The organism is Mesorhizobium sp. LCM 4577, from assembly GCF_001854795.2.
Classification (GTDB): Bacteria; Pseudomonadota; Alphaproteobacteria; order Rhizobiales; family Rhizobiaceae; genus Mesorhizobium; species Mesorhizobium plurifarium.
Window position 1 is genome coordinate 283515 of the sequence record NZ_MDDU01000001.1, and the last position, 114904, is coordinate 398418.

110 protein-coding genes and 1 tRNA gene (2 of these 111 only partly in view) are annotated in these 114904 nt (G+C 65.0%); 44 read left to right on the forward strand and 67 right to left on the reverse strand.

The window, feature by feature from the left end; translation table 11 throughout:
* On the forward strand, window positions 1–58 hold the end of the coding sequence (locus LCM4577_RS01400) for an HlyD family secretion protein (RefSeq protein ID WP_071069188.1). 1229 nt of this gene lie to the left of the window's left edge; 58 of the gene's 1287 nt are visible here — the last part of the coding sequence; its start codon lies beyond the left edge, outside the window; it ends in the stop codon at window positions 56–58.
* Window positions 55–1599: a DHA2 family efflux MFS transporter permease subunit gene (locus LCM4577_RS01405; protein WP_040984946.1), complete on the forward strand. Its 1545-nt coding sequence runs from the start codon at window positions 55–57 to the stop codon at window positions 1597–1599. The genes LCM4577_RS01400 and LCM4577_RS01405 overlap by 4 nt, the downstream gene beginning before the upstream one ends.
* 627 nt (window positions 1600–2226) lie before the next feature.
* On the opposite strand, the gene yidC is transcribed toward LCM4577_RS01405, so the two are convergent.
* The 3 genes from yidC to rpmH are packed head-to-tail and all read right to left on the reverse strand — an operon-like array spanning window position 2227 to window position 4566.
* Window positions 2227–4047 carry a membrane protein insertase YidC gene (gene yidC / locus LCM4577_RS01410; RefSeq protein WP_071069190.1) on the reverse strand — a complete coding sequence of 607 codons (1821 nt, stop codon included), beginning with the start codon at window positions 4045–4047 and terminating at the stop codon, window positions 2227–2229.
* Between the two features lie 14 nt (window positions 4048–4061).
* Complete coding sequence (rnpA, locus tag LCM4577_RS01415; protein ID WP_040984950.1) at window positions 4062–4415, reverse strand: ribonuclease P protein component; 354 nt, start codon at window positions 4413–4415, stop codon at window positions 4062–4064.
* A 16-nt stretch (window positions 4416–4431) separates the two neighbouring features.
* A complete protein-coding gene (rpmH, locus tag LCM4577_RS01420; RefSeq protein WP_008833937.1) occupies window positions 4432–4566 on the reverse strand; it encodes a 50S ribosomal protein L34 in 135 nt (44 codons plus the stop codon).
* Between the two features lie 256 nt (window positions 4567–4822).
* Here rpmH and LCM4577_RS01425 point away from each other — a divergent pair, with 256 nt between their 5' ends.
* Together LCM4577_RS01425 and LCM4577_RS01430 are read left to right on the forward strand one after the other, a co-directional pair.
* A complete protein-coding gene (locus LCM4577_RS01425) occupies window positions 4823–6316 on the forward strand; it encodes a HAMP domain-containing sensor histidine kinase (protein WP_040984952.1) in 1494 nt (497 codons plus the stop codon).
* 280 nt (window positions 6317–6596) lie between these two features.
* Window positions 6597–6673: transfer RNA gene (locus LCM4577_RS01430), tRNA-Arg, on the forward strand.
* Window positions 6674–6857: 184 nt separating this feature from the next.
* Here the strand turns inward: LCM4577_RS01430 and LCM4577_RS01435 are convergent.
* Window positions 6858–7817: an aldo/keto reductase gene (locus LCM4577_RS01435; protein WP_071069192.1), complete on the reverse strand. Its 960-nt coding sequence runs from the start codon at window positions 7815–7817 to the stop codon at window positions 6858–6860.
* Window positions 7818–7991: 174 nt separating this feature from the next.
* Here LCM4577_RS01435 and LCM4577_RS01440 point away from each other — a divergent pair, with 174 nt between their 5' ends.
* Both LCM4577_RS01440 and LCM4577_RS01445 read left to right on the forward strand, forming a co-directional pair.
* The gene (locus tag LCM4577_RS01440) at window positions 7992–8888 is read left to right on the forward strand and encodes an AraC family transcriptional regulator (protein ID WP_071069194.1); all 897 of its coding nucleotides are present in this window, start codon (window positions 7992–7994) and stop codon (window positions 8886–8888) included.
* Window positions 8889–9023: 135 nt separating this feature from the next.
* On the forward strand, window positions 9024–9554 hold the full coding sequence (locus LCM4577_RS01445; protein ID WP_071069196.1) for a dihydrofolate reductase family protein: 531 nt from the start codon (window positions 9024–9026) through the stop codon (window positions 9552–9554).
* Window positions 9555–9601: 47 nt separating this feature from the next.
* Here the strand turns inward: LCM4577_RS01445 and LCM4577_RS01450 are convergent, their stop codons facing one another.
* Both LCM4577_RS01450 and LCM4577_RS01455 read right to left on the reverse strand, forming a co-directional pair.
* Window positions 9602–10780, reverse strand: coding sequence for a CynX/NimT family MFS transporter (locus LCM4577_RS01450; protein WP_071031839.1), 1179 nt, complete (start codon window positions 10778–10780; stop codon window positions 9602–9604).
* Between the two features lie 13 nt (window positions 10781–10793).
* Window positions 10794–12083 carry an FAD-binding oxidoreductase gene (locus LCM4577_RS01455; protein WP_244508209.1) on the reverse strand — a complete coding sequence of 430 codons (1290 nt, stop codon included), beginning with the start codon at window positions 12081–12083 and terminating at the stop codon, window positions 10794–10796.
* A 212-nt stretch (window positions 12084–12295) separates the two neighbouring features.
* Between LCM4577_RS01455 and LCM4577_RS01460 the strand changes: the two genes are divergently transcribed.
* Window positions 12296–13201 carry a LysR substrate-binding domain-containing protein gene (locus LCM4577_RS01460; RefSeq protein WP_071069198.1) on the forward strand — a complete coding sequence of 302 codons (906 nt, stop codon included), beginning with the start codon at window positions 12296–12298 and terminating at the stop codon, window positions 13199–13201.
* 31 nt (window positions 13202–13232) lie between these two features.
* Here LCM4577_RS01460 and LCM4577_RS01465 read toward each other — a convergent pair whose 3' ends face one another.
* From LCM4577_RS01465 to LCM4577_RS01550, 18 genes are all read right to left on the reverse strand, one after another.
* Window positions 13233–13883 carry a 4'-phosphopantetheinyl transferase gene (locus tag LCM4577_RS01465; RefSeq protein WP_083354600.1) on the reverse strand — a complete coding sequence of 217 codons (651 nt, stop codon included), beginning with the start codon at window positions 13881–13883 and terminating at the stop codon, window positions 13233–13235.
* A gap of 4 nt (window positions 13884–13887) precedes the next feature.
* On the reverse strand, window positions 13888–14358 hold the full coding sequence (locus tag LCM4577_RS01470) for a GNAT family N-acetyltransferase (protein ID WP_071031842.1): 471 nt from the start codon (window positions 14356–14358) through the stop codon (window positions 13888–13890).
* Window positions 14355–18368, reverse strand: a complete 4014-nt coding sequence (locus LCM4577_RS01475) for a Pls/PosA family non-ribosomal peptide synthetase (protein ID WP_244508211.1) — start codon at window positions 18366–18368, stop codon at window positions 14355–14357. The genes LCM4577_RS01470 and LCM4577_RS01475 overlap by 4 nt, the downstream gene beginning before the upstream one ends.
* 418 nt (window positions 18369–18786) lie before the next feature.
* On the reverse strand, window positions 18787–19326 hold the full coding sequence (locus LCM4577_RS01480) for an NADH-quinone oxidoreductase subunit B family protein (RefSeq protein ID WP_071069200.1): 540 nt from the start codon (window positions 19324–19326) through the stop codon (window positions 18787–18789).
* Between the two features lie 123 nt (window positions 19327–19449).
* Window positions 19450–20961, reverse strand: a complete 1512-nt coding sequence (locus LCM4577_RS01485) for an NADH-quinone oxidoreductase subunit C (RefSeq protein ID WP_116389969.1) — start codon at window positions 20959–20961, stop codon at window positions 19450–19452.
* A gap of 20 nt (window positions 20962–20981) precedes the next feature.
* Window positions 20982–22433, reverse strand: a complete 1452-nt coding sequence (locus tag LCM4577_RS01490) for a hydrogenase 4 subunit F (protein WP_071069204.1) — start codon at window positions 22431–22433, stop codon at window positions 20982–20984.
* Window positions 22430–23092 (reverse strand): hydrogenase-4 component E, encoded by a 663-nt coding sequence (locus LCM4577_RS01495; RefSeq protein ID WP_071031847.1) that lies wholly within the window; start codon window positions 23090–23092, stop codon window positions 22430–22432. Before LCM4577_RS01495 ends, LCM4577_RS01490 begins: the two co-directional genes overlap by 4 nt.
* Window positions 23092–24042 carry a respiratory chain complex I subunit 1 family protein gene (locus LCM4577_RS01500; protein WP_371410025.1) on the reverse strand — a complete coding sequence of 317 codons (951 nt, stop codon included), beginning with the start codon at window positions 24040–24042 and terminating at the stop codon, window positions 23092–23094. The genes LCM4577_RS01495 and LCM4577_RS01500 overlap by 1 nt, the downstream gene beginning before the upstream one ends.
* The gene (gene hyfB / locus LCM4577_RS01505; protein ID WP_071031849.1) at window positions 24039–26054 is read right to left on the reverse strand and encodes a hydrogenase 4 subunit B; all 2016 of its coding nucleotides are present in this window, start codon (window positions 26052–26054) and stop codon (window positions 24039–24041) included. Before hyfB ends, LCM4577_RS01500 begins: the two co-directional genes overlap by 4 nt.
* Complete coding sequence (locus LCM4577_RS01510; RefSeq protein WP_040984975.1) at window positions 26051–26362, reverse strand: helix-turn-helix domain-containing protein; 312 nt, start codon at window positions 26360–26362, stop codon at window positions 26051–26053. Before LCM4577_RS01510 ends, hyfB begins: the two co-directional genes overlap by 4 nt.
* Before the next feature lie 144 nt (window positions 26363–26506).
* Complete coding sequence (locus LCM4577_RS01515) at window positions 26507–27094, reverse strand: TMEM175 family protein (protein WP_052467926.1); 588 nt, start codon at window positions 27092–27094, stop codon at window positions 26507–26509.
* 124 nt (window positions 27095–27218) lie between these two features.
* The gene (locus tag LCM4577_RS01520) at window positions 27219–28106 is read right to left on the reverse strand and encodes a sigma-70 family RNA polymerase sigma factor (RefSeq protein WP_071069208.1); all 888 of its coding nucleotides are present in this window, start codon (window positions 28104–28106) and stop codon (window positions 27219–27221) included.
* Between the two features lie 30 nt (window positions 28107–28136).
* Window positions 28137–28457 (reverse strand): hypothetical protein, encoded by a 321-nt coding sequence (locus tag LCM4577_RS01525; protein WP_244508191.1) that lies wholly within the window; start codon window positions 28455–28457, stop codon window positions 28137–28139.
* Between the two features lie 234 nt (window positions 28458–28691).
* Entirely contained in the window at window positions 28692–30347 is a 1656-nt protein-coding gene (locus LCM4577_RS01530) for an FAD-binding dehydrogenase (RefSeq protein WP_071069210.1), read from the reverse strand.
* Between the two features lie 32 nt (window positions 30348–30379).
* Entirely contained in the window at window positions 30380–31366 is a 987-nt protein-coding gene (locus LCM4577_RS01535; protein ID WP_071069212.1) for a Gfo/Idh/MocA family protein, read from the reverse strand.
* A gap of 282 nt (window positions 31367–31648) precedes the next feature.
* The gene (locus tag LCM4577_RS01540; RefSeq protein WP_071069214.1) at window positions 31649–32224 is read right to left on the reverse strand and encodes a YceI family protein; all 576 of its coding nucleotides are present in this window, start codon (window positions 32222–32224) and stop codon (window positions 31649–31651) included.
* Between the two features lie 68 nt (window positions 32225–32292).
* On the reverse strand, window positions 32293–32862 hold the full coding sequence (locus LCM4577_RS01545; protein WP_071069217.1) for a cytochrome b: 570 nt from the start codon (window positions 32860–32862) through the stop codon (window positions 32293–32295).
* A gap of 247 nt (window positions 32863–33109) precedes the next feature.
* A complete protein-coding gene (locus LCM4577_RS01550) occupies window positions 33110–34000 on the reverse strand; it encodes a LysR family transcriptional regulator (RefSeq protein WP_071069218.1) in 891 nt (296 codons plus the stop codon).
* Window positions 34001–34096: 96 nt separating this feature from the next.
* On the opposite strand from LCM4577_RS01550, the gene LCM4577_RS01555 reads away from it, so the two are divergent.
* Window positions 34097–35092: an aldo/keto reductase gene (locus LCM4577_RS01555; protein ID WP_071069220.1), complete on the forward strand. Its 996-nt coding sequence runs from the start codon at window positions 34097–34099 to the stop codon at window positions 35090–35092.
* A gap of 236 nt (window positions 35093–35328) precedes the next feature.
* On the opposite strand, the gene LCM4577_RS01560 is transcribed toward LCM4577_RS01555, so the two are convergent.
* From LCM4577_RS01560 to infC, 8 genes are all read right to left on the reverse strand, one after another.
* Window positions 35329–35931, reverse strand: a complete 603-nt coding sequence (locus tag LCM4577_RS01560; RefSeq protein WP_071031859.1) for a nucleotidyltransferase family protein — start codon at window positions 35929–35931, stop codon at window positions 35329–35331.
* 122 nt (window positions 35932–36053) lie between these two features.
* Complete coding sequence (pheT, locus tag LCM4577_RS01565; protein WP_071069222.1) at window positions 36054–38462, reverse strand: phenylalanine--tRNA ligase subunit beta; 2409 nt, start codon at window positions 38460–38462, stop codon at window positions 36054–36056.
* Window positions 38459–38911 carry a GFA family protein gene (locus LCM4577_RS01570; RefSeq protein ID WP_071031861.1) on the reverse strand — a complete coding sequence of 151 codons (453 nt, stop codon included), beginning with the start codon at window positions 38909–38911 and terminating at the stop codon, window positions 38459–38461. Before LCM4577_RS01570 ends, pheT begins: the two co-directional genes overlap by 4 nt.
* Entirely contained in the window at window positions 38908–39960 is a 1053-nt protein-coding gene (pheS, locus tag LCM4577_RS01575) for a phenylalanine--tRNA ligase subunit alpha (protein ID WP_071069224.1), read from the reverse strand. The genes LCM4577_RS01570 and pheS overlap by 4 nt, the downstream gene beginning before the upstream one ends.
* Window positions 39961–40161: 201 nt before the next feature.
* Window positions 40162–40563, reverse strand: a complete 402-nt coding sequence (gene rplT, locus LCM4577_RS01580) for a 50S ribosomal protein L20 (protein ID WP_040986810.1) — start codon at window positions 40561–40563, stop codon at window positions 40162–40164.
* Between the two features lie 37 nt (window positions 40564–40600).
* Window positions 40601–40804 carry a 50S ribosomal protein L35 gene (rpmI, locus tag LCM4577_RS01585; RefSeq protein WP_027166935.1) on the reverse strand — a complete coding sequence of 68 codons (204 nt, stop codon included), beginning with the start codon at window positions 40802–40804 and terminating at the stop codon, window positions 40601–40603.
* Window positions 40805–41130: 326 nt separating this feature from the next.
* Entirely contained in the window at window positions 41131–41778 is a 648-nt protein-coding gene (locus LCM4577_RS01590) for an isoprenylcysteine carboxylmethyltransferase family protein (RefSeq protein WP_071069226.1), read from the reverse strand.
* A 166-nt stretch (window positions 41779–41944) separates the two neighbouring features.
* A complete protein-coding gene (gene infC, locus LCM4577_RS01595; protein WP_041009911.1) occupies window positions 41945–42481 on the reverse strand; it encodes a translation initiation factor IF-3 in 537 nt (178 codons plus the stop codon).
* A gap of 216 nt (window positions 42482–42697) precedes the next feature.
* On the opposite strand from infC, the gene LCM4577_RS01600 reads away from it, so the two are divergent.
* The 4 genes from LCM4577_RS01600 to LCM4577_RS01615 all read left to right on the forward strand — a co-directional run bounded on the left by LCM4577_RS01600 (window position 42698) and on the right by LCM4577_RS01615 (window position 46190).
* Entirely contained in the window at window positions 42698–43471 is a 774-nt protein-coding gene (locus tag LCM4577_RS01600) for a carboxylesterase (RefSeq protein ID WP_071069228.1), read from the forward strand.
* Window positions 43471–44613, forward strand: a complete 1143-nt coding sequence (locus LCM4577_RS01605; RefSeq protein WP_071069230.1) for a benzoate/H(+) symporter BenE family transporter — start codon at window positions 43471–43473, stop codon at window positions 44611–44613. Before LCM4577_RS01600 ends, LCM4577_RS01605 begins: the two co-directional genes overlap by 1 nt.
* Window positions 44614–44728: 115 nt before the next feature.
* Window positions 44729–45208, forward strand: a complete 480-nt coding sequence (locus tag LCM4577_RS01610; RefSeq protein WP_071069231.1) for a DUF2852 domain-containing protein — start codon at window positions 44729–44731, stop codon at window positions 45206–45208.
* Window positions 45209–45431: 223 nt separating this feature from the next.
* Entirely contained in the window at window positions 45432–46190 is a 759-nt protein-coding gene (locus tag LCM4577_RS01615) for a M48 family metallopeptidase (RefSeq protein ID WP_071031866.1), read from the forward strand.
* Between the two features lie 229 nt (window positions 46191–46419).
* Here the strand turns inward: LCM4577_RS01615 and LCM4577_RS01620 are convergent, their stop codons facing one another.
* Complete coding sequence (locus tag LCM4577_RS01620) at window positions 46420–46638, reverse strand: hypothetical protein (protein WP_071031867.1); 219 nt, start codon at window positions 46636–46638, stop codon at window positions 46420–46422.
* A gap of 110 nt (window positions 46639–46748) precedes the next feature.
* On the opposite strand from LCM4577_RS01620, the gene LCM4577_RS01625 reads away from it, so the two are divergent.
* From LCM4577_RS01625 to LCM4577_RS01650, 6 genes are all read left to right on the forward strand, one after another.
* Window positions 46749–47408: a phosphoribosylanthranilate isomerase gene (locus LCM4577_RS01625; protein ID WP_071069233.1), complete on the forward strand. Its 660-nt coding sequence runs from the start codon at window positions 46749–46751 to the stop codon at window positions 47406–47408.
* Window positions 47409–47557: 149 nt separating this feature from the next.
* A complete protein-coding gene (trpB, locus tag LCM4577_RS01630; protein WP_071069235.1) occupies window positions 47558–48778 on the forward strand; it encodes a tryptophan synthase subunit beta in 1221 nt (406 codons plus the stop codon).
* A 2-nt stretch (window positions 48779–48780) separates the two neighbouring features.
* Window positions 48781–49620, forward strand: a complete 840-nt coding sequence (gene trpA / locus LCM4577_RS01635) for a tryptophan synthase subunit alpha (protein WP_071031870.1) — start codon at window positions 48781–48783, stop codon at window positions 49618–49620.
* 95 nt (window positions 49621–49715) lie between these two features.
* Window positions 49716–50642, forward strand: a complete 927-nt coding sequence (gene accD / locus LCM4577_RS01640; RefSeq protein ID WP_040986828.1) for an acetyl-CoA carboxylase, carboxyltransferase subunit beta — start codon at window positions 49716–49718, stop codon at window positions 50640–50642.
* A 152-nt stretch (window positions 50643–50794) separates the two neighbouring features.
* The gene (locus LCM4577_RS01645) at window positions 50795–52120 is read left to right on the forward strand and encodes a folylpolyglutamate synthase/dihydrofolate synthase family protein (protein WP_071069237.1); all 1326 of its coding nucleotides are present in this window, start codon (window positions 50795–50797) and stop codon (window positions 52118–52120) included.
* Between the two features lie 51 nt (window positions 52121–52171).
* A complete protein-coding gene (locus tag LCM4577_RS01650) occupies window positions 52172–52591 on the forward strand; it encodes a VOC family protein (RefSeq protein WP_071031872.1) in 420 nt (139 codons plus the stop codon).
* 400 nt (window positions 52592–52991) lie between these two features.
* Here the strand turns inward: LCM4577_RS01650 and LCM4577_RS01655 are convergent, their stop codons facing one another.
* The 14 genes from LCM4577_RS01655 to LCM4577_RS01720 all read right to left on the reverse strand — a co-directional run bounded on the left by LCM4577_RS01655 (window position 52992) and on the right by LCM4577_RS01720 (window position 71301).
* On the reverse strand, window positions 52992–53222 hold the full coding sequence (locus tag LCM4577_RS01655) for a plasmid stabilization protein (protein WP_083354631.1): 231 nt from the start codon (window positions 53220–53222) through the stop codon (window positions 52992–52994).
* A 71-nt stretch (window positions 53223–53293) separates the two neighbouring features.
* A complete protein-coding gene (locus LCM4577_RS01660) occupies window positions 53294–53575 on the reverse strand; it encodes a cupin domain-containing protein (protein WP_071031874.1) in 282 nt (93 codons plus the stop codon).
* A 130-nt stretch (window positions 53576–53705) separates the two neighbouring features.
* The gene (gene trxA / locus LCM4577_RS01665; protein ID WP_041003670.1) at window positions 53706–54029 is read right to left on the reverse strand and encodes a thioredoxin; all 324 of its coding nucleotides are present in this window, start codon (window positions 54027–54029) and stop codon (window positions 53706–53708) included.
* A 74-nt stretch (window positions 54030–54103) separates the two neighbouring features.
* Entirely contained in the window at window positions 54104–57616 is a 3513-nt protein-coding gene (gene addA / locus LCM4577_RS01670; protein ID WP_071069239.1) for a double-strand break repair helicase AddA, read from the reverse strand.
* On the reverse strand, window positions 57613–60747 hold the full coding sequence (addB, locus tag LCM4577_RS01675) for a double-strand break repair protein AddB (RefSeq protein WP_071069241.1): 3135 nt from the start codon (window positions 60745–60747) through the stop codon (window positions 57613–57615). Before addB ends, addA begins: the two co-directional genes overlap by 4 nt.
* Window positions 60744–61481 carry a nucleotidyltransferase family protein gene (locus tag LCM4577_RS01680; protein ID WP_244508192.1) on the reverse strand — a complete coding sequence of 246 codons (738 nt, stop codon included), beginning with the start codon at window positions 61479–61481 and terminating at the stop codon, window positions 60744–60746. The genes addB and LCM4577_RS01680 overlap by 4 nt, the downstream gene beginning before the upstream one ends.
* Window positions 61478–62989 (reverse strand): tRNA (adenosine(37)-N6)-threonylcarbamoyltransferase complex ATPase subunit type 1 TsaE, encoded by a 1512-nt coding sequence (gene tsaE / locus LCM4577_RS01685; protein ID WP_071069243.1) that lies wholly within the window; start codon window positions 62987–62989, stop codon window positions 61478–61480. The genes LCM4577_RS01680 and tsaE overlap by 4 nt, the downstream gene beginning before the upstream one ends.
* Window positions 62990–62999: 10 nt before the next feature.
* Window positions 63000–65579: a PAS domain-containing sensor histidine kinase gene (locus LCM4577_RS01690; protein WP_071069245.1), complete on the reverse strand. Its 2580-nt coding sequence runs from the start codon at window positions 65577–65579 to the stop codon at window positions 63000–63002.
* A 189-nt stretch (window positions 65580–65768) separates the two neighbouring features.
* Window positions 65769–67169 carry an adenosylhomocysteinase gene (gene ahcY / locus LCM4577_RS01695; RefSeq protein ID WP_040986847.1) on the reverse strand — a complete coding sequence of 467 codons (1401 nt, stop codon included), beginning with the start codon at window positions 67167–67169 and terminating at the stop codon, window positions 65769–65771.
* Between the two features lie 165 nt (window positions 67170–67334).
* The gene (locus tag LCM4577_RS01700) at window positions 67335–67631 is read right to left on the reverse strand and encodes an HPr family phosphocarrier protein (RefSeq protein WP_040986849.1); all 297 of its coding nucleotides are present in this window, start codon (window positions 67629–67631) and stop codon (window positions 67335–67337) included.
* Window positions 67628–68029, reverse strand: a complete 402-nt coding sequence (locus LCM4577_RS01705) for a PTS sugar transporter subunit IIA (RefSeq protein WP_040986851.1) — start codon at window positions 68027–68029, stop codon at window positions 67628–67630. Before LCM4577_RS01705 ends, LCM4577_RS01700 begins: the two co-directional genes overlap by 4 nt.
* A gap of 164 nt (window positions 68030–68193) precedes the next feature.
* A complete protein-coding gene (locus tag LCM4577_RS01710; RefSeq protein WP_071069247.1) occupies window positions 68194–68655 on the reverse strand; it encodes an HPr kinase/phosphorylase in 462 nt (153 codons plus the stop codon).
* A 14-nt stretch (window positions 68656–68669) separates the two neighbouring features.
* A complete protein-coding gene (locus LCM4577_RS01715) occupies window positions 68670–70454 on the reverse strand; it encodes a sensor histidine kinase (RefSeq protein ID WP_041009817.1) in 1785 nt (594 codons plus the stop codon).
* Window positions 70455–70599: 145 nt separating this feature from the next.
* Entirely contained in the window at window positions 70600–71301 is a 702-nt protein-coding gene (locus tag LCM4577_RS01720) for a response regulator transcription factor (RefSeq protein WP_006201274.1), read from the reverse strand.
* Window positions 71302–71642: 341 nt separating this feature from the next.
* Between LCM4577_RS01720 and LCM4577_RS01725 the strand changes: the two genes are divergently transcribed.
* The 5 genes from LCM4577_RS01725 (at window position 71643) to LCM4577_RS01745 (ending at window position 76501) form a co-directional block, all read left to right on the forward strand.
* A complete protein-coding gene (locus LCM4577_RS01725) occupies window positions 71643–73253 on the forward strand; it encodes a phosphoenolpyruvate carboxykinase (RefSeq protein ID WP_071069249.1) in 1611 nt (536 codons plus the stop codon).
* Between the two features lie 145 nt (window positions 73254–73398).
* Window positions 73399–73836, forward strand: a complete 438-nt coding sequence (gene arfB / locus LCM4577_RS01730; RefSeq protein ID WP_071031882.1) for an alternative ribosome rescue aminoacyl-tRNA hydrolase ArfB — start codon at window positions 73399–73401, stop codon at window positions 73834–73836.
* Window positions 73837–73915: 79 nt separating this feature from the next.
* Window positions 73916–74386: a peptidoglycan-binding protein LysM gene (gene lysM, locus LCM4577_RS01735; protein WP_071031883.1), complete on the forward strand. Its 471-nt coding sequence runs from the start codon at window positions 73916–73918 to the stop codon at window positions 74384–74386.
* 213 nt (window positions 74387–74599) lie between these two features.
* Window positions 74600–75244: an alpha-ketoglutarate-dependent dioxygenase AlkB gene (locus LCM4577_RS01740; RefSeq protein WP_071069251.1), complete on the forward strand. Its 645-nt coding sequence runs from the start codon at window positions 74600–74602 to the stop codon at window positions 75242–75244.
* Between the two features lie 87 nt (window positions 75245–75331).
* Window positions 75332–76501: a glycosyltransferase family 87 protein gene (locus tag LCM4577_RS01745; protein WP_157900444.1), complete on the forward strand. Its 1170-nt coding sequence runs from the start codon at window positions 75332–75334 to the stop codon at window positions 76499–76501.
* A 63-nt stretch (window positions 76502–76564) separates the two neighbouring features.
* On the opposite strand, the gene coaA is transcribed toward LCM4577_RS01745, so the two are convergent.
* The 9 genes from coaA to hisB form a co-directional block, all read right to left on the reverse strand.
* Window positions 76565–77524, reverse strand: a complete 960-nt coding sequence (gene coaA, locus LCM4577_RS01750; RefSeq protein ID WP_040986868.1) for a type I pantothenate kinase — start codon at window positions 77522–77524, stop codon at window positions 76565–76567.
* Window positions 77525–77607: 83 nt separating this feature from the next.
* A complete protein-coding gene (locus tag LCM4577_RS01755; protein WP_071031887.1) occupies window positions 77608–77931 on the reverse strand; it encodes a phosphoribosyl-ATP diphosphatase in 324 nt (107 codons plus the stop codon).
* A gap of 9 nt (window positions 77932–77940) precedes the next feature.
* Window positions 77941–78735 carry an imidazole glycerol phosphate synthase subunit HisF gene (hisF, locus tag LCM4577_RS01760; RefSeq protein WP_071069255.1) on the reverse strand — a complete coding sequence of 265 codons (795 nt, stop codon included), beginning with the start codon at window positions 78733–78735 and terminating at the stop codon, window positions 77941–77943.
* Window positions 78732–79571 (reverse strand): arginase family protein, encoded by an 840-nt coding sequence (locus tag LCM4577_RS01765; protein WP_071069257.1) that lies wholly within the window; start codon window positions 79569–79571, stop codon window positions 78732–78734. The genes hisF and LCM4577_RS01765 overlap by 4 nt, the downstream gene beginning before the upstream one ends.
* Complete coding sequence (hisA, locus tag LCM4577_RS01770; RefSeq protein WP_071069259.1) at window positions 79568–80314, reverse strand: 1-(5-phosphoribosyl)-5-[(5-phosphoribosylamino)methylideneamino]imidazole-4-carboxamide isomerase; 747 nt, start codon at window positions 80312–80314, stop codon at window positions 79568–79570. Before hisA ends, LCM4577_RS01765 begins: the two co-directional genes overlap by 4 nt.
* Before the next feature lie 3 nt (window positions 80315–80317).
* A complete protein-coding gene (locus LCM4577_RS01775) occupies window positions 80318–80608 on the reverse strand; it encodes a DUF1330 domain-containing protein (RefSeq protein WP_041009837.1) in 291 nt (96 codons plus the stop codon).
* A 2-nt stretch (window positions 80609–80610) separates the two neighbouring features.
* The gene (gene hisH / locus LCM4577_RS01780; protein WP_071069261.1) at window positions 80611–81261 is read right to left on the reverse strand and encodes an imidazole glycerol phosphate synthase subunit HisH; all 651 of its coding nucleotides are present in this window, start codon (window positions 81259–81261) and stop codon (window positions 80611–80613) included.
* A gap of 1 nt (window position 81262) precedes the next feature.
* Window positions 81263–81736: a DUF2628 domain-containing protein gene (locus LCM4577_RS01785; RefSeq protein ID WP_071069263.1), complete on the reverse strand. Its 474-nt coding sequence runs from the start codon at window positions 81734–81736 to the stop codon at window positions 81263–81265.
* A gap of 4 nt (window positions 81737–81740) precedes the next feature.
* Window positions 81741–82337, reverse strand: a complete 597-nt coding sequence (gene hisB / locus LCM4577_RS01790; protein ID WP_071069265.1) for an imidazoleglycerol-phosphate dehydratase HisB — start codon at window positions 82335–82337, stop codon at window positions 81741–81743.
* A gap of 218 nt (window positions 82338–82555) precedes the next feature.
* On the opposite strand from hisB, the gene hslV reads away from it, so the two are divergent.
* The 5 genes from hslV to LCM4577_RS01815 all read left to right on the forward strand — a co-directional run bounded on the left by hslV (window position 82556) and on the right by LCM4577_RS01815 (window position 86704).
* Window positions 82556–83107, forward strand: coding sequence for an ATP-dependent protease subunit HslV (gene hslV / locus LCM4577_RS01795; protein WP_040986886.1), 552 nt, complete (start codon window positions 82556–82558; stop codon window positions 83105–83107).
* A gap of 23 nt (window positions 83108–83130) precedes the next feature.
* Complete coding sequence (locus tag LCM4577_RS01800; protein ID WP_071069267.1) at window positions 83131–83655, forward strand: GNAT family N-acetyltransferase; 525 nt, start codon at window positions 83131–83133, stop codon at window positions 83653–83655.
* Between the two features lie 4 nt (window positions 83656–83659).
* Window positions 83660–84259: a DUF2585 domain-containing protein gene (locus tag LCM4577_RS01805; protein WP_071069269.1), complete on the forward strand. Its 600-nt coding sequence runs from the start codon at window positions 83660–83662 to the stop codon at window positions 84257–84259.
* A 5-nt stretch (window positions 84260–84264) separates the two neighbouring features.
* Window positions 84265–85575 (forward strand): ATP-dependent protease ATPase subunit HslU, encoded by a 1311-nt coding sequence (hslU, locus tag LCM4577_RS01810; protein WP_041003701.1) that lies wholly within the window; start codon window positions 84265–84267, stop codon window positions 85573–85575.
* A gap of 94 nt (window positions 85576–85669) precedes the next feature.
* Window positions 85670–86704, forward strand: coding sequence for a DUF1402 family protein (locus LCM4577_RS01815; RefSeq protein WP_371410021.1), 1035 nt, complete (start codon window positions 85670–85672; stop codon window positions 86702–86704).
* Between the two features lie 6 nt (window positions 86705–86710).
* On the opposite strand, the gene LCM4577_RS01820 is transcribed toward LCM4577_RS01815, so the two are convergent.
* From LCM4577_RS01820 to LCM4577_RS01830, 3 genes are read right to left on the reverse strand one after another with little or no spacing between them, the layout of a single operon-like run.
* A complete protein-coding gene (locus LCM4577_RS01820; RefSeq protein WP_071069272.1) occupies window positions 86711–87937 on the reverse strand; it encodes an NAD(P)/FAD-dependent oxidoreductase in 1227 nt (408 codons plus the stop codon).
* 4 nt (window positions 87938–87941) lie between these two features.
* Complete coding sequence (locus LCM4577_RS01825; protein ID WP_071069274.1) at window positions 87942–88256, reverse strand: MocE family 2Fe-2S type ferredoxin; 315 nt, start codon at window positions 88254–88256, stop codon at window positions 87942–87944.
* Between the two features lie 42 nt (window positions 88257–88298).
* Window positions 88299–89405: a fatty acid desaturase family protein gene (locus tag LCM4577_RS01830; RefSeq protein ID WP_071069276.1), complete on the reverse strand. Its 1107-nt coding sequence runs from the start codon at window positions 89403–89405 to the stop codon at window positions 88299–88301.
* Between the two features lie 174 nt (window positions 89406–89579).
* On the opposite strand from LCM4577_RS01830, the gene LCM4577_RS01835 reads away from it, so the two are divergent.
* The 7 genes from LCM4577_RS01835 to LCM4577_RS01865 all read left to right on the forward strand — a co-directional run bounded on the left by LCM4577_RS01835 (window position 89580) and on the right by LCM4577_RS01865 (window position 97399).
* On the forward strand, window positions 89580–90611 hold the full coding sequence (locus LCM4577_RS01835) for a LacI family DNA-binding transcriptional regulator (RefSeq protein WP_071069278.1): 1032 nt from the start codon (window positions 89580–89582) through the stop codon (window positions 90609–90611).
* A gap of 341 nt (window positions 90612–90952) precedes the next feature.
* Window positions 90953–91894, forward strand: a complete 942-nt coding sequence (locus tag LCM4577_RS01840; protein WP_071069280.1) for a sugar ABC transporter substrate-binding protein — start codon at window positions 90953–90955, stop codon at window positions 91892–91894.
* Window positions 91895–92001: 107 nt separating this feature from the next.
* A complete protein-coding gene (locus tag LCM4577_RS01845; RefSeq protein ID WP_071069281.1) occupies window positions 92002–93078 on the forward strand; it encodes an ABC transporter permease in 1077 nt (358 codons plus the stop codon).
* A 2-nt stretch (window positions 93079–93080) separates the two neighbouring features.
* Entirely contained in the window at window positions 93081–93851 is a 771-nt protein-coding gene (locus LCM4577_RS01850) for an ATP-binding cassette domain-containing protein (protein WP_071069283.1), read from the forward strand.
* Window positions 93852–93933: 82 nt separating this feature from the next.
* A complete protein-coding gene (gene iolG / locus LCM4577_RS01855; protein ID WP_071069285.1) occupies window positions 93934–94926 on the forward strand; it encodes an inositol 2-dehydrogenase in 993 nt (330 codons plus the stop codon).
* Window positions 94927–95300: 374 nt separating this feature from the next.
* Complete coding sequence (locus tag LCM4577_RS01860) at window positions 95301–96095, forward strand: SDR family oxidoreductase (protein ID WP_071069287.1); 795 nt, start codon at window positions 95301–95303, stop codon at window positions 96093–96095.
* A gap of 212 nt (window positions 96096–96307) precedes the next feature.
* The gene (locus LCM4577_RS01865; protein ID WP_071069289.1) at window positions 96308–97399 is read left to right on the forward strand and encodes a 3-deoxy-7-phosphoheptulonate synthase; all 1092 of its coding nucleotides are present in this window, start codon (window positions 96308–96310) and stop codon (window positions 97397–97399) included.
* A gap of 24 nt (window positions 97400–97423) precedes the next feature.
* On the opposite strand, the gene LCM4577_RS01870 is transcribed toward LCM4577_RS01865, so the two are convergent.
* A complete protein-coding gene (locus LCM4577_RS01870) occupies window positions 97424–98059 on the reverse strand; it encodes a LysE family translocator (RefSeq protein WP_071069291.1) in 636 nt (211 codons plus the stop codon).
* 126 nt (window positions 98060–98185) lie between these two features.
* Here LCM4577_RS01870 and LCM4577_RS01875 point away from each other — a divergent pair, with 126 nt between their 5' ends.
* Entirely contained in the window at window positions 98186–98890 is a 705-nt protein-coding gene (locus LCM4577_RS01875; protein WP_071069293.1) for a YafY family protein, read from the forward strand.
* Between the two features lie 14 nt (window positions 98891–98904).
* Here LCM4577_RS01875 and LCM4577_RS01880 read toward each other — a convergent pair whose 3' ends face one another.
* On the reverse strand, window positions 98905–99705 hold the full coding sequence (locus LCM4577_RS01880) for a class I SAM-dependent methyltransferase (RefSeq protein ID WP_071069295.1): 801 nt from the start codon (window positions 99703–99705) through the stop codon (window positions 98905–98907).
* A gap of 186 nt (window positions 99706–99891) precedes the next feature.
* Here LCM4577_RS01880 and LCM4577_RS01885 point away from each other — a divergent pair, with 186 nt between their 5' ends.
* Window positions 99892–101295 carry an NAD(P)/FAD-dependent oxidoreductase gene (locus LCM4577_RS01885; RefSeq protein ID WP_071069297.1) on the forward strand — a complete coding sequence of 468 codons (1404 nt, stop codon included), beginning with the start codon at window positions 99892–99894 and terminating at the stop codon, window positions 101293–101295.
* A 53-nt stretch (window positions 101296–101348) separates the two neighbouring features.
* Here LCM4577_RS01885 and LCM4577_RS01890 read toward each other — a convergent pair whose 3' ends face one another.
* Together LCM4577_RS01890 and LCM4577_RS01895 are read right to left on the reverse strand one after the other, a co-directional pair.
* Window positions 101349–102434: a nitronate monooxygenase family protein gene (locus LCM4577_RS01890; RefSeq protein WP_071069299.1), complete on the reverse strand. Its 1086-nt coding sequence runs from the start codon at window positions 102432–102434 to the stop codon at window positions 101349–101351.
* Between the two features lie 63 nt (window positions 102435–102497).
* Window positions 102498–103613: a LacI family DNA-binding transcriptional regulator gene (locus tag LCM4577_RS01895; protein ID WP_071069300.1), complete on the reverse strand. Its 1116-nt coding sequence runs from the start codon at window positions 103611–103613 to the stop codon at window positions 102498–102500.
* Window positions 103614–104228: 615 nt separating this feature from the next.
* Here LCM4577_RS01895 and LCM4577_RS01900 point away from each other — a divergent pair.
* The 7 genes from LCM4577_RS01900 (at window position 104229) to LCM4577_RS01930 (ending at window position 111285) form a co-directional block, all read left to right on the forward strand.
* Entirely contained in the window at window positions 104229–105191 is a 963-nt protein-coding gene (locus LCM4577_RS01900; RefSeq protein ID WP_040986924.1) for a sugar-binding protein, read from the forward strand.
* A 121-nt stretch (window positions 105192–105312) separates the two neighbouring features.
* Window positions 105313–106878: a sugar ABC transporter ATP-binding protein gene (locus tag LCM4577_RS01905; RefSeq protein ID WP_071069302.1), complete on the forward strand. Its 1566-nt coding sequence runs from the start codon at window positions 105313–105315 to the stop codon at window positions 106876–106878.
* On the forward strand, window positions 106875–107870 hold the full coding sequence (locus LCM4577_RS01910; protein WP_071069304.1) for an ABC transporter permease: 996 nt from the start codon (window positions 106875–106877) through the stop codon (window positions 107868–107870). Before LCM4577_RS01905 ends, LCM4577_RS01910 begins: the two co-directional genes overlap by 4 nt.
* Window positions 107871–108055: 185 nt before the next feature.
* Entirely contained in the window at window positions 108056–108898 is an 843-nt protein-coding gene (locus LCM4577_RS01915) for a transporter substrate-binding domain-containing protein (RefSeq protein WP_040986931.1), read from the forward strand.
* Between the two features lie 84 nt (window positions 108899–108982).
* Window positions 108983–109729: an ABC transporter permease gene (locus LCM4577_RS01920; RefSeq protein WP_244508193.1), complete on the forward strand. Its 747-nt coding sequence runs from the start codon at window positions 108983–108985 to the stop codon at window positions 109727–109729.
* 9 nt (window positions 109730–109738) lie between these two features.
* Complete coding sequence (locus LCM4577_RS01925; RefSeq protein WP_040987088.1) at window positions 109739–110470, forward strand: ABC transporter permease; 732 nt, start codon at window positions 109739–109741, stop codon at window positions 110468–110470.
* Window positions 110470–111285: an ABC transporter ATP-binding protein gene (locus tag LCM4577_RS01930; RefSeq protein ID WP_071069306.1), complete on the forward strand. Its 816-nt coding sequence runs from the start codon at window positions 110470–110472 to the stop codon at window positions 111283–111285. Before LCM4577_RS01925 ends, LCM4577_RS01930 begins: the two co-directional genes overlap by 1 nt.
* Before the next feature lie 197 nt (window positions 111286–111482).
* Here LCM4577_RS01930 and phnN read toward each other — a convergent pair whose 3' ends face one another.
* The 4 genes from phnN to iolB all read right to left on the reverse strand — a co-directional run.
* Window positions 111483–112109, reverse strand: a complete 627-nt coding sequence (gene phnN / locus LCM4577_RS01935) for a phosphonate metabolism protein/1,5-bisphosphokinase (PRPP-forming) PhnN (RefSeq protein ID WP_071069308.1) — start codon at window positions 112107–112109, stop codon at window positions 111483–111485.
* Entirely contained in the window at window positions 112106–113245 is a 1140-nt protein-coding gene (locus LCM4577_RS01940) for an alpha-D-ribose 1-methylphosphonate 5-triphosphate diphosphatase (RefSeq protein ID WP_071069310.1), read from the reverse strand. Before LCM4577_RS01940 ends, phnN begins: the two co-directional genes overlap by 4 nt.
* 127 nt (window positions 113246–113372) lie before the next feature.
* Entirely contained in the window at window positions 113373–114080 is a 708-nt protein-coding gene (locus LCM4577_RS01945) for a DUF1045 domain-containing protein (RefSeq protein ID WP_071069312.1), read from the reverse strand.
* 234 nt (window positions 114081–114314) lie between these two features.
* Window positions 114315–114904: the 3' portion of a 5-deoxy-glucuronate isomerase gene (gene iolB, locus LCM4577_RS01950; RefSeq protein WP_071036730.1), read on the reverse strand. 223 nt of this gene lie beyond the right edge of the window; the window shows 590 of its 813 coding nt (coding positions 224–813); its start codon lies off the right edge, out of view — the gene reads right to left on this strand; the stop codon is at window positions 114315–114317.

Genomic DNA, 114904 nt, shown 5'->3' on the forward strand with positions numbered 1-114904 from the left:
CCGCGGCCTGCCCGATTTCGTCACCGACCTCCTCAAGCGTTTCGGACAAAAGTCATGACAGCGGCTTCCGCGACAGGCGCGCCCGTGGTCGCCAATCGCGGCGCCATCACCGCTTGCGTGATCCTGGCGGTCATCATGCAGGCGCTGGACACCACCATCGCCAATGTGGCGCTGCCTTATATCCAGGGCAGCGTCTCGGCCAGCGCCGACCAGATCAACTGGGTGCTCACCTCCTACATCGTCGCCGCCGCGGTGATGACGCCGCCGTCCGGCTATCTCGCCAACCGCTTCGGCCGCAAGCGCATCCTGCTGGTCGCCATCACCGGATTCGTCGTGGCCTCCGTGCTGTGCGGCTTCGCCCAGTCGCTGCCGCAGATCGTCGGCTTCCGCCTGCTGCAGGGCCTGTTCGGCGCGGCGCTGGTGCCGCTGTCGCAGTCGATCCTGCTCGACATCTACAGCGTCGAGGAGCGCGGCTCGGCCATGGCGTTGTTCGGCGTCTCGGTCATGGTCGGCCCGGTGCTCGGCCCGGTCATCGGCGGCTGGCTGACCGAGAACGTCTCCTGGCGCTGGGTCTTCTACATCAACGTGCCGATCGGCGCGCTAGCCTTCATCGGCGTTTCGATGTTCGTCCAGGAAACCAAGCTCGACCTCAAGGCCAGGCTCGACTGGCTGGGCTTCGGCATGCTGTCGATCGCCATTGCCTCGCTGCAGATGTTCCTCGACCGCGGCGAGCAGCTCAACTGGTTCTCCTCGGCCGAGATCATCGTCGAGGCGCTGGTCTGCGCATCGGCCTTCTACATCTTCATCGTCCACACCTTCACCGCGCGTGACACATTCGTGAACCCGCGGCTGTTTCTCGACCGCAACTTCTCCGTCGGCATGATCTTCATCTTCATCATCGGCATCACCTATCTCGCCTCGCTGGCGCTAATGACGCCTTACCTGCAGACGCTGATGGGCTATCCGGTGGTGACGGCCGGCATCGTCATGGGGCCGCGCGGCCTCGGCACCATGGCCTGCATGTTCATCGTCGGCCGGCTGGTCGGCAAAGTCGACACGCGCTGGCTGCTGTTCATCGGCCTCGCCATTACCGCCTGGGCGATGTACGACATGACCGGTTGGACGCCGGACGTCTCGCAATGGACGATCATCAGCACCGGCTTCATCCAGGGCGCCGGCCTGGGCTTCCTGTTCGTGCCGCTCACCACCATCACCTTCGCCACGCTGGCGCCGGAGCGGCGCGCCGAAGGCACCGGCCTCTACAATCTGTCGCGCAACATCGGCTCCAGCGTCGGCATTTCGGTGGTCACGGCGCTTTTGACGCAGAACCAGCAGATCAACCACGAAAACATCGCCACCTATGTGACGCCGTACAATCCGGCCTTCAGCGACCCGGCGATCTCGCAGGCGCTGAGCCCTTACACCGCCGCCGGCCGCGCCGCGCTCGACGGCCTGGTCACGCTGCAGGCGACGATCATCTCCTATATCGACGACTTCAAGCTGATGATGATCCTGTCCCTCGCCGCCATCCCGCTGGTGCTTCTGCTGCGCAAGCCCGGCACGCCTGCCAAGATCGATCACAGCGCGGTCATGGAATAAAAGGACCGGGATCCCGCCGCCTGCGGGACCCCGGCCTGCCGGACGACCTCCCAAACACCGGCGTCGCTGCGCCGGAAGCCGTCGCGGCCTTTTTGGGGAGGACGAGAATCATACGAAGCGGCCGCGCGCGGAGTTTCACGGCCTCGATCCATTTTCCGAAAATTGTAGAGAGCCCAGTTCACATGCCGGGGCTTTTTGTTGGAGACGCCGGCGATTGGCGAAAACCTCCGCATGATCGTCATTCCAGGGCGGAGCAAGGAGCGCAGCGACGCGGCGCAGACCCTGGAATCCATGCCGTTACGCCAAGGCGTTGCAGCGGTTGCAGAATTCTGCACCGTTGCACTCCACGGCAGAGGTCACGGCATGGATACTCGGGTCAGGCCCGAGTATGACGACGTCACGGAGGGATTCGGCTAACCGCGTAGGTTAGCGCCAACAGCGCCGGCTCACTCGCCGCCACCTTGAACCACAACGCCGTTTCACCGAATGTGCCGACCAACCCCGAATGCGTCGTGCGGCCCGCCTCGGACGGCAAGGCGATCGGTCGGACGCCGACGGAAATGTCGATATCAGACAGCAAAAAACCCCGGCCGAAGGCCGGGGCTTGACGTTGGTGAGGTGCGCCTTCTATTCCGCCGGCGATGGTTTCTTGCGGAACATCGCCGCCAGATTGTCCCACAACTCGATCTTGGCGCCCTGGCGCTTCATGATCACGCCTTGCTGCAGGATCGACAGCGTGTTGTTCCAGGCCCAGTAGATGACGAGGCCGGCCGGGAACGAGCCCATCATGAAGGTGAAGATCACCGGCATCCAAGTGAAGATCGCCGCCTGCGTCGGATCCGGCGGCGCCGGGTTCATGCGCATCTGCAGGAACATGGTGATGCCCATCACCACCGCCCAGGCGCCCATATGCGGCAGGAAGGCGGGCGCCGCGAAGGGCAGCAGGCCGAACAGGTTGAAGATCGACGTCGGATCCGGCGCCGCAAGGTCGTGGATCCAGCCGAAGAACGGCGCGTGCCGCATCTCGATGGTGATGTAGAGCACCTTGTAGAGCGAGAAGAAGACCGGGATCTGCAGCGCCACCGGCCAGCAGCCGGCGAGCGGATTGATCTTCTCGGTCTTGTAGAGCTCCATCATCGCCTGCTGCTGCTTCATCTTGTCGTCCGCGTATTTCTCGCGGATCTCGACCATCTTCGGCTGCACCTTCTTCATGTTCGCCATCGAGGCATAGGACTTGTTAGCGAGCGGGAAGAAGATCGCCTTGACGATGACGGTGGTGGCGAGGATCGCCAGGCCGAAATTGCCGAAGAATTTGTAGAGCGTGTCGATGAGCCAGAACATCGGCTTCGTGATGAAATAGAACCAGCCCCAGTCGATCAACAAGTTGAACTGGCGAATGTGACGGTCGGCCTCATAAGCGTTGATCTTGGCGACTTCCTTGGCGCCGGCGAAAATCTCTGTCTCGACAGTCGCGGACTGACCGGCATCGACATTGATTGCGTCAGTCAGGAAGTCGGACTGATAGCGGTGACGTCCGTCCTCGAAATAGGCATAGCGCGGCTGGAAGGGCTGCTTCTCGGTCGGCACCAGTGTCACGGCCCAGTATTTGTCGGTGATGCCGAGCCAGCCGTCGGTCGACTTGCCGGRCTTGACTTCCTTGTCCTTCTCGATCGCCGAATATTTGTACTCCGACARCCCCTCGCTGCCGGTGACGCCGATCAGGCCTTCATGCAGCACATAGGTGCTGGCGACCGCCGGCTTGTCATAGCGCGTGACCCGGCCATAGTTGAACAGGCTGACGGGGGCGCTGCCTGAGTTCTGCACCGTGTCGGAGACGGTGAACATGTAGTCGTTGTCGACCGAGATGGTGCGCTTGAAGGTCAGGCCCTTGTCATTGGTATAGGTCAGCGTCACCGGCGTCGACGGGGTCAGCGTCGGATTGCCCTCGACGCTCCATACCGTGTCCGAGCTTGGCACTGCGCCCGTCTTGTCGGTGCCGACAAAACCGATCTCGGCGAAATAGCCGGTAGGTAGCGCCTGCGGGTTGAGCAGCTCGATCTCGGGTGAATTCTTGTCGACCGTCTCGGTGTAGTGCTTGAGCTTCAGGTCGTCGAGGCGCGCCCCGGTCAGGTTGATCGAGCCCTCGAGACTCGGCGTGTCGATCTTGACGCGCTTGGTCGCGGCGATGGCCTGATCACGGCCGGCCGCCGTCATCGTGTCGCCGCCGGGCGCGCTGGGAATCGCGCCGGCGGTGGGAGCCGGCGTTCCGGCCGCGCCGGAGTGGGCGCCGCCGCCCGCTTCCTTCTTCTGCGCCTCGACGCGCTGCTGCTCGATGCGGGCCTGCTCGCGCTGCTGCTCCATCTTCGGGTTCATGTAGAACACCTGCCAGAGCGTCAGGATCAGCACCGACAGCGCGATGGTGATGAAGAAATTGCGGTTGTTTTCCATCGAAAGCCCTTGGCCTATCGTGTGCCGCGCAGCCGGCGGGAAAGCTCGGCCTTCAACTGGCCGAACGGAATGGCGAGCACGTCTTCGCGCCCGACGATGACATAGTCATTGCCGGGCGCCATGTCATCGGCGGCATGCACGCGCACGGCTTCCCTCAGCCGCCGCCGGACGCGGTTGCGCACCACGGCGTTGCCGACCTTCTTGGTGACGGTGTAGCCGACGCGCGGCGCGGAATCGTCGCCGCGGTCGAGAACTTCAACGAGAAAAAGCCGCCCGCGGCGTTTCTCGCCGCCGCGCACAGCCAGGAAATCCGCGCGTTTCAGAAGCCGCCCGGGAACCTGTCCCTTTGGCTTGCCGGGTGCGGGCAACGATCTCGTCTTTCGTTCAGGCGCTGAGCCGCTTGCGGCCGCGATTGCGGCGGGCAGCAACGACGCCACGACCACCCTTGGTGGCCATGCGGGCACGGAAACCATGCCGGCGCTTACGGACGAGCTTGGACGGTTGGTATGTACGCTTCATTTGTTTTAATACCGCGGGGTGCGGCCCTTCTTGATTCTGTCACTCTGTAACAGGAGCTTTGCCGGGCCGGCTTAGGCGCGATCGAAACCGCGCCGGGACGAATGGCCCGAGCGTGAGCGGGCTTATAGAAAGAAGGTTTTTGGAAGTCAATCCGGCGTGGCCGCCAGACATTTTTTCGCTGCACCAAGGTTGAAATTGGCAAAAAAGCCTCAAATCGCATAATCTTGGCCGATCAAGGCTTCGTGAAGACCGCGTCATGACGAGTGAAGCTCTGTCCACCGATGAAAAGGCACGGCCGGCCGCGGCGAATTCGTCGCGGCGGGTGCCGCTGTCGCGCGGCCTGTCGACCAAGCTTCTCTTCCTCACCATCGCCTTCGTGCTCTTGGCCGAAGTCCTGATCTTCCTGCCCTGGATCGCCAGCTATCGGGTCAACTGGCTGAAGGAGCGCTTGAGCACCGCCGCCGCCGTGTCGATCGTGCTCCTGCAGGGCGAGCCCAACGCGCTGTCCCACAACGCTCAGAACGACGTGCTGATGGCGATCGGCGCCAAGGCGATCGCCGTGCGCGACGGCGGGGTCTCGCGGCTGCTCGTCGTTTCCGACATGCCGCCCCAGGTCGACGAGCATATCGATATCGCCGATGTCGGCCTCGTCAACGGCATGACCGGCGCGCTCGACACGCTGTTCTTCGGCGGCAAGCGCATGCTGCGCGTCTTCGGCCCGGTCGGCGACAGCGACAAGGAATTCGAGCTGATCATGCCGGATTATCGCTTGCGCGATGCCATGCTGAGATATTCGCGCAATGTCGCCGTCGTCTCGCTGCTCATCTCGCTGTTCACCGCCATGCTGGTCTATGCGGCGATCGACCTGATCATGATCGGGCCGATCCGCACCATGACGCGCTCGATCCTGGCCTTTTCCGAGGCGCCCGACGATCCCGGACGCGTCATCTCTCCGACGGACCGCTCCGACGAGATTGGCGTGGCCGAGCGCGAGCTGGCGCAGATGCAGGACCGGCTGCAGAGAATGCTGTCGGAACAGAAGCACCTCGCCGACCTCGGCCTGGCCGTGTCGAAGATCAACCACGACATGCGCAACATCCTGGCTTCCGCGCAGTTGATGTCCGACCGCCTGCGCCAGGTGAAAGACCCGACCGTGCAGTCCTTCGCGCCGAAGCTCGTGCGCGCGCTCGACCGGGCCGTTTCCTATTCCGAAGGCGTGCTTCACTATGGCCGCACCCAGGAGCCGGCGCCGTCGCGCCGCAGGCTGCGGCTTCGCCAGCTTGTCGACGACGTGCACGGCCTGCTCGACATCGAGGAAGGCATCGAGTTCATCAATGGCGTCGAGCATGCCTTCGAGGTAGACGCCGATTCCGACCAGCTCTTCCGGGTGCTCAGCAACCTCTGCCGCAACGCGGTGCAGGCGATGGCCGCCGACACCGCAAGCGCGGTGGTGCGCCGGCTGGCGGTCGCGGCCGAGCGTCACGGCAGCGTCAGCCGCATCACCGTCACCGACACCGGCCCAGGCCTGCCGCCCAAGGCGCGCGAGAACCTGTTCGCCGCCTTCCGCGGCTCGGCGCGCAGCGGCGGCACCGGCCTCGGCCTGGCGATCGCGCATGAATTGATCCGCGCCCATGGCGGCACGGTCGAGCTCGTCGAATCGATCGGCGGCCGCACCGTCTTCGCCGTCACCATTCCCGACCAGCCGGTCCGGCTCGACCAGGCGCGCAACGGTCTGCGCCGCCCCGCTTGAGGTGTACCGATATTCAGGTGAGGCCGGCCTGCAAATGGCGGCTTCCTGCACTTCCGGCGCTCACGTACTTCAGCACGCTCCGCTCCGGTTCTCGAAATCCACCATTTTGGTCTCGGCCTGACCTGAATCTCGGCACACCGCGACATAGGGAAAACACCTGCGACAAAACTTTTGCCGGATCGGCTTGCTTTTCGCAGATTCAGTCGTTAGGGAACACTCCACATCGCGGCCGGCCGTCTCGACCGGATCGCGGGGCTTGTGTCAAACACGGCCCTGTTGCGCGCCCGTAGCTCAGCTGGATAGAGCACCAGACTACGAATCTGGGGGTCAGGAGTTCGAATCTCTTCGGGCGCGCCAATATTTCAGATGTTCAGCCGAACCTCACCCTTTCAATGGCCGATTTGAAACGGCTTTGCATCGTCGGATGGATTCGCGCGGCTGAGAGAACTGCGGCGGAAGAGGCAACCTGCCCTGTCGCAGGCAATCATCCCGCGTAACGGGATCATCGTCTGCCATATAGCTTCGCGCATTGGTCCGAGGCTCAGCCTTCCATCTCTTGCTCCCACCAGCCGCGGGTGTTCACATTGGCGGCGTCGGCGAGAGCTTCCAGCTGCGCAATGTCGTCGCCGGAGAGCACCATGCTCGTGGCTCGGACCAGGCCATCGATGTAGTTGGGCCTGGTAACGCCGATGATCGGCGTCGTGCCCTTGGCGATGGCCCACGCTATCGCGACATCGGCAGCTGCCGCACCTTGGCCTTGGCCGATCGAGGCGAGCTTGTCCGTCAGCGCCTTCAGCTGAGGCAGCATGCCGTTGTAGGTCTTCGCCCGGTTGCTGCCTTCCGGCAGCGGATTCTCCGGACTGTACTTGCCGCTCAGGGCACCTTGTTCAAGCACCATATAGGCGAAGAACGGGATGCCGTGGCCGCGGCAGTAGTCCAGGATGCCGGCGTCCTCGGAGCTGCGGTAGAGCAGGCTATAGTGGTTCTGGACGGCTTCGACCCGGAATCCGGCTTCTCCGAGGATCCGGTTGGCGAGCTCGATTTCGCCCAAATTGTGATTCGAGACGCCCACATGTTTGACCTTCCCGTCTTTCAGCAACGGGATCAGCCRCGGAGTCCACCGCGCAACATCCGCCGGATTGTGAATCCAGTAGAGGTCGATGTAGTCGGTGCCGAGGCGGGCCAGGCTCTGCTCCAGCATGTCCGCCACCACATCGTTGCCGATTCCCGCGGCCTGCGGGGTGAACTTCGTGGAGAGCTGGTAGTCGCTGCGGGCGAAGCGCTTCAGCGCCTCCCCGAGAACGGTCTCGGAACGGCCCATGCCGTATACCGCGGCGGTATCCCACAGGGTGAAACCGGCCGCATGCGCCTTGTCCGCGACCTCTTCCAGGCCCGCCCGAGTGAGGTGGCTGCCGAAGTAGCCGTCGCCGGTCTTGCCGCTGTCGCCCCAGGCCCAGGTGCCGAGTGCGACTGCGGGGGTCTTCAGATTATCGGTTGTCATGTTTGCTCCATTCGTGTTCCGCAGCCAGGCGTGCTGTAACCCGGGCGCCGCTGACACTATGACGCGCAGCGACGCCGAACCGCTCGCCTGATGCGCCGGGATTTCTGCCCAATCCTCCAGAAGCCGCACGGATTCGCTTTGCCGCCCTTGCGCGCGCGTGCGATGGTCCGATTTATGGAAACACTGAGCGAAATCGCGGCCGTGATTGCCCGGYACGTCTCGAAGGATGGCTTCCACGCCACACCCATCGAACGTGTGACGCTTGTTCGATCCTCCACGGTGACGATGCCGATGCCGAATGTCTACCGGCCGCAACTGGTTCTCGTCGTGCAGGGGAAAAAGGAGGTCACGCTGGGCGACCGCGTGTTCAGATACGCACCGGGGCGCTACGGGGTCGTAACCTACGACCTGCCGGCTACAGGCCATGTGGTCGAGGCAACGCCCGACAAGCCCTATCTCTGCCTGTACCTCGATTTCGATCCCGTCATGCTGGGGGACCTGGCGTTGCGCGTACCGCCGTCGGGAACGCCCTCCTTGCCCATCGGCAAGACGGTGTCCGACGCCGGTGCCGATTTGCTCGACGCAACGCTGCGTCTGCTGCGCCTGCTCGACGATCCGGCAGCGCTGCCCGTGCTCGGGCCGCTGGCCGAGCAGGAAATTCTCTATCGCCTGCTTGCCGGCCCGGACGGCGCCAGGATGCGTCACATCACCTCCGGCCAGGGTCGGGTGGCCCAGGTTGGCCGCGCCATCGCCTGGATCGGGCTGAACTTCCGGGAACGGTTCAGCATCGAGCGGCTTGCCGCTGAAGTGGGCATGAGTCCGTCGAGCCTGCACGAGCACTTTCGCGCCGTGACGGCGATGACACCGCTGCAATTCCAGAAGCAGCTGAGGCTGCAGGACGCACGCAGCCTGATGCTGGTCGATGACATCGATGTCACGACCGCGGCCTTCAGCGTGGGTTACGAAAGCCCGTCGCAGTTCAGTCGCGAATATCGCCGCCACTTTGGAGAACCGCCGCTGCGCGACATAGCCCGCTTGCGTGCCTCCCCGGCCTTGGCGGTGGTGGCTTGAGCAAAGCCTGCCCGGCACCGGTTCAAATCGGCATTCATGCGCGCCAAAACCAATTGCAAAATAAAATCAGTCGACCTAACCTGAACCGATTGCATGGCGCAATCAGATCGCGCGAATGCCATTTGAGGAACAGGCATGGCCAAGCTCGTCTTCGGAATGAATCAGTCCCTCGACGGCTACGTCGATCACACGGAGTTCGGGCCAAGCCCTACGCTCTTCCGCCACTTCATCGAGGATGTGCGGCGGAAGGCGGGGAGCGTCTACGGCCGCCGCATGTATGAAATCATGCGCTACTGGGACGACGAGCATCCCGAATGGGATGCCGAGCGACAGGCCTTCGCTGCGGCGTGGCGGAACCAGCCGAAATGGGTCGTCTCGCGCTCGTTGCAGTCTGTAGGTCCCAACGCCACGCTCGTCGAAGATGATCTCGAGAGCGCGATGCGCAAGCTGAAGGCCGAGCGTGACGGCGAGATCGCAGTCGCCGGCCCGGATCTGGCGCGAAGCCTCACCGAACTCGGCCTGATCGATGAGTATCGTATCTACCTGCATCCCGTGGTGCTTGGCCGCGGCACGCCCTATTTCGCAGGGCCCCGGCCGCCGCTCCATCTCATGGCTCATGAGCGGATCGACGAGGATGTGATCAGGTTGACTTACGCTCCGGTCTGATCTCGGACTAGGGCGAGCCACGATCCGTCGAAAAATTCGAAGGCGCCTCAGCTCGCCTGCGGGGCCGTTAGGGCCTGCACGGGCAGCCGGCGCTCGAACCCCCACAACAGGATCGGGCAGGCCAAAAGAGCCGCCGAGCCGAGGCCGAGGGCCGCGCCTGCGCCGCCTGTCCAAAGCGCAAGCCTGCCGCCGAGCCAGGGCGCGATCAGCATCGTGGCGTAGTAGACCGTGTAGAAAAGTCCCATTCCCAGCGCCCGTGTCGCCGGCGCCAGCACCCGCGCCGGCAAGCTCATGATCGATCCGGCCGGGAGCCCGCAGACGAGGCCGAGCGCAACCAATGTGGGCATCACCGGCGAGCCCCGCCACAACAACGCGATCAGCGCGGCGAAAGCGAGGCAGCTTGCGGCAAGCAGCGCATTGCGGCTTCCTGCGCGGTCCGCGAGGTAGCCTCCGAGCGGAACCGAAAGAGCCGCGAGCCACAGCACGATGCTGACGGCCGAGCCGGCGGCGGCGGTCGACCAGCCGCGCTCGACCAGCATCGAGGGCGCGAAACTGAAGACCATGGCGAAGCCGACATTGTAGAAGGCCCATATCAACCCTGCCAACAGCACGGCCGAGACGGCGCTCAACCCAAGCCGCGCGGCTTGCGCCGAGACCGGAGCGACGGATTGGCCTGGCGGTCGGTAGGAAAGCTCGACCAGCGCCAGGGCCGTGCCGATAAGCGCCAGGACCGCGATGTGAGCGCCGGCAATTCCGAACTCACCCTGGATCAGCGGCAGCGCGACGAGCGTCAGGGCAATGCCCAGCGGCCATGAGTTGATGAAGATCGCCATCGCCGTGGCGATTTGCCGGCCCGCGAACCAGTCGACCATCATCTTGGTCATAAGCACGTTCAGCAGCACGCCGCCTATGCCCGCGATCAGCCTACCTGCGATCTGCACGCTCCATGACGTCGAGCTGCAAAGCAGCGCCTCGCCCGCCAGCATCAGGACCAATCCGGCAAGCACGGTCGCCTTGTCGCCAAAGCGCCGTCCGATCGCGCCGCCCGGAAGCGCCAGCGCGATACCCGGCGCGAAATAGAGGCCGATCAGCACGCCTATATCGGCGAGATTGGCGCTCAGCGCCTTGCCAAGCTCCGGCGCGACGGCCGCGATGCTCTGGAATTGCACCGCCATCGCGGCGCGGGCGATGAAGAGCACGGCAAGGATCGTCCAGCGGCTGCGCACGGGGTCCCACGAATTATCCAGGCCTGATATTCTGGTTCAACCGGAAGAAATTGGTCGGGTCGTACTGCTTCTTGATGGCGGCGAGGCGGGCATAATTGGCGCCATAGGCATCGCGCACGCGCTCGTCGCCCTCATCGCCAAGATTGTTGGCATAAACGCCGCCGGTTGAGAATGGCCGGACCGCATTCCAAAGTTCGCGCGCCCAGCCGATATTGGCCGCGTCATCGGCCGGATCGTCCCAGATGGCGATCGGGAAGCAGTCGAGCGCCGCATCGCGGTTGGCATAGGGCGAATCCGACGCCGGCACGCGGGCGATCGCGCCGCCGACCTGCTGGAAGACCAGCAGGGACGAGCGATTGGGAGCCTTGGCGTAAGCCTCGAGCAGCGCCTCGATCGCGCCATCGCTGATGGCGCGCAGGAACTGCGCCTTCCAGTAGTAGCGTCGCCCGCGTGGAAAGAGGCTGTCGCCCGCCGATTGGATCTGGAGGTAGGGGATGGCCTGGAGCCGGCTGTCGATCGGGGATCCGAATTTCATCAGCGGCGCGACGGCAGCTTCGCCCGCTTCGAGCGGCCCGGCGTAGCAGGCCGAGATGCTGAAGGCGCGCTCGCCCGAGGGCAGCGTGACGAGCGCGGCATCGACGCTCACCTCGTCTGGGGCATTGCGGGAGTATTCGTCGTAGAACCGCATGGCTTCGCGCGCATCCTTGTAGGGGTGCAGCACCGAGCCCACGAGAAGGTCCGGGCCGAGCGGGTGCAGCCGGTATTCGAACGCCGTCACGATGCCGAAATTGCCGCCGCCGCCGCGCAGGGCCCAGAACAGGTCGGGGTGCTCGCCGGCGCTTGTCCGCAACAGCCGACCGTCGGCGGTGACGATTTCAGCGGCGATCAGATTGTCGCAGCTCAGCCCATGCTTGCGGCCGAGCTTGCCGAAGCCGCCGCCGAGCGTCAGGCCGGCGATGCCGGTGTCGCCGTTGACGCCCATGGTCGTCGCCAGCCCATGCGCCTGGGTGGCTGCGTCGAACTCGGCAAGCGTCAGTCCGGCTTCGGCCCTGGCGACCCGGCGCTCGGGATCGACGACGATCATCTTCATGCGCGACAGGTCGATCACCATGCCATCGTCGCAGACCGACAGGCCGGCGACGTTGTGACCACCGCTGCGGACGGCCACGAGGCAGCCTTGTGACCGGGCGCAGGTCACGGCAAGGATGACGTCGTCGGGATTGGCRCAAAAGACGATTGCCGCGGGCCGTTTGTCGATCGCCCCGTTCCACACTCTGCGCGACTGGTCGTAGCCGGCGTCCATCGGCAATATCAGTTCGCCTTGCAAGCTCTGCCGCAGCCGTGCGATCGCCGTGTTCGAGGAAGGGGATCGGTCTAACAGCTCATCGGTCTGTCGCGGAATGTCCATCGGTGCCGCCCTCGGTTCCAACCGGGCTACGGTCTCACAGGGTCCGACCTTCTGCAAAAGCGAAATTCTTCGCTACTGGATGAGCAGAATTCATCTACACTGCCGGCATGAGAAACTTGCCGCCGCTCCGTGCGCTACACGCCTTCGAGGCAGCCGCCCGGCACGGCAGTTTCAAGGCAGCGGCTGAAGAGCTCGGCGTGACGCCGACGGCGATCAGCCACCAGATCCGCCTGCTGGAAGAGATATGCGACCGCAAACTGTTCCAGCGACGGCCGCGCCCGCTGGTGCTGACGAGCGCCGGAGCGCGGCTGTTCCCGATCCTGCGTGATGGCTTCGATCTTCTCGCCGGCTCCCTTGCCGCGGTCGCCGAGCCCGATGTCCAGGCGCCGCTGCGGGTGACAAGCCCGAACGCTTTCGCCAGCCGGTGGCTTGTGCCGCGCTTGCCGAAATGGCGGGAGGCCAACCCGGCCGTGCCGCTGGAGATCATCGGGACGGACGCGGTCCTCGATCTGCGCGCCGGCAYCGCGGATGTGGCGGTCCGGTACACACGGCGCCCGCCTGCCGGCTTTCAAGCACAAGAGCTCTGCCGCGATTCCTTCTTTCCCATATGCAGTCCGCGATTGCTGGCAAGCGATGGGCGGGCGATCGAGAGGGCCGCCGATCTGCTGCGCTATCCGTTGGTCCATTTCGACTGGATGAACCGGGATCCGGACGCGCCGACCTGGCGCCGATGGCTGGCGACGGCTCGATCGATCGATCCGGACCTGGTCCCGGACAAGGCCTGGGATTTGAGTTTTCGCGAGGAATTGCATGCGATCGACGCGGTCGTCGCCGGGCAAGGCATAGCGATCCTGAGCGACGTCGTGGTCGGCCGCGAGCTGGAAAACGGCTCGCTCGTCAAGGCCCATCCGTTGTCCTTGCCGGGCTACAGCTTCTATGTGGTGTGGATGCGGCACAATCCGCGATCCGCGGTGATGGAGACTTTCCTGGCCTGGATGAGAGGCGTCTTGTGAGGCTGGTGGAAGCCGGGTCGAGCAACCCGGCCTATGCGGTATAAGCCAGCGCCAGAATTCTTGGGGTGGTCGTGAAGCACACCATCAACCTGCGGCCGGATGACGTGACTGCCTTACCGGCTTCGAAATCGACGGCGATGTCTTCAAAACCCAGCACGCGGTCGTCGAGCGGAAACGATGCCTTGTAGACCGCCTCCTTGACGGCAAACAGGACCCGGCCGCCTGTGCCGGTCTCGAGACCGCCAAGGCGGTCTTGAGGCGTGGCCACGATCGCCTCCAGCTCGCGAGGCAAGGGCAGGGCGGGTTCGATGTCGACGCCCACGCTTCTCATGGCACCGGATCGCGCGGCGACAGCCACGGCGAGGTCGTCGTCATGCGCTATCGAGCCGATGATGCCCGCGGGCCAGATCGGGTTTCCCAATTGGCCACGCGGCACGGCAGGATCCGCGCACCCAAGCCGCCGAAGCAGTTCATGCGCCACCTGGCGGCCCGCCCCGCTGGCGGTACGGGCCCGGGGCTCGCGTGCGGCGATGGACGCGCTTTCCGCCGCTAGAAGAAATCGTTCGTCTCCGGTGCGAATAAGACGGCAACCGGCGGTCAGGCCTGGCGGCATGAGGCCCGTCAATGCGCGATCGACCGCCGCCTCGATGTCAGGTCGCGCCTCGTTCGGTGGGGTGTTCAACGCCCTATCTGCCCAATTCGAGCACGGCGATCATCTCGCCGTCTTCGTCCAGTCCCTGCTCCACGAAACCGAAGCCGGCGTAAAGCTGGCGCGCGGCCTCGTTTTCCGGCTCGTAGCAGATCGAGACGCGGTGGACATGGCCAAGGCGCGCAATCTCTTCCAGCGCCTTGGCGACGGCGGCGCGGCCGAGGCCCTTGCCCTGCTCGCGCCGGTCGATCATGAAACGATAGATGATCGCTTCGTCATCGTCGTCCGGCGCGCTGTACATCACGAATCCGACGACGCGCCCTTCGGTGACCACGGCGCGAGCGATGGCTTCGTCATCCAGGCGGGCTTCGGCCAGCGAGTCCCCGTTGGAAGCGACGAAGCCTTGTTGTGCGGGCGACAGCTCAAGCGCCAGTATCGCCGCCCGGTTGCCCTTGCCGGCCGGCTCGAGGGCGACCGGCGGGTCGCTCTTTCCGGCGGCGCGCGTCACGGAGCGTGCCCGATTTCCATCGCGCGGGCATCGATCGGCGTCACGACGCCGTAAAGTTTTGCCGGGTTGCCGCGCCAGACCGTGTTCGGCTCCAGCACCTCGCCCTTCATGACGAAGCAGTCGACGTCGGCCACGGACCCCTCGCCCATCACCACCGCGTAGTGAACGAAGGCGGAAGGCGCCAGCGTGCAGCCATTGCCGATGCGGATGTAGTCGGACTTGAACGCGCCTTCCTCCAGCGAGTGCGGCTGGATCACGCAGCCCTCGTTGAGCGTCACGTCGTCGCCGATCTCCACCAGCGACCGCTCGGTTATGATGCAGCCGCCGTCATAGAGTCGCAGCCCGACCTTCACGCCCAGCAGGCGCAGGATCAGCGGCCGGAACGGGGTGCCGGTGAACAGCCCCATGATCGGTGAATCGGACAGCTTCCAATGGCGTTCGTGCCRCCAGAAAACCGGGTCGTAGATCGTCGCCATCCTGGGCTTCAGCYGGCGGAAGGCGAGGCTGGCGCGCTCGAGGAAGATGTAGAACGGAATACCGATCGCCGTGGTCAGCACCACCGCCACGAACAGCGCCGTCTCGCCCCATTCGGTATAGTAGTTGAGCGCCCGGTCCCAGATGGCGAGCGTCAGGAACAGGATCATCCATTGCGCGGCCACGAACATCAGCGCGGTGACGAGATTGTGCAGGTTCTTCCGCGGCAGGCGGCGGCTGCGCTCCTTGTCGGAGATCAATCCGAGAAGCTCCTTGTCGCGATTGACCATGCGCGGAATCTCGAAGGGCGGCGAGCCCAGCAGCCCGACATTCTCGCGCATGGGACCGTCCACCGGCACGTGGACCTTGGTTCCGAGCAGGCAATTGTCGYCGACGCGGGAATCCGGTGAGTAGATGATGTTGTTGCCGAAGAAGTTGCGCTCGCCGACCCGTGTGTACTCAAGGCGGAAGGAGTTGGCCGACTTCTGCATGTTGACCATGAACAGACCGTCGGACACCATGGTTTCCGAGCCGATTTCGCTGAGCTGCGGATTCTCGTGCCGCTGGTTGGTGCCGAAATTCGAGCCGGTCTGATCAACCTTGTTCAGCCGCCAGCCGAGGGCGCGCAGATAGTAGACGATGGCCGAGCTGTCGCCGAACAGGACGTTCAGCAGGCGTACATTGCTCACCAGCTCAAGCATCGATTGCAGCCAGTAGTGGAAGCCGTAGAGCGAATAGTTCCGGCCGGGTTTGAGCATGAGGTTGAACAGCCTTGGCACGACGGTCGCCAGCAGCACCCCACCGACGATGAAGCCTGCCACCGTGACCGTGGTACCGATCGCCACCAGGCCGATCGTCTCCTGATAGTCGTCGCCGACATTTTCCCAATAGGTATGGAAGAGCAGCGGAAAAGGCGTGACGATGGCGAAGAGGATGAAGAGCTGGATCGCCTCATAGATGACCCGGCGCACTCTCGACAGCGGTACGTTGGGGACGGTGCAGTAGTCGGCCTCGGTCGGGATCGCCGGCGAGCCGTGCCTGCGCTCTCCCGCCGGAATGGTCTGTCCGCGATGCAGCGATGAAGCATGGCCGAGCTGGGCGCCGTCGCCGATGCGAGTATCGATGTCCAGCGTCGAGCCGACGCCGACGAAGGCGTTGTTGCCGATGTTGACCGGACCGGTGTGGATATAGCCCGCCTGGGCGCGGAACCCGAGGATCATCGATTCCTTGCGCAGGATCGAGTTGTCGCCGATCGTGATCAGGTCGGTGCAGACCGGAACGGCGCGGCATTCGATGACGGTGCGTTCGCCAAGCCTGGCGCCGAGCAGGCGCAAATACAGGCTGTAGAGCGGGCTGCCGCGGAACAGCACGACCGGAGCGCTGCGGACCAGTGTCTTCACGATCCAGAAGCGGTAATACCGCCAGCCCCAGATAGGGAAGGTTTCGGCTTTCCAGCGGCCGACCAGCAGCCATTTGGCGGCGATGGCGAAGCCGCTCAATCCGAAGAACACGCAGGCGGACAAAATAACGCAGCGCATGTAAAGGGCGCCCGGATCGTCCAGGGCGTCATAGACCCAGTTGAGGCCGTCATTGATCGCCCAAAGCGCGACATAGCTGTAGACCGCGTAGAACAGCAACTGGCCGAATCCCGTTGCCCAGATGGCAAGATTGGACGCCCGATGCGTCAGCATCGGCTCGCTCGCGGCAATAGCGGCCGCTTGCGGCTCGCGCAGGTAATCGGAGAGCCTGGCGACCGTCGGAYGCAGGTAGATGTCGCGCATCGACGTCGTCGACCACGCCTTGCGGGCGCGGATGCGGGCGCAGAATCTGGCCATCAAAAGAGAGTTCGCGCCGAGATCGTCGAAGAAGTGATCCTCGATGGAGATATCCTCGAACTTCAGCACGTCCTGCAGCGCGTCCACCAGGAACGTCTCGTCCTCGTTGCGCGGGTCGACCATCGCATGGCCGGATGCGACACGCGCGCTGGTCGGTTTCGGCAATTTCCTCAGATCGACCTTGTTGGAGACCGTCATCGGGATCGCGGGCAACTGCTCCAGATAGGCCGGGACCATGTAATCCGGCAGCCGRCGCTTCAGCTCCTGCACGAGCACCGTGCGATCCACCCCTTCGCCTCCGACCTTGGGCGCATAGTAGCCGACAAGTTCCGTGCGCTCGGGCTCGATCTCCCAGGTCGTGACCGCCGCCTGCGCGATGCCTGGCTGGTCGAGCAGCACGGCCTCGATCTCGCCCAGTTCGATACGATAGCCGCGAATCTTCACCTGCGTGTCGATGCGGCCGTGATATTCGATCTCGCCCTTGTCGTTGATCCGGCCAAGGTCGCCCGTCCGGTAGATGCGGCCGCTGGGATTGTTCGGCAGCCCGATGAAATCCTGGATGAATTTCTGGTCCGTCAGTTCCGGCCGATTGAGATAGCCGACCGCCACGCCCATGCCGCCGATGCAGATTTCCCCCAGCTGGTCGCCGGTCAGCACCGTCGGCTTCTCCGGGTCGAGGATGGCTATCGAATAGGTTGGCAGCGGCCTGCCGATCGTCACCGGCTCGTCCGGCGTCAGCAATGCCATCGTGGCGGTGACCGTGGCCTCGGTCGGGCCGTAGGTGTTCAGGATCTGGCGGCCAGGCTTCGCCCAACGCACCACGAGTTTATTCGAGCAGGCTTCGCCGCCGACCAGGATCGCGCGCAGGCTCGGCGCGTCGCTCTCGATCGACGACAAAAGGGTCGGGCTGCAGGCCATGCATGTGATCTGGTGTTCACGCAGGAAAGCGGCGAGCTCCTCGCCGACGAGGGGCTGCTGACCCGGGGCCGGCACGACCGTGGCGCCGGCGGCGAACGGCACCCAGATTTCCTCCGAGGAAAAGTCGAAGGCGATGGTCATGCCCTGGTAAACCCGATCACCGGGTTGATAGCCGTAGGACGCCGCGGCGACGCGGATGAAGTTGCAGAAGCTCTGGTGGGTGATGACAACGCCTTTCGGCTTGCCGGTGGTGCCGGATGTATAGAGGATGTAGCAGGTTTGATCCTGGACGCCCTCCGGCAGGGGCGCCGTTTCCGGCTGGAGCGCGATCTCGGACTCCGCAGAGTCAATCGAGATATGCGGCACCGGCAGGCGCGCCACGCGCGCCGCATAGCCCGAGACGCTGATCACCAACGTGACATTGGCGTCGTCGATGATCATCACCATGCGGTCTTCGGGAAACGCGGTGGCCAAAGGCACGAAGGCCGCCCCGGCCTTCATGACGGCCAGCACGGCGATGTATGTCTCGGCGGAGCGGTCCAGCAAAAGGCCGATCCGGTCGCCTGGCTTGACGCCACGCTCGATCAGAAGATGCGCGAACTGGTTGGCGCGGTTGTTCATCTCGCGATACGACCAGGCGCGGCCGCCGGAAATGACCGCGGGCGCGGCGTCGAAGCGGCTCGCCAAGTCGCCAAAGAACCGGTCGAGCCTTTCGTCCGGCGCGCCCTTCTGGATGAAATCGGGACCGATCAGGATTTGTTCGCGCTGGGGCGATCCGGCCATTGCTTCGGCATGGCGAGCGCTTTTCTTGGCAGGCTTTATTGCTTCATGAAGAGACATTGGAAACCCCGCGAGCGCGTTCGCTCGCACTATGGAAAAAACAACAGGCTGGTGATGTCGGGCCAGTTGCCCCCTCTTACGGCCGATCTGAGCTGCTCAGCGCAGCGTATCGGACCGGAAGCTGAGGCGACTTCGCAGGCCTATGCTGCTGCTCTGATGGCCGATCCGTGACGATCATGCAGCTTCACGATCATTTGATGAGGCCGTGTCCTGTGCGGCGGTCAACCGCCGATGACGCCGAGATCAGCCTCATTGAGGCAATAGGATGCCTGGCGGAAATCGCGGATGCGGCGTTTGGGTGGCCGATGCCGGCGTGAGCGCAAGCTAAGTGCTCCGGTCTCGCCAATGCAGTTGGCCGGGATCAAGAAACTGAAGCGCCACCCCTCCCGTTCGCCCCGTCGAGCAGGGCGATCAACCCCTTCAGGATCTCGATGGGCGGCGGCGGGCATCCCGGGATATGCAGGTCGACCGGCACCACGTCGGACACGCCGCCGACGACCGCATAGCTGCCGGCGAAGCAGCCGCCGTCCTTCGCGCAGCCGCCGAGCGCGACCACCCATTTCGGATTGGGCATCGCGTCGAAGGTCCGCTTCAGCGCCTCGCGCATGTTCCTGGTGACCGGCCCGGTGACCATCAGCACGTCGGCATGGCGGGGCGAGGCGACGAAGCGGAAGCCGAAACGCTCGATGTCGTAGAAAGCGTTGTTGAGCGCATGCATCTCGAGCTCGCAGCCATTGCAGGAGCCGGCGTCGACGGCGCGGATCGACAGGCTCCGGCCGAGCCGGTTGCGGGCGACACCGTCGAGCGCGCGTGCCAGTTCGTCGACCGCCGCGTCGCTGACTTGCGGCGGTCGCTCGGTCAGAGGCGGACGGATCAGGCTTTCGAAGAGCAGCTTGCGCATGGCGGTGTGCCTTGGCCCAGGTTGGAGCAGTTCAGCGTCTGGTAGAATCGCCGATCTGCTCCAACTCTTTGTTTTTGCGCAATTCCGGACGGAAAACCGCTGCGCACTTTTCCTGGAATTGCTCTAGAGATCATGGCCGGAATAGGAGCAGTTGAACGATTTGTTGCAGATCGGGAAGTCGGCGACGATGTTGCCTTCGATCGCTGCTTCCAAGAGCGGCCACTGGAACCATGAAGGGTCGCGCAGGTGGCAACGCTCGATCGTGCCGCCCTCGCCGATGCGCAGCCAGACCAATATGTCGCCTCGGAAACCCTCGACCAGCGCCATGCCCTCGCGCGGCCCGTCCGCGCGCACGACCTCGACGAGAGCTGGGCCGGCGGGCAGCCGCCCGAGGATCTGCTCGACCAGCGACAGGCTCTGCTCGACTTCCCGCACGCGGATCCAAACGCGCGCGTTGACGTCGCCCTCCTGCAGCACCGGCACGTCGAAGGCGAGCTCGTCGTAAGGCGCGTAGCCCGGCGCGCGCCGCGCATCGAAATCGCGGCCCGAGGCGCGCCCGACATAGCCGCCGGCGGCATATTGCCGGGCAAGCTCGACCTTCAGCCGGCCGGTCGTCACCGTACGGTCCTGCAGCGAGGCGGTGTTGTCGTAGAGCTCGACCAGATGCGGGAAGCGCTGCCTGATCTCCGCGACCAGCGACCGGATGGCGCTGGTGCCGGCCTCATCCAGGTCGCATGCCGTGCCGCCGGGCAGGATGCGGTCGCGCATCAGGCGATGGCCGAAGGCCGCGTCGGCGGCGCGCAGCACGCGTTCGCGCAGCACCCCGCAATGCGCATGCATGATCGCGAAAGCGGCGTCGTTGCAGATGGCGCCGATGTCGCCGAGGTGATTGGCCAGGCGCTCCAGCTCCGCCATCAGCGCGCGCAGCCATATCGCGCGCGGCGGTGGCGCGACGCCGAGCGCGGCTTCGACGGCGCGGGCGAAGGCCAGGGAATAGGCGACCGTGCTGTCGCCTGACGTCCTGCCCGCCAGCTTGGCCGCGCGATCCAGGGATGCGCCGGCCATCAGGCCCTCTATGCCCTTGTGCACATAGCCCAGCCGCTCTTCCAGCCGCACCACCGTTTCGCCGCCGGCCGTGAAGCGGAAATGTCCCGGCTCGATGATGCCGGCATGCACCGGCCCGACCGCGATCTGGTGGAGGCTCTCGCCCTCCGCTGCCAGGAACCGGTAGGAAGAGGCGGCCGCCGGCCCGCCGGGCTGCGCCGCCAGGGGATGGCTGATGCCCCATTGGCCATGGTCGATCCAGCGGCGGGTGTCGGGCAGGCCTTGCGGCGCCAGCCCGAACAGGTCCGCCGCGGCGCGTTCCAGCCGCAAAGCCGGCGGATGGTGCTGGCCGACCGAAGGGTAGCGGCCGCCCCGGCAGTCCAGGCTGATGACGCCGATGTCGAGCGCTTCGTCCAGAAGCGCCATGTGCACCTTGTCCGGCTCCCCCCACAAGCCGAGCAGGCTCCAGCGGCCCTTGGCGAGCTGCTCGACGGCGAGGTTCCAGACCTTCGGGGCCACCACGGCGCGCGGCCAGGGAAGGTGATACTCGATCCGGCGGGCGGCCTCGATGAGATCGGCGAGTGCGGGCAAATTCTTCCGGGTCATCCGCCTCACCCCAAGATCCCGGCGACATGCTGGAACCACGCCACCAGCGGCGCCGGCAGGTAGATGCCGGCGGCAAACACCAAAGCGAGGTGCGAATACATCGGCACGTAGGATGCCTCGACCGGCGCGGTGCCGCCGCGCGGCTCGCCGAAGGCGAGCCCGGTCAGCCGCAGCAACAGTGCCCCGAAGGCGATAAGCAGCCCGAACACCAGCGGGATCGCCAGCCATGGATGCCTTGCGAAGGTCGAGCTCACGACCAGGAACTCGCTCATGAAGATGCCGAGCGGCGGCAGGCCGGCGATGGCCACGACGCCGATGACGAGCGCCCAGCCAAGCCCGGGATGGCTTTCGGTCAGCCCCCTGATCTCGGAGATCTTCTGCGTGCCCTTGACCTGCGCGATATGGCCGACGGCGAAGAAGATCGCCGATTTGGTCAGGCTGTGCATGACCATGTGCAGCAGGCCGGCGAAGTTGGCGAGCGGGCCGCCCATGCCGAAAGCGAAGACGATGATGCCCATATGCTCGATAGAGGAATAGGCGAACAGGCGTTTGATGTCGCGGCGGCGGTAGAGCATGAAGGCCGCGAAGATCAGCGAGGTCAGTCCCATCGTGACCATCAGCGGTCCTGGTCCGATCGCTTCGGGGCTCGCCGCGAGCAGGAGCTTGAAGCGCAGCACGGCATAGAGCGCGACGTTGAGCAGCAGGCCCGACAGCACMGCCGAGATCGGCGTCGGGCCCTCGGCATGCGCGTCGGGCAGCCAGGCATGCAAGGGGGCGAGGCCGACCTTGGTGCCGTAGCCAAGCAGCAGGAAGATGAAGGCGACGCTGAGCAGCGCCGGGTCGAAATGCGCAGCCTTTTCGATCAGCACCGACCAGACCATGGCGTTGGTGCCTTCGCCGACCACCGGCTGCGCGGCCATGTAGACGAGAATGGTGCCGAACAGCGCGAGCGCGATGCCGACGCTGCCGAGGATGAAATATTTCCACGCCGCTTCCAGCGCCTCGTGCGTGCGGTAGATGCCGACCATCAACACGGTAGTCAGCGTGGCGAGCTCCACCGCGACCCACATCAGGCCGATATTGTTCGACACGAAGGCGAGGTTCATGCCGAACATCATGATCTGGTACATCGCATGGTAGAACCGGAGGTTCGGCGCGGTCAGGCGCCCGGTCTCCAGCTCATGCGCGATATAGGACGCGCTGAACACGCTGGTGGTGAAGCCGACGAATGTGTTGAGCACGATGAAGACGATGTTGAGGTCGTCGACCAGCAGATATTGCCCAGGCGCCGGCCGGTCGGTGACGAACAGCGAGAGCGCCGCAAGCAGGGTGAGCAGGCTGGCCACGACATTGACGGCCGCGGTCATCCGATAGTTCGGCAATGCCGCCATGATAGCCGCGGCGCCCGCCGGGATGAAAAGGATCGCGGCCACGGCATCGAAGGAGAACCCGCTCACCGACGTTCTCCCCGGTAGTCGTCAAGCGCGCCGATATCGACCGAATCGAACCGTTCGCGGATGCGGAACAGGAAGACGCCGATGACGATGAAGGCGATCAGGATCGAGAAGGCGACGCTGATCTCGACGACCAGCGGCATGCCCTTGGCGCCGGTGGCGGCCAGAACCAGGCCGTTTTCCAGCGACATGAAGCCGACGACCTGGCTGACGGCGTTGCGCCTCGTGACCATCACCAGCAGCCCCAGCAGGATGATCGACAGCGCGAAGGCGAGATCTTCGCGGGCGAGCGGGTCGGCCTCGGGCGTCACCCGAAGCATCAGCACCATGGAGAGCGTCACCAGTCCGATGCCGGCGAGCATGGTCGGGCCGATGCCGACCGCGGTCTCGATGTCGCGATGGATGCCGAGCCGCTGGATGATGCGGTGCAGTCCGACGGGAATGACGATCGCCTTGAAGACCAGCGCTATCGCCGCGGTGATGTAGAGGTGGTGCGCGTCCTGGACATAGGCCTGCCAGGCCACCGACAGGGCAAGCATGACCGCATGCAGCGCAAAGACGTTTATCAGCGCGAACAGCCGGTCCTGGTAGAGCATCATGAAGGAGATCAGCACCAGGCTGCCGGCGAGCAGATGGGCGATGTCGAAGGTGAGACCGTTCATCACAGGCTCCGCGAGACGAACAGCAAAAGCGTGCCGAGCAGCGCCAGCATCAGCGCCGCGCCCAAGAAATCCGGTACGCGGAAGACACGCATCTTGGCGACCGCCGTCTCGAACACGGCAAGCAGGATGGCAAGCACCGTGAGCTTGCCGAGATAGGCGACGGCGCCGATGGCCAGCGCTTTCGGCCCTGCGCTTGCGCCGTCCAGACCCCAGGGCAGGAAGACGCAGGAGATCAGCGACATGTAGAGCAGCAGCTTGAGAAAGGTGGCGAGCTCGATCATCGCCAGATGGCGGCCGGAATATTCCAGGATCATCGCCTCATGCACCATGGTGAGCTCCAGATGCGTGGCCGGATTGTCGACCGGAATGCGCGCATTCTCGGCGATCGCCACCATCACGAGCGCAATCAGCGACATGCCGAGCGACACCCTCAGTCCGACTTGCGGAGAGCCCATGAAGGCGGCGACGGTCGAAAGCTGCGTGGCGCCGGCCACCAGCGCCAGGCTGAAGACGATGAGCAGCATCGCCGGTTCGGCGAGTGACGCGATCATCACCTCGCGGCTGGCGCCAATGCCGCCGAAGCTGGTGCCGACATCCATCCCGGCCAACGCCTGGAAGAAGCGCGCGCTGCCGAGCAGCGCCACGATGACGATGAGGTCGGCGGTCCAGCTGAATTCGAGGCCGGCGGCGAATGTCGGGACCAGCGCCGCCGCCACCCAGGTTGCGGCGAAGATCAGATAGGGCGTCACGCGGAACAGCCAGGAGGCGTTGTCGGCCAGCACCACCTCCTTGCGCATCAGCCTGACGAGATCGCGATAGGGCTGGATCAGCGGGGGTCCTTGCCGCCGCAGCAGCCTTGCCTTCACCTTGCGCACGAAGCCGATCAGAAGCGGCGCCAGCAGAAGCACGACCAGCATCTGCGCGCCCTGYACGGCCAGCTGGAAAATCATGGCCATAGCGCAAGCACCAGAAGCAGGATGACGAGGTAGAGGAACACCAGCGTCAGATAGCGGCGGATGGTCAGGAACTGCAGGTGGTTCAGCCGCTCGGTGGCGAAATCGATCGCGCCGGTGATCGGCTGGTAGAAGATCTCCCAGGCCACGTCATGCATGTCCACCTTGAGACGCGCCGGCTCGAGGGAGCCCGGCGCCGGCATGTCCACCGTCTCGCGGGACCTGAACGCGAAGCCGCCGAAGACGCGGCGAATGGGCTGCGCGAAGCTGACGGCGGTGTATTGCGCGGCCGGCACCGCGTCCGCGAAGCCGCACCCCCAGGCAATGCCCCGGCGCAGCGCATGCGAGGCGAAGCGGTGGATGAAGAAGGCCGCAAGCGACGCCGAGACGGTGATGAAGACGAACACCAGGAGGCCGTTATAGGAGCTGCGGCTCTCGGCGATCGGCACGATCGACAGCCAGGGCTCAGCCATCTGCACCGGCATGCGGTCGCCGATGAGCGAAATCGTCACCGGCGACAGGGCGTCGATGACGAAGCCGGGCAGGATGCCGGCCAGCAGGCAGAAGGCGGCAAGCACCGCCATCGCCGTCAGCGACCAGCGGTCGACCTCATGCGCCCGTTCCACCGCCGCCGACCGCGCCCGGCCGAGGAAGGTGATGCCGAATGCCTTGACGAAGCAGGCCGCGGCCAGCGCCGCCGCCAGGGCCAGCATGCCGCCGACCGCGGGCACGATGACCTTCAGCCCCCATTGCGGCAGCTCGGGGCTGCGCAATATGGCCTGGAAGACCAGCCATTCTGACGCGAAGCCGTTGAAGGGCGGCAGCGCCGAGATCGAGACGCAGCCGACGAGGAAGACGAAACTGGTCACCGGCAGGCGGTGGATGAGGCTGCCGAGCTTTTCCATGTCGCGCTCGCCGGTCGACGTCAGCACCGCGCCGGCGCCGAAGAACAGCAGGCTCTTGAAGAAGGAATGGTTGAGCACATGAAAGAGCGCCGCGGTGAAGGCCAGCGCCGCGGCCGAGGGCATGGCATTCGCCTTGAAGGCGAGCGCAAGGCCGAGGCTGGTGAAGATGACGCCGATATTCTCAATGGTCGAGTAGGCGAGCAGCCGCTTCAGGTCCTTTTCCATCAGCGCGTGAAGGATGCCCAGCACCGCCGTCACGCCGCCGATGAGAAGCACAGCTATGCCCGACCACCATGCCGGCTCGCCAAGCAGGTCGAACACCACGCGGATGAAGCCGTAGATGGCGACCTTGGTCATGATGCCGCTCATCAGCGCCGAGACGTGGCTGGGCGCTGCCGGATGAGCAAGCGGCAGCCAGGCATGCAGCGGCACGAGGCCGGCCTTGGAGCCGGCGCCGAGCAGCATGAGAACGAGCACCGCGCCCGCCGCGAGCGGGCCGGGATGCGCCGTCCGCATCGCGTCGAACGCGTAGGTTCCCGCCGGTCCGGCCAGCAGGCCGAAGGCAAGCAGCAGCGCCATCGTGCCGAAGCTCGCCATCACCAGGTAGATATAGCCGGCCCGCCTGTTGGCCTCGTCGCGGTGGTGCGCCATGACCAGCGCCCAGGAAGCGAGCGACATGAATTCCCAGGACAAGAGGAAGCTGAAGGCGTCGTTGGCCAGCACGACGAGGTTCATGCCGGCGAGGAACGCCGGGTAGAACGGCATCACCCGATGCGGCGCCGATTCGTGCCGGCCGTAGCCGAGACCGTAGAGGCTGGCGATGGCGCCGCCCAGATTGACGACGAGGAGGAAGAACGCCGACAGGCCGTCGAGGCGGAATCGGGCGCCGGTCCAGGGCAGGCCGAGCGGCAAGGTGGCGGACGCCTCGCCGGAGTTGCCGGCGAGATGGCCGGCAACGATCACCACCAGGACGGCTGAAATGACAAACGCGGCGCCATAGACCAGACGCGTCGCAAAGCTGTGCCGGCTGACGGCCGCGGCGAGGACGGCTGTCGCCAGAAGCGCGGCAGGGCCGCACAGCAGAAGCGCGACGGTCGAATTCACGGCTGGCTCCCGCCGGATTCGGCCCCGTCGCCATCGGCTTCGGATACCTTGGCCGGATCGAAACCGGCTTTCAGCCGCACGCCGCGTCCGCCGCCCTGGCTCACCGCGCCTTCCCCGATCAGCTCGATGCCGGATACCTCGAGCGCCGCGATCAGCTTCATCAGCGAATCGACATTGCCCCGGATGATCGAGCCGCTGGCTTCCATGCGCTGGATCGTCGGCACCGACAGGCCGGACAATTCGGCAAGCCGGCGTTGATCGATGCCGAGCAGCGATCGGGCGGCGCGCAATTGCGGTGCGGTTATCACCGACGACTCTCTTGTTCAGTTCTGAGATATGAGGTCTCAGTGCTGTAGCCTACATTAAAACGTTCTATCGTCAAGGATTGATGTTTAAAACATCTATGTTGACGGCAGCTGGCCGACCCTGGAGCGGGGATGTCCTGATCCTTGTCAGCCCCGATCTCGCGTGCCCGGGGCTTGCGGACGCAGATACACGGCCAGGCAGCAGCAACAGATGGCCAGGCCGGCGATCGGATATCTCAGGGCGACGAGCGCGGCGAGCGCGAACAGACAGAGCGTCGCCGCCGCGCGAAGGCGCATCGTTTTGCGCGCACTCTGCGGAATCATCTCCGCCGGCAGCGGCTCGATCAGCTCGCGGATGAGGAAGAGATAGGTCAGGTTCACCAGGAAGAAGACGCCGGCATAGAAGGCGACGGGCTGCGGCGAGAGTTCGCTGACGGCCATCCAGGCAGTGGCCAGCGGGAGCAGGGAAACCGAGAACAGATGCGCGAAATTGTGCCACATCAGGCGGGCGGTCATTCCGGTCGCGTGGCGCAGCAGGTGATGATGGTTCGCCCAGACGATGGCAATGAAAAGATAGCTCACGCCATAGCTCACCCAGGTCGGCCACAGTCGGAGCAGCGCCGCGAAGGTCGGGATTTCCGGCGGGCGAAGCTCCAGCACCAGCACTGTGATGAGTACGGCGAACACGCCGTCCGAGAACGCGTTCAGCCGTTCGAGGCCTGATGAAGGAAGCATGTGGCCGTCCTCTCGCCGGTGCCCCCAAGCCGAGTATAACTTTGCCGGCGGCTAATGCGAACAGGCTGGACGGTACCTCAACGCGACGCGGTCGGTTCTATTCGAATCGTGATCGCGCCGCGGCTCAATCGGTAAGGAAGCAGATATCCGCCTCGACGACGCAATAAGGAACATGGCGGAAATCGCGGATGCGCACGACCTCTTCGCCGCGCCAGTCGATCAGCACGAAGCCGCGCACGGCGTCRTCCGCCCGCGGGTTGCGGATCAGAATCGCCGGCCGGCCGTCGACGAAGCCGAGCGACAGCGCCCAGTCGCCGAGGCGGTCGTAATTGCCGAAATAGGTCGAGGCTTCCTTCTTGCCGTTGAGGCGGGCGCGATTGACGACGTCGACCTGGACATCCTCGGCGATCAGCCGTCTCACCCCGTCGAAATCGCGCGCATTGAACAGGTCGACATAGTGGCGCAGCCGACGCTCCCCCTCCGGGTCGAGCTTCGGCATGGCGACGTCGTCGGTTCGGCCCGCCAGCGCCTTCAGCTCCGCCCGGCCGCGATGCAGCGCCGCCTTGGTTGCAGCCAAGGTCGCGCCCGTCACGTCGCAGGTTTCGGAAAGGCTGAGGCCGAGCACGTCGGTCAGGACCACGGCGCTGCGCTGTGCCGGCGTCAGCTGCATGAAAGCGCGCAGGCTTGCCGCCGCCGCAAGCCTCGCCTCGGCGCTGGCCGAGTGATCCTCGATCGTCGTCATGTCGGCCTCGGTGATGCGGGAGCGGTCCCGCTGGCGGCGGCGCAGATGATCCTGCGCCGCATTGTGGGCAATGCGGAACAGCCACTGCTCCGGGCGTTCGACCAGAGCGCCGCCGTCATACGCGGCAAGCGCCTTCACCACCGCCTCCTGCACGATGTCCTCGCCGTCGATCGACGAACCCGCCATGCGCGCGGCGTAGCGATGCAGTTTCGGCCGCAGGCCGACGAGCATGGCCTCAAGTTCCGCGCGGCCGAACCCTGCCAAGCTCATCGTCCTCTTTCTCTCACGCCAATGCCAAGGTCAGGCGGGCACGGCTTCATCGACCCTGGCCAGCATACGATAATCGCCGACGATCTTCGCCGGCGACCTCACAAGCGGCGTCGAACGCCGGCCGGCGTGATCGGCGCCGAACGCCTTGAAGGCGTCGAGCTCGGTGAGCGCCGAACTGTCCTTGTCATAGCCGACAAGGTGGACGAATTCGCCGTTGTCGAGCTCAAGCACTAGGTAGCGCACTGATTGCGGCTGCGTTTCATCCAGCGCCTCGAACACTTTTGCCGCCAGCGCCCGGTTCTCGGCGATGCTGGCATCCTTCACGCGATAGCGGATGAGATTGTAGGTCATGGTCGTCTCCTGCTTGGGGATTGCAAGAGGAAGACGTTTCGGATGGGCGAAAGGATTCGCGCGGAGACAAAAAAATCTCCCCCCTTGAGGGGGAGATGTCGCCAAAGGCGACAGAGGGGGTCACAGCGCATGGAACGCCACGCTTTTGCGGCGGCAGGCGACGTTGGCGATCTACGTGAGACGACCCCCCTCTGGCCTGCCGGCCATCTCCCCCTCAAGGGGGGAGACTATCGCTCACCCGACCGCCTTCGCCGCGGCCCGCCCGGCACTCCGCCCCGAAAAAATGCAGCCGCCGAGGAAGGTGCCTTCCAGCGCCGCGTAGCCATGCACGCCGCCGCCGCCGAAGCCGGCCACCTCGCCCACCGCGTAGAGACCCGGCACCGGCTGGCCCTCGGCGTCGAGCACGCGGCTGTCGAGATCGGTCTGCAGCCCGCCCAGCGTCTTGCGGGTGAGGATGTTGAGGCGCACCGCGATCAGCGGGCCGTTGGCCGGGTCAAGCATCTTGTGCGGCTTGGCCGTGCGGATCAGCTTGTCGCCGAGATAGGCCCGCGCGCCGCGCAGCGCCGTGACCTGCGCGTCCTTGGAGAAGGGGTTGTCGAGCTGCATGTCGCGGGCGCGGATCTCGCGCTCGACCTGCGCGACATCGAGCAGCGGCTCGCCGCCGGCGAGCGCGTTCATGCGCGCCACCAGCTTCGCAAGGTCGGCCTCGACGATGAAGTCCTCGCCCTTCTCCATGAAGGCTTTCACCGGGCCGGGAATACCCGATGTCGCGCGGCCCAGCACCTGCCGCCAGCTCTTGCCGGTGAGGTCGGGGTTCTGCTCCGATCCCGACAGCGCGAACTCCTTCTGGATGATCTTCTTCGTCAGGATGAACCAGGAATAGTCGAAGCCGGTGCTCATGATGTGGCTGAGCGTGCCCAGCGTGTCGAAGCCCGGATAGAGCGGCACCGGCAGCCTTTTGCCGCGCGCGTCGAGCCAGAGCGAGGACGGGCCGGGCAGGATGCGGATCGCATGCTCGGTCCAGATCGGCGCCCAGTTCCTGATCCCTTCGACATAGTGCCACATGCGGTCGCGGTTGATGACCGAACCGCCGGCCGCCTCGGCGATCGCCAGCATGCGTCCGTCGACATGATCGGGAACACCGGTGATCATGCGTTTCGGCGGCGTGCCGAGGCGAGGCGGCCAGTTCTTGCGCACCAGCTCGTGGTTGCCGCCGATGCCCCCGGAAGCGACGATCACGGCCTGCGCGTGGAGCTCGAAGTCTCCCGTCGCGGCGCGTGAGCTCTTGCGGCCGCGCTCGACGCTGCTCGGCTCGAGGATGTCACCGCGCACGCCCGTCACCGTGTCGCCGGTGCGGATGATCTCGTTGACCCGGTGGCGGAACCTGAACGCGACCAGCCCGCGCTTTTGCGCTTCGCGCGCGCGCAGCACGAAAGGTTCGATCACGCCGGGCCCGGTGCCCCAGGTTATGTGGAAGCGCGGCACCGAGTTGCCATGGCCGACCGCGTTGCCGCCGCCGCGCTCGGCCCAGCCGACCACGGGGAAGAACTTCAGGCCCCGCTCGATCAGCCAGGAGCGCTTCTCGCCGGCGGCGAAGCCGACATAAGCCTCCGCCCATTGGCGCGGCCAGAGATCCTCCGGCCTGTCGAAAGCGGCCGTGCCCATCCAGTCCTCGAGCGCGAGGTCGTGCGAATCACGGATGCGCATGCGCCGCTGCTCGGGCGAATCGACCAGGAACAGCCCGCCGAACGRCCAGAAGGCCTGGCCGCCCAACGACTGTTCCGGCTCCTGGTCGACGATGATGACCTTCCTGCCGGCGTCAGCCAGCTCGGCAGCGGCAACGAGGCCGGCCAGCCCCGCGCCGACAATGATCACGTCCGCGTCAGCCATCTATTCCTCCCAGAAGCTAGCCGGCAGCTTGTTTAGACGGGTTCCCAGCCGTCCTTGTCGCCGGCGCGGAAGATGGCGTCGATGACCTTCTGGTTCAGCACCGATTCCTCCAGCGTGAAGACACGGTCCTTGCCGCCCTGGGCGGCGCGCACGAAGGCTTCGACTTCCAGCCGGTACTGCTGCGTGCCGGGGAAGCGGAACACCTGCGCCTCGGTGTGGTTCTGGTTGTGCAGCTCGATGCGGTGGTGCTCGTAGAGCCCGGCATTGAACGGGCCGAAGATCTCGATGAAGCCCTTCTCGCCGTGGAACACCATCACCTGCCGCGCCGCCATCTGCGTCGACAGATAGAAGGACAGCTCGAAGTCGCCGAAGTCGGCGCGGATCGAGGAGTAGATGTCGGTGCCGAAGGTCTTGTCGCGTTCGATCGTCGCCTGCACGCRCAGCGGCTCCTTGCCGGTCGAGAAGCGCGTCGACACCGTCGGATAGACGCCGATGTCGGGCAGCGCGCCGCCGCCGAGGTCGAGCTGGTTGCGCATGTTGTTGGGGTCGACATTGTAATAGGAGAACGCACCCTGCACATGGCGCAGCCGGCCGATGGCGCCGCCGGCGATGAGGTCGCGCACCTTGATCCATTGCGGGTGGTAGACGACCATGAAGGCCTCGCAGACCAGCACCTTCTTTTGGTCGCGCAGCTTGATCAGCGGCGGGATATCCTTGGCGTCGAGCGCCAGAGGCTTTTCGACCAGCACATGCTTGCCGGCCTCGATCGCCTTTGCCGTCCATTCGACATGCTGCGAGGTCGGCAGCGGGATGTAGACGCCGTCGACCTCCTTGGACGCAAGCAGCTCCTCATAGGAGCCGAAAGCATGGCGGGCGCCGAAACGCTCACCCAATGCCTTGGCCTTCGACAGGTCGCGGCTGGCGATCGCCGACAGGACGCCGTTCTCCGAGTCCACGATTGCCGGCAAAAGCTGCTCGCGGCCGATCTTCGCCGTCGACAGAACACCCCATCGGAACATCACGCTTCTCCCATGTCGGTTTACATCGATGGAGGTGTGCCCCAATTCCGCAGAAAAGCCAATGCGGGAGGCGCCTTCCTCGCCCCACGCAGTGGGGAGAGGTGTCCCGGCGAAGCCGGGACGGAGAGGGGCTTCGTAGAGTGCCGACCTCAGAGCCGAGCTGCTTCACAGCAGCCCAATTCTGCGAGGGCCCTGCCGTCGCGCAGGGCGCCCCCCCGCTCCGTCTCGGGCTTCGCCCGAGCCACCTCTCCCCCGCCTTCGCGGGGGCGAGGAAACCGGGCGCTACCCCCTTCTCCCCGTCAGCGTCATGTCGAAATCGACGACGTTGGAATAGAGCGGCGTGCCGACATCCATGCCGTAGCGCGACCTGAGCACCTTGCCGGTGACGTGGAACTTGATGGTCCCGCCCCGCAAGCCGCCGAGCTCGGCCGTGAATTTTTCCGGAAACGTCCTGCCGCGCGCCGTCAGCCGGCCGGTCACCAGCGCTGTCGTGTCGCCGGTGCGGGTGACGCTGGTCGAGCGGAACTGGATTTCCGGATTGTTGGCCGCGTCGAATACCGCGTCGGAGCGCAGGAAGGCATCGATGCGGCCTTGCCCGGTACCGACGCTTTCGGGATAGATGGTGAGGTCGACCTTCGAGCGGCCGACATCGCCATTGTCGATGCGGATCGTGCCTTTGAAGCGACCGAAGGCGCCATCGAAGCCGCCGCCGCCGACCTTGCCGATGGTGAAGCGGATCGAGGAGCTCGACGGGCTGATCGTGTAGCTGCCGGCGGCGTCGCTGAGCGCCACGGCGGCAACGGCAGGCACGGTGAGGCAAGCGGCGAAGGCCGCCAATCCGAAGATGCGCGTGTTCATGGGTTTCGTCCCTCCGCAGATACGCTTTTTTCTGCGTTTTCGTCCCACCAACGAATGATGGCGCGGTTCTATTCCCTGCCTGACGAAGGTGTGATCATGCGCGTCAGCACCGTGTCGCGCAGCAGGAAATGGTGGCGCAGCGCCGCCGCGATGTGCAGCGCCACCAGCGCGATGCCGGCATAGGCGAGATACCAATGCGCCGAAGTCCAGAAGCTTTCCGCCGCATCGGATTCGACAAGCGGCAAATTGGGCATCACGAAGAGGTTGAACGGCATGGTCGGGATTTCCAGCGTCGACACCGAGACCAGCGCCCAGCCGGAGAGCGGCAGCGCGATCTGGAAGGCATAGAGCGCGAAATGCGCCAGCGGCGCTGTCCTTCGCTCCAGCGTTCCGACCGAAACCGGTAGCGCCGGCGCCGCATTGCCGAGCCGCCAGGCGATGCGCAGGATGATCAGCCCGAGCAGCAGGAAGCCGAAGGATTTGTGCAGCTGGATCAGCTCGAAGGACGCCCGCTGGCTTGTGATGCGCACCATGACGACGCCGAGCGCGAATTGGCCGATGAAGATGATGCCGATCAGCCAGTGAAGGACGATCATCGCCCAGCCGTAGCGGGTGGGGGTGTTGGTGAGGGATTGCATGGGAGGCGAACGTTGCCGGCGCCGGTTTTCTTCCGGCGACTTACCCTCTCCACAAGGGGAGGGCAATCGCATATGGCCGCGCAGCCCCCTCATCCGGCCGCTTCGCGGCCACCTTCTCCCCGATGGGGAGAAGAGACTGGCGCCGACGCCGGCAATCTCCTCTCCCCTTGGGGAGAGGTCAGCCGAGCGAAGCGGAGGCTGGGTGAGGGGGAGTGCCATATGCCTGCCCCCACAAGGGGGTATACGCCTACCCGCTCACCCTGAAGAAATCCACGAACGCTCTCAGCGCTGGCCGCATTTGCCTGCGGCTCGGATAATAGACGAAGAAACCCTCGAAGGACGGGCACCAGTCTTCCAGCACGCGGATCAGTCGGCCGTCGGCGAGCGGCGCCCGCACATAGGGCTCGAAGACGAAGGCGAGCCCGGCGCCATCGACCGCCGCCTGGGCGATCAGATGATCCTCGTCGAGGATCAACGGCCCTTGCGCGGCGATCTCGATTTCCTCGCCGTCCTTCTCGAACTCCCAGCGGTAGAGGATGCCACTCGAGAAACGGAAGCGGATGCAGCGGTGGTCCGCCAGCTCACGCGGATGGCGCGGCTTCGGCATGGAAGCGAAATAGGATGGCGCGGCGACCACTGCGCCGCGGAGATCGGGGCCGATGCGCACCGCGATCATATCGCGCTGCAGGCTTTCGCCGAGCCGCACGCCGGCGTCGAAACCACCTTCGACCACGTCGGTGAAGCGGTCCTCGATCACGATCTCCAGCACGATGTCGGGATAGGCGGCGGCAAAGGCGCCGAGCCGTGGCGTCAGCGTCAGATGCGCGGCCGTGCGCGGCACGGTCAGCCTGAGATTCCCGGCCGGCCGGTCGCGTGACTCGGCCGCCGTTTCCAGCGCGAGATCGATCTCGGACAGCGCCGGCCGCAGCCGCTCGAGCAACTGCGCCCCCTCCTCGGTCGGCGATACGCTGCGCGTGCTGCGGGCCAGAAGTCGCACGCCGAGCCGCGCCTCCAGGCTGGAGACGGCATGGCTCACGGCCGAAGGCGCGATGCCGAGCTCGCGCGCAGCGCCGCGGAAGCTGGCGCATTGGGCAACGGTGGCGAGCACCGCGAGCTGTGAGAGATTGGTCCGGTTCATTGTTCTATTTTATAGAGCAAGCCGTACAAAAGAGAGTCGATTATCGAACGAAGCGCAAGGCCTTATCTCCCTCGCATCGCAACAAGGAGATGCGTGATGAAAACCCGCAAGCTAGGAACTGAACTCGAAGTCTTCCCCGTCGGCCTCGGCTGCATGGGCATGAGTTTCGGCTATGGCGGCCAGCCCGAGGCGGAAGCCATCGCCACGCTGCGCCGCGCTGTCGAGATTGGCGTGACCTTTTTCGACACGGCGGAAGTCTATGGCCCCTTCGAGAACGAGATCCTGCTCGGCAAGGCGCTGAAGCCGGTGCGCGACAAAGTCACCATCGCCACCAAGTTCGGCTTCAAGATTTCCGAGCACGGCTCGGGCACCGACCGCATGATCGGCGTCGACAGCCGTCCTGAGCACGTCAAGGCGGTGGCGGAAGCTTCGCTGAAGCGGCTCGATACCGACGTGATCGACCTCTATTACCAGCATCGCGTCGATCCCAACGTGCCGATCGAGGACACGGTCGGCGCCATGGCGGAGCTGGTGCGCGAGGGCAAGGTGCGGGCGCTTGGCCTGTCGGAGGTGAGCGCAGCCACGCTGCGCCGGGCGCATGCCGTGCACCCGATCGCCGCCGTGCAGAGCGAATACTCGCTGTGGAGCCGCGATCCGGAGGACGAGATCCTCGCCGTCTGCCGCGAGCTCGGCGTCGGCTTTGTCCCCTACAGCCCGCTCGGCCGCGGCCTGCTCACCGGCACGCTCAGCAAGCCCGACGCGCTCGGCGCCGGCGACTGGCGCCTGACCCTGCCGCGCTTCCAGGCCGGGGCGATGGAAGCCAACAACGCCGTCATCGCGGTGCTGGAGAAGATGGCTGCCGGGAAGGGCGTGACAACGGCGCAGCTGGCGCTCGCCTGGGTGCTGCACCAGGGCGATTTCATCGTGCCGATCCCCGGCGCAAGGAAGATCCGGCACCTGGAGCAGAACACGGCGGCGGCCGGGATTGAGCTGAGCGCGGCGGAAGTGGCGGCGATCGGCGATGCGTTGTCGCCGGACAAGGTGGTCGGCAAGCGTTATACGGAGGAATTGCTGGCGCTGGTGAACGGGTGAGGGTTGAAAGGGGGCGTTTCGGCTTTTCGTTGAAAGGTACGCGCGAGGCCCCCCTCTCTGGCCTGCCGGCCATCTCCCCCTCAAGGGGGGAGATCAGATGTCACGCCGGCTTTCGCCAATCGCCAACGTTGCAAGGGGAGTGCCGGCGCCGAAGCTGCCAATCTCCCCCCTTGAGGGGGAGATGCCCGGCAGGGCAGAGAGGGGGGCCTCGCGCAGACGTTTCTTATCTCTGCACCCTACCAAGCCACCACCTCAATCTCCGGCCAGCACTCCTTCGCCCGCTGCCCCTTCGTCACATGCGTCCGCTGATTGTCCAGCGCCCGGTTCGGCATGATGCGAAACGAAAAAACGTCATCCAGCCCGAACGGCGCCACGAGTTCCAGCCTCCCGTCGCTGCCGTACCGCACCCCCACTGCATGCGTCTTCGAGGCAAAATAGCTCACCGACTCGCTCGCGCTCGCATAGCGTGGGCATTGTTGTCCGAACTTCTGCGGATACCAAAGATGCACCCGCGCCTGGTTGCGCACCTCGATCGGCAGCTTCAACCCCTCGAAGTGCGCTGCCGCCCGGCGGATCACCGCATCCTCGGCCTCGTAGGATAAATCGGCATCGTCGAAGTAGAACAGGTCGACATCCTTGATGCCGTATCCCGGCGGTTTGGCGGTCAGATGGTTCCAGACGCTGTTGTAGAGCGCGCCGGAGACCACCAGCCAATCCGGCAAGGCAAGTTCTCGCACCCGCGCCAGCGTCTCGGCCAGCAGCGGATCGGCCGCGACGATCGCGAGGAAGGCCGCGCGTTGCTCTTCGAAGGGAAGGCCGGAATAGCGGAGATGGCTCATCGCCCTTTGGAGGGCGATTCGCCATCGCTCCGCAATCCGCCAAAGCAATTCCAGGAAAAGTGTCGGGCGGTTTTCCGTCTGGAATTGCGTAAGACAAATGCTTAGAGCGGCGTTGAGCCGCTCTAAGCGCGCAGCACGCCGCCTGTCTGCTTGTTGACGTTCTCGACGATGCGTTTTGCGAGCGCCTCGAAATCCTCGTCGGTCAGCGTCTTTTCGACCGGCTGGATCGACACTTCGATGGCGATCGATTTCTTGGCGGCGCCCAGCGAGGCGCCCTCGAAGACGTCGAACACCGAGACGCCGGTGACCAGCTTCTTGTCGGCGGCCAAAGCTGCCCGCACCAGCGTGCCGGCCTCGACCGTCCTGTCGACGACGAAGGCAAAATCGCGCTTCACCGCCTGGAAAGGCGATAGCTCCAGTTTAGGCTTGGTGCGCGTCGGCTTGGCCTTCGGCTCCGGCACGGCGTCGACGAACACCTCGAAGCCGCAGAGCGGGCCCGAGACGTCCAGTCCGTCCAGCGTCTTCGGATGGAACTCGCCGAACGTGCCGAGCACGGTCTTGGGACCGAGCTTGATCGTGCCGGAACGTCCAGGATGATACCAGGCCGGGCCGCCTGGCTCGATCTGCAGCCGGTCGACCGGCGCGCCGCAGGATTCGAGCGCCGCGATCGCGTCCGCCTTGGCGTCGAACACGCCGACCGGGCCGGCATTGCCGGCCCAGCTGCGGCCCGAGCCGTCGAGCTTGGCGGTGCCGCGCCTGACGCCGGCGGCCACGCGCCGCTGCTGGTCGGCCAAGTCGCCTTCATAGGTGCCGGAGACCTCGAACAGCGCCACATCGCCAATGCCGCGGTCGGCATTGCGCTGCGCGGCCGCGATCAGCCCGGGCAGCAGCGAAGGCCGCATGTCGGACATGTCGGCGGCGATCGGGTTGGCGAGCTTGAGCGCGCTCTGGCCACCGCCGAACAGCTCGGCATGCTTGGCCGGGATGAACGACCAGGTGACGGCCTCCATCATGCCGCGCACGGCGAGCGCCCGCTTGGCGGCACGGGTGCGCACCTGCAGCGTGGTCAGGATCTTACCGTTGACCGCGTCATGAGAGGTCAGTGGCTGGGGCGCGATGTTGTCGACGCCGTGGATGCGCATCACTTCCTCGACAAGATCTGCCTTGCCGTCGATATCCGGGCGCCAGGACGGCACCTTCACCTTGACGACGTCGCCCGAGCCCTGCGGCTCGAAGCCCAGCCGGGTCAGGATGTCCAGCGCCTCGGACCTCGGCACCTCGATGCCGGTCAGCCGCTTCACCTCCGAAAGCGGGAAAGTGACGATCTTCGGCTTGTGGCCGGCATAGCCGGCGACCTCGATCTCCGAAGGCGTGCCGCCGCAGAAATCGAGCACCAGCTTGGTCGCCAGCTCGACGCCCGGCACCATGAATTCGGGATCGACGCCGCGCTCGAAACGGTAACGCGCATCGGTGATGATGCCGAGCGTGCGGCCGGTGCGGGCCGTGGCGATCGGGTCCCAGAGCGCCGATTCGATCAGCACGTCGGTGGTGTTCTCGTCGCAGCCCGAATGCTCGCCGCCCATGATGCCGGCGATCGATTCGACGCCGTTGTCGTCGGCGATCACGCACATTTCCGGCGTCAGCGTGTATTCGCGCCCGTCGAGCGCCAGCACCTTTTCGCCTTCCTTGGCGCGGCGCACCACGAGGTTGCCGGCGACTTTCTTGGCGTCGAAGACATGCAGCGGCCGGCCGCGGTCGAAGGTGACGTAGTTGGTGATGTCGACCAGCGCACTGATCGGGCGCAGGCCAATCGCGATCAGCCGCTGCTGCAGCCATTTCGGCGACGGGCCGTTCTTCACGCCCTTGACCAGTGTCAGCGCGAAGCCGGGGCAGAGTTCCGGCGCCTCGATCGTGACCTTGACCGGGCACAGGCCGTTGCCGGCATGCGGCATGATCCCTCCGCCCACCAGGCGGCCGAGCCCACTCGCGGCGAGGTCGCGCGCAATGCCGTAGACACTGGTCGCGTCGGGACGGTTCGGCGTCAGATTGATCTCGATCACCGGATCGTCGAGATGCGCGTAGGCGGCGAAGCTGGTGCCGACCGGCGCGTCCTGCGGCAAATCGATGATGCCGTTGTGCTCGTCGGAGATTTCCAGCTCGCGCTCGGAGCACATCATGCCGTGGCTCTCGACGCCGCGGATCTTGCCGACCGAGAGCGTCACGTCGATGCCGGGGATGTAGGTGCCGGGCGCGGCGAAGGCGCCGATCATGCCGGCGCGGGCGTTGGGCGCCCCGCACACCACCTGCACCGGCGGCTTGCCGTCGCCGGTGTCGACGGTGAGCACGCGCAGCCGGTCGGCGTCGGGATGCTGCACCGCCGTCAGCACTTTCGCGATGACGAAGGGCTTCAGGCCCGACTTGTCGTCGACATGTTCGACTTCGAGGCCGATGGCGGTTAGCCGCTCGACGATCTCGGCAAGCGAGGCGTCGGTCTCGAGATGGTCCTTGAGCCAGGAGAGGGTGAATTTCATGGTGCTGTTCCGTTTGGTCCTTGCCCGTCCGACGCTTGTTGGATGGGCCGGGAGACGCTGGTCTTCAGATGTCTGGGCAGATCGTCCGGCATATGCAGGAAGGGGAGTTGCTCACGCACATAGGCATGCAGCGTCGGCTTGAAATAGGCCGGCATGTCCATGGCGCCGAGCATGAAATAGATCCGGTTGTCGAGCCTCTTGTCGGTATAGGCGATCGGCGAGCCGCAGGTGCCGCAGAACGTGCGCTCCACCGGGCCGTTGCGGTAGCTTTTCAGCGATTTGCCGGTGAGCGCGACCTGGTCGGCCATGAAGCCGACAAAGGCCGACACCGGCGCGCCCGTCGCGCGCCGGCAATCGCCGCAATGGCAATAGCTGATGTGGTGCGGCTCGGCCGAAGCCTCGAACCGCACCGCGCCGCAACGGCAGCCGCCGGTGTGAGGTGCCGTCATGCAGACAGCCCCCCGAACAGCGTCGGCAGGTCGAGCGGCCGGAACCCGTAATGGCTGAGCCAGCGCACGTCGGCGTCGAAGAAGGCGCGCAGGTCCGGCATGCCGTATTTCAGCATGGCGATGCGGTCGATGCCCATGCCCCAGGCAAAGCCTTGATATTCGTCGGGATCGAGCCCGCCGGCGCGCAGCACGTTCGGATGCACCATGCCGCAGCCCAGGATCTCCATCCAGTCGGAGCCTTCGCCGAAGCGCACTTCGCCCGGACGCGAGCGGTCGCACTGGATGTCGACCTCGAGGCTGGGCTCGGTGAAGGGGAAGAAGGACGGCCGGAAGCGCATCTTGACCGACGGCACCTCGAAGAAGGCCTTGCAGAACTCTTCCAGCACCCACTTCATGTTGGCGACGTTGGCGGTCTTGTCGACCACCAGCCCCTCGACCTGATGGAACATCGGCGAGTGGGTGGCGTCCGAATCCTGCCGGTAGGTCTTGCCGGGGATGACGATGCGGATCGGCGGCTTCTGCCGCTCCATGGTGCGGATCTGCACGGGCGAGGTGTGCGTGCGCAGCAGCTTGCGTTCACCCTTCTCGTCCGGCTGGAAGAAGAAGGTGTCGTGCATCTCGCGCGCCGGATGCCCCTCGGGGAAGTTCAGCGCCGTGAAATTGTAGTAGTCGGTCTCGATGTCCGGGCCTTCGGCGATGGCGAAGCCGAGGTCGCCGAAGATCGCGGCGATCTCGTCGATCACCTGGCTGATCGGATGGATGCGGCCGCGCTCGGCCGGCGACTGACGGACGGGGAGCGTCACGTCGACCGTTTCCGCCGCGAGCCGTGCGGCGATCGCCACATCCTTCAGCGCCGCCTTGCGCTGGGCGAGCGCCTCGGTGACGCGGTTCTTCAAGCCGTTGATCGCCGGGCCCTTCACCTGCCGCTCCTCGGCGCTCATGGCGCCCAGCGTCTTCAGCATTTCGGAGACCGAGCCCTTCTTGCCCAGCGCCGAGACGCGCACCGCCTCGATCGCGGCCTCGTCCGAAGCCGCCGCGATGTCGGCCATCAGCGAAGCTTCAAGGGTTTCAAGATTTCCAGCGGTGGCGTTCACGGCGAATTCTTTCTATCGGTGGCTGTCATCAGCGTGCGTCACGATTTTCGTTTCGCAGTACGATTTTTGTTGCAGCAGGCATAAGAAAAACCCGCGCCAGCCGTGCCAGCGCGGGTTCCCCAAAATCAGAATTGCGAATGCTTGGGAAGCGCTGGCTTAGGCGACAGCGCTCTCAAAAGCATTCGGCGTGGTGTTCTTCAGGTATTCGAGCGCGACCTTGGCCTTGCCGACCAGCGCGGCGAAAGCCTGCGGCTCGTGGATGGCCATGTCCGAAAGGACCTTGCGGTCGATCTCGATGCCGGCCTTGTTGAGGCCGTCGATGAAGCGGCCATAGGTCAGGCCGTGCTCATGCACCGCCGCGTTGATGCGCTGAATCCACAGCGCGCGGAACGAGCGCTTGCGGTTCTTGCGGTCGCGGTAGGCATACTGCAGCGACTTCTCCACCGCCTGCTTGGCGATGCGGATGGTGTTCTTGCGGCGGCCGTAGAAACCCTTGGCGGCTTTCAGGACCTTCTTGTGCTTGGCGTGGGCGGTGACGCCTCTCTTTACGCGTGCCATGTCATGATCTCCTTAAAACGCTGTCCAGACCGAATGCTCAGAGGCCGTTCGGCAGAAAATTCTTGATGACCTTCTTGCCGTCCGGTTCAGCCAGAACCATCGTGCCGCGGGCATCGCGAATGAACTTGTTGGAACGCTTGATCATGCCGTGGCGCTTGCCGGCGGCAGCCGACAGCACCTTGCCGGTGGCAGTAATCTTGAACCGCTTCTTGGCGGCCGATTTGGTCTTCATCTTGGGCATTTTGCTACTCCGTATTGGTGGCGCACCATCGCGCTTCTTTTTTCGCTTCGGGCCGACCAAAGCCCGAAAAGCAAATGAAACCGCCACGGCATGCCCTGCCGGGCGGTTTTCTTTAGACGGCGGTCCTATAGATCAAAGACGGCCGGTGCGCAACACCTCGCCATGCGACGCGCTGTCCCGTTGGGTAGGGTGGTTGAGATTCAGGTCAGGCCGAGTCGAGAATGGTGGTTTCCGAGAACCGGAGCGGAGCGTACTTAAAGTACGTGAGCACCGGAAGCACAGGAAGCCGCCGTTCGCAGGCCGGCCTCACCTGAATATCAGCCACCCTACGGCAGTGTGAACCACACCGGCAGCACCCCCGACTGCTGCATGCCGTCGATCAATTCGAAGGCCGGCAGCGCGACCAGAAACACCAGGCCGTCGAGCAGCGTGTTCAACAAGAGACGCGGCTTGAAGCTGCCGGTGTCGCCTTCCTGGTAGAGCCGGAGATTCGGGAAGAAGCGCGGCACCTTGGCGAGATAAGCTTGGTAGGGCGCGCCGAGGACTTCCTTCAGGTACCGCTCCTCGCGCAGGATGACGATGTGGAAGGCGCCGGCGCAGAGCAGCGAGAACAGGATGATGCCGCTGAACGAGCCGATCTGCGCGCCGACGCCGGCGGCCRCCACGGTCGAGAACAAATAGAGCGGATTGCGGGTGATCGAATAGGGACCGCCGGTGACCACTTCGGCCGATTTGCGCCCGCCGATATAGAGCGTCGACCACAGCCGCCCGACAATGCCGAGGAAGATCAAGAGCACGCCGAACATCTCGATCGACTCGTGCATCGGCGTGTCCGGCGGAAAGGACGATTGACCGAACAGAAGCGCGGCAAAYAGCACCACGATCAGCACTGCCAGCACGATCCGGCGCATGTGCTGATAGCCGCYCAACCCTTCATTCTGGTTGTCGGCCGGAACCTTCACTTCATCGACCATGACCCATCCGATCGTCGAGTGGCGATCGGATTGAAAACAGGCGCCCCGCCGATCGTCGGGACGCCGTGCCCGGCAATTCGGGCGGATTTTAGAGCGGGATAGAAGGAGCCGGGCAACTCTCGAAACCGTGATGGGCGCGGCGCTTTGACGGCCGCGTCATCCTTGGTCAGCGCGGCGCCAGGACCATCATCATCTGGCGGCCTTCGAGCTTCGGCTCCGCTTCGACCTTGGCGATCGTCGACACTTCCTCGCGCACCTTGTTCAGAAGCTGCATGCCGAGCTCCATATGCGCCATCTCGCGGCCGCGGAAGCGCAGCGTCAGCTTGACCTTGTCGCCTTCCTCGAAGAAGCGCCGCACAGCCTTCATCTTGGTCTCGTAGTCATGGCTGTCGATGTTCGGGCGCATCTTGATCTCCTTGATCTCGATGACCTTCTGGTTCTTGCGCGCTTCGGCCGCCTTTTTCTGGTTGGCGTATTTCAGCTTGCCGAGATCGAGGATCTTGACGACGGGGGGCTGCGCGTTGGGTGATATCTCGACGAGATCGAGCCCAGCCTCTTCGGCCAGCAGCAGCGCTTCGTTGATGGAAACTTCGCCACGGTTCTGGCCGTCGGCGTCGATAAGCTGGACCCGGGGCACCCGGATGTCTCGGTTGGAGCGCGGCCCGTCCTTGGTGGGTGCCGCTGCTTTGAAAGGTCTGCGAATGGTCGTGGTCTCCTCGGCCGTTTCGTTCAGGGTTTCTTTAGACAAGAAGTAGGTGGACGCGCCTATGTGGTGAGCGCGGGGCGTGAGTCAATAGCATAGTCGCGCCGGAAAATCACCTGCCGCCTGGCAATTGTCTGCACCAAGCAAAGAAACGCCGCGAGCACTTTTCGTTGAACCACAGCCTGTGCCAAAAGGACCGGCCGAAAGGACAAGCTCATGGCCGCCAGCGCTCCGGTTTTCATCGATGTGGACGGGTCGAACATCGCCGTCAGGCAGGCGCCGGGCGCGGCGCCCGGCGTGGTCTGGCTCGGCGGCTACAAGTCCGACATGCTGGGCACGAAGGCCGAGACGCTTGCCGCCTGGGCCGCGCGCGAGGGCCATGCCTATTTGCGCCACGACTATTCCGGTCATGGCGAGTCGGGCGGCGCATTCGCCGACGGCACGATCTCCAGATGGCTGGCCGAGAGCCTTGCCGTCTTTCGCCGGTTCAGCAAGGGCAAGCAGATCCTGGTCGGCTCCTCGATGGGGGCGTGGATCGCGCTGCGCATGGTGCAGGAACTGCGCAAGGCGGGCGAAGACCGTGTGGCCGGCCTGGTGCTGCTCGCCCCGGCGCCGGATTTCACCGTCGAACTGATCGAACCGGTGCTGACCGACGCGCAGCGGCGCGATCTCAAGGAAAAAGGCTTCTTCACCGAGCCGTCCGACTATTCCGACGAGCCTTATATCTACACGCGCGCGCTGATCGAGGACGGCCGCGCCAATCGGGTGATGACGGGGCCGATCGACACGCACTGCCCGGTGCACATCCTGCACGGACTTGCCGATCCGGATGTGCCGTCCGGCCATGCGCTGAAGCTGGCCGCTATGTTGCCCGCCGACGACGTGACGCTGTCGCTGATTCCGGACGGCGACCATCGCCTGTCCCGCCCCGAGGATCTCGATATGCTCATACGGACCGTCGGCGATATGGTCAGGCGGGCCGCCGGATAATGCGCATTTCCATCCCGATATCCGCCTTCGTCGCGGCAATCGTCGGTTTCGGCGGCACGCTGGCTCTCGTCATCGCGGCCGCCAAGGCGGTCGGCGCCACGCAGATCGAGACCGCGAGCGGTGTCACCGCGATCTGCCTGGCCATGACGATTGAATGCCTGTGGCTGTCCTGGCGCACGAAGATGCCGGTCATCACCGCCTGGTCGACGCCTGGCCTGGCGCTGATCGCGGCCTCCAGCGGCTTCACGATGCCGCAGGCCGTCGGCGCCTTCATGGTCACCGGCGTCCTTCTGGTCGCCACCGGCCTGTTCAAGCCATTGACCCGGCTGATCGCGCAGATCCCGGCCTCCGTCGCGTCCGGCATGCTGGCCGGCATCCTGGTCAGCTTCGCCGTCAATGCGGTGAAGACCATTCCCGCCGATCCCTGGCTGATCCTGCCGCTGATCGCCGCCTTCTTCGTCATCCGCCTGTTCAATCCGGCTCTGTCGGTGCTGGTGGTGCTGATCGGCGGCGGCCTCGCCGCTTTCCTCACCGGCCGCGTCGGCAGCCTGCCTGTGCCGGAACTGTCGACATTGACGTTCATTGCGCCGCAATTCACTGCATCGGCGACCATTGGCCTCGCCTTGCCGCTCTATCTGGTCACCATGGCCTCCCAGAACCTTTCCGGCCTCGCGGTGCTGCGCGCCGCGGGCTATCATCCGGAGCCCGGTCCGCTGATCGGCGTCACCGGTCTGTTTTCGCTGCTCTCGGCGCCGTTCGGCGCCGCCACCACCAATCTTGCGGCCATCTCGGCCGCCATCTGCACCGGCCCCGACGTTCATCCCGACCCGGCCGAACGCTGGAAAACCGGGCCGTTCTACGCGCTCGCCTATCTCATCTTCGCCATTTTCGGCGCCTCGCTGGTGGCCATCTTCGCCGTCCTRCCGCAAAGCCTGATCGTGCTGGTCGCGGGGCTCGCCTTGACGGCGCCCCTGGCCAACGCCCTGTCGATAGCCCTTCACGACGTTGACGAACRCATGCCGGCGACGGTCACCTTCGCGGTGACCACCTCGGGGCTCACGCTTTTCGGCGTCGGCGCGGCATTTTGGGGGCTGGTTGCCGGAATGGCAGTGCTTTTCCTGGAAAAACTCAAAAAGCGATAATCATTTCAGATGCTTCGCCGGTTTTGGCCGGACTTGCCTTGAATCGCCTATTTCGCCTTCCCATTTCGATTCCACGCAGCCGGATCGGCTGTCTCCAACGGAAGGATTGGGAGAAATGAATACGACTGCATTGATCCGTCCGGCCTGGACGCCGGCCACCATCGCGCTGATGGTCATCGGCTTCATGGTGTTCTGGCCGCTCGGCTTCGCCATGCTCGCCTACATCATCTGGGGCGACCGGCTCGAAGGCTTCAAGCGCGACATCAACCGCGCCACGGACGGCATCTTCGCCGGCTGCCGCCGCGGCTCCGAGAAGGCGGCCCGCTGGGGCCATGGCTCGGCCCGCACCGGCAACGTCGCCTTCGACGACTGGCGCGAGAAGGAGCTGGAGCGCCTCGCCGAGGAGCGCCGCAAGCTGGACGAGATGCTGACCGAGTTCGACGACTACGCCCGCGAGCTGCGCCGCGCCAAGGATCAGGAAGAGTTCGACCGCTTCATGGCCAACCGCAGCAAGCATACCGCGCCGACCACCACCGAGCCGGGCGACAAGCCCGCGTCCAAGCGCGGCAAGGGCACGAACCTGCTCGACGACTGAGATCCTTGCGCATGACCCCGAAAATCGACGCCGATTTTCGGAATAGGTCATGCGCAAACTCAAAGTGCTGCAGCGTCCTTTGCGCGTCCAGAGGACGCGCGGCGCTGCAGGGACAGGTCTTAGGCTGACAAAACGGCGTCGCGCGAGCGGCGCCGTTTCTTTTTTGTTCTCTTTGTAGCTTCCCTCCACTGGCCGTTTTTTTCGAATCGCGTATCGTCCAGCCATGACCCTCGGCTTCTTTCGCAATCTGACCAAGCCAAAGCCCACCCCTGTGGTCGAGCGCGAACATTGCGTCGCCGGCCGAACTTTGCCGCTGAAAATCGTCGAAAGCGCCAGGGCCAGGCGGCTCACGCTGCGCATCGATTCCGGCGGCCAGGGCCTGCGCGTCACCGTGCCGCCCGGCCTGCGCCGTGGCGAGGTGGAGAAATTCCTCGACCGCCACCAGGACTGGCTGGAGCAGCGGCTGGCCAAGGTGCCGACGAGGCCGCAGGTCAGGCCCGGCATCAGGATCCCGATCCGCGGCGTGCCGCACCGCATCGTGCATGAGCCTTCGAAGCGCGGCACCGTCACCGTCTCGCGCGACGAGCGCGGTCCGCTCCTGATCGTGCATGGCGAGCGCATCCATCTGCCGCGCCGCATCGCCGACTACCTCAAGCGCGAGGCCAAGAAGGAGATCGAGAGGCTGGTGGTCAAGCACACCGAGGCGATCGGCAAGCGCGCCAAGGCGATAAGGTATAAGGATACCTCCAGCCGCTGGGGGTCATGCACCTCGGAGGGCAATCTCTCCTTCTCGTGGCGCATCATGATGGCGCCGCCGGCGGTGATAAATTACCTGGTGGCGCATGAAGTGGCGCATCTCAAGGAGATGAACCACGGCCCGAAATTCTGGAAGCTGTGCGAGAAGCTGTGCCCGGATACCGACCGCTGCAAGGACTGGCTGAAGCGCAATGGCGGCGCGCTGCAGGCGATTGTGTTTGAGTAGCTCAAGCCGATAGGTCGCGTTCCTTCACACCCCCCTCTGCCCTGCCGGGCATCTCCCCCGCAAGGGGGGAGATTGGGTGTCGCCTAGGCTTTCGCCAATCGCAAGCGTTGCAGGAAGCGTTCAGCGCCGAAGCTGCTGATCTCCCCCCTTGCGGGGGAGATGGCCGGCAGGCCAGAGGGGGGTGCTGTCCCGCCAGCCTCTCTACTATCCGCTTGAACCCATTAGGCCCTCAATCGTCATTCGCCGCATTCAACTCCTCCGGTCGCAACCCCTCCTCGCCCTGATGCGGCCATGGCAAAAAATTCCGGTCGAACGCGTCGCTGCCGAAATAGTCCAGCGCCCGGTGCGCCTCGGCGCCGTTGAAGTCGGACTTTTCCATCAGATGCGCGATCACCTCGCGCGCTTGGGCGATCTTCTGCCTCAGTTCGGCAACGGTCCGGTCGGCCATGATTGTCGTGCTCCCGCCTGTGGTCCCGTTATGAAGGTAGTGTTTTCCGCCGCGCCGGCAACAGCATGCTTTTTCTCGACTCTTTTGCCGTTTCGTGCCAAGCCCGCGCAATGACGCTCGACATCAAGATCTGCGGATTGAAGACCGACGCCGCGATGGCGGCCGCCCTCGCCGGCGGCGCCAGCCATGTCGGCTTTATTTTCTTCCCTAAGAGCCCGCGCTATGTCGAGCCCGCCGAGGCCGGGCGCCTGCGCGAAGCGGCGCGCGGCAAGGCGCTGGCGGTTGCCGTGACCGTCGATGCCGACGATGCCTTCCTCGACGAGATCGTCGCGAAAATGCAACCGGACATGCTGCAGCTCCACGGTTCCGAGACACCGGAGCGGGTGGCGGAACTCAAGGCGCGCCACGGCCTGCCGGTCATGAAGGTGTTTTCCGTCAGCGAGGCGRCCGATCTCGATCGCATCAAGCCATATATCGRCATCGCCGATCGCTTCATGTTCGACGCCAAGCCGCCGAAAGGATCGCAACTGCCGGGCGGCAACGGCGTCGCCTTCGACTGGCGCATCCTTGCCGGYCTTGACGCCGGGCTCGATTACATGCTTTCCGGAGGGCTCAACGCCGCCAATATCGGCGATGCCCTGAGACTGGCCAATCCGCCCGGAATAGACGTCTCRTCCGGTGTGGAARGCGCTCCGGGCGTCAAGGATCCGGCGCTGATCGAGCAGTTTTTCCGGGCCGTCAGAGCCGCGCGGGATAATCGCGCTGCCTGAGTAGGTTCAAGCCCGAGCATGTCCGGAAAAGTGGAATCCGGTTTTCCGACAAGGACATGCTCGAAACCAAAATGCAGCATGTCCCGGAAAAGTGGAATCCGGTTTTCCGATAAGGACGTGCTCGCAAGCCAAGACTTAGGAGATCGGCGATGAACAAGCCGGCTATGCCAAATTCCTTCCGCACCGGGCCCGACGAGCAGGGCATGTTCGGCATTTTCGGCGGCCGCTTCGTCGCCGAGACGCTGATGCCGCTGATCCTCGACCTCGAAGATCAGTGGAACAAGGCCAAGAACGATCCGGAGTTCAAGGCCGAGCTGCAGAATCTCTCCACCCACTATGCCGGGCGGCCCTCAAAACTCTATTTCGCGGAAGGGCTGACGAAGCATCTCGGCGGCGCCAAGGTCTATTTCAAGCGCGAGGACCTCAACCACACCGGCTCCCACAAGATCAACAACTGCCTCGGCCAGATCCTGCTCGCCAAGCGCATGGGCAAGAAGCGCATCATCGCCGAGACGGGCGCCGGCCAGCATGGCGTGGCCTCAGCCACCGTCGCGGCGCGCTTCGGCTATCCTTGCGTCGTCTACATGGGCGCCACCGACGTCGCCCGCCAGAGCCCCAACGTCTTCCGCATGAAGCTGCTCGGCGCCGAGGTACGGCCGGTCACCGCCGGCCACGGCACCTTGAAGGACGCCATGAACGAGGCCCTGCGTGACTGGGTCACCAATGTCGAGGACACCTACTACCTGATCGGCACCGCCGCCGGCCCGCATCCCTATCCCGAGCTGGTGCGCGACTTCCAGTCGGTGATCGGCACGGAAGCCCGCGCCCAAATTCTGGAGCAGGAAGGCCGGCTGCCGGACGTCATCATCGCCGCCGTCGGCGGCGGCTCCAACGCCATCGGCCTCTTCCATCCCTTCCTCGACGACAAGGACGTGCGCATCATCGGCATCGAAGCGGGTGGACGCGGCCTCGACGGCGTCGAGCATTGTGCCTCGATGAGCGCCGGCAAGCCCGGCGTGCTGCACGGCAACCGCACCTATCTGCTGCAGAACGCGGACGGGCAGATCCTCGACGGCCATTCGATCTCGGCCGGCCTGGATTATCCAGGCGTCGGTCCGGAGCATTCCTGGCTGCGCGATTCCGGCCGTGTCCAGTACGAGCCGATCCTCGACGACGAGGCGCTTGAGGCCTTCCAGCTGACCACCCGGGTCGAAGGCATCATCCCGGCGCTGGAATCGGCGCATGCCATCGCCCATGCGATGAAGATCGTGCCGAAGATGGACAAGGACCAGATCGTCATCGTCAACCTGTCCGGCCGCGGCGACAAGGACGTGCACACAGTGGCCAACATGCTGGGCATGGAGATCTGACAATGACCACCCGCATCGACCGCCGTATGGCCAAGCTCAAAGCCGAAGGCCGCCCGGCTCTCGTCACCTACATCATGGGCGGCGACCCCGATTACGAAACCTCGCTGTCGATCATGAAGGGGCTGCCTGCCTCCGGCAGCGATATCATCGAGCTCGGCATGCCCTTCTCCGACCCGATGGCCGACGGCCCGGCCATCCAGGCGGCGGGCCTTCGGGCGCTGAAGGGCGGCCAGACGCTGGCCAAGACGCTGAAGATGGCGTCCGAATTCCGCGCCGGCGACGACGAGACGCCGATCGTTCTGATGGGCTACTACAATCCGATCTACATCTACGGCGTCGACCGCTTCCTCGCCGACGCCAAGGCCAGCGGCATCGACGGCCTGATCGTCGTCGACCTGCCGCCGGAAATGGATGAGGAGCTTTGCATTCCGGCGCTGAAGGCCGGCGTCAACTTCATCCGTCTGGCGACGCCGACCACCGACGACAAGCGCCTGCCCAAGGTTCTGGAGAACACCTCCGGCTTCGTCTACTACGTCTCGATGACGGGCATCACTGGGTCGGCGCTCGCCGACACAGCCAAGGTCTCGGCAGCGGTCACCCGCATCAAGGGCCACACCGCGCTGCCGGTCTGCGTCGGCTTCGGCGTCAAGACCGCCGAGCAGGCGCGTGTCATCGGCGCCTCGGCCGACGGCGTCGTCGTCGGCACGGCGATCGTCAACGCGATCGCCAACGTGCTGGGGCCCAAGGGCGAGAAGACAGCCGATCCGGCGGAGGCCGTCGCCACGCTGGTCAGCGGCCTTGCCCAGGGCGTCCGCTCGGCTCGCCTTGCTGCCGCCGAATAGCCTGACTATCTGTTCGCTACGCAATTCGGGCCGGAAATCCGCCACAGACTTTTCCTGAATTGCTCGAAGTCTCTTCCAGGACAGGAGCCGAAGCCATGAACTGGATCACCAATTACGTCCGCCCGAAGATCAATTCGATGCTCGGCCGGCGCACCGACATGCCGGAAAACCTTTGGATCAAGGATCCCGAGACCGGCGAGATGATCTTTCACAAGGATCTCGAATCCAACCAGTTCGTCATCCCGGCTTCCGGCCATCACATGAAGATCTCGGCCAAGGAGCGGCTGAAATACTTCTTCGACGACGGCAAATACGAGGTGCTGGAAAACCCCAAGGTGGTCCAGGACCCGCTTAAGTTCCGCGACGAGAAGCGCTACACCGACCGTCTGAAAGAGGCGAAGGCCAAGACCAGCCTCGAGGACGCGATCCTCAACGGCGCCGGCACCATCGACGGGCTGCCGGTTATCGTCACCGTGCAGGACTTCGCCTTCATGGGCGGCTCGCTCGGCATGGCCGCCGGCGAGGCCATCGTGCACGCCTTCGAAGTCGCGCTGCAGCGCAAGCGGCCGCTGATCCTGTTCGCCGCCTCCGGCGGCGCCCGCATGCAGGAAGGCATCCTCTCGCTGATGCAATTGCCGCGCACCACGGTCGGCGTCGACCGGCTGAAGGAAGCCGGCCTGCCCTATATCGTCGTGCTCACCAATCCGACCACCGGCGGCGTCACTGCCTCCTACGCCATGCTGGGCGATGTCCACATCGCCGAGCCGGGCGCGCTGATCGGCTTTGCCGGCCCGCGTGTCATCGAGCAGACCATCCGCGAGAAGCTGCCCGACGGTTTTCAGCGCGCCGAATATCTGATGGAACACGGCATGGTCGACATGGTCGTGTCGCGCCTCGAGATGCGCCAGACCATCTCCCGGCTGTTGAAAATGCTGCTCAAGATGCCGCCGGCCGACAAGCCGCTCGAGCCGGAAATCCTGCCGCCGGCGGTGGTCAACGCGGAGGCGCGGCCGCAAGCCTGAGGCGAGGTCGGCCCCGACGCGATATAAACCTGCGCGACATCGTTCGCCGCGAACCGCGATTTGCGTCGCCCATTGCGTGCTGTAGCCTCTGATTTGCGCACGGCCGTTCGAAACCGATTCCCGGTTTCGGAAGCATGCGCTAGGATTCCACCATGACAACGCTTTCCGCCGAACGCGAAATCGAACATCTGATGACGCTGCATCCGAAAGGCTTCGACCTTTCGCTGGACCGCGTCACGCGGCTTCTCGAACGCCTCGGCAATCCGCAGGACCGGCTGCCGCCGGTCATCCACATCGCAGGTACCAACGGCAAGGGCTCCTGCGCCGCCTTTTCGCGCGCGCTGCTGGAGGCGGCGGGCCACCTCGTCCACGTCCATACCTCGCCGCATCTGGTGAACTGGCACGAACGCTACCGGCTGGCGGCCGAAGGCGGCGGCAAGCTCGTCGACGACGACGTTTTCGCCGAAGCCATCGCGCGCGTCGCCGAGGCCAATCAAGGCCAGACGATCACTGTCTTCGAGATCCTCACCGCCGTCACCTTCGTCCTGTTCTCGGAGCATCCGGCGGAGGCGGCGATCATCGAGGTCGGCCTTGGCGGCCGTTTCGACGCCACCAATGTCGTCAAGCGGCCGGCCGTTTCGGTGATCATGCCGATCTCGATGGACCACGAAGCCTATCTCGGCGACCGCGTCGAGCTGATCGCCGCCGAAAAGGCGGGCATCATGAAGCACGGCTGTCCGGTGGTGATCGGCGCCCAGGAGAGCGACACCGCGCTTCAGGTTCTGATCGAGACGGCGGAGCGGCTGGATTGCCCGACCGTGGTCTATGGCCAGGATTTCCTCGCTTTCGAGGAGAACGGCCGCATGGTCTACCAGGACGAGGACGGGTTGATGGACCTGCCGCTGCCCCGCCTGCCCGGGCGGCACCAGTACGCCAATGCAGCGGCGGCGATCGCCGCCGTCAAGGCGGCCGGCTTCGAGATCGGCCATCGCGCCGCCGAGCGGGCGATGGCCCATGTCGCCTGGCCGGCGCGCATGCAGAAGCTGACCCAGGGCAAATTGGTGGATCTGGCTCCGAAGGGCGCGGAGATCTGGCTGGACGGCGGCCACAATCCCGGCGCCGGCATCGTCATCGCGGAGGCGCTGGCCGAGCAGGAGGAGAAGAATCCGAGACCGCTGGTGCTGATTTCCGGCATGATCAACACCAAGGACCAGACCGGCTATTTCAGCGCCTTTAAGGGCCTCGCCCGCCATGTCTACACCGTGCCGGTGACCAACAGCGATGCCGGCGTGCCGAATGATGAGCTGGCCTTGCGCGCCGAAGAGGCAGGCCTATCGGCCGAGCCGGTCAGTTCCGTCGCCAGCGCGCTGATGCTGTTGCGCGACTCCTGGGACGGCCCGGCGCCGCGCATCCTGATCGGCGGCTCGCTCTATTTCGCCGGTGCCGTGCTGGCCGAGAACGGCACGCCGCCGACCTGAGCAATTTCTGGATAGCGCTGTAGATTCGGCGGGGACCGAAAGGAACGGGCCATGATCAAGGTGAAGCAACTGGCCCATGTCTGCATCTTTGCGCACGACCTGGAGGCGACGCGTGGCTTCTACCGCGATGTGCTCCGCATGGACACAAGGTTCAATTTTCTGCGCGACGGCAGGATTTTCGGCTTCTATCTCGAGTGCGGCGGCCGCAGCCATGTCGAGGTGTTTGAGAAGACCGAGGCCAGCTACAGCGACCGCAACCAGATCAACCATTTCTGCCTTGAGGTGGAAGATATCGACGCGGCCGTCGCCCATATCCGGTCGAAAGGTGTCGCGGTGACGGCGAAGAAGCTCGCCTGCGACGACACGTACCAAGCCTGGATCAGCGACCCTAACGGCGTGAGGATCGAGCTGTTTGAATACACCGCAAAAAGTGCCCAATTCGCCGGCGGCGATCGCGTCGCCGACTGGTGACTACTTCGGCTCGATTGACTGGTCCGAAATTCGGCTGGGCACAGAGATTTGAAAGGTTGCCGTTTTGTCTTGGTGTAAGATCTTCCATCCAGCAGCGCAAACGCTGGCGATTGGTTGAAGCCCCCCAACCTCGTCATTTTATGGCGAAGCAGGAGCGAAGCGACGCGGCGCAAACCATAGAATCCATTCCGTGACTTGGGAGGGTTACTGCGGTGCAGAATTCTGCTCCGTTGCACGCCCTGGCGAACGGAACGGCATGGATTCCAGGGTCTTCGCGACGGAGCTTCGCTCCTGCTCCGCCCTGGAATGACGATCGCGATGGGCGTTTCGGCCAATCTCCAACGCATGCCGCCTGCCAACGCAAACAGAGCCTATCGGTCAAAATCCCCGTGCAGTGCCACTAGAGTTCGCGGCCTTCGCGGATAATCTTCTCCAGATCGATGTCGGCGCCGCTGCTTGCCGCCAAGCGAGCATAGAAGCTGGACGGGGGCTCGCGCGCCGCTTCCCGGATATCATAGAACTCAAGTGCGCGTTCGATCAGGTCGGCTATGGAACGATTCTCTCGACGCGCAAGTCGATGAGCAAGGCTCCATGCTTTTGCGCTACGGACTGAGAGTGTTGGTTCGGCCATTTGGAACTCCGCTTGCCGGAATAGACACCGACAGAGCTTAGCCATCAAGATGGCGGATGATGGCCAGCCGACTACTTCAGCTCGATCTCGATAAAAGCGTATTCGCCGTCATTGGCGTTGACGACGTCGTGCTCGACGCCCTCGCGGCGGAAATAGGGCGCTCCCTTCTTCATTTCGGCAAAGGATTCGCCGTCCTTGGTCACCAGCTTCACCTTGCCGTCCATCAGCGGCACCACGACATAGTCGTGGCCATGGCGATGCCAGCCGGTGTTGGCGCCCGGCGCGAACCGGTATTCGGTGACGATGACGCGCTCATTGTCGACGTGAACTGTGGCTTTGGCTGTCCCGGTCATGGCGCTCTCCTTTTCTGAAGCAGAGAGTATGACTTGCCTGCGTGCGAGGGCCAGAGCGCGCCGAGCGATGACGCCAAAGAAAAAGCCCGGCGCGATTGGCCGGGCTCGTTCTTGAACTTTACGGATTGGCTCAGGCGATGGCGCCGTTGATCCAGTGCGACAGCGCGGTCTTCGGCGCGGCGCCCACTTTCATATCGGCCACTTCGCCGCCCTTGAAGATCATCAGCGTCGGGATCGAGCGCACGCCATACTGCGCGGCAAGCTCCGGATTCTCGTCGATGTTGAGCTTGGCGACCTTCACCTTCGAGCCGAGCTCCTTGGCGATCTCTTCCAGCGACGGGCCGATCATCTTGCAGGGACCGCACCATTCCGCCCAGAAATCCACCACGACCGGCTCCTTGGCGTTGAGCACATCGGCCTGGAAATTGCCATTGTCGACCTTGACGGTGGCCATGCTGAAATCCTTTCGAAAACTCGGGTTGCACCAAATGTGGTGGTTGTGGCGGCGATGTTCAAGCAGTTCTTGTGTCACGCTCCCGTGAGTCGGGCAAGGGCATCGTCCATCGCCTTGGCTGGCAGCTCGATCAGGCGCGGCGCCTCGGTGAGGAGCAGCGCCGCCGTCACCTCGCGCCCCGGATAGAGCGGCTCAAGCAGCGCGCGGTAGAGCGCAAGCTGCAGCACATAGGCCGGCGGCACTTCGGTCAGGCTCGCCGGCGCCGGCCGGTTGGTCTTGTAGTCGACGATCGACACCTTGTCCGGGGCGACAGCCAGCCGGTCGATCTTGCCGGAGATCGAGCGCAGCCTGCCCTTCACCTCGAGGCTGCCCATGATCGCGACTTCCGCGCGGGACGACGGTGAGAACAGTGCGCCGAAGCGGCCGTCGGACAGGATCGCAAGCACCGCCTCGAGCGCTTTGCCGCGCTCACCGTCCGGCCAGCCGGCGCCGGCGCGCGCCAGGTAGCGCTCGGCCGCACTCCGCCTTTCGTCTTCGGCGATGCCGGGCAGCATCTGCAGCAATTTGTGCAGGACCAGGCCGCGCACCACCGCGAAGCCGGGCTCGGCCTCGGCGTCGAGAACCGGCGAGCGCGTGTCGGGCACGGCTTCTTTCGCTTCCTCGATCAGCGCCGAGGCGCCGGAAGGCGAAAGCGGCCGCGGCAGCTCCTCATAGGGCGGCAGTGGCCGGAACAGGGTGTCGGGCAGCGGCGCAAGATGCTCGGTTCGATGTTCGGCTTCGCTCTCTGCCAGCGCCACCGGCGGCAGTTTCGTCATATGGAAGCGATGCACGGCCACCTCGGCCGTCGCCGGATGCCGCCGCTCGGAACTCTCGGGCGCCCCCAACAGCGCCCGGCTGACGATCGAATGCCAGGTGCCGGTGCTGGGCTGCCGCTTGCCGTGATAGCCGCAGACGATCAGCCGGTCCTCGGCACGCGTCATGCCGACATAGAGCAGCCGCCGGTATTCGTCGTCCGCCAGTTCGCGCGCCCGGATCGAAGCCGCCTTCGAGACGCCGTTGGCGACATCGCTGGCCGAGCGCCAAAGATAGCCCTTGCCCCTCCATTGCGTCCCCGAGCTCTCGAACGGCATCAGCCGCGGCAGATGCTGGTCGCTGAACGGCGCCGAGCCGCCATCGACCAGGAAGACGACCGGGGCTTCGAGGCCCTTGGCGGCGTGCACGGTCATGACCCGCACCTCGTCGCGCGTCTGGTCCATCTCGCGCTTGATCTCGGGGCCGGCATTCTCCAGCGTCGACAGGAAGGATTCCAGCCCCGGCAGTCCAGTGCGTTCCTCGGCCAGGCAGAAGCTCAGGAACTCGTCGAGGATGTCGCCGGCTTCGGGTCCGAGCCGCGCCGTCATCTTGCGGCGCAACCCGTCGCGCGCGAGCAGGGCGGCGTAGAATTCGAACACCGGCTTGAAGGCCACTTCGGTCGCCCAGTCGTCGAGCCGGCTAACGACCGCGACGAGGGCCGCATCTTCGGCCGCATGTTGCCTGAGCGAGGCGATCAGCGACTGGCCTTTCGGCCTTTCACMGGCGAGCGCCAGCAACGTCTCCTCGGAGACCTCGAAGATCGGACTGCGCAGCACCGCGGCCAAGGACAGGTCGTCCTCCGGCTGGATCAGGAAATGCCCGAGCGCGATCAGGTCCTGCACGGCGATATGGCCGGGCAGGCTCAGCCGGTCGGCGCCGGCGACCGGGATCTGCCGGTTCTTCAGGCTGCGCGACAGCGCATGGACGAAGCGGTCCCGTTTGCGCACCAGCACCAGGATGTCGCCGGCGGTCAGTTTTCGGCCTTTGCCTTCGATGACCTCGCCATTCCGCAACCAGTCCTGGATGGTCGTCGCCACATGCTCGGCGACGCGCACGGCGGGTGCGCTGGCGTGGTTGACCGGCAAGGTCCAGTCGTCGGGCTCCTCGACCATTTCGGCGCCGATCGAGGGYCATACCTCGACATAGCCCGGCGCGTCATTGCGGATCGCCTTGTGGCTCAGCGGATCGGGATCGTGGCTGATGCCGCGCCTGACACCCGGCTCGGCGAAGACGCGGTCGACCGCGGCCAGCACGTCGTCGCTCGAGCGGAAAGACCAGGTGAGCTTGAGATTGGCGAAGGCGGCTTCGGCGTCGCGCACGCGCCCGGCGAACAACAGCCGGCTTTCGGCGAAGGAATCCGGCGCAGCGCCCTGGAAGGAATAGATCGACTGCTTCTCGTCGCCCACGGCAAAGATCGTGCGCGTCACTGCCTCGCGCTGGCCGAGCCCGGCAAAGAACTCCTCCGTCAGCTTCTTCACCACCTCCCACTGGTCCGGGCTGGTGTCCTGCGCCTCGTCGAGCAGGATATGGTCGATGCCCTGGTCGAGCTTGAACTGCACCCATGGTCCGGCATCGGGCCGCGACAACAGGGCGACGGTGCGGGTGATGAGGTCGTTGAAGTCGAGGAAGCCCCGCCCGCGCTTCAACTGCTCGTAGCGCGCAATCAGCCAGCCGGCGACGGTGAGCGCCGCCGCCGTGCCTTCCAGCATGCGAAACAACGCCAGCCGGTCCGACACGTCGAGGATCGCCTTGGCCGCCGCAAGGTAGCGTTCCGGCAGATCCGGCAGCCGGTCGACCAGCGCCTTCCTGAAGATCTTGGGCGGCTCATAGGGGTCGCCATCGGCCTTGAGGAAGGCCTTTGCCAAGAGCCGCAGCCGGCGGATCGGGTCGGCTTCGGCGAATGCGCCTCGTGCATAAGGGACGACGTTGTTCAGCACCTGCCGCGCGTCGGCGGCTTCGGCGGCGTGCGCGAATTCGGCGAACTGGCCAGGGTCGAAACCCGGCAGCGGCCAGAGCGACGCGGCGATGCCCTCGCCCGTCTGTCCCGGCCTGAAGTCGAATTCGGCGAACAACGGCCGGAAGTCCCGCTCCTTGCCGAGCTTGGCGATGAAGTCGCGCAGTTCGTCGCGCTTGCCGACGATCTCGCCAAGCAACGAATCGAGACCGAACTCGCCGCCGCTTTCCAGCACGGTGGCGAAGGCTTCCGCCAGCCCTTCGACACCGGCGCCCGCGCCCGAGATCATGTCGCGGCGGGCCTCGGCGAACAGCGAGGCCTCCATCTGCGGATCGAGCATCTCGAAATGCGCTGGGATATTGGCCTCCAGCGGGAACTGGTGCAGCACGGATTCGCAGAAGGCGTGGATGGTCTGGATCTTCAGCCCGCCCGGCGTCTCGAGCGCCTCGGCGAACAATCGGCGCGCGCGCCGCATCATGTCGCGGTCGGCGCCGCGGCCGTCCAGCGCCGCGATCCTGACCGCCAGCTCCGCATCGGGCAGCGCCGTCCATTCCGACAGCGTCGAGAACACACGGTTCGACATGTTGGCGGCGGCAGCCCGCGTATAGGTCAGGCACAGGATCTTCGACGGATCGGTGCCGTTGAGCAGCAGCCGGATGACGCGCTGCGCCAAAACATGCGTCTTGCCCGAGCCGGCATTGGCCGAAACCCAGGCGGAATAGGCCGGATCGGAAGCGCGCGACTGGCTGGCGGCGGTATCGGAGGGGATCGGATATTTCATCCGTCCGCCTCGTCCTCGCTGGCGCCGCCGGCCGACCATTCGAGCACGCGCGCCAGATGGTCGTAGTCGCCGTCGGCTTCGCCCTCGCGGAAGGGCAGGGCGCGCGACAGATAGCCGGTGGTCGGGTCGGCATAGTGGAACAGCAGCCGCTCCAGCCGCGCCCAGGCTTCCTCGGAGAGATCGTTGGCGGTGCGGGGCTTGCGGTTGTATTCGAGGATCGATTCCTCGAACACCTCGCCGTTCGGCTTCAGCCGCACGAAGGCAAGCTGCGAGGGCTCGCGGATGCCGAGTTCCTTGAAGGCGCCGCGCCTGAGCAAGGCGCCCTCCAAAGCCAATTGCGGCGACAAGAGCGTGTGCGCCTGCGCTTTCGAGGGAGAGGAGCCGGTCTTGTAGTCGAGGATATCGGCCATGCCGCCGGCAAGCAGGTCGACGCGGTCGGCATAGCCGGAGAGCGTCACGCCGGTGCGGCCGACCACCGTCTTCTCGGCGCGCTCCTCGGCATAGCGCCTCGCGACCGCATCGGCGCGGGTATGCTCCCATTCGATGATGTTTTCGGCGAGCTTTTCGAAACGCGGCCACCAGATAGCCTCGATATCCGGCGGAAGCTGTGCCTCGGCAAAGCAAGCGCGACCGGCTTCGATGAGGCTTGCCAAGGCATTCGGCGCCTTTGGGTCGTCGACCCGCCGCGAGAACAGATGCAGGATCTCGTGGAACAGCGTGCCGCGTTCGGCCGCGCCCGGATCGCGGATCAAAGGTTCGAGGGGCGAGAGCCCGAGGACGCGCCGCGCATAGACCGCGTAGGGGTCGCGGCGCAAAGTCTCGATCTCGGTGACCGAGAAATGCAGCGGGCGCATGCTGAGCGGCGGCTTGGGCTGCGGGCGAGGGGCAAAATCTTTCTTCTCGCCGGCGTCGAGCGCCCGCGCCCAGCCAAGCAGCGCGTCGCCGCGGCCGCGCAGGGCCGCCGCCGGTTCCTTGCCGATGAAGGTCAGGATGCGCTGCAGCCAGCGCGACGGCACCGCCGGCGCATCGCCTGAGCGCGCCGAGCGCGTCAGCACGACCTCTTTCGTGCCCATCGCCATCTGGAAATCATGCGCGGCAAGGCCGATGCGCCGTTCCGGCGGCTCGAGGTCGATGCCGGTCTTCATCAGCCGCGACATGAAGCGGTCGCTCTCGGGCTTGCGCGGCCAGACCCCTTCATTGAGCCCGCCGATGACCAGCGTGTCGACATTCTGCAATCGGGCTTCCAGCGCGCCCCAGATGGCGATGTTGCGGTCGGTGCCTTGCGCCGGCTTCACCGTCTCCGGCGCGATCAGCGCCTCCATCACGTCGGGCCATTCCGAAGCGGCGAAGGTGAAGGGCGATGATGCCGCCACCAGTCCGCGCAGCAGCTCGGCGAGCTTTTCGCCGGCGTCGCCGGCATAGAGCTCGGCCAGGCTGTCATCGGGCGCGCGGCCCAGATCCTCCAGCGCGACCACGCTGGCGCTGGTCAGCGTCGCGATGTCGGCATCCTTCTCGTCGCGCATCGCGGTGAGCGGCGAAAGCGCGCTTGTAAGGCGGCTAAGCATGCCCTGTGCCTGCTCGATGCCGCGTACGGTGAGACGCGAAAACCAGAAAGGCTGGCGGGTGTCGCCGCTCAGCTCCGCGAGCCGCGTCTCGAAAAGCGCGCCGAGCGATGCGACGTCGGGCCGGCCCGTGCCGCCGCGCAGCGCCACCAGCTCGACCAGTTCGGCCGCCTTGCGCACAGCCTGGCGCTCAAGGCCGAGCCCCAGCAGCGGATGCTTGAGCAAGGCGAGAAGACCGACCGGATCGCCGGGCCGGAACGCCGCATTCAGCGCCAGCCTCAGCAGGCTGGCGGCCGGCGTGTTGAGGAGCGGCGCGCCGCCGGAATCGTCGGCGACGACACCGAAACGCAGAAGCTCGGCCGAGACCCGCCGCGCCAGCGCGCGGTCGCCGGTGACGAGCGCCGCGCGCTTGCCCGGAGCCTCCACGGCGCGCTTCAGCGCGATGGCGATGGCCGCCGCCTCGTCGCGCTCGTTCGCCGCTTCGACAAGCGTCACGCCTGCCAGCGCCTGTTCGATGTCATGGGCCGAAAAGCGCGGTCGCGTCTCGGTCCAGTATTCGGTGGTCTCGGCCGGCCGCAGCGCCTCGCCGACAAGGGCCGCGCGCAGTGCGAGCGGCGGCGGCGCCGCGACCACGTCCTCGACATCGCGGCGCGCAACGCCGATGCCGCCGATCAGCTTGGCGAGGCCGTATTGCGGGTGGCCGAGCGTTGCCGGCCGCGCGCCGGGCGCCGTGATCGCGGCGAAGGATGCATCGTCCAGCTCGCGGTCGAGCCCGGGCAGCACGACCGCGCCATTGGGCAGGCCGGCGATCACGGCAAGCAGTTCGGCGGTGGCGTGGATCGAGCCGGTCGAACCGGCGGCGATCACCGGTCCGGCCGGCGGATTGCGCTTCAGCCGCGCCGCTTCCAGCCGGATCAGCGCGCTGCGATGCGCGGCCGGGTTGGAGCGGTCGCGCTCCTTGAGCAGTTCCGGCCAGTTGTCGGTGACGATGCCGAGGAAGTCGAGCGTCACCTGCCACCAGCCGGCAAGATTGCCGGTGACCAGCGTCGCGAGCTTCGCCCAGTCCGTGCCTTCGGTCTCGATCTCGTCCATCAGCCGCGCGAGGTCGCGCGCCAGCCAGATGGCGTCGGCGGCCGAGGTCGGCACGACGAATTCCTCGTTGAACCGCTCTCGGACATGCGCCGGCAGGCTTTCCTTCCAGGCGCGCACCAGCGGCGCCAGCAAAAGCAGCCGCTCCTGCGCGGCGATCGGCGGGGCGAGGTCTATTGCCGGCGCCGCTTCCGCGTCGAAGGCCGCCTCGTCCTCGTCGAATTCGCCGAGCGGGCGCACCGTCGGCAGGATGGCCGAGCGTTTCCCCCCTCCCAAGTCGGAAAGCATTTCGACGAAAGCGCCACGCAGGGCCCGCGCGGCGCGGCGCGTCGGCACATAGATGGTGGCGTCGGCGAGCGCCAGGGGCTCGCCGTCGAAGCGGAAGCCGGGGATCAGGCGCCCGTCGAGCAACGCTCCGGCCAGCGTCGGCAGGAACGGCGCTCCGGGCGGGATGGAAAGGACGCGGCGCGCGCCGCTCATACCGCTTTCGCTAAGGCGCCGGCGACGGCCGCTTCGGCGGCAGCTATTGCGTCCGGTGTGCCGACGGTGATCCAGCGTCCGTTCATCTTCATGCCGAACAGGCGCCCGGYGGCGATCGCCGTGTCGAAATAGACATTGAGCGAATGCGAGCCGGTGGGCGCGTCCTTGAAGATACGCGGATGAATGATCGCGGCGCCTGCATAGATCAGGCCCGCCGGATCACCCTTCGAGCGTCGTAGGGCTCCATCGGGGGCAACCAGAAAATCGGTGCCGACGCAATGCCCGGTCGCTGAGTCGAGATCGGTAAGCATCAGCAGAATATCCATTCTGGCGGCGTCCCATGCAAGGGCAAGGCGCTCGAGGCTGGGTTCGCCGCTGTCGATCCAGAAAGTGTCGGCATTGATGATGTAGAAGGGCTCGCTGCCCAGAAGCGGCAGCGCCTTGACGATGCCGCCCGCCGATTCCAGCAGCGCCTCGCGTTCGTCGGAGATGACGATCCTCGGCGCGCGTCGATGGGCGACATGGGCGACGATCTGCTCGGGCAGGTAGTGCACGTTGACGACAGCCCTGGCGACGCCGGCGGCCTCCAGGCTGTCCAGCCCCCAGTCGAGCAAGGTCTTGCCGGCGATCTTCACCAGCGGCTTCGGCATCGTGTCGGTGATCGGCCGCATGCGCTTGCCCAGCCCGGCCGCCAGCACCATCGCGGTCTTCGGCGTCATGGTTGGGGGCTTCATGGGACCCGTTCCTCGAGCAGGCCATGGGCCATGTAGAATTCCTTCAGGCCGGCCAGCGCCGGATGCGCCAGCGACCGCCTCAGATAATCGCGGATGCGCGGCAGGTGTTTCAGATAGTAGGGCTTGCCGTCGCGCTTTTCGAGCCGCACGAAGATGCCGAGGATCTTCGAATTGCGCTGCGCCGCCATGATCGCATAGGCCTCGGCGAAACCGGCCTTGTCGAACGCGCCGGCGGCGCGCCTGGCCGCGACATAGGCAGCAACCGTCCGCCGCTCGATCTCGGGCGGCACTGTGACGCGCGCGTCCATCGCCAAGGAGGCGACGTCATAGGCGGCCGGTCCGATCAGCGCGTCCTGCACGTCGACGATGCCGAGCCGATCCAAGCCGGAGCGCTCCGCGCGCCAGATGATGTTGGGCGAATGGAAGTCGCGCAGCATCAGCGTGTATTCGCTGCTTGCGAGGCGGTCGAGAAGGGCATTCCACACCTGGTGATAGCCCTCCCGCAATGCGTCGTTTGCCGGCTCGCCGGTGATCCACGGCACATACCAGTCGACCAGAAGATCGGCCTCGATCAGCATGGCGTCTCGATCGAAAGGCGGCACGTCGTGGACCACGCCGGGCGCCGCTTCCATGTGATCGGGCCAGGCCTTGCCATGCATCATGGCCAACAGCTCCGCCGCCGCTTCGTAGCGTTTCGCGATAGGCTGGCCGTCGGTGCTCAAAARGCCTTCCGATCCGAGATGCTCCAGCAGCAAAAAACCCTGATCGAGGTCCTGGGCGTGGATCGTCGGCACGCTGACACCGTTCGCGAGCAGTGCCCTGTCGATGGCTACGAAGGCGGCGACGGATTGAGCCGTGTGGGCGATCAACGCATAGGGCTTGCCGTCGCGCACCGGCGGCCCGAGCACGAGGCGCGGCGAGTTCATCAGCACGCGCGGCGCCTGGCCCGGTAGCGAGACGATCTCATAGGAGCGCGCGGAGGCGTCGCCGACGAAATGGCGGCGGCTGGCGTCGCCMCAGCCGGCAATGGCCAGGAAATCGCGCATGGCCAGCGATCGTGCCACGCGGTCATAGAACGGTCCCTGCCCGGAAAGCCGCGCTACGCGGGCTTCGCCGTGTTCGGCAAGCTCGACCCACAGCGCGTTTGCCGGCAAACGATCTCCGGCCCGTTCCGGCCATTCGATGAGCGCCGCGCCTTGGCTGAGCGCATCGTCGAGGCCGAGCTCGTCGAGCTCGTCCGGCGCGGAGAGACGGTAGAGGTCGAAATGATGCACCGGAACGCGCGTCTCGTAGCTCTGCACCAGCGTGAAGGTCGGGCTCGGCACTTCGAGGCCGGCATCGTCTGCAAGCGCGCGGATCAGCGCGCGGGCGAGCGTCGACTTGCCGGCGCCGAGATCGCCTCTCAGCGCGATTGCGTCGCCGGCGCGCAACGCCATGGCGAGGTCCTCGCCAAGCCTTGCCGTTGCCGCCTCGTCGGCGAGAAAACGCTCCAGCACCATCCCTGTCATATAGGCCGCGCTACTCGGCCGCGTCGCGGATGCCGGCCGGCGTATCCGGGATTCCGGACGGCTTGTCCGGGAAGGTGCAGATCACTGTGGTGCCCTTATCTTCTGCGGTCTCGATGCGCACGGTTCCGCCATGCAGCTCGACGAAGCTCTTGACGATCGAGAGCCCGAGCCCCGCACCGCGCCGACGTCCGCCATTGGCGCGCGGTTCGAAGCGGCGGAAGACCGATTCCAGCACGTCCGGCGGCATGCCGGGGCCGTCGTCATGCACCGAGAATTCGACGCCGTCGGCCAATCGGCGGCAGGTGAGCCGGATCGTGCTTGCCTCCGGCGCGTAGTTCGCCGCGTTGCTCAGCAGATTGTAGAGAATCTGGCGGATGCGGATCTCGTCGCCATGGAAGCTCGCCGGCGCTTCCGCCGCATCGATCTCGAGCTTGATCCGGTGTTCGTCCAGTCGGTCGGCGACCAGTTCCGCGGCCGCGGCGATCGTCCGGTCGATGTTCATTTCGGAAATGTCGAGCTGCATGATGCCGGCATCGACGGTCGCCAGGTCGAGGATATCGTTGACGATGGTGAGCAGCACCGATGACGACGAGCCGACATGCTCGACATATTCGCGCTGCTTCGGCGTCAGCGGTCCGGTCGCGGGCAGCGACAAAAGCTCGGTGAAGCCGATGATGTTGGTCAGCGGCGAGCGCAGCTCATAGGACACGTGCTGCACGAATTCGTTTTTCAGCTGGTCGGATTTCTCCAGCGCCTCGTTCCTGTCCTTGAGCGCCCGTTCGACATTGACGGTGTCGGTGACGTCGACGAAGGTGATCATCACCTGGCCGTTGGGCAGGTGGATCACGGCGTAGCTCATCACGTTGCCGTTCATCAGCTCGATCTGGCCGCGGCGGTCGCGGCGCTCGTCGTCGAAGCCGGTGACCGCGGCGACGAACCCGCCCCACGGGCTGTTCGCGGCGCGCTKGTCGCACAGGTCGCGGATCGCCGAAACATGGACGTTCGGCTTGACCGCCTCCGCCGTCAGCCCCCACAGCGCGACGAAGGCCGGATTGGATAGCCGCAGCCGCCCGTCCGGACCGAACACGACCACGCCTTCGGCGAGGTTGTCCAGCGTCTCGCCTTGCACCCGCACGGCGGTCTGGTAGCGGCTTTCGAGGTCCATCTTCTCGGTCAGGTTCTCGAACACCCAGGTGACGCCGCCCTTCGGCTGCGGGTTCGCCACCACGCGGATCGTCTTGCCGTCCGGCAGGTGCCACCAATGCTCCTGCGATTCGACGGCGCGATAGGCGCTGAGCAGGTTTTCCTTCCAGCGCCGCCATTCCGGCTGCTCGGCGATCCTGCCTTCCGAGCGCAGCCGGTCGAGCAGCAGCGTGTTGGAAGGAGCGCTGAGCAGGAAGCCCGAGTCGAGACCCCAAAGCTTCTGGAAGGCCTGGTTGAAGAAGCGCAGCTTTTCCTCGGTGTCGAAGATCGCCACCGCGGTGTTCAACTGGTCGAGCGTGTCGGCATGGCTGCGCACGGTCCGCTCATATTCGGCGCGGATCGTCTCGGCCGCGCTTGTGTCGCAGGCAAGCCCCGCCGAGCCGTCGGCGCCGGCGAAGTCGGTGACCGCAAACATGCGGCGGTCGCCTTCGATCACGGTGGAAAGCGTCTGTTCGAAGACCGGTCGCGACTTGTGCTGCTCGGCGATCTGCTCGCGCGCCTGGCCGCCGAGGAATTCCTTGGCGTCGCGCACGGCCGCGGCCGCGCTTTCGGCCTCCACCGCCTCGGCATAGGCGCGGTTCACCCATTGCAGCCGTCCGTCCGCGGCGCGCAGCCATGCCGGCATCTTCAAGGCGTCGAGCAGGCCGACTATCGTGTCGTAATCCGCGCTGAGCCGCTGGTTCTCGATCTTCAGCCTGGCCTGGTTGCGCAGCGTCTCCGACAGCGACACGAAGCGCACCAGCACATGCGCCGCGCTCTTGCGGCCATGCACTTCCAGCGGCACGCCGGCCTGCGTTTCGATGATGAGGTCGAAGGCTTTCGCCTGTTCGCGCAGCGCGGCGACCGCGTGCTCCAACGCCGCCGCCGAACGCGGCATCAGCCAGCGGCCGAAGGCAAGGAAGGCGGACCTGTCGTCGGGCGCGCCGCTGTCCAGCGGCAGGCTGCCGATGAGCTCGGGCTTCTTGTTGTCCGTGGTCCAGACCACCAGGCGCTGGTCGCGCAGATTGAGCAGCGCTTCGGAACGCTGCAGCGCCGCGTTCACGTCCGCGATGCGGGCCCTGAGCTGGACGTTCTGCGAGGCGGTGCGCGTACGCTCGCGGATCAGGAAGATGGCCGAGACCAGTGCGGCGCCCATGACGCCGACGAACATGGCGAGCTGCATGACCTCGACGGTGCCGACAGGCGCCGCGGCCTTTCCCGGAATGGCTGTCTCGGCGTGGGCGGCAAAGGTGAGCAGCGGGCCGGCAAGCGCCGAGGTGGCAAGCAGCGAGGCCAGCCGCAAGCCGGCGCGAAAACCGCCGCCGCTCACGGCGGGGCCGGCCTTGCTCGAATCCTCATGGCCGCCGGAAACGGCCGTTCCCGCGCGTGGCGGGTAATCCCCCGGCATGTCTTGGTCCTCTTCGCCGCTTGAATGCAAGACCGCCCTGAATGCGTCCCGGCCCAACATGTCCCCGGACCGCGAATCACAACAATAACGCCTGCTGGAATCGGCGTGAAGAATCATTGGCGCAAAAAATAAAGCCGGGCGGAAAGTCAACCACCCGGCTTCAATATCTGGTAGATAATTTCGCTTTGGTTAATAGCGGTAGTGTTCCGGCTTATACGGACCCTGCGGCGTCACGCCGATATAGGCGGCCTGCTCGCCCGACAGCTCGGTCAGCTTGGCGCCGAGCTTGTCGAGATGCAGCCGCGCGACCTTCTCGTCGAGGTGCTTGGGCAGCACATAGACCTGGTTCTGGTACTGGCCGTGCTTGGTGAAGAGCTCGATCTGCGCCAGCACCTGGTTGGTGAACGAGGCCGACATGACGAAGCTCGGATGTCCGGTGGCGTTGCCGAGGTTGAGCAGGCGTCCTTCGGACAGAAGGATCATCCGCTTGCCGTCCGGGAAGGTGATCAGGTCGACCTGCGGCTTGACATTGGTCCATTTCAGATTGCGCAGCGAGGCCACCTGGATCTCGTTGTCGAAGTGGCCGATATTGCCGACGATCACCATGTCCTTCATCGCCCGCATATGGTCGAGCGTGACGACGTCCTTGTTGCCGGTCGTGGTGATGACGATGTCGGCGGTCGGGGCCGCGTCTTCCAGCGTCACCACCTCATAGCCGTCCATGGCCGCCTGCAGCGCGCAGATCGGGTCGACCTCGGTGACCTTGACGCGGGCGCCGGCGCCGCGCAGCGAGGCCGACGAGCCCTTGCCGACGTCGCCATAGCCGCAGACCACCGCGACCTTGCCGGCCATCATCGTGTCGGTGCCGCGGCGGATGCCGTCCACCAGCGATTCCTTGCAGCCATATTTGTTGTCGAATTTCGACTTGGTGACGGAATCGTTGACGTTGATCGCCGGGAAGGGCAGCAGGCCCTTCTTCTGCAGCTGGTAGAGGCGGTTGACGCCGGTGGTGGTCTCCTCGGTGACGCCGCGGATCGCTTCGCGCTGCTTGGTGAAGAAGCCCGGCGAGGCCTTCAGGCGCTTCTTGATCTGGGCGAACAGGATCTCTTCCTCCTCGCTGCCGGGATTGGACAGCACGTCCTCGCCGGCCTCGGCGCGCGCGCCGAGAAGGATGTACATGGTGGCGTCGCCGCCGTCGTCCAGGATCATGTTGGAAGTGCCGCCATCGGTCCACTGGAAGATGCGGTCGGTGTAATTCCAGTAATCCTCGAGCGACTCGCCCTTGACGGCGAAGACCGGGATGCCGGCCTCGGCGATCGCGGCGGCCGCATGGTCCTGCGTCGAGAAGATGTTGCAGGAGGCCCAGCGGATGTCGGCGCCCAGCGCCTTCAGCGTTTCGATCAGCACCGCCGTCTGGATGGTCATGTGCAGCGAGCCGGTGATGCGCGCGCCCTTGAGCGGCTTCTTGGCGCCGAACTCCTCGCGGCAGGCCATCAGGCCCGGCATTTCCGTTTCGGCGATCTCGATCTCCTTGCGGCCCCAGCCGGCAAGCGAGATATCGGCGACCACATAGTCCTTGCTACCCGTCATGGCAGTGCTCCGGTGTGATTTTTTCTCAAAGGCGCGCCGACGCCGGGAGGCGCAGGGAGGGCGCGATTGCCGGCCTGACTAGCAGATCGGCCGCCATACGACAATGGGACATAAAGAAATCTTTATGCGCGCATGTCCTGGAAAAGCGAGATGTGAAGCCGGGAACTAGATTTCCTCGCCGAAACGCGAGGCGACCAGCTGCTCCAGCGCGTCCATGGCCGGCACGGCTTCCGGGCCGCTGGCGATGACGCGAATCGAATAGCCCGGGCTCGCCGCCAGCATCATCAGGCCCATGATCGAGGTGCCGCCGACCTTCACGCCGTCCTTCTCGACATGGATGGTGGCGTCGAAGCCGCTGGCGACCTGCACGAACTTGGCCGAAGCGCGCGCATGCAGGCCGCGCTGGTTGATGATCGGGAACTCCCGCACAACCTCGTCCGTCTGCGGCGCCGATGTGTTCATTTGCTGCTCAGGAGCTGGCTGGCGACGTTGATGTATTTGCGGCCCGCCGCCTGCGCCTCGTCGAGCGCCGCGGTCATGTTGTCGCCCTTGCGGATCGAGGAAAGCTTGATCAGCATCGGCAGGTTCATGCCGGCGATCACCTCGGTGCGGCCGGATTCCATCACCGAGATGGCAAGGTTGGAGGGCGTGCCGCCGAACATGTCGGTGAGCACGATGACGCCGGCCCCGGTGTCGACGCGCGCCACCGCGTCGACGATGTCGGCCCGGCGCTGCTCCATGTCGTCGTCGGCGCCGATCGCCACGGTCTCGAAATTGTCTTGCGGCCCGACGACATGCTCTACGGCATGCCGGAACTCGGTGGCGAGTTGACCGTGCGTCACGAGCACGAGTCCGATCATTCTCTGGTGGCTCCCGTCATCGCCGCTTCACAGGCGTATCTTATGTTCGCCAGCCATTCCAGGCGGCGGGAGCGCTATCTTGTCGACGCACGGCCGGTTGACAAGCCCAAAATTGCGGCGGCCCGGGCCATTTTGACGCATCGCAGCAAAAAACCCCGGGCGGATCATGAAAAAGGCTGGATCGACAGCCGCGCCATCAGCATGGGCAGCGCGGCGGTGACATTCTGCCGGGCGACGTCGATGCGGGGCATCCGGCATCCGGCGATCGTCTCCGTGGTCTCGTCCTGCAGACGCGCCATGTCGGCCGGTTCGACAAGCCGAACCACCAGATCGATCACGGCGGCCGGCTCGAATGCCAGCGGCCGCGGCCCGATCCCGTGCACCTCGCAGAGTCCGGCGATGCTTGCCGGCGCGCGGCACACCAGCCGGCCGCCATGCGCGGCTGCAAACAACTGGTCGTCGCCGACCAGCCGGGAAAACATGCCGCGGGCGCGGCAATGATCGACAAGCGCCAGCGCCAGCGTCGTCTTGCCGGCGTCGGATGGCCCGGTGATCAGCACGCCATGCTCGCCGATCAGCAGGGCCGTCCCATGGATGTTGCGGGGCTTCGTGGCGGTGTCCGGCATGTTCGGTTCGGTGATCAGCCTTCCGCGGGCAGCGTCACCACGAAACGCGCGCCTTTGATCTCGCCGGGCTTGGTGCCGGGGATGTTCTCGGCCGTCAGCGTGCCGCCATGCGCCTCGACGATCTGGCGGCTGATCGACAGGCCGAGGCCGGAGTTCTGGCCGAACGCCTCGCCGGCTGGCCGGTCGGTATAGAAGCGCTCGAAGATGCGGTCGATCTTCTCGGCCCGGATGCCCGGGCCGTTGTCGTCGACGGTGATGATGTTGAACTTGCCCGCGCGCGCCAATGAGATCGCTATGTGCCCGTGCTCGTCGGGCACGAAGGAGCGCGCGTTCTCGATCAGGTTAGTGATGACCTGGCCGATCCTGAGGTCGTGGCCGACAACGAAATAGCCTCGGGCGCCGGCCGGCAGCTTGGCCACCTTGAGCTCGATCTCGACGGCCTTCTTGTTGCGCGTGGTCTCGCGCGAGACCGCGATGAGGTCGGTGATGAACTTCTTCAGGTCGACCGTCGCCGCATCGTCGCGCGCGAGCTCGGCGTCGAGCCGCGACGCGTCGGAGATGTCGGTGATCAGCCGGTCGAGCCGCTTCACGTCGTGCTGGATGATCTCCATCAGACGCGCGCGAGACGTATCGTTCTTCGCCAAAGGCAGCGTCTCGACCGCGCTGCGCAGCGACGTCAGCGGGTTCTTCAGCTCATGCGACACGTCGGCGGCGAAGCTTTCGATCGCCTCGATGCGCGCATAAAGCGCATTCGTCATGTCGCGCACGGCAATGGACAAATTGCCGATCTCGTCCTGACGATCGGAAAAATCGGGGATTTCCTCGCGGCTCTTGACGCCGCGCCGCACCCTGACGGCGGCGGCGGAAAGCCGGCGCAGCGGATTGGCGATGGTGGACGCCAGAAGCAACGACAGGATCGCGGTGACGAGAGCCGCCACCCCGAACACGCGCAGGATCGCCTTGCGCTCGGCCGCGACGATCTTGTCGATGTCGCCGCCTTCGGTGGACAGCATCAAGACGCCGAGCACGGCGCGGAAGCGCTGGATCGGCACCGCGACGGAGACGATCTGCTCGCCCTGCTCGCTCACCCGCACGATGGTCGAGGGGCTGCCGGTCAGTGCCTTGACCACTTCCGGGAAGGCTGCGCCATTGCCGCCGGGTTGCTCATGGTAGACCGGCAGGTCCTTGTTGCGGAAGAAGTCGAAGATGAATTTCTCGACCCGTTCCAGGAGGTCCGGCTGCTCGTCCTCGACCGGCGGCAAATCGTAGCGCAGGATCTGGCCGCGCGAATAGAGATGCCGCGAATCGAGCAGCAGGTTGGCGTCGCGGTCATAGATGCGGGCGCGGGTGCGGGTCGGCGAGATCAGGCGCCTCAGCACCGGCGCGACGCGTTCCGGATTGATCGGGAAATCGAGATTGTCGAGCTGGTCGGACCCTGGCCCAAGGCTCTCGCCGGCCTGCAGCTCGAGCAGCTTTTCCGGGTCGATGCTGATCGAGTCGGTCTCGACGGTCGCCGAGGCCGCGATCGCGCCTGCGATGATCTCGCCCTGCGTCATCAGGCTTTCGACGCGCGCGTCGATCAGCCCGTCGCGGAATGTGTTGAGATAGAGGATGCCGGTGACCAGCACGGCGAGGCCGGCCATGTTGAGGAACAGGATGCGCCGCGTCAGGCTGGAGAAGATGTGGTGGCCGAGAAACCGGCGCATCGGCACCGTGATTTTCGACACGAAGGCGGGCACGATCCGCGGCGGACGCTTTGCCGCCCCCGCCCGTCTGCCTCGCTCTACTTCCACTGCCATCGACTAGCAGGCCCTGTTTAGTGAGTAGTGAGTAGGCAGTAGGCAGTAGCGAATAGGGAAATGATTGGCTGACCGCGGCTATGCATGACTGGCCGCTCGCATCATCATAAACTGACTACTGACTATTCCCTACTACCTATTCTATTCAAGCTTCGCGGAACCGGTACCCGACTCCGTAAAGGGTTTCGATCATCTCGAAGTCGTCGTCGACGGCCTTGAACTTCTTGCGCAGCCGCTTGATGTGGCTGTCGATGGTGCGGTCGTCGACATAGACCTGCTCATCATAGGCCGAATCCATCAGCGCATCACGGCTTTTTACCACGCCCGGGCGCTGTGCCAGCGAATGCAGGATGAGGAACTCGGTCACCGTCAGCGTCACCGGCTCGCCCTTCCAGGTGCAGGTGTGCCGCTCCTGGTCCATCACCAACTGGCCGCGTTCGAGCGAGCGGGCCTGCTGGCTGGGCGCCTTGGCCGCCGCCTCGCGGGCGCTGGTGCGTCGGAGCACCGCGCGCACCCGCTCGACCAGCAGGCGCTGCGAGAACGGTTTGCGGATGAAGTCGTCGGCGCCCATCTTGAGGCCGAACAATTCGTCGATCTCGTCGTCCTTCGAGGTCAGGAAGATGACCGGCAGGTCCGACTTCTGGCGCATGCGGCGCAACAGCTCCATGCCGTCCATGCGCGGCATCTTGATGTCGAGGATGGCAAGATTCGGCGGCCGCGCCGCCAGGCCTTCCAGCGCCGACGCGCCATCGGTGTAGGTTTCGACCCGATAGCCCTCGGATTCAAGCGCGATCGACACCGAGGTCAGAATGTTGCGGTCGTCGTCGACAAGCGCGATTGTTGCCATTTCAAGCGGCTCCCTCATGAGCTGTCCCTTCTGTCGTCGAGAAGGGGCTTTTGCAGGACAAATTGGGTACAAAATGTGGCACGGACCCTGTTCGAAGTCACGGGCGGCCTGCCGCTACACACCATCGCACCCGGATTGGGATTGGACGAACCGAGGCTGCCAATCCTTTGGGCAACGTCTGTGATTTTTTGCACATATAAACGATTTAAACAACTTTCAAATTTTTTAAATCGATTAATGATTTGATATCATTCGGCTTTTCTGGTTCTGAACCTGGCAGCCCCGGTGCGGGCTTCGGGAAACCTCCCGTCACATGCGGCCAAATCCAGAGAGGAAATTTGATGTCGGAAGCCGGCAAACGCAACCCCGACTGCGCTATTGACGCGATCGGCCTCAAGACCACGGGCATGGTGCGCTACAATTTCGGCGCGGCCGTACTCTACGAGGAAGCGATCAGGCGCGGCGAGGCGAGATTGACCGCGCAGGGCGCGCTGGTCGCCGAGACTGGCCAGCACACCGGCCGCTCGCCGAAGGACAAATTCGTCGTGCGCGACGAGGCGACCGAGCCGCATGTCTGGTGGGACAACAACAGGGCGATCTCGCCTACCCAGTTCGAGGCACTGCTTTCCGACTTCCGCGCCCATGCGGCGGACAAGGATCTCTATGTCCAGGACCTGGTTGGCGGCGCCGACGCCGACCTCAAGCTGCCGACCCGGGTCGTCACCGAATTCGCCTGGCATTCGCTGTTCATCCGCAATCTCCTGATCCGTCCCGAAGAAGCGGAGCTCGAGCGTTTCGTGCCGCAGATGACGATCATCGATCTGCCGTCCTTTCGCGCCGATCCGGCGCGCCACGGCACCCGCACCGAAACGGTGATCGCGGTCGATCTCACCCGCCAGATCGTGCTGATCGGCGGCACCTCCTATGCCGGCGAGATGAAGAAGTCGGTCTTCACCATGCTGAACTATCTGCTGCCGGCAAAGGGCGTGATGCCGATGCACTGTTCGGCCAATGAGGGGCCGGACGGCGACGCGGCGGTGTTCTTCGGCCTGTCCGGCACCGGCAAGACGACGCTTTCCGCCGATCCGTCGCGCACGCTGATCGGCGACGACGAGCATGGCTGGGGTCCGCACGGCATCTTCAATTTCGAGGGCGGCTGCTACGCCAAGACGATCAGGCTGTCGGCCGAGGCGGAGCCTGAGATCTTCGCCACCACGCAGCGCTTCGGCACGGTGCTGGAGAACGTCGTGCTCGACGCCGGCCGCGTTCCGGACTTCAACGACGGCAGCCTCACCGAGAACACGCGCTGCGCCTATCCGCTGGACTTCATCCCCAACGCCTCGAAGACCGGCCGCGCCGGTCACCCGAGGAACATCATCATGCTGACCGCCGACGCCTTTGGCGTCATGCCGCCGATCGCCAAGCTGACGCCGGCGCAGGCCATGTACCACTTCCTGTCGGGCTACACCGCCAAGGTCGCAGGCACGGAAAAGGGCGTCACCGAGCCGGAGGCGACCTTCTCGACCTGCTTCGGCGCCCCGTTCATGCCGCGTCATCCGTCCGAATACGGCAATCTGCTGCGCGAGCTCATCGCCAGCCACGGCGTCGACTGCTGGCTGGTCAACACCGGCTGGACCGGGGGCGCCTACGGCACCGGCCGCCGCATGCCGATCAAGGTGACGCGCGCCTTGCTGGGCGCGGCGCTCGACGGTTCGCTGAAGTCGGCCGAGTTCCGCACCGACGCCAATTTCGGCTTCGAGGTGCCGGTGGCGGTCCCGGGTGTCGACGGCGCCATTCTCGATCCGCGCTCGACCTGGGCCGACAAGGCTGCCTATGACCGCCAGGCCGCGAGGCTGGTCGGTATGTTCGCGACCAATTTCGAGAAGTTCGAGGCGCATGTCGACGCGACCATCATGGGCGCGGCGCCGCGTCTGCAGGAGGCGGCCGAATAATCGCTGCCTCGAGCGTCTTACCTCCATCCCTTTGTTTTATCGCAATTTCCAGGCGGAAAACCGCTCACACTTTTCCTGAAATTGCTCCAGGCCCGGTTCACACCGGGCCTTTTCTTTTTGTGGCCATCGCGTCATGAGTGCTTCCATGGCGAGCGACGACGACATCATCATCACCGGCGAAGCCGTTATCCGCCCGGGCGACCTGCACGAGGATTTCATCCGCTCGTCCGGCCCGGGCGGCCAGAACGTCAACAAGGTGGCGACCGCGGTGCAGCTGCGCTTCGACGCGGCGAACGCTTCGGGCCTGTCCGAGCGTGTGCGCGAGCGCGCCATCAAGCTTGCCGGCCAGCGCGCCACCAAGGACGGCGTCATCGTCATCGAGGCCGGCCGCTTCCGCACCCAGGAGCAGAACCGCGCCGACGCGCGGGCGCGGCTGACGGCGTTGATCGCCAAGGCGGCCGAGCCGCCACCGCCGCCGCGCAAGAAGACCAGGCCGTCCAAAGGCGCCGTGGAGCGCCGCCTCAAGAGCAAGGCGGGCCGCTCGACGGTGAAAAAGCTGCGCGGTCGTGTCGACAGCGATTAAGCACGGTTGAAATCGGCTGCTTCCAATTCTGGGTTGCAGATGGCAAGCTCCGATTGCTGCAACAGCGAGGAGACCAGCAATGGGTATTTTCGATTTCGTCAAAGGCGTCGGCAAGAAGCTCGGCATCGGCGGCGACGACGAGGCGTCGCCAACCGCGGATACGTTGAAGAAGGAGCTCGATTCGCACAAGCTGGGCACGGACGGTGTCGAGGTCGCCGTCCAGGGCGACACCGCGGTCCTGAAAGGCACGGTCAAGGATCAGTCGGTCTTCGAAAAGGCGGTGATCGCCGTCGGCAACACGCTCGGCGTCTCCAAGGTGCAGGCCGACGAGCTCAAGGTCGCGCCTGGCGCCGGCCAGGCGGCGCCGGCCAAGGAACCGACCTTCTACACAGTCCAGAAGGGCGACAACCTCTGGAAGATCGCCGAAAAGAGCTACGGCAAGGGCCAAGGTGCCAAGAACACCGTCATCTTCGAGGCCAACAAGCCGATGCTGACGCATCCGGACAAGATCTATCCGGGCCAGGTACTGCGCATCCCCGACCTTGCCTGACCGGCCAAACGATATCGGAGAACGGAACGGCGGCTTTCGGGTCGCCGTTTTCTTTTGCCGGTGGCATGCTTGGCTCAGTCAACCGCATCGCTAGAGCATGATCCCGGAAAGTGGGTATCGGTTTTCGGAAAAGATCATGCTCCAACAAAGAGTTAGAGCAGGATGACGATTCAACGAAACGTCATCCTGCTCTGAAGTCAACCGGATCGACCCATGCTCGTTTTGCCCAAAGGCGTCCGCCATATGCCGGGTTACCTCGCGCGCCCCGCCCAGGAGGCGCTGGTCGAGGAGATCAGGCGCGTCGTGCAGGCTGCACCCCTCTACGTTCCGGCCATGYCGCGCACCGGCAAGGAGATGAGCGTGCGCATGACCAATTGCGGCGCGCTTGGCTGGGTGACCGACAAGGAGCGCGGCTATCGCTACCAGCCCACGCATCCGGTGACGGGCGAGCCCTGGCCGCCGATCCCGGAAGCCTTGCTGAAAGTGTGGCGCGAGGTCTCGGCCTATCCGCATCCGCCCGAGGCATGTCTGGTCAACTTCTATGCGGCGGATGCCAAGATGGGCCTGCATCAGGATCGTGACGAAAAGGATTTCGCCGCGCCCGTGGTGTCGGTCTCGCTGGGCGACGACTGCCTGTTCCGGGTCGGCCAGAACAGGCGGGAGGACGGCACGAAATCGTTCAGGCTGAAGAGCGGCGACGTCGTCGTGCTTGGCGGCGAAGGGCGCCTCGCCTTCCACGGCGTCGACCGCATCTACCCCGCGACGTCGGCCCTGCTGAAGAATGGCGGCCGCATCAATCTGACGTTGCGGCGGGTGACGGTGCCCGGCCGACCACTCCCTGGCGCAACGCGATCTTAAGGACACCCGGGCTACAACCGCGGTTGCGAAACCGAGGTCGTCATGGAACCGAACTGGATCAGGAGCCGAAGCCTCTTGGACGTGGCCATGGTCACGGTCGTATCGATGATCGGTATCTGGATGGCCGAGGTCTACCTGAGCATGTTGTGGAACCTCGACGGCAGGGGGTTTTCCGAACTTTCGCACAGGCTTCCCTACTGGGATTTCACGAACCTCTGGGCAGGGTCGCGCATGGCTATTGACGGCCACGTCGCCGTCCTTTTCGATGTGGACGCCTACCGCGCGGCGCTGCGCGCCATGTTTTCGCCCGACCTTCAAAATCAGGAATGGAGCTATCCGCCGAGCATCCTCTTGCTCGGCGTTCCGCTTGCGACCTTGCCGATCCTGCCTGCTTATCTGACCTGGACGGTTGGGACCGTGCTGTGCCTGTGGCTGGCGATACGGCCGCTGAAGCTCGGAACGGCCCTGGAACTGGCGATTGTCTTGAGTCCCGCCGTTATCTGGAACTCGGTGTTCGGCCAGAACGGCGCGCTGACGACGGCTCTGTTGATCGGAGGTCTCGCCGTGGCGCCAAGGCGTCCGGTGCTGGCTGGTATCTTGTTCGGCCTGCTGACGATCAAGCCGCATCTTGGCATTCTGGTGCCTTTCTGCCTGCTTGCCAGCGGCAATTGGCGAGCCATTCTCGCCGCCATCGGGACCGCCGTCGTGATCGCCGTCGCCACCGGCCTGTTCTTTGGCTTCGATGTCTGGCGGCTGTTCCTGACCGAAACCCGTCCGTTGATGACGGCGATCATGGAGGCTCCTTATCCGCAGCCCTACCAATACAACGCGATAACGGTGTTCTTCACGGCGAGGGCAATCGGCTTGGGGCTGGCCGCCGCCTATGGCGTGCAGGCGATCGCGACCGTCGTTTCCATCGCGGTGGCGGTCTGGCTCTGGTGGCCAGGGCGCCAGGTCTCGCATCAGGAACGCGTGGCGCTCACCGCTGTCCTTGCCATCCTTGCCACGCCTTATGGCTATACCTACGACACGATCGGTCTGGCCGTGGCGGTCGCCATGCTGGCCACAATGACGTCAAGGCCACCCCGATTGATACTCGCCGTTTGCTGGCTCTRGCCTTTCGTCGGGCATTTTTTCACCTGGGGCGGATACTGCGTCGCCGTGCTGGTCCCGCTGTTCCTCGCCGCCTGGATGCTGTTTTCTGTATGGACGAGAAGCCGGAAGGCTGAAGTCTCCGGAGAGCCGTCCCTGGCGTAGCGATTTTCCGTCCGGAATTGCGCACCGGCAAAGACGCGCAGCGATCCGGCCTCGCGCGCGGCCTCACAATTTCCTTAACGCCACTTCCTCGATCAGGTGGTTGGCGCCCTTGCGCAGGATGAGGTCGGCCCGGGCCCTGGTCGGCAGAATGTTCTCGCGCAGGTTCTTCAGGTTGATGTTGGCCCACAGCCCCTCCGCGATGGCTCGCGCGGCATCCCCGGAAAGCTGCGAATAGCGGTGGAAAAAGGAGTCCGGATTGCGGAAGGCGGTTTCGCGCAGCCGCATGAAACGCTGGATGTACCACTGATGGATCAGCTTCTCGTCGGCATCGATATAGATGGCGAAGTCGAAGAAGTCGGACAGGAACGGCACGATCTTGCCGTCCTTCGGCAGCTTGCCCGGCTGCAGCACGTTGATGCCTTCGAAGATCAGGATGTCCGGCCGGTCGATGGTGACGAACTCGCCCGGAATGACGTCATAGGTCAGGTGCGAATAGACCGGCGCGCGGACATCGCGCTGCCCCGACTTGATGCCGGACAGGAACCTCAGCAGCGCGCCGACGTCGTAGCTCTCCGGAAAGCCCTTGCGCTCCATTAGATTGTCGCGGCGCAGGATCTCGTTGGGCAAGAGGAAGCCATCGGTGGTGATGAGGTCGACCTTCGGGCTCGACGGCCAGCGCGCCAGCAACTCCTTCAGCACGCGCGCCGTGGTCGACTTGCCGACCGCGACCGAGCCGGCGATGCCGATGATGAAAGGCGTCTTGACCACGTCCTGCGCCTTGAAGAAGGCCTGGCGCTGCCGGTAGAGAAGTTGGCTCGCCTCGACATGAGCCGACAAAAGTCGGGACAGCGACAGGTAGATGCGCTTGACCTCTTCAAGGTCGACCGGATCGTTGAGTGAGCGCAGCCTGTCGATCTCGTCCCCGGTCAGCGTCAGCGGCGTGTCGGCGCGGAACTGCGACCATTGCTCGGCGGAGAAGAATCGAAACGGGGAGTACTTCTCGGTCGGAGCCAGCTGGTCCATCGGGTTTCCTGCCCTCCTAGAACATGATGCCGAAAAGTGCGAAGCGGTTTTCGGGCGACATCATGTTCCGTCCGTTTCGTTCATCAGCCCCGGGGACGGGACGCCTTTTCGGCGATGCCCGAGCGGCCGGTGCGGCCCTCGAGCTCCTTCAGCACATCGTCCAGCGGAATGCCCGCTATGCCGAGGACGACCAGCCAATGATACAGAAGATCGGCGCTTTCCGAAACGAGGGCCTGGCGGTCGCCGCGGACGGCGGCGATCACGGTTTCGACCGCTTCTTCGCCGAGCTTCTGCGCCGCCTTGTCCACGCCCTTGGCGAACAGTTTCGCCGTCCATGAGTCCGGGTCGCCGGAATGGGCGCGCTGATGAATGATCTGTTCCAGCTCGGCGAGCGAAAAGTCTGCCATAACAGCTATTTATGCCCCACGAGCCGCCAAGTCCAGCCGCATCGGCAGGCCGGCTTTGGCCATATGCGCCTTGGCTTCGGCGATCGTGTAGGTGCCGAAATGGAAGATCGAGGCGGCAAGCACGGCGCCGGCATGGCCGTTGCGAATGCCTTCGACGAGGTGATCGAGCGTTCCGACGCCGCCCGATGCGATCACCGGCACGCGCACGGCGTCGGCGATGGCCCGGGTGAGCGCAATGTCGTAGCCCGCCTTGGTGCCGTCGCGGTCCATCGAGGTCAAAAGAATCTCGCCGGCGCCGCGCTCGACCATGCGCCTGGCGAAGGCGACGGCGTCGATGCCGGTCTTCTCGCGCCCGCCATGGGTGAAGATCTCCCAGCGGTCGGCCTCGCCCTGCGCCGACACCTTCTTGGCGTCGATCGCCACGACGATGCATTGGTTGCCGAACTTGTCGGCCGCTTCCGCGACGAAATCCGGGTTCTTCACCGCCGCCGTGTTGATCGACACCTTGTCGGCGCCGGCCAGCAGCAGCTTGCGGATGTCGGCCACCTGGCGCACGCCGCCGCCGACGGTGAGCGGCATGAAGCACTGCTCGGCCGTACGGGCGACGACGTCGAAGATCGTCTCGCGGTTGTCGGACGATGCGGTGATGTCGAGGAAGCAGAGCTCGTCGGCGCCGGCCGCGTCATACGCCTTGGCGGCCTCGACCGGGTCGCCGGCATCGACGAGGTCGACGAAATTGACGCCCTTGACGACGCGGCCGTTCTTGACGTCGAGGCAAGGGATGACGCGGGCCTTCAGCATCACTTGCCCTCCAGGGTTGAGAGCAGGTCGACCACCAGCTCGCCGACCAGCGGCGGCACGTCGCCCTTGGGGTCGAAGGCCGGATCGTAGGCGGAAATGGTCAATCCGGCGATGCTGAGCGGGCCGGCGAGGCCGCACATCGCGGTGCGCACCTGCTCCGGCGCCGGACCGCCGGGCGTGGTGTAGCGGTTGGCCTGCAGCTTCTCGGGGTCGTGCACGTCGAGGTCGACGTGCATGTGGACCTGCCGCGCGCCGTCGGCTTTCAGCCGTTGCGCAGCAGCCTTCCAGTCGGGACACTCGGTCCGGATGATCGGCAGCCTTTCCAGCAGTTCCTTCTCCGCGCCGTCGAGGTCGCGCGCATTGACCAGAACGCAGCGCGACGGGTCGACCGGCTTGAAGCCCGGAATCTGTGTCGCCATCGCTCGCCAGCAGAGGCCGAGCGCGGTCGCCAGCGCCATGCCGTCGAGAAAGCCCGTCGTGGTGGTTTCCGGCGTGTTGAGGTCGCCATGCTGGTCGGCCCAGATGATGGCGTCGGCGCCGGCGCCGGCCACGGCGCCGGCGGCGGTCAGGCAGTTGCCGGCCAGCACGATTGGAAACCGCTTCTTGTCCAGCGCTATGCGGACTTCACCCGAAACGGCGTTGCAGACGGCAAATCCGGTGCTGATCTCGCGCTCTTCTTCGTCCTCGACCACCTTGCCGATGTCGTTCACCTCGACATCGTGGCCGGCGAGCTTCAACGCCTCGGCCAGCCCGCCCGAGATCAGCGCGTCCGGGCCCTGGCCGCAGCCGCCGTGGAAGTGGCCGCTGTCATAGGATGCCAGAATGATCGAAATGTTCACTGTTCTGCCTCCGCCCGCTCGCCGCGCAGGATCGCCAGCGCCTCGGCCGGGTCGATACGTCCATCATATAGGGCGCGGCCCGAGATCGCGCCTTCCAGTTTTTGCGCATCGGGCATGGTCATGCGCACGATGTCGGCGATCGAGGCGAGGCCGCCGGACGCGATCACCGGGATAGACACCGCCTCGGCGAGGCTGATCGTCGAATCCCAGTTGATGCCGGAAAGCACGCCGTCGCGGTCGATGTCGGTGTAGATGATGGCGGCCACACCGGCGCCCTCGAATTTCTTCGCCAGCTCGATGACGCCGAGCTCGGAGGCCTCCGCCCAGCCTTCGACCGCGACCTTGCCGCCCTTGGCGTCGATGCCGACGGCGACCTTGCCGGGAAAAGCCTTGCAGGCTTGCTTGACCAACTCCGGCTCGCGCACCGCGATCGTGCCGAGGATGACGCGGGCGAGGCCGCGATCCAGCCAGTCTTCGATCTGCGGCAAGGTGCGGATGCCGCCGCCGAGCTGCACCGGGTTCTTCGTCGCCTTGAGGATGGCGCCGACCGCGGCGGAGTTGACGCTCTGGCCCTTGAAGGCGCCGTTCAGGTCGACGACGTGCAGCCATTCGAACCCCTGGTCCTCGAAGGCCTTAGCCTGCGCGCCGGGATCGTCGTTGTAGATGGTCGCGGTGGCCATGTCGCCGTGCTTCAGGCGCACGCATTGACCGTCCTTGAGGTCGATGGCCGGAAACAGGATCATGGGTCAGGCGCCCTCGACGATGACGAAATGGCCGGTCGAAGCGGCAAGCCGGAACTTCGAGGCATGCTGGTATTCAGGCGAATGATAGCATTCGATCGCCTTGTCGTAGCTGTCGAACTCGACCAGCACGTGCCGGTTGCCGGTCGCTCCTTCCGGACTCTCGTAGCGGCCCGCGCGGACCGTGAACTTCGCGCCGTATTTCGCGAAGGCGACGGCGTTCGCTTCGATATACTGCTTGTAGACGTCGGGATCGCGGACGTCGATCATCGCCATCCAATAGCCCTTCTTGCTCATTTTCAGGGCCTCCATTTCAGGAAATTGGTAATCAGCGCCAGGCCGAGCGCCTGGCTCTTTTCGGGATGGAACTGCGTGCCGGCGAGGTTGTCGCGCGCCACCGCCGCCGTCACCGCGCCGCCATAGTCGGCGGTCGCCACGATCTCCGCCGGGTTCTTCGCATCCAGGTGGTAGGAATGGACGAAATAGGCGTGCAGCCCTTTCGGGCCGGTCTCGATGCCGGAAAACAGCGGATGCGGGCGGACGAGCTCGATCGTGTTCCAGCCGATCTGCGGGATCTTCAGTGCCGGGTTAGTGGGCGTGATCTCCTTGACGTCGCCGGCGATCCAGCCGAGGCCCTTGGTCACGGTCTTTTCCAACCCGCGTTCCGACATCAGCTGCATGCCGACGCAGATGCCGAGGAACGGCCGCCCTTTGCGAAGCGCGACTTCCTCCACCGCCTCCCACATGCCTGGCACCGCATGCAGGCCGGCGGCGCAGTCGGCATAGGCGCCGACGCCCGGCAGCACGATGCGGTCGGAGGAACGCACGCGCTCGGCGTCGGCCGTCAGCTCGATGGACGCTGCAAGGCCCGCCTCATGCGCGGCGCGCTCGAACGCCTTGGTGGCCGAGCGCAGATTGCCCGAGCCGTAGTCGATGATGGCTACCCGCATGTCAGGGCCTTCCAGGCGTATGGGTCAGGCCGAGCGCCATGCCTGTCTGTGGCGGACGTGCCTGGGATGCATCCGGCACGATGCGCGGCAGGGCCGGCTGTTCTTCGCTCTCCCCGCCGGCTTCCAGCGCGTGGCGCGTCTCGGCATCGGCGAGATTGCCGGCCTCGACCACGCCCCATTCGCGCCAGCCGCGCCGCCGCAGCGAAGCGATGCGCAGGCCCTGGCCTTCGAAGCCGATATAGAGCGAGACCAGCAGCGACAGCAGCGATCCCGTCCCTTCGAGCCCGAGCCGCTCGCCGGCCACGGACAGGATCGCCATGACGAGGAAGGTCAAAGCCGCCTCGATCCACATACGGTGCCAGGCGAGCCAGAGCGGCGCGACCAGGAAACCCAGCCAGGTGAAGCTGTCGCGCACGAAGCTTGCGTCCTCGGCCCTGTCGCCGGCCGGCGGCTGCATCACGACATAGATCGCCATAGGGTTATCCTTTCAGGGATCCCTTTGTGGACGGCACCGCATCGGGCTGGCGTGGATCGGGCTCCAGCGCTGCGCGCAACGCCCGCGCCACCGCCTTGAAGCAGGTTTCGGCGATATGATGGTTGTTGGCGCCGTAATGGTTGGTCACATGCAGCGTGATGCCGGCATTCTGCGCCAGCGCCTGGAAGAACTCGCGCACCAGCTCCGTGTCGAACGTGCCGATCTTCGGCGACGAGAAGGCGACGTTCCAGACCAGGAAGGGCCGGCCGGAGACGTCGATCGCCGCCCTGGTCAGCGTCTCGTCCATGGCAAGGTCGATCGAGGCATAGCGCATGATGCCGCGCYGCTCGCCCAGCGCCTTGCTCAAGGCCTGGCCGATCGCGATGCCGGTGTCCTCGACCGTGTGGTGGTCGTCGATATGCAGGTCRCCCTTGGCCTTGATGGTCATGTCGACCAGTGAATGCCGCGACAGCTGGTCGAGCATATGGTCGAAGAAGCCGACGCCGGTCGAAATGTCGGATTTTCCCTTGCCGTCGACATCGATGGAGACCGAAATCTCGGTTTCCTTGGTCTTGCGGCTGACTTCGGCCGAACGCGTCATCGCTCTGTCCTTGTTGCCCTGTTCGGAGGCGCCGGGGCTTGAAAACGAAAGCCTTCTATCAGCATGATCCGGCGATTGCCAGTTGCCATTCCGGTCGCCATCGGCCTCGGCCGAGGGGCGGTTTGCAATCGTTGGCCCTATGCATACATATGGCCGATCAAACTTACTCGTACCGCGCCAATCGCCTTTTCAAGGGATAGCGCGAATCGGAGCAGAACATGTCGAATGAACTCACCATGCACGCCACGACCATCATCAGCGTGCGCAAGGGCAACAAGGTCGTGATCGCCGGCGACGGCCAGGTCAGCCTGGGCCAGACGATCATGAAGGGCAATGCCCGCAAGGTGCGCCGCATCGGCAAGGGCGGCAGCGTCATTGCCGGCTTCGCCGGCGCCACCGCCGACGCCTTCACTTTGCTCGAGCGGCTCGAAGCCAAGCTCGAGCAATATCCCGACCAGCTGACGCGCGCCTGCGTCGAGCTCGCCAAGGACTGGCGCACCGACCGCTATCTGCGCCGCCTGGAGGCCATGATGCTGGTCGCCGACAAGTCGGTCTCGCTGGCGCTGACCGGCAATGGCGACGTGCTCGAGCCCGAGCATGGGGTCATGGCCATCGGTTCCGGCGGCAACTACGCGCTTGCCGCGGCCCGCGCCCTCATCGACACCGACAAGGACGCCGAGGAGATCGCCCGCAAGGCCATGCAGATCGCGTCCGACATCTGCGTCTACACCAACAACAATTTCGTTGTCGAAACGCTCGACGCCGCCTGAGGTCCGTGATCGGGGAGGAGATCATGGTCGATCAGGAACATAGCTACGATTTTCGGCCGGTCACGGAAAAGGACCTGCCGTTGATCGCCCGGTGGCTGCGCGAGCCGCATGTCGCTGAGTGGTGGGACGATCCGGACAAGGAGATCGCCGAGATCCGCGAGCATATCGAGTCGGTCTCGGTGGAGCCGCTGATCGTCGAACTCGACGGCAGGCCGATTGCCTACCTGCAAAGCTACGATCCGCATATGGAGGACGATCACCCCTATGCGGATCAGCCCTTCGGCACGCTTGGCATCGATCTGTCGATCGGTCCGCCGGAGCTGGTCGGCATCGGCCATGGCTCGGCCATCGTGCGCCAGTTCGTCGAGGAATTGTTCGAGGAGGGCGCGCCGCGCGTCATCATCGATCCGCATCCCGACAATGGCCGCGCCATCCGCGCCTATGGGAAGGCCGGCTTCAGGCCGATCGGCCGCAGGCATTCGCAATATGGGGACGTCGTGCTGATGGCCGTCGACGCCGATGAAGACGACGAAAATCTGGGGGACTGAGTGGATGACTGCGCCTGAAGGGGATAAGACGCTTTCGGCCTATGAAGACAGCTGGCGCATGGGCCTGCTGCTGGTCCTCGCCTTGATCATCTTCCAGGCGGGCGCCTTGTACGGCATGGGGCATCCGCCGATCTGCACCTGCGGCTACGTCAAGCTCTGGCACGGCGTGGTCAACAGCTCGGAGAATTCCCAGCACATCGCCGACTGGTACACCTTCTCGCACATCATCCACGGCTTCCTGTTCTACGCGCTGGCCTGGGCGCTGTTCCCGCGCTCGCCGATCGGTCTGAGGCTCGCCTTCGCCGTACTCATCGAAGGCGGCTGGGAAATCCTGGAAAACAGCCCTTTCATCATCGACCGCTACCGCGCCGGCACCATCTCGCTCAGCTATTACGGCGATTCGATCATCAATTCGGTGTCCGACACGCTGTTCATGGCGCTGGGATTTGTGATGGCGCGAAAGCTACCTATATGGGTGATCGTGGCCCTGGCGCTCATCTTCGAGCTCGGCACGGGTTACATCATCCGGGACAATCTGACGCTCAACGTGATCATGCTGCTGCATCCGTTCGAGTCCATCAGGCAGTGGCAAAGTGGAATTTGAGTAATATGAGCACCTTCTCCCCCCGCGAAATCGTTTCGGAACTCGACCGCTTCATCATCGGCCAGAAGGACGCCAAGCGCGCCGTGGCCATCGCCTTGCGCAACCGCTGGCGCCGCCAGCAACTGGAAGGCCAGATGCGCGAAGAGGTGATGCCGAAGAACATCCTGATGATCGGCCCGACCGGCGTCGGCAAGACCGAGATCTCGCGCCGCCTGGCGCGGCTCGCCGGCGCGCCCTTCGTCAAGGTCGAGGCGACCAAGTTCACCGAGGTCGGCTATGTCGGCCGCGATGTCGAGCAGATCGTGCGCGACCTCGTCGAGGTCGCCATCGGCCTGACCCGCGAGAAGATGCGCGAGGACGTCGCGGCGCGCGCCCAGATCAACGCCGAGGAACGCGTGCTGGAAGCCCTCGTCGGCAAGACGGCGAGCCCGGCCACGCGTGACAGCTTCCGCAAGAAGCTGCGCGACGGCGAGCTCGACGACAAGGAGATCGAGATCGAGGTGGCCGACACCGGCACCGGCGGCATGCCCGGCTTCGAGATCCCCGGCATGCCGGGCGCCAATGTCGGCGTGCTCAACATCAACGACATGCTGTCGAAGGCGATGGGCGGCCGCAGGACCAAGACCCGCAAGACCACGGTGCGCGATTCTTACGCGCTTTTGGTCAACGACGAGTCCGACAAGCTGCTCGACCAGGACGAGGTGGTGCGCAGGGCGCTGGAATCGGCCGAGAATGACGGCATCGTCTTCCTCGACGAGATCGACAAGATCGCCGCCAGGAGCGACATTTCGGGCGGTCCGTCGCGCGAAGGCGTGCAGCGCGACCTGCTGCCGCTCGTCGAAGGCACCACGGTCGCGACCAAATATGGGCCGATCAAGACCGACCATATCTTGTTCATCGCTTCGGGCGCCTTCCACGTCTCCAAGCCGTCCGACCTGCTGCCCGAGCTGCAGGGCCGCCTGCCGATCCGCGTCGAGCTGCGCGCGCTGGAGAAGTCGGATTTCGTGCGCATCCTCACCGAGACCGAAGCGAGCCTCATCAAGCAGTATATCGCGCTGATGAAGACCGAAGGCGTTGAGCTGACCTTCACCGACGACGCCATCGATTCGCTGGCCGGCATCGCCGTCGAGCTCAACGCCAGCGTCGAGAACATCGGCGCGCGGCGCCTGCAGACGGTGATGGAGCGCGTGCTGGACGAGATCTCCTACGACGCGCCGGACCGCCACGGCACGACGGTGACCATCGATGCCGCCTATGTCGAGAAGCATGTCGGCGACCTGTCGCGCAACACCGACCTGTCGCGGTTCATCCTTTAAGCTCTGTCGTGGTTTCGGGCTGGCCCTCGGGCTGGCTCGAAGAACCCTCGCATGCAAAGTGTGGCCAAATGGAAGCATCTGGCCACCATTCTTGGTGGCGGCTCGAAGCCTTCTCTCGACTCTGCGACGCGCTTTACCTAGTTTGCCGCGGATTCGAAAGCGGCGGCGTATGAAGAAACTTATCCTGCTTTTTCTCGGTATGGCCCTGGCGGCGGCGGTGACGATCGCCGATGCCGCGACGATGGTGCCGCCGGGCAACCGCAACAGCGTGCAGCCGGATATTCCGGGCGCTTCCAGCCGGCGCACCCAGGCCACCAACACAACCTTCCAGGCCAAGTACCGCAAGGTCTATGCGCTCTTGCAGAACGATGCCGAATTGCGCGGCAAGATCAGGAAGGTGGCGGCGGCCTACGGCATCGACCCCATGCATATCGTCGGCGCCATCGTCGGCGAGCATACCTACAATGTCGACGCGTATGACCGCCTGCAGACCTATTACGTCAAGGCGATCTCCTATCTGTCGAGCAAGCTCTCCTTCGCCTATCACGGCGAGGACATCTCGGACTTCATCCAGCGGCCGGAATTCAAGAAATGCGCCGGCATGGACGACAGCTATGATCTGTGGGAATGCCGCGAGCAGGTCTGGAACCACTCCTTCCGCGGCAAGACCGTCGGCGGCGAGGACTTCCCCAACGACCGCTTCGGCGCCACCTTCTTCCAGCCCTATTACGCCRGCCAGACCTTCGGCCTCGGCCAATTGAACCCGCTGACCGCGCTGCAGATGAGCGATCTGGTGCACAAGGTCTCCGGCTTGCCGAGGCTCGATGTCGATGATCCCAACGCCGTCTACAAGACCATCATGGATCCGGACCTGACGCTGCCTTACGTCGCCGCGACCATCAGGAAGTCGATCGACGCCTACCGCGGCATCGCCGGCTTCGACATCTCGAAGAATCCAGGCCTGACCGCCACGCTCTACAATGTCGGCAATCCCGAGCAGCGCGCCTATGCGCTGAAGGAAGAGAACGAAAAGCGCCGCGCCGAAGGCCAAGCCGAAAAGCTGCCCGAGGAGAACTATTACGGCTGGCTGGTCAACGACAAGTTGGACGAGCTGAAGGCGCTGTTTTAGCTGACCTCACGCCGCCAACAGCGACTTCAGCTTGACCGCTTGCGAGCCGAGCGCCTCCGGCGCCGGGCTCGCCCGCTTGGCGATCAGCATTTCCGCCAGGCGGATGTCGCGCGCCACCGCGTTGCCGGAGCCGATCCCGCTGGCTGCGACCAGCCTGCCGTCCTCAGCCAGATGGAACAGGATGAAGGCGCCGTCATCGAGGTCGCGCCGCACGATGCTCTTGCCTTCGTCGGGCAGCCCGGCGATTTGCAGGGTGAGCCCATACTGATCCGACCAGAACCACGGCACGGCCGCATGCGCCTCGCCGGCGCCCAGCATGTTCTTCGCGGCCAGCGCGCCCTGTTCCTGGGCGTTGCGCCAGGCTTCGAGACGCACGCGCCGCCCGCCATAGACGGCGAGCGGGAACGAGCAGCAATCGCCGGCGGCGAAGATATCCGGGTCGGCGGTGCGCAAATGTTCGTCGACGGCGATGCCGTTATCGATCGCCAAACCCGCCTCGGCGGCGAGCGCCGTCACCGGCACCGCGCCGATGCCGATCACCGCGAGATCGGCGACGACCGTCTGTCCATCGGCCAGCGTGATGGCGACTTCTTTGCCGTCATCGGCAATCGCGGCGATCCCCTGGCCGGTGCGGATCGCAACGCCCTCGGCCTCATGCGCCTTGTGGATGATTTCGGCGATCTCCGCCGGCACGCCGCGCATCAGGATGCGCGGCTGCGCCTCGATGACGGTGACCGTGGCGCCGAGCTTGCGCGCCGCCGCGGCAAGCTCCAGGCCGATGAAGCCGCCGCCGATGATGGCGACACGGTTGCCGGCGTTGAGATGGGCGCGGATGGCCAGCGCGTCGTTGAAGGTCCTCAGGTAAACGCAACGGCCCCCGAGGCCCGGCATCGGCAGCTTGCGCGGCACCGATCCAGTCGCCAGCAAAAGCTTTTCATATGGCAGCGAAGATCCGTCCGACAGCTGCACGGTATGGGCTGCACGATCGATCGCGACGGCCCGGACGGAATGGATGTGGCGGATCGAGCGTTCGGCGAACAGTTCGTCGCTGGCGATCGCCTTGATGACCGGAACCTCGCCGGTCATCGCGTCCTTCGACAGTGGCGGCCGCTCGTAAGGCAGATGCGGCTCGTCGCCGACCAGCGTGACCGGCCCTTCATAGCCGAGATCGCGGAGCGCAAGCGCCGCGCGTCCGCCGCACTCGCCGGCCCCGATGATCACCATCCCCGCCATTGTCTCACCCGATCTGGATCAGGACTTTTCCGGCATCGACCTTGACCGGATAGGTCTTGAGATTGACGCAGACCGGCGCGCCGCGCGCGTCGCCGGTCTTGTAGTTGAAGCGGCCATTGTGCTTGGGGCATTCGATGATGTCGTCCATCACCAGCCCGTCGGCCAGATGCACCTTTTCATGCGTGCACAGGCCGTCGGTCGCGAAGTATTCGTCGTCCGGGCTGYGGTAGATGGCGAAGGTTCGGCCGCCATGGTCGAACCGCATCACGTCCTCTTCGTCGATGTCTTCAGCCGCGCAGGCCTCGACCCAGTCGCTCATCTTATCCTCCGCGAAAATCGATTGGTTAAGCTCTTCGGCAGTTCATTCGGCCGCGGYCGCCACCGGATTGTCGTTGTGCAGTTCTTCCCGGTAGGGCTTCGCCGTCGGCGGCAGCGCGCGCTTGAGGAAATAGTCCTCGTTGCGCAGCTGGCGCAGGAAAGCCGGGATCATCTCGCGGTAGCCGGCCAGGATCGATGGGGTCGGCGCCGGCAGATCGTGCCTGATCATTTCATGCAGCTTCGGCAGCGCGTGATAGGGCACCATCGGGAACATGTGGTGCTCCACATGGTAGTTCATGTTCCAGTAGATGAAGCGGCTGATCGGGTTCATGTAGACGGTGCGGCTGTTCAGCCGGTGATCGATGACATTCTCAGCCAGCCCGCCATGCTGCAGCAGGCCGGTCATGACGTGATGCCAGGCGCCATAAAGACGAGGCAGGCCGACGAGCATCAGCGGCAGCCAGGAATGCAGGTAGAGGGCCAAAGCGATGGTCACCAGATAGATGGCGACCCAGATGCGGGCCACGCGGATGGCCTTCGGCTGCTCCTGCTCGGGGATGAAGGTCTTTTCCGCGGCGCTGATGACGCCGGCGGCGTTGCGCACCATGTCGGTCATCGCATGCCAGGCGTCGAGGATGCCGAAGAAGTTCAGGACCACACGCAGCAGGTCCGGCGGGCGCATGACGGCGATCTCCGGGTCGCGGCCGACGATGATCGTGTCGGTGTGGTGGCGCGTGTGGCTCCAGCGCCAGGTCACCGGGTTGCGCATGATCATGAAGCAGGCGAGCTGGTAGACGGCATCGTTCATCCATTGCGTGCGGAAGGCCGTGCCATGGCCGCATTCGTGCCAGCGGGAATCGGTCGAGGAGCCGTAGAGCGTGCCGTAGACGAAGAAGAACGGCACGCACCACCAGCTGCCCCAGAACCAGATGCCGCCCGCGGCGCTGACGACGAAGGCGCCCAGCCAGATGATGGTGTCGCGGATCGCCGGCTGGTCGGAGCGCTGCATCAGCTCCTTCATCTGCTTGCGCGGGATCTCGGTGTGATACCACTCGGCCGCCGCCAGYCCGTTCTCGACCGCGAGCCTGGCGTCTCGTCCGGTCAGGCTGTAGTCGCGCGGCGACGCCGCCGAAGACGTGATTGCCGTCATTGGGGTTCCTCCGCCAGCGCCTTGGCGACTGCCCCGACCATGCAGGGCTCGCGCATCGCTGACTTTCCACTTCAGCATAGTCGCAAGGTCTGATAGTCTCAACATCACAAAGATAGTTTCTATCATTTCCTATCAGAATGATATATCTTCGGTCGCGTTGACGAGGAAGCATTGATGACAAAGCGGCCGACCATTACCGATCTCGCGCGCGTCTCCGGCGTCAGCGTCGCCACGGTCGACCGGGTACTGAACAGCCGCCTGCCGGTGCGCGAGGAAACCGCGCGCCGCGTCTACGACGCCGCCACCGAGATCGGTTATCACGCGGCGGGGCTGATCAAGCAGCGCATGCGCCAGGAATTGCCGGAATACCGGCTCGGCTTCCTGCTGCTGAGGGGCAATGACGTCTTCTACGGTGATTTCGCCAGGGAGCTTGAGCTGGCGGTCGCGCAGTCGCAACGTTTCCGCGGCGTTGCGACCGTCGAGTTCGCCACTTCGCTGGTGCCTGACGAGATCGCAGCCCAGATGCGCAAACTGGCGGCCAAGTCGAGAGCCATCGCCGTTGTCGGCCCGGACCATCCCAACCTGACGGCGGTCGTGGAGGCGCTGAAGGCGAGGGGGCAGCCGGTCTTCTCGTTGCTGTCCGACTTTGCCGCCGGCATCCGCGAGGGCTATGTCGGTCTCGACAACCGCAAGGTCGGGCGCAGCGCAGCCTGGATGATCGCCAAGGCCGCCAGGAAGCCGGGCAAGGTGGCACTCTTCGTCGGCAGCCACCGCTTCCACGGCCATGAGCTGCGCGAGATCGGCTTCCGCTCTTTCTTCCGCGAGCATGCGCCGGACTTCACCGTGATGGAGACACTGGTCAACCTCGAGGCCAATGACGTGACGCATGACGCCATGCTCGACCTCCTGGCGCGCCATCCCGATCTTGCCGGCTGCTACGTTGCCGGCGGTGGCATGGAGGGCGCGGTCTCGGCGCTGAGGACGGCGCGCCCGGCCGAGATGCCGGTCGTCATCTGCAACGAGATCAACGCCGTCTCGCGCGCCGCACTTGCCGACAACATCCTCACCATGGTGATCTCGACGCCGCTCGCAGCGCTCTGCCGGGAACTCGTCGGGCTGATGGCGCACGCCATCGAAAGCGGCGCCGCCAATGCGCCAGGGCAGACCTTCCTGCCCTTCGACATCTATCTGCCGGAAAATATCTAGCGTCCGCAGTGATGGAATCCATCAGGCTGATGAATTCTTTCATGGCGGTTTGCCGCGATTCCGGCCCGTGCGGCGACGATCGCGGCCTTCGTCCCGTCGATCGTGATCGAAAAACCGGCCGCCCCGGTCGGAATCGCCCTTGACGTTTCCAAAACGAAATGGAATAAATATTTCACCAACCAGGCCTTTTGGTTCTTTCGTTCCGAAGCGTCTGTTCGGACGGAGGAAGAGGCGTTCCAATCGAATTGGCGACGCCGCATGGCCGCAGGGAGAGATTCCCCGGGCAAACCGGGGATTCCGGTTCAATGGGTGCAGCCGGACACCAAGTGGAGGAGAATAAAATGAAGAAACTTCTTTTGGGCGTCGCGCTTTCGGCGCTGATGTGTTCATCCGCCTTCGCCGCCAAGATCGGCGTCTCGATGGCTCTTTTCGACGACAACTTCCTGACCGTGCTGCGCAACGGCATGATCGCCCAGGCCAAGGGAATGGATGGCGTCGAGCTGCAGGTCGAGGACGCGCAGAACGACGTCGCCAAGCAGCTCGACCAGATCAAGAACTTCGCCGCCTCGGGCGTCGACGCCATCATCGTCAATCCGGTCGACACCTCGGCCACCCAGGCGATGTCGGACGCGGCCGCTGCCGCTAAGATCCCGCTGGTCTACGTCAACCGCGAGCCGGTCAACGTCGACAAGCTCCCCGACAACCAGGCCTTCGTTGCCTCGAATGAGGCCGAATCCGGCACGCTCGAGACCAAGGAAGCCTGCCGCCTATTCAAGGAAGCCGGCAAGAAGGAAGCCAATGTCTATGTGATCATGGGCGAGCTCTCGAACCAGGCCGCGGTGCAGCGCACCAAGGACATCGAGGAAGTGATCGCCACGCCGGACTGCAGCTTCATCAAGATCATCGACAAGCAGACCTCGAACTGGAAGCGTGACGAAGCGCAGAACCTGATGACCAACTGGCTGTCGTCGGGCAAGGCCTTCGACGGCGTCATCGCCAACAACGACGAAAGCGCAATCGGCGCCATCCAGGCGATGAAGGCCGCCAACATCGACATGAAGTCGGTCGTGGTCGGCGGCGTCGATGCCACCCAGGACGCGCTGGCCGCCATGCAGGCGGGCGATCTCGACGTCACGGTCTTCCAGGACGCGGCCGGTCAGGGCGCCGGCGCGCTCGATGCGGCGCTGAAGCTTTCCAAGGGCGAAAAGGTGGACAAGAAAGTCTACATCCCGTTCCAGCTCGTGACGCCGGCGAACATCGACAAGTTCTTGAAGAAGAACTGAGGCGCCTCGATACGGGGCGGCGCGTCCAATCGGAACAAGCGCGCCGCTCCGCCTTTCCTCCCGTCCGCGGGAGGCCGGACAAGTGCGCCCCGACGGAGGAAGAAGACGTGTCACAGACATCGCATGGCATTGGCGGGCTGAGCTATGACGCCAAGAAGCGTCCATGGCCGGCCGAGTTCAACGTGTTCCTGGCGCTGGTTATCCTGGTCGCCGCCTTCGAGCTGATCGGCCGCGTCTTCCTCGGCGACAGCTTCCTGTTCAACACCCGCGAGAACGTCTCGGGCCTGTTCAACGAGCAGCGCCTGCAGATCATCATCCTGCAGGTTTCGATCGTCGGCATCATCGCCATCGGCGTCACCCAGGTCATCATCTGCGGCGGCATCGATCTGTCCTCGGGCTCGATCGTCGGCGCCACCGCCATGATCGCCATGAGCTTCGCCCAGGTCGCGACCGTCAATGGCAATCCCAACCCCAAGGCGATGTTCATCGACTATGGCTGGACCGACCTGCCGGTCATCGTGCCGTTGCTGGTGGCGATCGGCTGCGGCCTGATCGCCGGCCTGATCAACGGGTTCCTGATCGCCTATACCCGCATTCCACCTTTCATCGCCACGCTGGGCATGATGGTCACCGCCCGCGGCATCGCCAAATGGTGGTCGAAGGGCCAGYCGATCTCGTTCCCGACCGACAGCTTCGCGGCCATCGGCAAGGGCCTGATGCCCGTCGTCATCTTCATCTCGCTGGCGATCCTGTTCCAGCTCATCTTGACCTACACGAAATACGGCAAGCACTGCTACGCCATCGGCTCCAACGAGGATGCCGCGCGCATGTCCGGCATCAAGATCGCCAACCACAAGGTGCTGGTCTATGCCATCGCCGGCATCCTGGCCGCGATCGCCGCGGTGGTGCTCTCCTCCAAGAACCTCACCGCCCAGGCCGGCATGGGCGTCATGTACGAGCTCGATGCCATCGCCATGGCGGTCATCGGCGGCGTCTCGCTCTCGGGCGGCCGCGGCTCGATCATCGGCACCGTCATCGGCTCGCTGATCTTCGGCGTCATCATTTCCGGCTTCACCTTCCTGCGCCTCGACGCCTACTATCAGGAGATGGTGAAGGGCGTGATCATCGTCGGCGCGGTCGTTCTCGATCAATGGCGCCAGCGCCGCCGCGCGATAGGAGCTTGACCATGTCGGACATCGTTCTGAAGACCGAGAACCTCACCAAGCATTATGGCGGCGTGCATGCGCTGCAGGAGGCGAATTTCGAGCTGCGCAAGGGCGAGCATGTCGCCATCATGGGCGACAACGGCGCCGGCAAATCGACCTTCGTGCGCCAGATCACCGGCGTCGAGCAGCGCACCGACGGCAAGATCTGGTTCGACGGCAAGGAGGTGAATTTCTCCGGCCCCATCGAGGCGCGCGAGGCAGGCATTGAGACCGTGTTCCAGAACCTCGCGCTGGCCGACGACCTCGACGTGCCGTCCAACCTGTTCCTCGGTCGCGAGAAGGTGCTGTTCAACCTCGGCCCCTTCTCCATCCTCGACCGCAAGGCGATGCGCAAGGCGACGGAGGCAGCACTTGTTCGCACGGCGGTGAAGATCCCCAACCTCTCCAGCACCATCCGCCACATGTCGGGCGGCCAGCGCCAGTGCGTGGCGATCGCCAGGACCGCGACCTTCGCCTCCAAGCTGATCATCATGGACGAGCCGACGGCGGCGCTCGGCGTGCAGGAGACGGCGCAGGTCGAAAACATCATCCGTACGCTGAAGGAAAACGGCGAGCCGCTGATCCTGGTCAGCCACAACATGCGCCAGGTGTTCGACCTGGTCGACCGCATCGTCGTCTTCCGCCGCGGCCGCATCGTCGCCAACCTGCGCAAGCAGGACACCGACGGCAACGACATCGTCGCCTACATCACCGGCGCGAAGACCGGACAGGCGGAACGTCAGGCTGCCTGACGGGCGCCACGACGGGATCAAGCCAATCTTCCGCGCCAAAAGGCGCGGATATGCCTATAAAACCCACCTCGAAGGACATTCCATGACACTCCGCTTCGCTCTCCTCGGCGCCGGCCGCATCGGCAAGGTGCATGCCCGCGCCGTCGCCTCCAACCCGCAGGCCAGGCTGGTGGCCGTAGCCGATGCCTTCGAGAAAGCGGCGACGGAGCTCGCCTCCGCCTATGGCGCCGAAGTCCGCACGATCGACGCCATCGAGCAGGCCAAGGACATCGACGCCGTCATCATCTGCACGCCGACCGACACCCATGCCGATCTGATCGAGCGCTTCGCCAAGGCCGGCAAGGCGATCTTCTGCGAGAAGCCGATCGATCTCTCCGTCGAGCGGGTCGAGAAATGCCTGGCCGTGGTCGAGAAGACCGGAGCCACGCTGATGGTCGGCTTCAACCGCCGCTTCGACCCGCATTTCGCCGCCGTCCGCAAGGCGATCGACGACGGCGCCATCGGCGCAGTCGAGATGGTCACCATCACGTCGCGCGATCCCGGCGCCCCGCCGCTCGATTACATCGCCCGCTCCGGCGGCATTTTTCGCGACATGACCATCCATGATTTCGACATGGCCCGCTTCCTGCTGGGTGAAGAACCTGTTGCCGTCAGCGCCCACGCCTCGGTGCTGGTCGACAAGAAGATCGGCGATGCCGGCGATTTCGATTCGGTCAGCGTCATCCTCGAAACCGCCTCCGGCAAGCAGGCGGTCATCTCCAACTCGCGCCGCGCCACCTATGGCTACGACCAGCGCATCGAGGTGCATGGCTCGAAAGGCATGGTCGCGGCCGAGAACCAGCGGCCGGTGTCGATCGAGCTCGCCAACGACAAGGGCTACACCCGCCCGCCGCTGCACGACTTCTTCATGACCCGCTACATCGACGCCTATGCCAACGAGATCGCCTCCTTCATCGCCGCGGCGACCGCGGGCAAGAAGGCGGCGCCGAGCGGCAAGGATGGGCTGGTTGCGCTGAAGCTGGCCGATGCGGCCTTGCAATCGGCGAAGACCGGCAAGACCGTCCGCGTCGGCTAGTCCGGCTGGGTGAACGCTTTGAAGGATGGTCGGTTTGTGGTCTGCAAGGGTGGCGATTGGCCGGAACATCCATCGCGTCGTCATCCACGGGCGGAGCAAGGAGCGAAGCGACGCGCGCAGACCCGAGGATCCATGCCGTTACGTTGAAACGATGCTGACGGCGCAGAATTCTGCTCCGCCCGTTCTAGGGCCGGGGTCACGGCATGGATCCTAGGGTCTCCGCGACGGAGCTTCGCTCCTGCTTCGCCCTAGGATGACGAAGTCGGGGACGCCTCGACCAAGTTATCAACGTTGCGACAAGACACCGGGAAGCCGATCGGAACGTCAATGAATCTCGAAAATCCATTGGTCATTCAAAACACAGGAGCACAGCGATGAGCGGTTTGGCCGGTCGCAATTCAGAAACGCGCGCCATCGTCACCGGCGGCGCGCAAGGCATCGGCTTCGCGGTTGCGGAAGCGCTTGCCGATGAGGGCTGTCGCGCGCTGGCGCTGGTCGGCCGCTCGCAGGAGAAAGGCGACAAGGCGGTCGCGGCGCTCAAGAAGAATGGCGTCGACGCCATCTTCATCAGCGCCGATGTCGCCAAGGTCGCCGACTGCAAGCGCGCTGTCGAGACGGCGGTCAAGCATTTCGGCACGCTGAACGCGCTGGTCAACGCCGCCGCCACGTCCGCGCGGGGATCGTTGGTGGAGACCACGGAAGAACTCTTCGACCAGATCTTTGACACCAACGTGCGCGGACCGTTCTTCCTAATGCAGGGCCTTGTCGCGCATCTGCTCGAACGCAAGGCGCCGGGCTCGATCGTCAACGTGCTGTCGATGTCGGCGCATGCCGGCCAGTCGTTCCTCACGCCCTATTCGACCAGCAAGGGCGCGCTGATGACGCTGACCAAGAATGTCGCGAGCGCCTATCGCAAGAACCGCATCCGCTGCAACGCCGTGCTGCCCGGTTGGATGGACACCGAGGGCGAGGCGATCGTCCAGAAGAAATGGCACGACGCGCCCGACGACTGGCTGGAGAAGGCCGAAGCGGCGCAGCCCATGGGCCAGTTGGTGAAACCGGCTCAGCTCGCCCGGCTGATCACCTATATGCTGAGCCCCCAGGCCGGCGTCATGACCGGCTCGCTGGTGGACTACGACCAGAACATCGCCGGGGTGATCGGGGAGTAGAATCGTCGCACGTGACAAGCGCCCCGACATCGACTATATGAGCCGCATGATCCACCTGACCGCCTCGTTTTGGTACTTTAGCTACGGTAGCTCGCTGGCGGCGGGAGGATTGCGCTCGATCTGAAAAACTCCAGATCAAAATCCGACAAGCCGCCAGACCTGGCGGCTTTTTTGTTTCAGCCGGCGGGTCTCCTAACCAGGAGCAGAAAGCCGTGTTGACCACCACAGACGACCTTCGGGTCAGAGAACTCAAAGTCCTGAGCACGCCGGAAGAGGTGATGCGCGAGATACCGCGCTCGCTCACGGCGACGCGCACCGTTGCCGCCTCGCGCAACGCCATCCATTCCATCCTCACGGGGGCCGACGATCGACTGGTGGTCATCGTCGGCCCTTGTTCCATCCACGATCCGGTCGCCGCCGTGGACTACGCCAGCCGTCTGGCGGCGCTGCGCGAGGCCCTGGCCGACCGGCTCGAGATCGTCATGCGCGTCTATTTTGAGAAGCCGCGCACCACGGTCGGCTGGAAGGGCCTCATCAACGATCCCGACCTCGACGGCAGCTTCAACATCGACAAGGGCTTGCGCATGGCGCGCAACGTCTTGTCGGCCGTCAACAATCTCGGCCTGCCGGCGGCGACCGAATTCCTCGACATGACCACGCCGCAATACATCGCCGACCTCGTCGCCTGGGGCGCCATCGGCGCGCGAACCACCGAAAGCCAGATCCATCGCGAGCTGGCCTCGGGTCTCTCCTGCCCGGTCGGTTTCAAGAACGGCACCGACGGCAATCTGAGGATCGCCGGCGAAGCGGTGAAGTCGGCCGCCCAGCCGCATCATTTCATGGCGGTGACCAAGGGCGGCCGCAGCGCCATTGCCGCGACCACCGGCAATGAGGATTGCCATGTCATCCTGYGCGGCGGCATCACGCCGAACTACGATGCCGCAAGCGTCGAGGCTGCCGCCGCCGAGCTCGGCCGCATCGGCGTCGCGCCGCGGCTGATGATCGATGTCAGCCACGCCAACAGCGCCAAGAAGCCGGAGAACCAGCCGAAGGTTGCGCATGACGTGGCGGGCCAGGTCGCTTCCGGCGACGAGCGCATCATCGGCGTCATGATCGAGAGCAATCTCGTCGCCGGCCGCCAGGACGTCGTGCCCGGCAAGCCGCTCGTCTACGGCCAGAGCATCACCGACGGCTGCATCGACTGGGCGACCACCGAGACCGTGCTGCACGGCCTTGCCGGCGCCGTCGAATGGCGCCGGTCGGTGAAGCGCGAACTGCTCGCCAGCCGGCAAGGCGCTGCCTGAGCGAAATGTTGGAGAGGGCGGCGCTCACGCCGCCCTCAACCCTTCCCAGACCGTGAAGATCGAAACGGCAAACAGCAGCAGCCCGGCGACTCGCCCAGCAAGTATGGTCGCTTGCGGATTGTCGACCAGCAGCTCCCGGCTGCGGCCGGCGGTGACGGCGAGCCCGCCATAGATCGCCGCCTGCGTGGCGACCGTCAGCAATCCCATGATTGTCGCCTGCATCCAGATCGGGCCGTAAGCCGGCTTCAGGAATTGCGGATAGACGGCAAGGATGAAGAGATAGGCCTTCGGATTGATCAGGCAGGTGGCCAGGCCCTGACGAAATGCCTTCCAGGCCGAGCGGCTCGCCGTGGGGCGGTCGTCGCCGACGGTGATCGAGCTGCGCATCAGCGAAATGCCGATMTAGGCCATGTAGGCGGCGCCGGCGACCAGCAGCGGCGTGAACAGCACCRGCACGAAATGCATGAGCAGGCCGACGCCGACCGCCCCGTTCAGCGTGTGCACCGCGCCGCCCAGCATGATGCCGGCGGTGGCCGCCAGGCCGCGATTGCTGCCACCGGTCAGCGCGTTGGCCAGCACGAACAGCATGTCCATGCCCGGGACGGCGATGATGCCGAGCAGAAGCACGAAGAACAGCCAGAGGTTTTCGGCATAGCTCATGTCAGTTGCCTGTCGCTTCGGTCGCTTGCCCACAAAGGAATCTGTTGATTTTCAAGCGCGTAGACGGCCCTATAGGTCACCCCAACTGACGGGGGTGTGTCAGTTGCGTTTCGGTCGGGTGGAAAAATGCGCAAGGCCTCGCGCCTCTTCGAGATCATCCAGATCCTGCGTCTGGCAAAGAAGCCGGTGACGGCGGCGACGATCGCAGAGCGGCTGGAGGTGACCGTGCGCTCGGTCTATCGCGACATCGTCGCCCTGCAGGCGATGCGCGTGCCGATCGAGGGTGGGCGCGGCATCGGCTATATCCTGCGCCCCGGCTTCGACCTGCCGCCGCTGATGTTTTCCATCGAGGAGATGGAGGCGATCGTGCTGTCGCTGGCGTTGCTTGAACGCACCGGCGACGATGAGCTCAAGCAAGCGGCAAAACGCGTCGGAGCCAAGATCGCCGGCGCCGTGCCGCCGCCATTACGGCAGACGCTCGACGCCAACGCAATCCATGCCTGGGGCTTCGCGCCGCCGTCCGCCGCCGCCGTCGACCTCGCCCTGGTCCGCCGCGCCATCCGCGATGAGGAGAAGCTCAGCCTCTCTTATCGCGACGAGGCGGGGCGGGCGACCGACCGCGTCATCCGTCCGGTCGCGCTGATCTATTACGCGGAGACCGCCAACGTCGTCGCTTGGTGCGAATTGCGCCAAGCCATCCGCAATTTCCGCAGCGACCGCATCGAGGATTGCCGGCCGGCGGGCCTGTGGTTCAAGGGCGAAGGCGACCGGCTGCGGCAGGTCTGGGTCGACGGCTGGGAGATCAACGCCACGGCAGCCGGCGGCAACTGAGGCGCTGCCGACGTTCAGGGAACGATGCCGCGGCAGGCCCAGGCGATATTGGCGAAGGATCGCGGGCCGTCGGGCCTGCCGGCCTGATAGGCATCGCGCACGGCGGCCTCGATGCGCTTCTGTTCGGCCGCGTCCAGCGTGGTCAGGTATCTGCCGAGCGGCCCTTCGCCGGCGCCGATCGGCGCCCAGAAGTCGTCGAAATCCGCGTAGTCCATGCGGATCATCAGCTCGGCCTCGGTAACGTCGACGAGACCCTGCTCGGCAAAGGTTCGCTTCATCTCGCCCGGCTGCATCATCGGCTGGAAGCAATAGCGGCTTCGCATCTGGCGCCCGCTTTCGCTGAGCGCTGCGACGGTGTCGATCATCATGCGCATGCCGGTCATGCCGCCGTAATGGTCCCAGACCACGGCCGCGACCACGCCGCCCGGCCGCACGACGCGGCGCATCTCGGCCACCGCCTTGCCGGCCTCCGGCACGAAGTGCAACACCAGCAGCGCCAGCGTGCGGTCKAAGATATTGTCGGCGAACGGCAGCGCCGTGGCATCGGCCTGGCTGATGGTGACGCGCGGATCGGTGTTTTTCTCTTTCGCCGCCTCGACGAAGACCGGCGAAAAGTCGATGGCCTGGATCTCGGCTAGATCGGCTGATTTTGCCAGCTCGAAGGTGAGGCTACCGGTGCCGCAGCCGACGTCGAGGATTGTCTCGCCGGGGGCAAGCCCGGCGAAATCGATGAACTTGGGCGCGAGTCTTTTGCTCCAGCGGCCCATGAGCTGCTCATAGCCGGACGCGGCGTGAACGGTGAAGCTTGATGTCATCCCGCCCTCCCTTCGCTGCTTCCAGCCTAGACCTGCGCGGGAGCCATGCCAAGCGACGAAAGCAGCCGATCGTCCCGTGAGCGCAACCAGGCGTGGAGCGGGTCGGCGCTGGCCGGTCCGGCACGTTGCCGGGAACATGTACAGAAGCTAATATAGTGCCGACCCTCGCGGACATTGGGGGACGGGGTGAGCAAGATCCTGATTTGCGGTGGAGGCGTAATCGGGTTGTGCACGGCGGCCATGCTTGGCCGCGACGGTCATGACGTGACGGTCCTTGAGGCCGATCCGGCGGATCAGCCTTCGAGTTCCGTTCAAGGGTGGGATTGGGAGCGCCCTGGCGTCGCGCAATTCAGGCAGCCTCACAACCTCAGCTCGCGTTTCCGGATGGTCGCCGATCAGGAACTGCCCGGGCTGACGGATATATTGCTGCGCGCCGGCTGCGTCTGGATGGACTTCTTCGACCCTCGGTCGCTGCCCCCGACAATAACGGACAGGGCGCCCCGCCCGGGCGATGAAGCGATGCGCTTCGTCACCGGCCGGCGGCCAGTGATCGAATGGGCCGTGGCCGAGATGGCGCAAGCGGCGCCCAATGTGATGATCCGGCGGGGGACCAAGGTTCGCGAACTGGTCACGGGCGCTTCGGCCATTCCCGGCGTGCCGCATATTGCGGGCGTCCGCACAACCTCCGGCGAAGAGATTCGCGCCGATCTGGTGATCGACGCGATGGGTCGGCGAAGCCCTGCCTGCGAATGGATCGTGGCGGCCGGAGGCCGCAGCCCGAGCGAGGAAGCCGAGGACAGCAATTTCGCCTACTTCACCCGCTACTTCACGGGCAAGCAGCGGCCGCGCCGAAAGGGCCGCCTGCTCACGCCGATGGGGATGTTCTCCATTCTCACGCTGGACGGCGACAACGACACCTGGTCGGTCACCCTGTTCACTTCCGCGAGAAACAAGGCCATGCGGGCTTTGCGCGACACGGCCACGTTCCACCGTGTCGTCATGGCCTGTCCCATGCAGGCCCATTGGCTTGACGGCGAGCCGATCACGCATGTCCTGCTGATGGCGGGCGTTCTCGACCGCTACCGGCGCTTTGTCGTCGACGGCCAGCCCGTCGTCACCGGATTTGCGGCTGTGGCCGACGCCTGGGCCTGCACCAATCCGTCCGCCGGGCGGGGCTTGAGCGTCRGTCTTGTGCACGCGCAGGTGCTCAGGAACGTCGTTCGCCGGCACATCGACGACCCTGCCGAATTCTCGCGAGAATACGATGCCGAGACCGAGCGCCAGGTCGGCCCGTTCTATCGCAACCAGATCGCCGCCGACCGTGACCGGATCGCGGAGATCAACGCCCTGGCGGACGGCCTTCCTGTTCCGCCGCCGAATCCGGTCACGGCCCGGCTTTTCGCCGCCGCAAGCGAGGATGCCGACGTGTTTCGCGGCGTGATCGAGATCGCCATGTGCGTTTCGCTGCCACAGGACGTCGTCGCCAGGCCGCATATCGCGGCAAAACTGGCCGAGCTGGATGGTCAGCCCTTACCGCCGAGCGCCAACTTCATCGATCGCAACCGTATGGCGTCCCTGCTTGCCGGCTGATCTTTGCGATCTGGGTGGGACTTATCGGGAGCGCCAGCGACCGGAGGCTTCGCTCAGGCAGGCATCCCTTTGCCGGCCGAGAGCGCTTCGAACACGTCACTTGTTTCGGCCACGAGCGTCCGCATCAATTCGCCCGCAGGAAGCTCCCGGTTCAGCGCTGCCGCCTGGCCATAGAGATGAAAGGCGAAATCTCCCTTTGCCCCGGCGTCACCGAGCGGAGCGCTGAGCGCGACCATTTGCGGGAAGTCCGGAAGGGGCGTCCTGCTCTCCTCCATCTCCAGGGCATAGCGGGTGCGTCTCGCCCGCGCCGCGCGGCCGGTAAAGGCGTCGGTGACCATAGTGTCCATGTCGCTCGCGGCGCGCATCAGGGCGCGGCGCGGTGCGTCCGTGCCGGCTTCGTCGCAGGACAAAAAGCCGGTGCCGATCTGCACGCCGCTGGCGCCAAGCGCGAAAGCCGCCGCTATGCCGCGGCCGTCTGCGATGCCTCCCGCGGCAATGACCGGGAGCTTGACGGCATCGACGACCTGGGGGACCAGCGCCATCGCGCCGACGCCGTCGCCGGGACCATTGGGGGCATGCGAGCCCCGGTGGCCGCCCGCCTCCCAGCCCTGGGCGATGACTGCATCGGCCCCGCCGTCGACGAGCTTGCGCRCCTCGGCGACATTCGTCGCGGTGCCGATGATCGCGATCCCGGCTCGCTTCAGCCTGCCGACGTCAGCCGCATCTGGAATGCCGAAATGAAAGCTCACGACCGGCGGGCGGATCTCCAGCAGCAGTTCAAGCTTTTCGTCGTCGAAACCCGGTCCGATCGGCGGGAGCTTCCGCGAGGGTTCGTCGAGTGACAGCTCCTCGTAGTAGGGCCGCAACCTGTCGATGACCCCGGTCAGCACGGCGTCGCTGGTATTGGGTCTGGGAAAAACAAAGAAACTGAGGTTGAAGGGCCGCTCGGTCGAGGCGCGCATCTGGCGCGCCACGTTGCGCAGGCCATCCGGCAGCATCGATGCGCAGCCGAGCGACCCGAGCCCACCGGCATTGCTTACCGCTGCGGCGAGCTGCGGCGTCGCCGAGCCGGCCATCGGAGCTTGGATGATCGGATGCTCGATCTTCAAGAGATCGCATAAACGGCGGTTCGGCCACATGAGCGTTTTTCCTATCGCAAAGGAACACACGCCCACCCATCATAATCCTGTCTCAGGGCAGGGTCACCGCAATTGTGCCGGCACATTCCCCACGCTCTCCCGCTCCACCAGCGGGCATTCCAGCTTGGTGATGGGATAGCGGCCGCGGCCGGGCGTCGGCGGCGTCTCTAATTGCTCGATCGCCCATTGGCCCATCGCCAGATGCGGCAGGATCGACGTCGTCAGCGGCGGGAAGAGATGGCGGGCGATCTCTTCGTCGTCATAGCCCACCACGGAAATGTCCTGCGGGATATGCAGGCCGGCCTCCTTCAGCGCCTCGTAGCAGCCGATCGCGGTGYGGTCGTTCTGGCAGAAGATCGCGGTGGGTCGCTCCTCGAGCCCGAGCAGCTTGACCGTCGCGGCATAGCCGGCGCTGGCCGACCAGTCGCCCTCGACCACCAGCTCCGGATCGAACGGGATGTCGGCGGTGGCCAAGGCACGGCGATAGCCTTTCAGCCGATCCTGCGCGGCCTGCATCCACGGTTCGCCGGTGATCGTGGCGATGCGGCGATGGCCGTGGGCGATCAGATGCCTCGTCGCGCTCTGGCCGCCGGCGATCTCGGAGGGAACCACGGCCGGGAAGGCATAGTCGGCGGTGTAACAGTTGAGCAGGATGACAGGGATGTCGAGGCTGTAGAGGAAGTCCGGCGCGGCGATCTCGCGGGTGAAGATGGTCATGTAGATCAGCGCCGAGATGCCGCGCCTCGTCAGCGCTGAAATCGCCCGCGGTTCCATCACCGCGTCGCCCATGGTCTGCGCCACCAGGAGCACATTGCCGGCGTTCCACGAAGCCTGTCGCGCGCCCTCGATGGCGACCACCGCCTCGGGGCTGGTGGCGAGCTGGTCGACTGCGAAGCCGATGATGCCGTCCAGGCCTTCGAACGGCGTCACCGGCGGCCTGAGCGCCGAAAAGACCGGCGGCGAATAGCCCAGCGCTCGAGCTGCCTCGATGACCCGGTCGCGGGTCTGCTGCGACAGCCTGATACCCGGCGAATTGTTGAGCACGAACGAGACCGTCGCCTGCGAGCAGCCGGCGGCGCGCGCGATGTCGGTCATGGTGATGCGCCCCTTGGGCTTGGCGGCCGGCTTGCGGCGCCTGGAAGTCCCGGGAGGTTCGCTGAGTTCCGTCGGTTCGCTCATGGTCGTTTCCCAAACCCAGCCGGCTCTAAAGCAAAGGCGGCGGCAACGGCAAGATGGTCGAGGTCGGCGCGTTTATCGAGATGGCGTCGACTAATATATATTAGCAAGCATAACATGCAAATCACCGGCTACGACGCTTCGCGACGAAACCAGTCAGACAAGGTCAACAATGCTGACAATTCCTGTATCTTCGGCACGGCTACAGGCTCTGCCGCGCTCGTTCTCCTCACTCCCGGCGTACCCTTCGACCAGCGTCTCCTCCGCTTCGAAAATACGCGTCCTCGCCTCATAACTAATACTCTTTACTAATAGCCGTTAGCGTTCTAGTGTCAACTCGTCGTCTCCGTTCGGGGGCRACAAGTGCGAGGGACGCTTGCATGAAAACCGGCGCCATTGCCGGTCTGGGCTCGGGTCCATTCTCACGAAAATGTCAGACAAATCGGACTATTTACGAACGCCACATGAGTGTCTAGTGTCTCGACCGCGGCCGGATCGGCACCGTTCTTAAGTCGGCGGACCTTTGCGCCGCACCCTTGAGGAGGAGGGTTGTCCGGGCCGCAGCCGAGACATCGGCGACGAGTTCTACAAGGCAAGTTCTACAAGGGAGGTTGAACTATGAAATCCATGATCCGTAATGCATCTGTCGCCGCGGCGGCCCTGCTCATCGGGCTTGCGGCCACGGCGGTTACCCGCGCGGACGACAAGCCGACGCTGGCTTTTGTCGTCAACGGCGCGTCAGACTTCTGGAAGGCGGCGGAAGCCGGCGTGAAGAAGGCGCAGGCCGAATTGCCCGACTACAATCTCGAGCTCAAATATCCGGAGCAATCCTCGGTCGCCATCCAGCAGCGACTGATGGACGATCTGGTGACGGCAGGCGTCAAGGGCATCATGGTCTCGGCCGTCGATCCCAAGACCTCGACCGACGGGCTGAACAAGATCGCGTCGGAAACCGCGCTGTTCACCACCGACTCCGATGCGCCCCAGACCAAGCGCGTCGCCTATATCGGCTCATCCAACGTCGATGCCGGCAAGCAGGCCGCCGAGATCGCCAAGAAGGCGATGCCCAACGGCGGCAAATGCCTGGGCTTCGTCGGCCTGCTCGGCGCCGACAACGCCAAGGAGCGCATCCAGGGCATGAAGGACGGGCTCGCCGGCAGCAAGATCGAGCTGGTCGACGTGCGCGGCGACGATATCGACCAGGCGCGCGCCAAGAAGAATGTCGAGGACGCGCTGGTCGCCAGCCCCGACATCACCTGCATGGTCGGCTTCTACTCCTACAACACGCCGCGCATCTATGAAGCGCTGCGCGACGCCGGCAAGCTCGGCCAGATCACCGTCGTCGGCTTCGACGACGATCCGATCACGCTGGGCGGCGTCAAAGAAGGCACCGTCGCCGCCACCGTGGTGCAGCAGCCGTTCGAATGGGCCTATCAGGGCATGAAGCTGATGGCTGCCTACCTCAAGGGCGACAAGTCGGGCATCCCGGCCAACAACCTGATCATCATCCCGACCAAGATCATCGGCAAGGATGACGTCGACGCCTACGCCGCCAACCTCAAGGCGATGGCGGGCAAGTAAGCCCGGCACGGTTGCGCCGGCTCAAGGGTTTGCCTTGAGCCGGCGTTCGTATTGACGGGCCGGCCAAGGCCCGTCAGTCTGTGGCCACCGGCTGTTGCCCCGTGCGGTAAACTTAGGCGCGATGACCTCTACCGACACCACTCAACCGATCACCGCTCCGTTCCTGAGCCTGGAGGCCGTGCGCAAGACCTATCCGGGCGTTGTCGCGCTGGACCGGTTCTCGATGGAGGTCCGGCCCGGCGAGGTCATCGGCCTTGTCGGCGAAAACGGCGCCGGCAAATCGACGCTGATGAAGATCCTCGGCGGCGTGACGCGGCCGGACAGCGGCACCATCACCGTCGATGGCGCGGCGCATGAAGGGCTGACCGTCGAGCAGAGCATCGGCTCCGGCATCGCCTTCGTGCATCAGGAACTGAACCTCTTCGAAAACCTCGATGTCGCCGCCAACATCTTCTTCGGCCGCGAGTCGCTTCGCGCCGGTCCGCTGAAGCTGGTCGACCGCGCCAGGCTGCGCGACATGGTGGCGCCGCTTCTGAAGCGCGTTGGCGCCAATTTCTCGGCCGACGCTCCGGTGGCGTCGCTGTCGCTCGCCCAGCAGCAGATGGTCGAGATCGCCAAGGCGCTGTCGATCAAGGCTCGCCTTGTCATCCTTGACGAGCCGACCTCCAGCCTGCCGATCGCCGAGACCGAAAAGCTGCTCGACGTCATCAAGGGGCTGAAGGCCGAAGGCATCAGCGTCATCTTCATCTCGCACCGGCTGCATGAGATCGAGCGCGTTGCCGACCGTGTCGTGGTGCTGCGCGACGGCACGTTGGCCGGCACGCTGGCGAAGGTTGAGATCAACCACGACGAGATGGTCAGGCTGATGATTGGCCGCATGCTGAAGGAGCGCGAGAAGGCCGGCGAAGCCGCCCGCGCGCCGGGCGGCGTCGCGCTGTCGGCCGACGCGATCCGCACCAGCACCTATCCGGACAGGCCGGTCAGCCTCGAATTGAGGCGCGCGGAGATCCTCGGCCTCGCCGGCCTGGTAGGCTCCGGCCGCACGGAGCTGGCGCGCGTGCTGTTCGGCGTCGACGAGCGGTTGGCCGGCAGCGTCACGCTCGACGGCAAGCCGCTCGATGTCGGTTCGGCCGCCGACGCGGTGGCGAACGGCATCTTCCTCGTGCCGGAGGATCGCAAGCTCACCGGCATATTGCTCGATCTCTCGATCGCGCAGAACATTACGCTGCCCAACCTGCCGGCGCATGCCAGGCGCTCGCTGGTCTCCACCGGCGCCGAGCTGGCGACGGCGGAAAAGCAGAAGAAGAACCTCGGCATCAAGGCGCCGTCGGTCTTGACCCGCACCGGCACGCTGTCGGGCGGCAACCAGCAGAAGGTGGTTCTGGCCAAATGGCTGGCGATGAACCCCAAGGTGATGATCCTGGACGAGCCGACGCGCGGCATCGACATCGGCGCCAAGGCCGAGATCTACGGGCTGATGCGGGCGCTGGCCGATGCCGGCGTCGCCGTGCTGATGATCTCCAGCGACATGGAAGAGGTGATCGGCGTGTCGGACCGCATCGCGGTCATGCATGAGGGGCAGATCTCCGGCATCCTCGACAAAGACGATTTCAGCCAGGAGAACGTGCTCTTGCTGGCGGTCGGCAAGAAGCCGAAATTGCTGCAAGCGGCGGGAGGAGTTGAATGAGCAAGAAGGATCTCGGCCTGCTGATCCTGATCCTGGTCGTCGGCGCGGTGGTGACCGCCATCAATCCGCGCTTCCTGTCGGCGATCAACCTCGCCAACACGTCCAACCTCGTCGCGCTGTTCGGCATCCTGTCGATCGGCCAGGCCTTCGTCATCATCACTGGCGGCATTGAATTGTCGGTCGGTTCGCTGATCGCCTTGCTCGGCACGCTGTTCATCGATTTCATCGCGGTGCGCGAGCTGGACTGGCCGCTGGCCTTCGTGGTGATCATCGCGCTTGGCGCCGTCATCGGCTTCGTGCATGGCTGGCTGATCACGCGGCTGAAACTGCAGCCCTTCGTGGTGACGCTGTGCGGCCTGCTCATCTATCGCGGGGTGGCGCGTTTCTACACCGCCGACGGCACGGCGGGCTTCGCCTTCGGGCAGAATTTCCCGACGCTCGAATTCCTGACCGCCGGCCGGTCGGGCGGCTTGCCGAACTCCTTCATCGCGCTGATCGTCATCGCCATCGTCATGTGGGTGGTGSTGCATCGCTCGGTGTTCGGCCGCTATCTCTACGCCATCGGCAAGAACGAGGAAGCGGCGAAATATTCCGGCATCCGCACCGGCCGGATCATCATCGCGGCCTATGTCATCTGCGGCGTGCTGACGGCGCTGTCGGCGATCTACTTCGCCATGTACACGCGCTCGATCTCGCCGGCCAGCCACGGCCAGTTCTACGAGCTCTATGCCATCGCCGCGGCGGTGCTCGGCGGCTTCTCGCTACGCGGCGGCGAGGGCTCGCTGGTCGGCGTCGTCCTCGGCACCGTGCTGCTGCAGGAGCTGCAGAACCTCGTCAACCTGCTCGGCATTCCCTCATCGCTCAACTTCGCGGTGATGGGCGGCGTGATCCTGATCGGCGTGCTGGTCGACCAGCAATGGGGCGTCTTCCGCGCCCGGCGCCGGATGATGGAAGCAACGCGCCAGAACGTTGCGGGCGCGCCCGCGGAGTAGTCCCGCCGTTTGGCCCGCGGCCCTGATTGAGCCGATGCTCGCGGTGGAAGCCGCGAGGCGCGTTTGGATTCACGAGCGGATTGCAACAACGCGTGAAGCGGAAAACTGCCCTTGTCGCAGAATTGGGGCTGGGCTAAGCAATTGGTATCAGAGGGTTCCAAGAACAAAATACGGGAGACACTACTGTGACATCATCACGTTGGATCGCGCTCGCAGCGCTGGCGTTGACTTGCTCGACCCCGGCAATGGCCAAGGATTGGAAGACCGTCACCGTCGCCATGGAGGGCTCCTACGCCCCCTGGAACCAGACGGACGCCAGCGGCAAGATCGTCGGCTTCGAGGTGGACATCCTGAACGACGTCTGCGCCCGCGCCAAGCTCGAATGTAACATCGTCGCGCAGGACTGGGACGGCGTCATTCCCGGCCTCACCGCGGGCAAGTTCGACATCGTCATGGACGGCATGTCGATCACCGAGGAGCGCATGAAGACGATCGACTTCTCGATCCCCTATGCCTCTTCGCCGGTAGCTTTCCTTGCGGACAAGAACGGCCCGCTGGCCAACCTGTCCAACAAAGGCAAGATGATCGACCTGTCGAAGGACGACGCCGAATCCAAGGCGGCGCTCGATACGCTGCGCAAGGAGCTCACCGGCAAGAATCTCGGCCTGCAGGTTTCGACCACGGAGGCGACCTTCGCCGACAAGTATCTCAAGGATGTCGCCAACGTCCATGAATACAAGACCACCGACGAGCACGATCTCGACCTGATGGCGGGCCGTATCGACGTGGCCTTCGCCGACACCACCTACTTCCTCGGCACGCTGGCCAAGCCCGATGCCAAGGACCTGGAATTCGTCGGACCGCAATTCAAGGGTGGTCCGATCCTCGGACCGGGCATCGGCGCGGCTTTCCGCAAGACCGACAAGGATCTGCAGGACATCTACAACAAGGCGCTCAAGGCGGCGCTCGACGACGGCTCGGTGTCGAAATACTCCCTGCAGTGGTTCAAGATCGACATTACCAAGTGATGTCGCAACGGGAGCAGCCAAGGCTGCTCCCGTTTTGCATTGAACAACCGTCGATGCCTATCTCGGCGCCCGCAGGAGCCGTAAGTGGAGTTTCTCAACGATCTCAAGGACCAGGTGTCGACGGCCTATGAGCTGTTGGCCGCCGGCTGGGGCGTGCAACTGCTCTGGGGCATTGGCTGGACGCTCGCCGTCACCGTCGTCTCGATGCTGATCGGCGCGATACTGGGGTCCTTGGTGGCGGCGGCCAAGCTTTCGCATCGTGGCGGGCTGAAGTTCATCGGCGAGAGCTACACCACGGTCTTCCGCGGCGAACCGGAACTTCTGATCATCTACCTGTTCTACTATGGCGGCACGCAGGTGCTGACCGGCGTGGCGAGGTCGACCGGATCGATCGGCTCGACCGACATCTTGAACATGCCGAGCTTCCTCGGCGGCGTGCTTGCGGTCGGCATCATTTCCGGCGCCTACCAGGCCGAGGTTTTTCGCGGCTCGTTCCTGGCGATCCACCGCGGCGAGCTGGAAGCGGCCCGCGCCTACGGCATGTCGGCCTGGCTGCGCTTTCGCCTCGTGATCATGCCGCAGGTCCTGCGCCTCGCGGTGCCGGGGCTGGGCAATGTCTGGCAATTGACCATCAAGGATTCGGCGCTGATCTCGGTCACGGGCGTCGCCGAACTGATGCTCACCGCCAACAAGGCGGCGCGCTCGACGCATCATTCGCTGCTTTTCTACACGCTCGCCGGCATCCTTTATTTGGTGATGACCTCGGTCTCGACGCCGATCTTCGACAGGGCCGAGCGTTACACCTCGCGCAGTTTCACGCGGCCGAAGTGAGAGGTGGCGGTGGATTTCGACTTCTACCTTTCGACCATGTGGAGCGTGCTCAAGGCGCTGCCGCTGACGCTCGAGATCTGGTTCTTCGGCATCGCCTTCGGCCTCGTCATCGCCACCGGCCTGACCTGGCTGCGGGCCTCCGGCTACAAATTGGGCGAATATTTCACCCGCGCCTATGTCTTCGTCTTCCGCGGCTCGCCGCTCCTGGTGCAGCTCTATCTGATCTATTTCGGGCTCTCCCAGTTCGATTTCGTCCGCCACAGCCCGATCCTGTGGCCGATTCTGCGCGATCCGATGTATTGCACGATCGTCGCCATGGCCTTGAACACGGCCGCCTATGAGAGCGAGATTTTCCGCGGCGCGCTGCGGGCGGTGCCCGTCGGCCAGATCGAGGCGGCCAAGGCGTTCGGCATGTCGGCTTTCACCCGCTTCCGCCTCGTCACGCTGCCGATCGCGCTGCGTCTGGCGTTGCCGGCCTATTCGACTGAAATCATCCTGATGACCAAGGCGACCGCGCTCGCCTCCGTCGTCACCATCATGGAGATGATGGGAACGGCGCAGAAGATCCAGCACGACACGTTCCGGCCGATCGAGGTGCTGACCTGCGCCGGGGTGATCTACCTGCTGCTCAACCTGTCGATCGCGCGGCTGTTCGCCTGGGTCGAATACCGGCTTTCGCCGCATCTGCGCCCGCCGCCCGAGCAGAGCCAGCTGGTCAAACCCATCCCGGAGGTGTTGTGATGTCGGCAAATACCGCCGCTGCCGCCAAAGAGGCACCGTCCTCCGGCGAGACGCCCGCCATCAGCGTCAAGGACCTGCGCAAGTGCTTCGGCGATCACGAGGTGCTCAAGGGCATTTCGCTCGAAGCGCACAAGGGCGACGTCATTTCGATCCTCGGCTCCTCGGGCTCCGGCAAGAGTACGATGCTGCGCTGTATCAATCTCCTGGAGACCCCGGATTCCGGGGAGGTGCGGGTCGACGGCGAGCTCATCAAGATGAAGCAAAGCCGCGACGGCCATCAGATGCCGGCCGACATCCGCCAGGTGGAGCGGATCCGCGCCAACCTCGCCATGGTTTTCCAGAGCTTCAATCTGTGGTCGCACATGACGGTGCTCGAAAACCTCGTCGCCGCGCCGACGCATGTGCTCAAGCGCCCGCGCGCGGAGTGCCTGGAGCAGGCCGAGGCGTTGCTGAAGCGCGTCGGCATATGGGAACGCCGCAACTACTATCCGCCGCATATGTCGGGCGGCCAGCAGCAGCGCGCCGCGATCGCCCGCGCCCTGGCGATGAATCCCAAGGTGATGCTGTTCGACGAGCCGACCTCCGCGCTCGATCCGGAACTGGTCGGCGAGGTGCTGCGCGTCATGCGCTCGCTCGCCGAGGAAGGGCGCACCATGCTGGTCGTTACCCACGAAATGGGCTTCGCCCGCGACGTGTCGAGCAAGGTGATGTTCCTGCACAAGGGCGAGGTGGATTCGGTCGGCGAACCGAAGGAAATGTTCGCCAGGCCGCCGACGCCGCAGTTCAAGCAGTTCATCGCCAACTTCAACAAGTGAGTGCCTCTCCTTCTCCCCTTGTGGGAGAAGGTGGATCGGCGCGTACCGCCGAGACGGATGAGGGGTGCTCCAGCTTGGCGGTGGCATTCGCCTGGCAGCACCGTTGTGTCCAACCGCCAGCGCTTCATTCCTTCCAGCACCCCTCATCCGGCCGCTTCGCGGCCACCTTCTCCCGCAAGGGGAGAAGGGGAAGGCGCTTAAATCATGTCCGACAGGTCGGAGAACGCCATCGCCTTGCGCAGCACCTCGGCGAAGCGTTCGCCGGCGGCGTGCTTGTCGCCGCTGTTGTCGATCGAGGTCACGTCCGGTCCCGTCAACTTGACGCTGGTGCTGCGCGCCAGGCGGGCGAGCACCTCGCCGCGCGATTCGCGGCCGCGCGCGGCCAGCCGCTCGGCGAGGATCTCCGGCGTGGCGGTGATCTCGACCACGGCCAGGTTGGCGTAGCGTTCGCGCAGCGCCGGGATGACCGCGCGCGACACGTTGGCGACCGCCACATGGCCGTTGGCCACGGCCCAGTCGACATCGGCCGGCAGGCCGTAGCGCAGGCCGTGCGCGTCCCAGCACAGCGAGAAGGCGCCGTCCGCCTCCGCTTCGGCAAAGGCGGCATCCGCCAGCGTGTCGTGATCCTCGCTTGCCGAATCGCTCGGCCTGGTGATGACGCGGCGCACGAATTCCAGCCGCGTCTCGCCGGCAAAACGCTGCTTGGCGTAGCCGATCACCGTGTCCTTGCCGGCGCCGCTCGGGCCGACCACCGCGACGAAGACGCCGTTGCGGATCGGCAGGCTCTCGGCCAGCTCGCGCTCGATGAGGGCCGAAACCATCATGCGACCCGGCGGCCCTGGCGCCACACGGTGCGCACGACCGGCACATGGTCGTCGACGCGCACGCGCACCAGGTCGGCGCGGCGGCCGGGCTCGATGACGCCGCGGTCGGTAAGGCCGACCGCCTCGGCCGGGTTCTTCGACACCATGGCGACCGCCCGCGGCAGCGTGATGCCTTCCACGACATCGCCGAGGAAGAAGGCCGACTGGATCAGGCTAAAGGGGATGTAGTCGGACGACAGGATGTCGAGCAGGCCATCGGCGGCAAGCGTGCGCGCCGAGACATTGCCGGAATGCGAGGCGCCGCGCATGACGTTCGGCGCGCCCATCAGCACGCCYAGCCCCGCCGCCTTGGACGCCTTGGCCGCCTCTTCCGTCGTCGGGAACTCGGCGACGCGCACGCCCTGCTCGATCGCTTCGTCGACATGGCCGGCGGTCGCGTCGTCGTGGCTCGCCAGCACGATGCCGCGCTCGCGGCAGGCGGCCGAGATGAAGACCMGGTTCGGGCCGGAATTGCGGGCCGATTCCGCCATCCGCTTCTCGCAGAACTTTTGGAAGTCGCGGTCCGTCAACTTCAGCTTGCGCTGGTAGTAATAGGCATAGGTTTCGAGGTTGACGAACTGGCGCTGTCCGGGCGCATGGTCCATCAGCGAGGCGAGCTTCACCCGCTCGTCAGTCTCGAAATTGGCGAAGGCCTCGAGGCAATCCGGCGCTGAAACCTCGCAGCGCAAATGGATGAAATGGTCGGCTCTCAGCCGATCCTGGCGCACGCTGTCCTCGATCGCGTCGGCCAGCTTGCGGACGTCGTCGGATTTCAGGTCGGCGTCCTCGTCCATGCCGACCCGCAAGGCATCGAGCACGGTGGTGATGCCGGCGGTCGCCACCTGCGCGTCATGGGCAAGCACGGCGGCGATGGGGTTCCAGCGCACTTTCGGGCGCGGCGCGTAGTGGCCTTCGAGGTGGTCGGTGTGCAGCTCGACGAGGCCCGGGATGATGTAGTCGCCGCCCATATCCTCGCCGGCGCGGGCGGCACCCGGCTCGACGGCGGCAATCAGGCCGTCGCGTAACAGAAGCGAGCCCTCGACGATTTCGTCAGGCAGCACGATGCGGGCATTGGTGAGAACGGTTTCGGCGGTCATCTCAGGCGGTCCTATCTCGAGCGGTCGGCAATCATCAGAGCAATTCCAGGAAAAGTGCTTTGCGGTTTTCCGTCCGGAATTGCGTAAAAACTAAAGATAGGGCGGTTCAGCGTTCCGCTGATCCGCCCTAGGCGGTCTTGCGGGCTTGGCCACGGCCAAGCGCGTGGTGCGAAAGCACCATGAACGGGGCACCAGGCTCGCTTTCGACGAACAAGGTCAGTGCATCCACCGGCACCGGCTGCCGCAGCACATCGGCGAACAGGCCGTCGATCGCCGCGCGAAGACGTGGACTTTCCTGCGGCCCGACCCGCCCCGACAGCGTCATGTGGAAGCGGAATGTGTCGAAGACGTAAGGATAACCCCATTGGCAGAGGTTGCGGAACTCGTCCGGCTTCAGCGCATCGGGGCTGCGGCGTTCGATCTCGGCCTCGGTCAGCGGTGCCCGGAACGGATCGAAGGCGCGCACCACCTCGCCGGCGAATTCGTTGAGCGGCGCGAACTGCGTCTCCGGCACCAGCGCGAAGAAGCCATCGATCTGCCCGACGACCAGACGCGGGATGACGACCGGCGGCGTCGCCTCGGCGAAAGCGTCGAGCGCGGCGCGCAGCGAGGCTTCCGTCTCGTTCGGCGCCAGCCGGAACGGCGCCTTCAGCGTCGCGTGGAACCCGTAGCGCCTGGCGGAGGCGGTGTGGAAGGCGACTTCCGCGGCCGACAGATCGCCCACGGCCTCCACCGGCCGCGTCGCCGCGCCGAACGGGTCGCGGCCCAGCCAGTTGGCGGCAATGCGCGCCAGTGGCTCATCCTGTCCCGGTGTGTAGTAGATGGCGTAGCGCATCGGCGTTCCTCGTCAAGCGCGCTGCGCCCCAAAGGATCATGCGACGCGCTTCAAGTCATTGTCTTGGCAAGTCGTGGGTCCAAAAACGCCAGGGCGCTCGCGGCGACATGCATCAGACCCGCTGCCATAGGTGATTTCCATGACGGATTGACGAAGCTTTCATGGGTTTTCGAAGGCAAGTCCAGCCGCAAGCTCGTTAGCCGACGATTTTCCCGGACTGGACCAATCCGCCGATCAGGCCTTCATCAGCCACTCGTGCTCGGCCGCGTTGTGGAATTTCCATGTCCGCTTCGGCCCGGCCATGACGTTGAGGTAATAAAGGTCGTAGCCGTGGCAGGCCGCGCAGGGGTGATAGCCCTTCGGCACCAGCACGACATCGCCGTCCTCGATCGCCATCGCTTCGTCCAGCTCGCGCACGCCATTGCGGTCGGCATCGGTGTAGACGCGCTGGAAGGCAAAGCCCTGCGGCGGGTTGAGGCGGTGGTAATAGGTCTCCTCGAGATAGGATTCGGCCGGCAGATTGTCCTGGTCGTGCTTGTGTGGCGGATAGCTCGACGTGTGGCCGCCGGGCGTGATGACCTCGACCACCAGCAGCGAATCCGCCGGCTTGCCCTCGGGCAGGATGTTGGTCACGTATCGGGTGTTGGTGCCCTTGCCGCGCACTTCCTGGCCGAGATCGTCAGGCCCGATGACGCGCACCGGCAGGCCACCACCAAGGCCGGGTGCCGAGCAGACGGCGAGCTCCAGCTCGGTGTCGGCTGTCACCGTCCAGTCGGCGCCCTCCGGCACATAGACCGACCAGGGCTTGCCCTCGAAGGGCGACA

What these genes read in the sequence shown, in the direction of transcription:
- LCM4577_RS01560 (WP_071031859.1), bottom strand. Translation starts at nt 35,931, where the DNA reads ATGAGCCATCTCCGCTATTCCGGCCTTCCCTTCGAAGAGCAACGCGCG.
- LCM4577_RS01805 (WP_071069269.1), top strand. Translation starts at nt 83,660, where the DNA reads ATGACTGCGCCTGAAGGGGATAAGACGCTTTCGGCCTATGAAGACAGC.
- LCM4577_RS01405 (WP_040984946.1), top strand. Translation starts at nt 55, where the DNA reads ATGACAGCGGCTTCCGCGACAGGCGCGCCCGTGGTCGCCAATCGCGGC.
- LCM4577_RS01445 (WP_071069196.1), top strand. Translation starts at nt 9,024, where the DNA reads ATGGCCAAGCTCGTCTTCGGAATGAATCAGTCCCTCGACGGCTACGTC.
- LCM4577_RS01785 (WP_071069263.1), bottom strand. Translation starts at nt 81,736, where the DNA reads ATGGCGATCTATGTCGTGATGCAGCCGCCGGCCGGCGACAGGGCCGAG.
- LCM4577_RS01425 (WP_040984952.1), top strand. Translation starts at nt 4,823, where the DNA reads ATGACGAGTGAAGCTCTGTCCACCGATGAAAAGGCACGGCCGGCCGCG.
- LCM4577_RS01800 (WP_071069267.1), top strand. Translation starts at nt 83,131, where the DNA reads ATGGTCGATCAGGAACATAGCTACGATTTTCGGCCGGTCACGGAAAAG.
- LCM4577_RS01705 (WP_040986851.1), bottom strand. Translation starts at nt 68,029, where the DNA reads ATGATCGGACTCGTGCTCGTGACGCACGGTCAACTCGCCACCGAGTTC.
- LCM4577_RS01615 (WP_071031866.1), top strand. Translation starts at nt 45,432, where the DNA reads ATGACCCTCGGCTTCTTTCGCAATCTGACCAAGCCAAAGCCCACCCCT.
- trxA (WP_041003670.1), bottom strand. Translation starts at nt 54,029, where the DNA reads ATGGCCACCGTCAAGGTCGACAATGGCAATTTCCAGGCCGATGTGCTC.
- LCM4577_RS01650 (WP_071031872.1), top strand. Translation starts at nt 52,172, where the DNA reads ATGATCAAGGTGAAGCAACTGGCCCATGTCTGCATCTTTGCGCACGAC.
- hisH (WP_071069261.1), bottom strand. Translation starts at nt 81,261, where the DNA reads ATGCGGGTAGCCATCATCGACTACGGCTCGGGCAATCTGCGCTCGGCC.
- LCM4577_RS01600 (WP_071069228.1), top strand. Translation starts at nt 42,698, where the DNA reads ATGGCCGCCAGCGCTCCGGTTTTCATCGATGTGGACGGGTCGAACATC.
- LCM4577_RS01720 (WP_006201274.1), bottom strand. Translation starts at nt 71,301, where the DNA reads ATGGCAACAATCGCGCTTGTCGACGACGACCGCAACATTCTGACCTCG.
- LCM4577_RS01495 (WP_071031847.1), bottom strand. Translation starts at nt 23,092, where the DNA reads ATGAACGGTCTCACCTTCGACATCGCCCATCTGCTCGCCGGCAGCCTG.
- LCM4577_RS01875 (WP_071069293.1), top strand. Translation starts at nt 98,186, where the DNA reads ATGCGCAAGGCCTCGCGCCTCTTCGAGATCATCCAGATCCTGCGTCTG.
- rplT (WP_040986810.1), bottom strand. Translation starts at nt 40,563, where the DNA reads ATGGCACGCGTAAAGAGAGGCGTCACCGCCCACGCCAAGCACAAGAAG.
- LCM4577_RS01905 (WP_071069302.1), top strand. Translation starts at nt 105,313, where the DNA reads ATGACCTCTACCGACACCACTCAACCGATCACCGCTCCGTTCCTGAGC.
- LCM4577_RS01555 (WP_071069220.1), top strand. Translation starts at nt 34,097, where the DNA reads ATGAAAACCCGCAAGCTAGGAACTGAACTCGAAGTCTTCCCCGTCGGC.
- trpB (WP_071069235.1), top strand. Translation starts at nt 47,558, where the DNA reads ATGAACAAGCCGGCTATGCCAAATTCCTTCCGCACCGGGCCCGACGAG.
- LCM4577_RS01660 (WP_071031874.1), bottom strand. Translation starts at nt 53,575, where the DNA reads ATGACCGGGACAGCCAAAGCCACAGTTCACGTCGACAATGAGCGCGTC.
- LCM4577_RS01480 (WP_071069200.1), bottom strand. Translation starts at nt 19,326, where the DNA reads ATGCGCAAGCTGCTCTTCGAAAGCCTGATCCGTCCGCCTCTGACCGAG.
- LCM4577_RS01645 (WP_071069237.1), top strand. Translation starts at nt 50,795, where the DNA reads ATGACAACGCTTTCCGCCGAACGCGAAATCGAACATCTGATGACGCTG.
- rpmH (WP_008833937.1), bottom strand. Translation starts at nt 4,566, where the DNA reads ATGAAGCGTACATACCAACCGTCCAAGCTCGTCCGTAAGCGCCGGCAT.
- arfB (WP_071031882.1), top strand. Translation starts at nt 73,399, where the DNA reads ATGGCGAGCGACGACGACATCATCATCACCGGCGAAGCCGTTATCCGC.
- lysM (WP_071031883.1), top strand. Translation starts at nt 73,916, where the DNA reads ATGGGTATTTTCGATTTCGTCAAAGGCGTCGGCAAGAAGCTCGGCATC.
- LCM4577_RS01840 (WP_071069280.1), top strand. Translation starts at nt 90,953, where the DNA reads ATGAAGAAACTTCTTTTGGGCGTCGCGCTTTCGGCGCTGATGTGTTCA.
- ahcY (WP_040986847.1), bottom strand. Translation starts at nt 67,169, where the DNA reads ATGACGGGTAGCAAGGACTATGTGGTCGCCGATATCTCGCTTGCCGGC.
- hslV (WP_040986886.1), top strand. Translation starts at nt 82,556, where the DNA reads ATGTCGAATGAACTCACCATGCACGCCACGACCATCATCAGCGTGCGC.
- LCM4577_RS01930 (WP_071069306.1), top strand. Translation starts at nt 110,470, where the DNA reads ATGTCGGCAAATACCGCCGCTGCCGCCAAAGAGGCACCGTCCTCCGGC.
- LCM4577_RS01525 (WP_244508191.1), bottom strand. Translation starts at nt 28,457, where the DNA reads ATGACCTACAATCTCATCCGCTATCGCGTGAAGGATGCCAGCATCGCC.
- pheS (WP_071069224.1), bottom strand. Translation starts at nt 39,960, where the DNA reads ATGGCCGACATCGCGGCGGCTTCGGACGAGGCCGCGATCGAGGCGGTG.
- LCM4577_RS01775 (WP_041009837.1), bottom strand. Translation starts at nt 80,608, where the DNA reads ATGAGCAAGAAGGGCTATTGGATGGCGATGATCGACGTCCGCGATCCC.
- LCM4577_RS01540 (WP_071069214.1), bottom strand. Translation starts at nt 32,224, where the DNA reads ATGAACACGCGCATCTTCGGATTGGCGGCCTTCGCCGCTTGCCTCACC.
- LCM4577_RS01820 (WP_071069272.1), bottom strand. Translation starts at nt 87,937, where the DNA reads ATGGCGGGGATGGTGATCATCGGGGCCGGCGAGTGCGGCGGACGCGCG.
- LCM4577_RS01835 (WP_071069278.1), top strand. Translation starts at nt 89,580, where the DNA reads ATGACAAAGCGGCCGACCATTACCGATCTCGCGCGCGTCTCCGGCGTC.
- addB (WP_071069241.1), bottom strand. Translation starts at nt 60,747, where the DNA reads ATGAGCGGCGCGCGCCGCGTCCTTTCCATCCCGCCCGGAGCGCCGTTC.
- LCM4577_RS01655 (WP_083354631.1), bottom strand. Translation starts at nt 53,222, where the DNA reads ATGGCCGAACCAACACTCTCAGTCCGTAGCGCAAAAGCATGGAGCCTT.
- LCM4577_RS01550 (WP_071069218.1), bottom strand. Translation starts at nt 34,000, where the DNA reads ATGAACCGGACCAATCTCTCACAGCTCGCGGTGCTCGCCACCGTTGCC.
- LCM4577_RS01570 (WP_071031861.1), bottom strand. Translation starts at nt 38,911, where the DNA reads ATGACGGCACCTCACACCGGCGGCTGCCGTTGCGGCGCGGTGCGGTTC.
- pheT (WP_071069222.1), bottom strand. Translation starts at nt 38,462, where the DNA reads ATGAAATTCACCCTCTCCTGGCTCAAGGACCATCTCGAGACCGACGCC.
- LCM4577_RS01850 (WP_071069283.1), top strand. Translation starts at nt 93,081, where the DNA reads ATGTCGGACATCGTTCTGAAGACCGAGAACCTCACCAAGCATTATGGC.
- LCM4577_RS01545 (WP_071069217.1), bottom strand. Translation starts at nt 32,862, where the DNA reads ATGCAATCCCTCACCAACACCCCCACCCGCTACGGCTGGGCGATGATC.
- iolG (WP_071069285.1), top strand. Translation starts at nt 93,934, where the DNA reads ATGACACTCCGCTTCGCTCTCCTCGGCGCCGGCCGCATCGGCAAGGTG.
- phnN (WP_071069308.1), bottom strand. Translation starts at nt 112,109, where the DNA reads ATGATGGTTTCGGCCCTCATCGAGCGCGAGCTGGCCGAGAGCCTGCCG.
- LCM4577_RS01515 (WP_052467926.1), bottom strand. Translation starts at nt 27,094, where the DNA reads ATGCTTCCTTCATCAGGCCTCGAACGGCTGAACGCGTTCTCGGACGGC.
- hisA (WP_071069259.1), bottom strand. Translation starts at nt 80,314, where the DNA reads ATGATCCTGTTTCCGGCCATCGACCTCAAGGACGGTCAATGCGTGCGC.
- trpA (WP_071031870.1), top strand. Translation starts at nt 48,781, where the DNA reads ATGACCACCCGCATCGACCGCCGTATGGCCAAGCTCAAAGCCGAAGGC.
- hslU (WP_041003701.1), top strand. Translation starts at nt 84,265, where the DNA reads ATGAGCACCTTCTCCCCCCGCGAAATCGTTTCGGAACTCGACCGCTTC.
- rpmI (WP_027166935.1), bottom strand. Translation starts at nt 40,804, where the DNA reads ATGCCCAAGATGAAGACCAAATCGGCCGCCAAGAAGCGGTTCAAGATT.
- LCM4577_RS01700 (WP_040986849.1), bottom strand. Translation starts at nt 67,631, where the DNA reads ATGAACACATCGGCGCCGCAGACGGACGAGGTTGTGCGGGAGTTCCCG.
- accD (WP_040986828.1), top strand. Translation starts at nt 49,716, where the DNA reads ATGAACTGGATCACCAATTACGTCCGCCCGAAGATCAATTCGATGCTC.
- LCM4577_RS01715 (WP_041009817.1), bottom strand. Translation starts at nt 70,454, where the DNA reads ATGGCAGTGGAAGTAGAGCGAGGCAGACGGGCGGGGGCGGCAAAGCGT.
- LCM4577_RS01620 (WP_071031867.1), bottom strand. Translation starts at nt 46,638, where the DNA reads ATGGCCGACCGGACCGTTGCCGAACTGAGGCAGAAGATCGCCCAAGCG.
- LCM4577_RS01710 (WP_071069247.1), bottom strand. Translation starts at nt 68,655, where the DNA reads ATGCCGGACACCGCCACGAAGCCCCGCAACATCCATGGGACGGCCCTG.
- LCM4577_RS01755 (WP_071031887.1), bottom strand. Translation starts at nt 77,931, where the DNA reads ATGGCAGACTTTTCGCTCGCCGAGCTGGAACAGATCATTCATCAGCGC.
- LCM4577_RS01900 (WP_040986924.1), top strand. Translation starts at nt 104,229, where the DNA reads ATGAAATCCATGATCCGTAATGCATCTGTCGCCGCGGCGGCCCTGCTC.
- LCM4577_RS01860 (WP_071069287.1), top strand. Translation starts at nt 95,301, where the DNA reads ATGAGCGGTTTGGCCGGTCGCAATTCAGAAACGCGCGCCATCGTCACC.
- LCM4577_RS01725 (WP_071069249.1), top strand. Translation starts at nt 71,643, where the DNA reads ATGTCGGAAGCCGGCAAACGCAACCCCGACTGCGCTATTGACGCGATC.
- LCM4577_RS01610 (WP_071069231.1), top strand. Translation starts at nt 44,729, where the DNA reads ATGAATACGACTGCATTGATCCGTCCGGCCTGGACGCCGGCCACCATC.
- LCM4577_RS01945 (WP_071069312.1), bottom strand. Translation starts at nt 114,080, where the DNA reads ATGCGCTACGCCATCTACTACACACCGGGACAGGATGAGCCACTGGCG.
- coaA (WP_040986868.1), bottom strand. Translation starts at nt 77,524, where the DNA reads ATGGACCAGCTGGCTCCGACCGAGAAGTACTCCCCGTTTCGATTCTTC.